Annotated in this window: 90 protein-coding genes (1 of these 90 running past the window's edge); 38 read left to right on the top strand and 52 right to left on the bottom strand. The window is 72.6% G+C overall.

Translation table 11 applies throughout. The annotated features are described in order from the left end of the window. Positions 1-517 carry the 5' portion of an MOSC domain-containing protein gene (locus tag NVV95_RS06610; RefSeq protein WP_259485747.1) on the bottom strand. The gene continues 20 nt to the left of window position 1, outside the view, so the window shows 517 of its 537 coding nt (coding positions 1-517); the start codon lies at positions 515-517; the stop codon falls past the left edge of the window. Positions 518-632: 115 nt separating this feature from the next. On the opposite strand from NVV95_RS06610, the gene NVV95_RS06615 reads away from it, so the two are divergent. The 4 genes from NVV95_RS06615 (at position 633) to NVV95_RS06630 (ending at position 3,902) form a co-directional block, all read left to right on the top strand. After that, on the top strand, positions 633-1,199 hold the full coding sequence (locus tag NVV95_RS06615; RefSeq protein ID WP_259485748.1) for a PepSY domain-containing protein: 567 nt from the start codon (positions 633-635) through the stop codon (positions 1,197-1,199). Between the two features lie 69 nt (positions 1,200-1,268). Next, positions 1,269-1,943, top strand: coding sequence for a response regulator transcription factor (locus NVV95_RS06620; protein ID WP_259485749.1), 675 nt, complete (start codon positions 1,269-1,271; stop codon positions 1,941-1,943). Beyond that, a complete protein-coding gene (locus tag NVV95_RS06625; RefSeq protein WP_259485750.1) occupies positions 1,936-3,285 on the top strand; it encodes a sensor histidine kinase in 1,350 nt (449 codons plus the stop codon). Before NVV95_RS06620 ends, NVV95_RS06625 begins: the two co-directional genes overlap by 8 nt. Before the next feature lie 143 nt (positions 3,286-3,428). Continuing rightward, complete coding sequence (locus tag NVV95_RS06630; RefSeq protein WP_259485751.1) at positions 3,429-3,902, top strand: hypothetical protein; 474 nt, start codon at positions 3,429-3,431, stop codon at positions 3,900-3,902. A gap of 192 nt (positions 3,903-4,094) precedes the next feature. Here NVV95_RS06630 and NVV95_RS06635 read toward each other — a convergent pair whose 3' ends face one another. The 9 genes from NVV95_RS06635 to NVV95_RS06675 form a co-directional block, all read right to left on the bottom strand. Then, a complete protein-coding gene (locus NVV95_RS06635; RefSeq protein ID WP_259485752.1) occupies positions 4,095-5,408 on the bottom strand; it encodes an HNH endonuclease signature motif containing protein in 1,314 nt (437 codons plus the stop codon). Between the two features lie 41 nt (positions 5,409-5,449). Next, on the bottom strand, positions 5,450-6,916 hold the full coding sequence (locus tag NVV95_RS06640; RefSeq protein ID WP_259485753.1) for a hypothetical protein: 1,467 nt from the start codon (positions 6,914-6,916) through the stop codon (positions 5,450-5,452). A gap of 124 nt (positions 6,917-7,040) precedes the next feature. Beyond that, on the bottom strand, positions 7,041-7,310 hold the full coding sequence (locus tag NVV95_RS06645) for a hypothetical protein (RefSeq protein WP_259485754.1): 270 nt from the start codon (positions 7,308-7,310) through the stop codon (positions 7,041-7,043). Positions 7,311-7,402: 92 nt separating this feature from the next. Next, positions 7,403-8,881, bottom strand: a complete 1,479-nt coding sequence (locus NVV95_RS06650) for an aminopeptidase P family protein (protein ID WP_259485755.1) — start codon at positions 8,879-8,881, stop codon at positions 7,403-7,405. Next, on the bottom strand, positions 8,878-9,732 hold the full coding sequence (locus NVV95_RS06655; RefSeq protein WP_259485756.1) for an ATP-binding cassette domain-containing protein: 855 nt from the start codon (positions 9,730-9,732) through the stop codon (positions 8,878-8,880). The genes NVV95_RS06650 and NVV95_RS06655 overlap by 4 nt, the downstream gene beginning before the upstream one ends. Continuing rightward, positions 9,729-10,682 carry an ATP-binding cassette domain-containing protein gene (locus tag NVV95_RS06660; RefSeq protein ID WP_259485757.1) on the bottom strand — a complete coding sequence of 318 codons (954 nt, stop codon included), beginning with the start codon at positions 10,680-10,682 and terminating at the stop codon, positions 9,729-9,731. Before NVV95_RS06660 ends, NVV95_RS06655 begins: the two co-directional genes overlap by 4 nt. Beyond that, positions 10,679-11,644, bottom strand: coding sequence for an ABC transporter permease (locus NVV95_RS06665; RefSeq protein ID WP_259485758.1), 966 nt, complete (start codon positions 11,642-11,644; stop codon positions 10,679-10,681). Before NVV95_RS06665 ends, NVV95_RS06660 begins: the two co-directional genes overlap by 4 nt. Beyond that, positions 11,641-12,720, bottom strand: a complete 1,080-nt coding sequence (locus NVV95_RS06670; RefSeq protein WP_259485759.1) for an ABC transporter permease — start codon at positions 12,718-12,720, stop codon at positions 11,641-11,643. Before NVV95_RS06670 ends, NVV95_RS06665 begins: the two co-directional genes overlap by 4 nt. Positions 12,721-12,723: 3 nt before the next feature. After that, positions 12,724-14,322, bottom strand: coding sequence for an ABC transporter substrate-binding protein (locus NVV95_RS06675; protein WP_259485760.1), 1,599 nt, complete (start codon positions 14,320-14,322; stop codon positions 12,724-12,726). Between the two features lie 125 nt (positions 14,323-14,447). On the opposite strand from NVV95_RS06675, the gene NVV95_RS06680 reads away from it, so the two are divergent. Then, positions 14,448-15,035: an Lrp/AsnC family transcriptional regulator gene (locus NVV95_RS06680; RefSeq protein WP_259485761.1), complete on the top strand. Its 588-nt coding sequence runs from the start codon at positions 14,448-14,450 to the stop codon at positions 15,033-15,035. 42 nt (positions 15,036-15,077) lie between these two features. Here NVV95_RS06680 and NVV95_RS06685 read toward each other — a convergent pair whose 3' ends face one another. Together NVV95_RS06685 and NVV95_RS06690 are read right to left on the bottom strand one after the other, a co-directional pair. Then, positions 15,078-15,428, bottom strand: coding sequence for an avidin-fold protein (locus tag NVV95_RS06685; RefSeq protein ID WP_259485762.1), 351 nt, complete (start codon positions 15,426-15,428; stop codon positions 15,078-15,080). Positions 15,429-15,555: 127 nt separating this feature from the next. Beyond that, on the bottom strand, positions 15,556-19,089 hold the full coding sequence (locus NVV95_RS06690) for a bifunctional proline dehydrogenase/L-glutamate gamma-semialdehyde dehydrogenase (protein ID WP_259485763.1): 3,534 nt from the start codon (positions 19,087-19,089) through the stop codon (positions 15,556-15,558). 85 nt (positions 19,090-19,174) lie between these two features. Between NVV95_RS06690 and NVV95_RS06695 the strand changes: the two genes are divergently transcribed. From NVV95_RS06695 to NVV95_RS06710, 4 genes are all read left to right on the top strand, one after another. Continuing rightward, positions 19,175-20,089, top strand: a complete 915-nt coding sequence (locus tag NVV95_RS06695; RefSeq protein WP_259485764.1) for a LysR family transcriptional regulator — start codon at positions 19,175-19,177, stop codon at positions 20,087-20,089. Between the two features lie 67 nt (positions 20,090-20,156). Next, a complete protein-coding gene (locus tag NVV95_RS06700; protein ID WP_259485765.1) occupies positions 20,157-20,882 on the top strand; it encodes a TetR/AcrR family transcriptional regulator in 726 nt (241 codons plus the stop codon). Further along, positions 20,879-21,727, top strand: coding sequence for a hypothetical protein (locus NVV95_RS06705; protein ID WP_259485766.1), 849 nt, complete (start codon positions 20,879-20,881; stop codon positions 21,725-21,727). Before NVV95_RS06700 ends, NVV95_RS06705 begins: the two co-directional genes overlap by 4 nt. Then, complete coding sequence (locus tag NVV95_RS06710) at positions 21,724-23,787, top strand: YhgE/Pip family protein (RefSeq protein ID WP_259485767.1); 2,064 nt, start codon at positions 21,724-21,726, stop codon at positions 23,785-23,787. Before NVV95_RS06705 ends, NVV95_RS06710 begins: the two co-directional genes overlap by 4 nt. 88 nt (positions 23,788-23,875) lie before the next feature. On the opposite strand, the gene NVV95_RS06715 is transcribed toward NVV95_RS06710, so the two are convergent. Together NVV95_RS06715 and NVV95_RS06720 are read right to left on the bottom strand one after the other, a co-directional pair. After that, positions 23,876-25,546, bottom strand: coding sequence for a molybdopterin-dependent oxidoreductase (locus NVV95_RS06715; RefSeq protein ID WP_259485768.1), 1,671 nt, complete (start codon positions 25,544-25,546; stop codon positions 23,876-23,878). Between the two features lie 54 nt (positions 25,547-25,600). Beyond that, positions 25,601-26,008, bottom strand: coding sequence for a DUF3054 domain-containing protein (locus NVV95_RS06720; RefSeq protein WP_259485769.1), 408 nt, complete (start codon positions 26,006-26,008; stop codon positions 25,601-25,603). 290 nt (positions 26,009-26,298) lie between these two features. On the opposite strand from NVV95_RS06720, the gene NVV95_RS06725 reads away from it, so the two are divergent. Further along, positions 26,299-27,132: an MBL fold metallo-hydrolase gene (locus tag NVV95_RS06725; RefSeq protein ID WP_259485770.1), complete on the top strand. Its 834-nt coding sequence runs from the start codon at positions 26,299-26,301 to the stop codon at positions 27,130-27,132. An 89-nt stretch (positions 27,133-27,221) separates the two neighbouring features. Here NVV95_RS06725 and NVV95_RS06730 read toward each other — a convergent pair whose 3' ends face one another. Then, positions 27,222-27,461 carry a hypothetical protein gene (locus tag NVV95_RS06730; protein ID WP_259485771.1) on the bottom strand — a complete coding sequence of 80 codons (240 nt, stop codon included), beginning with the start codon at positions 27,459-27,461 and terminating at the stop codon, positions 27,222-27,224. A gap of 106 nt (positions 27,462-27,567) precedes the next feature. On the opposite strand from NVV95_RS06730, the gene NVV95_RS06735 reads away from it, so the two are divergent. Then, positions 27,568-27,831 (top strand): hypothetical protein, encoded by a 264-nt coding sequence (locus tag NVV95_RS06735; RefSeq protein WP_173182273.1) that lies wholly within the window; start codon positions 27,568-27,570, stop codon positions 27,829-27,831. A gap of 70 nt (positions 27,832-27,901) precedes the next feature. Here NVV95_RS06735 and gap read toward each other — a convergent pair whose 3' ends face one another. Together gap and NVV95_RS06745 are read right to left on the bottom strand one after the other, a co-directional pair. Next, positions 27,902-28,900: a type I glyceraldehyde-3-phosphate dehydrogenase gene (gene gap / locus NVV95_RS06740; protein WP_259485772.1), complete on the bottom strand. Its 999-nt coding sequence runs from the start codon at positions 28,898-28,900 to the stop codon at positions 27,902-27,904. 122 nt (positions 28,901-29,022) lie between these two features. Beyond that, positions 29,023-29,964, bottom strand: a complete 942-nt coding sequence (locus tag NVV95_RS06745) for a GlxA family transcriptional regulator (protein WP_259485851.1) — start codon at positions 29,962-29,964, stop codon at positions 29,023-29,025. A 225-nt stretch (positions 29,965-30,189) separates the two neighbouring features. On the opposite strand from NVV95_RS06745, the gene NVV95_RS06750 reads away from it, so the two are divergent. Continuing rightward, positions 30,190-31,173 carry an EamA family transporter gene (locus NVV95_RS06750; RefSeq protein ID WP_259485773.1) on the top strand — a complete coding sequence of 328 codons (984 nt, stop codon included), beginning with the start codon at positions 30,190-30,192 and terminating at the stop codon, positions 31,171-31,173. Here the strand turns inward: NVV95_RS06750 and NVV95_RS06755 are convergent. Together NVV95_RS06755 and NVV95_RS06760 are read right to left on the bottom strand one after the other, a co-directional pair. Beyond that, a complete protein-coding gene (locus tag NVV95_RS06755; RefSeq protein ID WP_259485852.1) occupies positions 31,103-31,711 on the bottom strand; it encodes a TrmH family RNA methyltransferase in 609 nt (202 codons plus the stop codon). The genes NVV95_RS06750 and NVV95_RS06755 overlap by 71 nt on opposite strands. Positions 31,712-31,901: 190 nt before the next feature. Further along, positions 31,902-32,960: a magnesium and cobalt transport protein CorA gene (locus tag NVV95_RS06760; RefSeq protein ID WP_259485774.1), complete on the bottom strand. Its 1,059-nt coding sequence runs from the start codon at positions 32,958-32,960 to the stop codon at positions 31,902-31,904. A 196-nt stretch (positions 32,961-33,156) separates the two neighbouring features. On the opposite strand from NVV95_RS06760, the gene NVV95_RS06765 reads away from it, so the two are divergent. Continuing rightward, positions 33,157-33,933 carry a class I SAM-dependent methyltransferase gene (locus tag NVV95_RS06765; RefSeq protein ID WP_259485775.1) on the top strand — a complete coding sequence of 259 codons (777 nt, stop codon included), beginning with the start codon at positions 33,157-33,159 and terminating at the stop codon, positions 33,931-33,933. Between the two features lie 13 nt (positions 33,934-33,946). On the opposite strand, the gene NVV95_RS06770 is transcribed toward NVV95_RS06765, so the two are convergent. After that, positions 33,947-35,290, bottom strand: coding sequence for an Nramp family divalent metal transporter (locus tag NVV95_RS06770; RefSeq protein WP_259485776.1), 1,344 nt, complete (start codon positions 35,288-35,290; stop codon positions 33,947-33,949). A 174-nt stretch (positions 35,291-35,464) separates the two neighbouring features. Between NVV95_RS06770 and NVV95_RS06775 the strand changes: the two genes are divergently transcribed. The 6 genes from NVV95_RS06775 to NVV95_RS06800 all read left to right on the top strand — a co-directional run bounded on the left by NVV95_RS06775 (position 35,465) and on the right by NVV95_RS06800 (position 40,037). Further along, entirely contained in the window at positions 35,465-36,688 is a 1,224-nt protein-coding gene (locus NVV95_RS06775; RefSeq protein WP_259485777.1) for a lactonase family protein, read from the top strand. A 57-nt stretch (positions 36,689-36,745) separates the two neighbouring features. Continuing rightward, on the top strand, positions 36,746-37,198 hold the full coding sequence (locus NVV95_RS06780) for a helix-turn-helix domain-containing protein (RefSeq protein ID WP_259485778.1): 453 nt from the start codon (positions 36,746-36,748) through the stop codon (positions 37,196-37,198). Between the two features lie 2 nt (positions 37,199-37,200). Continuing rightward, on the top strand, positions 37,201-37,761 hold the full coding sequence (locus NVV95_RS06785) for a PIN domain-containing protein (RefSeq protein ID WP_259485779.1): 561 nt from the start codon (positions 37,201-37,203) through the stop codon (positions 37,759-37,761). 103 nt (positions 37,762-37,864) lie between these two features. Further along, a complete protein-coding gene (locus tag NVV95_RS06790; RefSeq protein WP_173182257.1) occupies positions 37,865-38,179 on the top strand; it encodes a YbjQ family protein in 315 nt (104 codons plus the stop codon). Between the two features lie 62 nt (positions 38,180-38,241). Continuing rightward, a complete protein-coding gene (locus NVV95_RS06795) occupies positions 38,242-38,676 on the top strand; it encodes a pyridoxamine 5'-phosphate oxidase family protein (protein WP_259485780.1) in 435 nt (144 codons plus the stop codon). Positions 38,677-38,684: 8 nt separating this feature from the next. Continuing rightward, on the top strand, positions 38,685-40,037 hold the full coding sequence (locus tag NVV95_RS06800) for an SGNH/GDSL hydrolase family protein (protein WP_259485781.1): 1,353 nt from the start codon (positions 38,685-38,687) through the stop codon (positions 40,035-40,037). Between the two features lie 114 nt (positions 40,038-40,151). Here the strand turns inward: NVV95_RS06800 and NVV95_RS06805 are convergent, their stop codons facing one another. After that, on the bottom strand, positions 40,152-40,631 hold the full coding sequence (locus NVV95_RS06805) for an Lrp/AsnC family transcriptional regulator (RefSeq protein ID WP_259485782.1): 480 nt from the start codon (positions 40,629-40,631) through the stop codon (positions 40,152-40,154). 89 nt (positions 40,632-40,720) lie between these two features. On the opposite strand from NVV95_RS06805, the gene hisC reads away from it, so the two are divergent. Beyond that, complete coding sequence (gene hisC, locus NVV95_RS06810) at positions 40,721-41,947, top strand: histidinol-phosphate transaminase (protein ID WP_259485783.1); 1,227 nt, start codon at positions 40,721-40,723, stop codon at positions 41,945-41,947. A 35-nt stretch (positions 41,948-41,982) separates the two neighbouring features. Beyond that, positions 41,983-42,633 carry a YitT family protein gene (locus NVV95_RS06815; RefSeq protein ID WP_259485853.1) on the top strand — a complete coding sequence of 217 codons (651 nt, stop codon included), beginning with the start codon at positions 41,983-41,985 and terminating at the stop codon, positions 42,631-42,633. Between the two features lie 126 nt (positions 42,634-42,759). Here the strand turns inward: NVV95_RS06815 and NVV95_RS06820 are convergent, their stop codons facing one another. From NVV95_RS06820 to NVV95_RS06830, 3 genes are all read right to left on the bottom strand, one after another. Next, entirely contained in the window at positions 42,760-43,344 is a 585-nt protein-coding gene (locus tag NVV95_RS06820) for a DUF3800 domain-containing protein (protein WP_259485784.1), read from the bottom strand. 107 nt (positions 43,345-43,451) lie between these two features. Then, the gene (locus NVV95_RS06825) at positions 43,452-43,643 is read right to left on the bottom strand and encodes a hypothetical protein (protein WP_259485785.1); all 192 of its coding nucleotides are present in this window, start codon (positions 43,641-43,643) and stop codon (positions 43,452-43,454) included. A 125-nt stretch (positions 43,644-43,768) separates the two neighbouring features. Next, positions 43,769-44,509: an enhanced serine sensitivity protein SseB C-terminal domain-containing protein gene (locus NVV95_RS06830; protein ID WP_259485786.1), complete on the bottom strand. Its 741-nt coding sequence runs from the start codon at positions 44,507-44,509 to the stop codon at positions 43,769-43,771. 46 nt (positions 44,510-44,555) lie between these two features. On the opposite strand from NVV95_RS06830, the gene NVV95_RS06835 reads away from it, so the two are divergent. Next, on the top strand, positions 44,556-45,224 hold the full coding sequence (locus tag NVV95_RS06835; protein ID WP_259485787.1) for a metal-dependent transcriptional regulator: 669 nt from the start codon (positions 44,556-44,558) through the stop codon (positions 45,222-45,224). Here the strand turns inward: NVV95_RS06835 and NVV95_RS06840 are convergent. Together NVV95_RS06840 and NVV95_RS06845 are read right to left on the bottom strand one after the other, a co-directional pair. Beyond that, positions 45,221-45,742 (bottom strand): flavin reductase family protein, encoded by a 522-nt coding sequence (locus NVV95_RS06840; RefSeq protein ID WP_259485788.1) that lies wholly within the window; start codon positions 45,740-45,742, stop codon positions 45,221-45,223. The genes NVV95_RS06835 and NVV95_RS06840 overlap by 4 nt on opposite strands. A 16-nt stretch (positions 45,743-45,758) precedes the next feature. After that, positions 45,759-46,301, bottom strand: a complete 543-nt coding sequence (locus tag NVV95_RS06845) for an NADPH-dependent FMN reductase (protein ID WP_259485789.1) — start codon at positions 46,299-46,301, stop codon at positions 45,759-45,761. Between the two features lie 402 nt (positions 46,302-46,703). Here NVV95_RS06845 and NVV95_RS06850 point away from each other — a divergent pair, with 402 nt between their 5' ends. Together NVV95_RS06850 and NVV95_RS06855 are read left to right on the top strand one after the other, a co-directional pair. Next, positions 46,704-47,885 carry a substrate-binding domain-containing protein gene (locus tag NVV95_RS06850; protein WP_259485790.1) on the top strand — a complete coding sequence of 394 codons (1,182 nt, stop codon included), beginning with the start codon at positions 46,704-46,706 and terminating at the stop codon, positions 47,883-47,885. 41 nt (positions 47,886-47,926) lie between these two features. Further along, complete coding sequence (locus NVV95_RS06855) at positions 47,927-49,141, top strand: MFS transporter (RefSeq protein WP_259485791.1); 1,215 nt, start codon at positions 47,927-47,929, stop codon at positions 49,139-49,141. Between the two features lie 54 nt (positions 49,142-49,195). Here the strand turns inward: NVV95_RS06855 and NVV95_RS06860 are convergent, their stop codons facing one another. Genes NVV95_RS06860 through NVV95_RS06875 form a run of 4 tightly spaced genes read right to left on the bottom strand, consistent with a single transcriptional unit; the run spans position 49,196 to position 54,162 of the window. Then, positions 49,196-50,026 carry a GntR family transcriptional regulator gene (locus NVV95_RS06860; RefSeq protein WP_259485792.1) on the bottom strand — a complete coding sequence of 277 codons (831 nt, stop codon included), beginning with the start codon at positions 50,024-50,026 and terminating at the stop codon, positions 49,196-49,198. 12 nt (positions 50,027-50,038) lie between these two features. Further along, the gene (locus NVV95_RS06865) at positions 50,039-51,385 is read right to left on the bottom strand and encodes an NtaA/DmoA family FMN-dependent monooxygenase (protein WP_259485793.1); all 1,347 of its coding nucleotides are present in this window, start codon (positions 51,383-51,385) and stop codon (positions 50,039-50,041) included. 6 nt (positions 51,386-51,391) lie between these two features. Beyond that, on the bottom strand, positions 51,392-52,459 hold the full coding sequence (locus NVV95_RS06870; protein ID WP_259485794.1) for an LLM class flavin-dependent oxidoreductase: 1,068 nt from the start codon (positions 52,457-52,459) through the stop codon (positions 51,392-51,394). A gap of 32 nt (positions 52,460-52,491) precedes the next feature. Beyond that, positions 52,492-54,162, bottom strand: a complete 1,671-nt coding sequence (locus NVV95_RS06875; protein WP_259485795.1) for an asparaginase domain-containing protein — start codon at positions 54,160-54,162, stop codon at positions 52,492-52,494. 145 nt (positions 54,163-54,307) lie between these two features. On the opposite strand from NVV95_RS06875, the gene NVV95_RS06880 reads away from it, so the two are divergent. After that, complete coding sequence (locus NVV95_RS06880) at positions 54,308-55,201, top strand: AraC family transcriptional regulator (protein WP_259485796.1); 894 nt, start codon at positions 54,308-54,310, stop codon at positions 55,199-55,201. Between the two features lie 65 nt (positions 55,202-55,266). On the opposite strand, the gene pdxY is transcribed toward NVV95_RS06880, so the two are convergent. The 6 genes from pdxY to NVV95_RS06910 all read right to left on the bottom strand — a co-directional run bounded on the left by pdxY (position 55,267) and on the right by NVV95_RS06910 (position 62,079). Beyond that, positions 55,267-56,118, bottom strand: a complete 852-nt coding sequence (gene pdxY, locus NVV95_RS06885; protein WP_259485797.1) for a pyridoxal kinase PdxY — start codon at positions 56,116-56,118, stop codon at positions 55,267-55,269. A 112-nt stretch (positions 56,119-56,230) separates the two neighbouring features. Further along, the gene (locus NVV95_RS06890) at positions 56,231-57,370 is read right to left on the bottom strand and encodes a cysteine desulfurase family protein (protein ID WP_259485798.1); all 1,140 of its coding nucleotides are present in this window, start codon (positions 57,368-57,370) and stop codon (positions 56,231-56,233) included. Next, positions 57,367-58,281, bottom strand: coding sequence for a carboxylating nicotinate-nucleotide diphosphorylase (nadC, locus tag NVV95_RS06895; RefSeq protein WP_259485799.1), 915 nt, complete (start codon positions 58,279-58,281; stop codon positions 57,367-57,369). The genes NVV95_RS06890 and nadC overlap by 4 nt, the downstream gene beginning before the upstream one ends. After that, positions 58,281-59,948, bottom strand: a complete 1,668-nt coding sequence (locus NVV95_RS06900) for an L-aspartate oxidase (protein ID WP_259485800.1) — start codon at positions 59,946-59,948, stop codon at positions 58,281-58,283. The genes nadC and NVV95_RS06900 overlap by 1 nt, the downstream gene beginning before the upstream one ends. 47 nt (positions 59,949-59,995) lie before the next feature. Beyond that, the gene (gene nadA / locus NVV95_RS06905) at positions 59,996-61,312 is read right to left on the bottom strand and encodes a quinolinate synthase NadA (protein ID WP_269909035.1); all 1,317 of its coding nucleotides are present in this window, start codon (positions 61,310-61,312) and stop codon (positions 59,996-59,998) included. A 44-nt stretch (positions 61,313-61,356) separates the two neighbouring features. After that, complete coding sequence (locus NVV95_RS06910; RefSeq protein WP_259485801.1) at positions 61,357-62,079, bottom strand: NUDIX hydrolase; 723 nt, start codon at positions 62,077-62,079, stop codon at positions 61,357-61,359. A gap of 244 nt (positions 62,080-62,323) precedes the next feature. Between NVV95_RS06910 and NVV95_RS06915 the strand changes: the two genes are divergently transcribed. Together NVV95_RS06915 and NVV95_RS06920 are read left to right on the top strand one after the other, a co-directional pair. Next, the gene (locus NVV95_RS06915; RefSeq protein ID WP_259485802.1) at positions 62,324-63,532 is read left to right on the top strand and encodes a Fic family protein; all 1,209 of its coding nucleotides are present in this window, start codon (positions 62,324-62,326) and stop codon (positions 63,530-63,532) included. After that, a complete protein-coding gene (locus tag NVV95_RS06920) occupies positions 63,529-64,419 on the top strand; it encodes an aldo/keto reductase (RefSeq protein ID WP_259485803.1) in 891 nt (296 codons plus the stop codon). Before NVV95_RS06915 ends, NVV95_RS06920 begins: the two co-directional genes overlap by 4 nt. A gap of 136 nt (positions 64,420-64,555) precedes the next feature. Here the strand turns inward: NVV95_RS06920 and NVV95_RS06925 are convergent, their stop codons facing one another. The 3 genes from NVV95_RS06925 to NVV95_RS06935 form a co-directional block, all read right to left on the bottom strand. Further along, positions 64,556-64,861, bottom strand: coding sequence for a DUF3800 domain-containing protein (locus NVV95_RS06925; RefSeq protein WP_259485804.1), 306 nt, complete (start codon positions 64,859-64,861; stop codon positions 64,556-64,558). Between the two features lie 69 nt (positions 64,862-64,930). Then, positions 64,931-65,224 carry a hypothetical protein gene (locus tag NVV95_RS06930; RefSeq protein ID WP_259485805.1) on the bottom strand — a complete coding sequence of 98 codons (294 nt, stop codon included), beginning with the start codon at positions 65,222-65,224 and terminating at the stop codon, positions 64,931-64,933. A gap of 49 nt (positions 65,225-65,273) precedes the next feature. Further along, entirely contained in the window at positions 65,274-66,059 is a 786-nt protein-coding gene (locus NVV95_RS06935) for a hypothetical protein (protein ID WP_259485806.1), read from the bottom strand. Between the two features lie 74 nt (positions 66,060-66,133). Here NVV95_RS06935 and NVV95_RS06940 point away from each other — a divergent pair, with 74 nt between their 5' ends. Then, positions 66,134-66,931: an HAD-IIA family hydrolase gene (locus NVV95_RS06940; protein WP_259485807.1), complete on the top strand. Its 798-nt coding sequence runs from the start codon at positions 66,134-66,136 to the stop codon at positions 66,929-66,931. Between the two features lie 84 nt (positions 66,932-67,015). Beyond that, positions 67,016-67,621: a type 1 periplasmic-binding domain-containing protein gene (locus NVV95_RS06945; protein WP_259485808.1), complete on the top strand. Its 606-nt coding sequence runs from the start codon at positions 67,016-67,018 to the stop codon at positions 67,619-67,621. Between the two features lie 18 nt (positions 67,622-67,639). Here the strand turns inward: NVV95_RS06945 and NVV95_RS06950 are convergent, their stop codons facing one another. The 3 genes from NVV95_RS06950 to NVV95_RS06960 all read right to left on the bottom strand — a co-directional run bounded on the left by NVV95_RS06950 (position 67,640) and on the right by NVV95_RS06960 (position 70,907). Next, a complete protein-coding gene (locus tag NVV95_RS06950; protein ID WP_259485809.1) occupies positions 67,640-68,011 on the bottom strand; it encodes a hypothetical protein in 372 nt (123 codons plus the stop codon). A 95-nt stretch (positions 68,012-68,106) separates the two neighbouring features. Continuing rightward, the gene (locus NVV95_RS06955) at positions 68,107-69,486 is read right to left on the bottom strand and encodes an NAD-dependent succinate-semialdehyde dehydrogenase (protein ID WP_259485810.1); all 1,380 of its coding nucleotides are present in this window, start codon (positions 69,484-69,486) and stop codon (positions 68,107-68,109) included. Then, a complete protein-coding gene (locus NVV95_RS06960) occupies positions 69,483-70,907 on the bottom strand; it encodes a flavin monoamine oxidase family protein (protein WP_269909036.1) in 1,425 nt (474 codons plus the stop codon). The genes NVV95_RS06955 and NVV95_RS06960 overlap by 4 nt, the downstream gene beginning before the upstream one ends. Before the next feature lie 62 nt (positions 70,908-70,969). Here NVV95_RS06960 and NVV95_RS06965 point away from each other — a divergent pair, with 62 nt between their 5' ends. Next, complete coding sequence (locus NVV95_RS06965; RefSeq protein WP_259485812.1) at positions 70,970-72,601, top strand: amidohydrolase; 1,632 nt, start codon at positions 70,970-70,972, stop codon at positions 72,599-72,601. A 25-nt stretch (positions 72,602-72,626) separates the two neighbouring features. Beyond that, on the top strand, positions 72,627-73,655 hold the full coding sequence (gene mgrA, locus NVV95_RS06970) for an L-glyceraldehyde 3-phosphate reductase (protein WP_259485813.1): 1,029 nt from the start codon (positions 72,627-72,629) through the stop codon (positions 73,653-73,655). 89 nt (positions 73,656-73,744) lie between these two features. Here mgrA and NVV95_RS06975 read toward each other — a convergent pair whose 3' ends face one another. Next, positions 73,745-75,064, bottom strand: coding sequence for an MFS transporter (locus tag NVV95_RS06975; protein WP_259485814.1), 1,320 nt, complete (start codon positions 75,062-75,064; stop codon positions 73,745-73,747). A 63-nt stretch (positions 75,065-75,127) separates the two neighbouring features. On the opposite strand from NVV95_RS06975, the gene NVV95_RS06980 reads away from it, so the two are divergent. From NVV95_RS06980 to NVV95_RS07000, 5 genes are all read left to right on the top strand, one after another. Next, positions 75,128-75,937: a GntR family transcriptional regulator gene (locus NVV95_RS06980; RefSeq protein ID WP_259485815.1), complete on the top strand. Its 810-nt coding sequence runs from the start codon at positions 75,128-75,130 to the stop codon at positions 75,935-75,937. 57 nt (positions 75,938-75,994) lie between these two features. After that, a complete protein-coding gene (locus NVV95_RS06985; protein ID WP_259485816.1) occupies positions 75,995-76,483 on the top strand; it encodes a histidine kinase in 489 nt (162 codons plus the stop codon). A gap of 206 nt (positions 76,484-76,689) precedes the next feature. Next, entirely contained in the window at positions 76,690-77,535 is an 846-nt protein-coding gene (locus NVV95_RS06990) for a DUF4097 family beta strand repeat-containing protein (RefSeq protein ID WP_259485817.1), read from the top strand. Beyond that, positions 77,532-78,506, top strand: a complete 975-nt coding sequence (locus NVV95_RS06995) for an ATP-binding cassette domain-containing protein (RefSeq protein ID WP_259485818.1) — start codon at positions 77,532-77,534, stop codon at positions 78,504-78,506. Before NVV95_RS06990 ends, NVV95_RS06995 begins: the two co-directional genes overlap by 4 nt. Continuing rightward, on the top strand, positions 78,503-79,354 hold the full coding sequence (locus NVV95_RS07000; RefSeq protein WP_259485819.1) for an ABC transporter permease: 852 nt from the start codon (positions 78,503-78,505) through the stop codon (positions 79,352-79,354). The genes NVV95_RS06995 and NVV95_RS07000 overlap by 4 nt, the downstream gene beginning before the upstream one ends. A gap of 57 nt (positions 79,355-79,411) precedes the next feature. Here NVV95_RS07000 and NVV95_RS07005 read toward each other — a convergent pair whose 3' ends face one another. From NVV95_RS07005 to NVV95_RS07040, 8 genes are all read right to left on the bottom strand, one after another. After that, on the bottom strand, positions 79,412-79,900 hold the full coding sequence (locus NVV95_RS07005; RefSeq protein ID WP_259485820.1) for an FBP domain-containing protein: 489 nt from the start codon (positions 79,898-79,900) through the stop codon (positions 79,412-79,414). 218 nt (positions 79,901-80,118) lie between these two features. Further along, positions 80,119-80,247, bottom strand: a complete 129-nt coding sequence (locus NVV95_RS07010) for a hypothetical protein (RefSeq protein WP_259485821.1) — start codon at positions 80,245-80,247, stop codon at positions 80,119-80,121. A 76-nt stretch (positions 80,248-80,323) separates the two neighbouring features. Beyond that, complete coding sequence (locus tag NVV95_RS07015) at positions 80,324-82,465, bottom strand: hypothetical protein (protein WP_259485822.1); 2,142 nt, start codon at positions 82,463-82,465, stop codon at positions 80,324-80,326. A gap of 43 nt (positions 82,466-82,508) precedes the next feature. After that, the gene (locus NVV95_RS07020) at positions 82,509-83,588 is read right to left on the bottom strand and encodes a glycoside hydrolase family 130 protein (RefSeq protein WP_259485823.1); all 1,080 of its coding nucleotides are present in this window, start codon (positions 83,586-83,588) and stop codon (positions 82,509-82,511) included. After that, positions 83,585-84,418, bottom strand: a complete 834-nt coding sequence (locus NVV95_RS07025) for a carbohydrate ABC transporter permease (RefSeq protein ID WP_259485824.1) — start codon at positions 84,416-84,418, stop codon at positions 83,585-83,587. Before NVV95_RS07025 ends, NVV95_RS07020 begins: the two co-directional genes overlap by 4 nt. Next, positions 84,415-85,296 (bottom strand): carbohydrate ABC transporter permease, encoded by an 882-nt coding sequence (locus NVV95_RS07030; protein ID WP_259485825.1) that lies wholly within the window; start codon positions 85,294-85,296, stop codon positions 84,415-84,417. Before NVV95_RS07030 ends, NVV95_RS07025 begins: the two co-directional genes overlap by 4 nt. Positions 85,297-85,305: 9 nt before the next feature. Next, complete coding sequence (locus NVV95_RS07035; protein WP_310796053.1) at positions 85,306-86,622, bottom strand: extracellular solute-binding protein; 1,317 nt, start codon at positions 86,620-86,622, stop codon at positions 85,306-85,308. A gap of 58 nt (positions 86,623-86,680) precedes the next feature. Further along, positions 86,681-87,745 carry a LacI family DNA-binding transcriptional regulator gene (locus tag NVV95_RS07040; RefSeq protein WP_259485826.1) on the bottom strand — a complete coding sequence of 355 codons (1,065 nt, stop codon included), beginning with the start codon at positions 87,743-87,745 and terminating at the stop codon, positions 86,681-86,683. Between the two features lie 208 nt (positions 87,746-87,953). Here NVV95_RS07040 and NVV95_RS07045 point away from each other — a divergent pair, with 208 nt between their 5' ends. Both NVV95_RS07045 and NVV95_RS07050 read left to right on the top strand, forming a co-directional pair. Then, positions 87,954-89,228: an LCP family protein gene (locus tag NVV95_RS07045; protein WP_259485827.1), complete on the top strand. Its 1,275-nt coding sequence runs from the start codon at positions 87,954-87,956 to the stop codon at positions 89,226-89,228. A gap of 123 nt (positions 89,229-89,351) precedes the next feature. Then, on the top strand, positions 89,352-89,849 hold the full coding sequence (locus tag NVV95_RS07050) for a DUF4190 domain-containing protein (RefSeq protein WP_259485828.1): 498 nt from the start codon (positions 89,352-89,354) through the stop codon (positions 89,847-89,849). A gap of 92 nt (positions 89,850-89,941) precedes the next feature. Here NVV95_RS07050 and NVV95_RS07055 read toward each other — a convergent pair. Further along, on the bottom strand, positions 89,942-91,846 hold a 1,905-nt coding region (locus NVV95_RS07055; protein WP_259485829.1), incomplete at its 5' end, for a DUF2207 domain-containing protein.

The raw sequence follows: 91,846 nt of genomic DNA on the forward strand, positions 1-91,846 counted from the left end.
CGTGCGGCTCGGCCGGCAGCTCCACGCGGATCGTGTCGCCCGGGCGCACCTCGCCACCCTCCAGCACGACGCCCATGACCCCCGCCTTGCGCACCGTGCGACCCTCGGCGTCTTTCCCGACGACCTGCTTCAGCAGGCCCGGCTCGAACCGGTCGATCTGGAGGCACGGGTTCCTCAGCCCGGTCACCTCCACCGCCGCGTGGGCGCCGAGTCGGAGCACCGTGCCGCGCGGCAGCCCGAGCAGGTCGATGCCCTCGGAGGTGATGTTCTCGCCCAGCTCGCCGGGGGCAACCTCGGCGTCGACGTCGTCGAACAGCTCACGGTGGATCAGGTGGACCTGCCGGAGGTTGGGCTCGGTCGGGTCGCGGCGGATGCGCGAGAGGTGCTGCACCGTCTCACCGAAGTGCGCGTCGCCCTCGATCCCTCGGCCTGCCACGAGGGTGACGACCTCCTGGGGCGCCTTGGAGAACCGATGCTGGTCGTCACTGCTGACGGATACGACACGTGCGCTGGTCATGCCTCCAGTATTCACCCGCAGCCACCCGCGCTTCAGGCTGGCTTCAGCGGCCGCTTGGCAGGGTGGCGGAGTTCGCACGCAGCGCGTGCCACCTCACCTCACGAAAGAGAACCCCATGCAGAAGAAGACGAAGATCATCGGCGGAGCAACCCTGGCGGCCGTGCTCGTTCTCGGCGGCTCCGGCATCGCCTACGCCGCGACCGACGGGTTCGAGGGTTCCGACGCGCTGACGGGCGGCGACCTCGACCGCGCGGCGTCGGTCGCCTCCGAGGAGATCGGCGGCGGATCGGTGACCTCGGCCGAGCGCGACGACGACGGGTACGAGCTCGAGCTGACGGGCGACGACGGGCGGTACTACGAGGTCGAGCTCGACGGATCCTTCGGGGTGGTGTCGAGCAGCCCCGACGAGCGGGTGGGCGACACCGGATCGGGCGGCACGGGCGACGAGAACAACGCGGGCGGCGGCGGCAGCGCATCCGTCGACCCCGACGACCTCACGGGAGACGTTCTCGACCAGGCCTCGAAGGCCGCCGTCGCCGCAGCCGGCGGTGGCACCGTGACCGACGCCGAGACGAGCGACGACGCCGACCACGCCTACGACGTGGAGGTGCGACTCGACGACGGCACCGAGGTCGACGTCGACCTCGACGAGTCGTTCGGCGTGGTGCGCGTCGAGAAGTAGTCGTGTGGCACAGGGCGGGCTCGCGGTCGGGCCCGCCCTTGTAGCGTTGTCGAAGCAGAGGGGAGTCGGATGCGCATCCTGGTGATCGACGACGAGCTGAACCTGTTGCGCGCCGTCGAGACCGGGCTCGAGGCAGAGGGGTTCGCGGTCGACACCGCCACCAACGGCACCGACGGGCTGTGGCTCGCGCAGGAGAACGACTATGCCGCCATCGTGCTCGACCTCATGCTGCCGGGGATGAGCGGGTTCCGCGTCTGCGAGGAGCTGCGGCGCGCGGGCGACTGGACGCCCGTCATCATGCTCACCGCGAAGGACGGCGATCTCGACCAGGTCGAGGCGCTCGATACCGGGGCCGACGACTACCTCACCAAGCCGTTCTCGTTCCAGGTGCTGCTGGCGCGGTTGCGGGCGCTGATCCGGCGCGGGGGCGCCGAGCGGCCGACGGTGCTGACCGTGGGCGACCTGGCGCTCGACCCGGCGGCCAAGCGGGTCACCCGAGGCGCCGTGCCCATCGAGCTGACGACGCGGGAGTTCAGCGTGCTCGAGTACCTCGTGTCGCGGGCGGGCGCCGTGGTGTCCAAGCGCGAGGTGCTCGGCGCCGTGTGGGACTTCGACTTCGAGGGCGACCCGAACATCGTCGAGGTGTACGTGCGGCACCTGCGCAACAAGGTCGATAGGCCGTTCGGGCGGGCGTCGATCGAGACCATGCGCGGATCGGGGTACCGGGTGGTCGACGATGGGTGAGCGGCGGCGGTTCCGTTCGGTGCGGGGGCGGATCACGCTCGTCACGACGGTGGTCGCCGCGGTGTCGGCGGGGCTCGGCGGGGCCGGGTTCGCGCTGGTGCTCTCGCAGAGCCTGCTCGACCAGGCGCGGACGGCCGCCTCCGTCGAACTCGAGCGGTTCGAGGCCGCCCTCGACGCCGGCGGGCCGGCTGCGCTCGCCGAGCTCGACGGCTACGGGCAGCTCGTGCGCGACGGGGTCGTGCTGGGTGCGACCGACGAGCTGGAGGATGCGCCGGCGCTGGCGGGGCGCTCCGACGGCGACGGCGACGGCGCCGACGAGCTGACCGGTCGCGTGATCCCGGTGCCCGACGAGGACGACTCGATAGTAGTCGCCGCGAATGAGACCGACGCCGGCCTGCTCATCGCCGGAGTCGACGACGGCCCGCGTGCCGAGGCCGTCGTCACGACGATCGTGCTGCTGCTCGTGGCCGTGCCGCTGCTCGTCGCCGCCATGGCCCTCGTGACGTGGCTCGCCGTGGGCCGGGCGCTGCGGCCGGTCGAGCGCATCCGCTTGGACACCGAGCAGGTCACCGCCGCCGACCTCGGCCGTCGCATCGCCGCCCCCGGCTCGGGCGACGAGATCGATCGCCTCGCCCAGACCATGAACCGCATGCTCGAGCGCCTCGACGAGAGCCAGCGCCGGCAGCGCCGCTTCGTCTCCGACGCCTCGCACGAGCTGCGTTCCCCCATCAGCGCCCTGCGGCAGAACGCCGAGGTGGCCCTCGCCTACCCCGAGCGGATGCCCGCCGACCGCCTCGGCCGCACCGTCGCCGAGGAGTCCGCCCGCATGGCCGAGCTCGTCGACGGGCTGCTGCTGCTGACGCGGGCCGACGAGCGTGGCCTGGTTCCGGATGCCCGGGACGTCGACCTCGACGATCTCGCCCTCGCCGAGGCGCGGCGGCTCCGCGCACTCGCGCCCGACTCCGGGCTCGTCATCGACGCGACCGCCGTCTCGGCTGCGCGCGTGCATGGCGACGAGCAGATGCTCGCCCGAGCCCTCCGCAACCTCGGCGACAACGCAGCACGGCACGCCCGCGGCCGCATCGCGCTGAGGTGCCGCGTCGAGGGCGGCGTCGCGGTGCTCGCCGTGGACGACGACGGCCCGGGCATCCCACCCTCCGAGCGCACCCGCGTCTTCGAGCGCTTCGTGCGGCTGGACGAGTCGCGCGCCCGCGACAGCGGCGGCTCGGGTCTCGGGCTGCCGATCGTGGCATCGATCGCGGCGGCGCACGGCGGGACGGTCGAAGCGCTGGACTCGTCGCTCGGCGGGGCCCGCCTAGAGCTCAGGCTCCGCTCCGCCTGACGTGGCCTCCGCCTGACGTGGCCTCTGTCTGAGGTCGCCGCGATCGGCTCCGAGTGAGGATCGGCGTGAGGATCCGGCGCCCGCGCGCTCGGATTCCGTTAGGACTCCCGCACCGCCCCGGCCGGCGGCGTAGACCTTCATTCGTGACTCTCACCAGCATCCTCCCCACCCTCCGCGCCTCCATCCCTGACCCCCTCGCGATCGACCGCTGGCCCGAGTGGACCCACCCCACCACCACCGACGTCATCGTCTCCGGCGTCTCCCTGCTGCGCCTCGTCGCCATCTGTGGCACCCCCTGCGTCCACGTCGCCGCCGCTGTGGTGCCCGGCACCCACGGCCGCCCCTCCGACCGCGACCAAGCCTGTGTGGTCGTCGCCCGGGTGACCGCGATCACGCACGGGGGCGAACTGGTGCTCGACGCAGGCCTCACCGACACGGCCGCGTGCTTCGACGAACTCCGGATGCTCGGCCGCGCCTCGACCCGGCACACCCGCCCGTTCCAGCTCTCGGGGCATACCGTCCAGCTGCCCGACGACCTGGCGCCCGGCGACCTCGTCGCGATCCCCTGCGGCGGCGCGCTCACCTGCCGCCAACTCCGCACCCCGGCCGCCTCCTGAACCGCACCCCACCCGTGGACTCGTGACCATCGTCACGTGTCTCTCCACCCGGCCATGGCCATCGAGGGCAAGCGCGTCAGCGCGCGGCAGCCCCTCCGGGTGGGACGGGTGGCGCTGGCTGCCGACTGGGCTGCCGCGCGCTTCGCGCTTGCCCTCGGTTGCCGTGGCTGGTTGGCGCAGGTGGGCGCGTTGTCACGCAGCCGGGCGCGTGATGGTGCGTCGGCGTGTGGTCGGGATGGGTGTCTGTTCAGGATCGTTCCACCGGGGCGGGATCAGATGCGGGACTCCGCCCTGCATGACTAGTTTCCAGTCTGCTTTGTGGAGGTGTGAGTGGTGGAAGTGGCAGAGGAGGACCCCGTTGTCGATGTCGGTTCTGCCGGGTGGGTGGTCGTCGGAGACCCATTCGTCGGCGTGGTGGGTTTCGCAGTAGGAGGGTGGTCGGTCGCAGCTCGGCCACACGCACCCGCCATCCCGGGCGGCGAGTGCACGGTTCTGCGCGGCGGTGAAGAGCCGCTTCGTCTTGCCGTGGAACAGCACCTCGCCGCGGTCGCCGAAGAGCGTCACTGCCATCGGTGAGCTGCACCGCAGCTGCGCCACGGTCGACGCGGGTACGGGTTCGTCGAGTCCGTCGATGTACCCGACGCCGCGCCCGGCCTCGAGATCGGCGAGCGTCATGTGCAGGTTGAGGGTGGTGGTGGCGCCGTTGATGCGGGGCATGTCGTCGGCGCCGGCGGCTCGGGCGATGAGTTCGGTGATGGTGTCGGCGTTCTTCTGCGCCGCGGTGCGATCGTCAGCGGTGACGTAGTCGCTCTCCTCCATGAACCGCGGCCCGGTCACCCGGGGGCTCTGCATCGCTTGCAGGCTCGACATCCAGATGCCGCCCTGCTGCGGCATCAGTGCGAACTTCCCGCGGATCATCCCGTCCGGCGATTGACCGATGGTGAGGAAGCGGAGTTGCTGGTGCACCTCGTCCCGAGGTTCGGCGCCGTCGGGGTCGAGCACGTCCCGGAGGTGGATCGCCATTCTCGCGGTCTCATCGGCCGAGAAGTGGCAGGAGAGGGTCTTGTCGACCAGGGTCTCTTCGGCGCCGGCGACGACGTCGGGCGCGCATCCGCGGTCGGCGAGTTCGGTGCAGCGCTTGACGATGGTGGCGGCCGCCTCGATGGGCAGGTCGCCCGCGTCGAGCGCCTCAGAGACCAGGGGGAACGGCGCCGGCCCCTCGCCACCGCCGAGCAGGATCTCGCCGCGCAGCCGCTTCCCGAGGTCGAGTCGGTTCTTGCACTCCTTCGCCGATGCGCCCGTGACATTCGCGAGCAGCGCGACCGGCGAGGTGAAGTTCTGCGACCGGCTCAGGCCCTCGTCACCGAGCTCGGGACGCGACCGCACCGCGACTTCACCCGCGAACCGGATCTGCAGAGCCAAAGCCGCCCGCACGACGAGCTCGTTGGCCGCCATCGCCTCGAGCAGCGCGTCATCACCGAGGGCGGACACGGCGGCTGGAGTCATGCTGAGATTCTATCAGAAACAGCTGATGAATGCTCGGTTTCCTAGGGTGCGGTCGACGGTGACGCGGGCTTCGTCTGGGGGCGCAGCTCGGGCTTCGGGACGGGACCGGGGTCGGCCGGGGGCTCGGACTCCGCGGCCTGCGGCGGCGAGAACGGAGCGGTCGCAGAAGAGCCGGGGCCGGAGCCGCGGGCAGCCGCCCCCGAGCCGCGCTCGAGGTCGGTCTTCGGCTCCTCCACGATGATCGGGTGCTCGGCGGCGTAGCTGTCCTGGCGGATGCCCGTGATCTGCCACGACACCTCGACGTTCGGCTTGTCCGTCGCGACGGCGAAGCTGCCGTCGGCGACCTTGCGCGAGACGATCGCCTGGGCGAAGACGCCGATCACGGTGAGCTGGTAGCGGAAGTCCCGGTTCAGCGCCTCGAAGTAGGAGGGGAGCTCGACGGTCGCCTGGCCATCGGCATCGGTGGTGACGTTACCGTTGTAGACGTTCATCATGTCGGGCGACTCGACGAAGGAGTGCGACAGCCACTGGTTGTCCGGGTCGAGCGGGTGGTCGATCTTGAAGGAGCCCGCCGACTTGGACAGCGTGCCGTTGACGTGCATCCGCCCCGAGGCGTAGATCGCGTAGCCGGCGGGACTGGCTGCGCTGCCGTAGACGCCGTAGGTCTGGCCGCTGGTCGCCGTGGAGGTGCCGAAGACGCCGAAGGTCGTGGCCTCACCCCAGACGCCGACGTAGTTGGAGTCTCCGCGCACGCCCGCGGTGTACGCGCCCACTCCGCGAACGGCGTACTGACCGCCGTTGCCGGAGACGGCGTTGCCGGCATTGTTGTTCACGACTCCCACGACACCGGCTGTGCCGCCGCTGGCGTAGATGGCGGTGTTGCCGGAGGCGGCGAACAGGCCGTAGCCGTCGCTGTTCACGATGGCGCCGTAGCCGACGCCGCTGAAGTAGCCGCCGTAGCTTCCCGCGCCCGAGCCGGTGCCGATCACCCCGTAGGTGGTGCCCGACGCATAGCATCCGGCGTAACCGCCGGTGCCGTACAGGCCCATGTAGTTCTTCGACGTGCCCTCGACGCCGTAGCCGTCGGACGCCGACCCCTGCACGCCTCGACCGTCGCTGGCCGTGGAAGTGCTCGTGCCCTTGATGCCGATGCTGCTGCTCACGGCGTCGACCCGCGCTGCGGGTGCGGTGACACCGAGCCCCAGCCGGCCCTGCGGGGTCAGCCGCATCTTCTCCGAGACCGCCGAGCTCGTGTTGGCCTTCGTCTTGAAGATCAGCGCCGCACCGGAGGTGGTGGGGCCGAGGAAGTTGCTCGTGGTGACGCCCGTGTTCCCGCCGAGCATCCAGGGCGTGGTGGCGGATGCGGCGGCGGCGGGCTCAGCCGCCCCGGCCGTGACGGCGACCGCCGCTGCGGCGGCCCCGGCTGCTCCGGCGAAGAGGAACCGGCGCGGGAAGCGCCGCTCCAGTTCGGCTGGTTCGAGATCGACGGGACGCTTCATTGCGGGCATGGCAGACTCCGGCTTCCGGCGGTGCACGACGGGGGTGACTTGCGATGACCGAGAGTGTAGCCCCGGGCCGGAGCGGCGTACAGAGCGACGGCGATGCCCCGGATGCGCCCCGGGGGTCAGGGGGTCAGGGTGCGCCGACGACGCCCAGCACGAGTCCCGGGATCCACAGCGACACCGACGCCACGATGGCGGTGAGCGCCGCGCCGAGCACGAGCGCCGCCGCCGGCACGACGATCGCGAGCAGCACCCCGAGGGAGATGCCCGCCTGAGCGGCCCGCACGCCCGGCCGGTCGGTGACCTCGGTCTCCCCGGCGGCGATCAGCTGGCCCATGTCGTCGGGGGAGGCCGGCGCGTAGCCGGGTGAAGGAACTGAGGCACTCCCGGGCTCGACCATGATCGTCCCACCCTACGCTCGTCGCCCCCGACACGCCGGCGACGACTCACGCCGACGACCACCCGCACGGGCGACGACCCGCGCCGCCCGCCCTACCGCGCCAGCGCCCCCATCCACTCCTCCACCTCGGACGGCGTCCGCGGCATCCCCGCCGACAGCAGGATCGACGACGTCTCCGTCACCACCAGGTCGTCCTCGATCCGGATGCCCAGCCCCCGCAGCTCGGCCGGCACCGTCAGATCGCCCGGCTGGAAGTACAGCCCCGGCTCGACCGTGAGCGTGTTCCCGGCCGCGAGAACCCCGCCGAGGTACGTCTCGTGCGGAGCGTGGTTGCAGTCGTGCACGTCCATGCCGAGCATGTGCCCGGCCCGCGAGATGCTCCACCGCCGGTGGTACGACGCCGACGGCGCCATCGCCTCGTCGACCGAGCAGCGGATGAGGCCCAGCTCGATCAGCCCCTCCGTCAGCGAGCGCCCGCAGGCGTCCTGGTAGTCCTGGAATCGCACGCCCGCCCGCAGCGCGTCGATGCCGGCCTGCTGCGCGCGCAGCACGATCGAGTAGACGTCGCGCTGCAGAGGTGTGAAGGTACCGCTCACCGGGAGGGTGCGGGTGATGTCGGCCGCGTAGAGGGAGGCCATCTCCACCCCCATGTCCATCAGCACGAGGTCGCCGTCGACGAGGGGGCCGGTGTTCCGCGTGTAGTGCAGCGTGGTGGCGTGCGCTCCGGCGGCGACGATCGAGCCGTAGGCGGGCCCCTCCCCCTCCACGAGGGCGCGGCGGGCGAAGGTGCCCTCGAGGAAGCGCTCGCCCCGGGGGTTCGCGCAAGCATCCGACCACGCCTCGAGGCAGTCGTCGAAGCCGCGGGCGGTGCCGTCGACCGCGAGCTGCAGCTGGCCGATCTCCCAGTCGTTCTTGATCAGGCGCAGCTCGTCGAGCGTGGCCTTCAGCGCCAGGTGCGGCCCGAACACCGGCCCGCAGATCTGCCGCACCAGCTCGTCGACCCGCTCGTCGAGAGTGGGCAGCACCCGGATGCGCCGGGCCCGCCGCGCGGCCCGTTCCACGTCGCGGGTGAAGTCGGCGAGCGGCCGGGTCTCGATACCGAGGGCCGCCTGGGTCTCGGCGAGCGTGGGCCGCGGCCCCACCCAGAGGTCGCCGAGCGCGTCGTTCTGCCAGAACTCGTCGCCGTCGCGCCCCGACGGGGCACGCAGGTACAGGATCGACCCGGCCTCCCCGCCGGTGGTGTCGACCACGAGCACGCTCTCGGCGACGTCGTTGCCCGTCAGCCAGACGTGGTCGGTGCCCGGTCGGAAGCGGTGATCGCTGTCGTTGGAGCGCACCCGCGGCAGTCCGGCGGGGATGATCAGCAGCTCGGCCGGCAGCGCCTGCGCCAGCCGCGACCGGCGCTCGGCCGTGTAGGCGATCACGGGGTCGTCGGGGTCGATCACCGGCTCGGGGTCGGCCCAGCCGGCGGTCATGAAGGCGCCGTCGCCGGGCAGCGGGCTGCGGTTCACGGCCCGCGGCATGCTCCACCGAGCGGATGCCGCCGGCCCGGTCTCCTCCACCGCGCTCACGCGCTCGTCCGCTCCAGCGCCTCGGGCAGGTCGTCGAGCCAGGCGGCCCGGTCGGCCTCGGCGGGCGCGAGCGGCAGCCGGCCCAGCCCGTCGGGCAGCGGGATTGCCGCGAGCAGCGCCCGCGTGTACGGGTGCAGCGGGTTCTGCCACACCGTCTCGGTGTCACCCGACTCGACGACTCGGCCGCGGTACATCACGAGCACGCGGTCGGCGATGCGGCGCACCACCGAGAGGTCGTGCGAGATGAAGAGCATGCCGGCCCCGGCCTCGACGCTGAGCGAGCGCATCAGGGCGGCGACGCTCGTCTGGGTGGAGGCGTCGAGGGCGGAGATGGGCTCGTCGGCCACGAGCATCCGCGGGCGGGCCGCGAGCGCCCGCGCGATGGCGATGCGCTGCTTCTGGCCGCCCGAGAACTCGTGCGGGAAGCGGGTGACCATCGCGGGGTCGAGCCCGACCCGGCGCAGCCAGTCGGCGGGGTCGGAGCCCTCGTCGCCGCGGGCGAGCGCGGCACGCACGCCGTCGCCGATCTGCTCGCCGATGCGGCGGCGGGGGTTGAGCGAGGAGTTCGGGTCCTGGAAGACCATCTGCATGCCGGTCATCACCGGACTGCGGCGGCGCAGGCCGAGCGTCGGCACGTCGGCCCCGTTCAGCCGCACGTCGCCGGCCCGGCGCTTCTCGATGCCGACGACGGCACGCGCGAGGCTCGACTTGCCGCAGCCGCTCTCGCCGACCAGCGCCACGACCTCGCCGGCCGCCACACGGAAGCCGACCCCGTCGACCGCGCGCAGCGGCGGCCGGCGGCCGTACTCCACGACGATGCCCTCGGCCTCGAGAACCGTTCCGGCGCTCATCGCGCTCCCCCTTCGACGTCGTGATCCGAGGCGGCGACCGGGGCGTCCGAGCCGCCCGAGCCGGCCGCACCCTCGCGCCCCTCCACGAGCTCCTCGACCAGCTCCTCCGGGCTCTCCTCGAAGCTCGACCCGGGCAGCGCCGCGAGCAGCGAGCGCGTGTAGGCGTCCTGCGGCGCGGTGAACAGCTGCTCCCGGGGCGCCGACTCCACCACGAGCCCCTGCCGCATCACCGTCACCTCGTCGGCGACGGCGCTCATCACGCCGAGGTCGTGGGTGACGAGCAGGATGCTCAGCCCCCCGTCGTCGACCAGCTCACGCAGGAGCTGCAGCACTCCGGCCTGCACCGTCACGTCGAGCGCGGTGGTCGGCTCGTCGGCCAGCAGCACGGAGGGGTCGCACGCCAGCGCCACCGCGATCGCGATGCGCTGACGCTGACCGCCCGAGAACTGGTGGGGGTAGCGCGCGAGGGAGGCGCGAGCATCCGGAACGCGCACCCGCTCGAGCAGGGCCTCGGCCTTCGACCGGGCCGCCGCCTTGCCGAGGCCGAGGTGGTGGCGCAGGTGGTCGGTGAGCTGACGGCCGACGGTGAGCTGCGGGTGCAGGCTCGTCGACGGGTCCTGGAAGACCATGGCGACCCGGCGCCCGCGCACCGCGCCGAGCACCTGCCGCGACGCTCCGACGAGCTCGATCGAGCCGCCGGCCGAACCGCCTGCCGAGCCACCGGTCGTGACGCCGGCAGAAGTGTCGTCGGCCAGCCGGATGCTCCCGCTCGCCGTCATCGAGCCAGGGAGCAGCCCGAGCACGGCCAGCGCCGTCATGGTCTTGCCCGAGCCCGATTCCCCGGCCAGGCCGTGGATGCCGCCCCGCCGAAGCGCCAGGTCGATTCCGTCGACGATGGGGTGACTGCGGGTGCGGATGCGCAGCTCGCTGATGGTGAGTGCGTCGGTCACAGCGTGGTGCCTCCCCCGCGGATGGTCTGCGATTTGGGGTCGAGGGCGTCACGCAGGGCGTCGCCGACGAAGTTGAACGCGATCACCACGGTGAGGATCGCCAGTCCCGGGAAGACCCCGATCCACCACGCGTCGAAGTTCTGGATCGCATCCGACACCATCGAGCCCCACTCGGCGGTCGGCGGCTTCGCCCCGAGCCCGAGGAACGACAGCCCCGACAGCAGCAGGATGGCCGTGCCGATGTCGAGGCTCGCGAGCACGAGCACCGGGCCGACGATGTTCGGAGCGATGTCTCGGCCGAGCGAGCGCAGCGGCGAGAAGCCGAGCAACTGGCCCGACACGACGTAGTTCGAGGAGCGCAAGCCCAGCACGAGACCGCGGGTGAGTCGCGCGTAGGCGGGCCACGACACGATCAGCGCCGCGAGCACCGCGTTCAGCAGCGACGCCCCGAGGGCGGCCGCGATCACCATGGCCAGGATGACCGTGGGGAACGCCATCACGAGGTCGGTGACGCGCATCGCGACCTCATCGACCGCGCGGCCGAAGAAGCCGGCGATCGCGCCGACGACGGCGCCGATCAGCACCGACATCACCACGAGCAGCAGGGCGAGCGGGATGGTGACGCGGGCGCCCCAGATCACGCGGGAGAAGACGTCGCGGCCGAGCGCGTCGGTGCCCATCAGGGTGCCCTCGCCGGGCGCCTGGAGGATGGGCAGGTCCTGCGCGAGCGGGTCGTGCGGGGCGATCACGGGGGCGAGCACGGCGACGAGGATCCAGAGGACGCCGACGGCGGCACCGAACAGGCCGAGCGGCGCCGACCAGCGGCCGAGCCGCAGGCGCGGGCGACGCCAGCGGGGGCCGGCGGTGGAAACCGGGTCGAGCATCCCGGCGCCGACACCGTCGCGGGGGCCGGCCGGGGCACCGTCGCGCGGGTCGGGACGGGTGGTTCGCGCATCCGTCACGAGGCCAGCCTCACTCTCGGGTCGAGCACGCCGTAGAGCAGGTCGACGATCAGGTTCACGAGCAGATACATCACGCCGATCAGGAGGCCGACGCCCATGATGCCGGGCAGGTCGAGGTGCGAGGCGGCCTGGTAGGCGTACGAGCCGATGCCGGGCCAGGCGAAGATGGCCTCGACGAGCACGGTGCCGCTGAGCAGGCTGCCGAAGGCGAGGCCGACGACGGTGAGAATCGGGATGCTCGCCCCGCGCAGCACGTACGAGAAGATCACCGTGCGGGTCGGCAGGCCCTTGGCCCGGGCGGCGCGCACGTAGTCCTGGTCGAGGATCTCGAGCACCGCCGTGCGCACGAACCGGGTGAGCAGGCCCACCGTGTAGAGCGTGAGCACGAGCACCGGCAGGAACAGGTGCGAGGCCGCGTCGAGGAAGGTGTCGAGCTGACCGGCCAGCAGGGCATCCACCGTGTAGAGGCCCGTCACCGTCGGCGGCGTCGTGAAGTCGCTGCTCAGCCGGCCCGAGCCCGGGGCGATGTGCAGCTGGAAGTAGAAGACGTAGTAGAGCACGAGCGCGAGCCAGAAGGTCGGCACGCTGAGGCCGGCCAGCGAGACCACGCGCAGCACGTGGTCTGACGCCTTGCCGCGCCGGTACGCGGCGATCGTGCCGAGCACGACGCCGATGATCACGCTGAGCACGATGGCGCCGAAGGCGATCTCGAGCGTGGCCGGCAGGGCCTTCGCCAGGTCGTCGACCACGGGGTTGTGCGTGGTGGTCGAGACGCCGAGGTCACCGTGCAGCAGGTTGCCGAGGTAGGTGAAGTACTGCACCACGAGCGGCTGGTCGAGGCCGTAGGTGGCGCGGAACTGGGCGACGATCGCCGGGTCCTCCGCGGCGCGCTGGCCGAGGGCCGCCGCCACCGGGTCGCCCGGCACGAGGTTCGTCAGCACGAAGGTGACCAGGGTCACACCCACCACGAGCAGCAGCGAGGTGAGCACGCGCCGCAGCGCGTAGCGGAGGAACGGGTGGGCCGCCCGGCCCCCGCGCGAACGCGGGGACCGGACGGCCTTCGTGCTGGTGGACACGGGTTACTTCGCGGCGAGGGCCGCGATGTCGATGGTCCACACGGCGTTGTAGACGACGCCCGTCACGTCCTTGGCCGCGGCGATGTTGTTGCCGGGCTGGAGCAGCGGGATGAACGGACCGTCGGCGTTCAGCGCGGTCTGCAGCTCCTCGAAGCGCGACTGGCGCTCCTCGTCGCTGCCCCCGGCGGCCGCGGCGTCGGCGAGCGTCGAGATCGCGGGGTTCGCGCCCTCGGCCCAGCCGGAGCGGAGACCGACGACGTTGCCCGGGGTGAAGACGAGGTAGTCGCTCGGGTCGGGGTAGTCGGGGCCCCAGTACCACAGGCCCATGGTCTCGGTGCCGTTGCGGTAGGCGTCGAGCTCGGTGGCCACGGGGGCCGGGGCGAGCTCCACCGTGATGCCAGCGTCCTTGAGCTGCGACTGGATGCGCTGGGCGATCGTCGGGAAGTCGATGCCGTTCAGGCTGATGTCGCTCGGGAAGTTGAGCGTCACCGACTCGCCGGCGTAGCCGCTCTTCGCGAGGTCGGCCTTGGCGGCGTCGAGGTCCTGCGTGAGGGCGCCGCTCTCGGGCAGGGCGCCGAGCAGCATGCTCGGGACGACACCTGAGGCCTGCGCGGTTCCCGTGCCGGCGATCGAGACCAGGTCGTCGTAGTCGACGGCCTCCTTGACGGCCTTCACGAAGTCGGGGTTCGAGGTGATCGTCGAGACGCTCGGGTTCTGGTTGAGCAGCAGGAAGATGACGTTCGCAGAGGGGTCGCTGGTGACGTCGACGGAGTCGCCGAGGGCCTCGGCCTGGGTGCCCGAGAGGTCGAGCGCCACGTCGGCGCTGCCGCCCTCGACGTTGATCTTCTGGGTCGCGCCCTCGACGTTCTGGATGACCACGCGGCCGTAGCCGGGGGCGTCGCCGTCGTAGTTCTCGTTGGCCTTCAGCACGACCTGCGAGGCGAGGTCGAGGGTGTCGAGCACGTAAGGGCCCGAGCCGGCGGAGGTGGTGTTGAGGAACTTCTCGGCGGTGTCGGTCTCGTCGGTGGTGCCGCCGTTCTCCTTCACGACCTTCGAGTTCAGGATGCCGAGGGCCGGGTTCGCCAGGATCGCCGGGAGGGCGGGCGTGGGGTTCTCGGTGGTCAGCACGACGGTCGTGTCGTCCTTCTTCGTGACGGTGACGCCGTCGAGCAGGAAGGAGGGGTTGCCCTTCAGGCCGATCACGCGCTGCAGCGAGAACACCACGTCGTCGGCGGTCATCGCGGTGCCGTCGGAGAAGGTGTGCTCGCCCTTCAGGGTGAGGGTGAAGGTCTTCGCGTCGTCGGACTGCTCGAGGCTCGCGACGCCGTCGACGACCTTCGAGACGTCGCCGCCCTCGAAGGTGAGGAGGGTCTCGTAGAGCGCCTTGTCGACCAGCTGGCCGGTGGGCTCGTACATGCGGCCCGGGTCGGCCGTCTTGAGGTCGAACGCCTTGTTGATGGTGAGCGTCTTGCTGCTGCCATCGGCGGTGTCGGTGCGGCCCGAGGAGCAGCCCGCGACGAGGAGCGTGAGCGAGACCGCTGCTGCGGCGATCGCGACTCGGGTCGGGGTGGAGCGCGCTGTGCGTGTGGTGCGGAAAACCATGGAGGCCTCCTGGGAATGGGTCGGCTGGACGGTGTTGGGAAACTGTGGCACACAGCGACGCAGTCTTTTTTCACGGAGGCACTATCGTGGACGAAATGCCGACATCGGCGGACGAGGAGCAGATTATGTCGATCACCGATCAGGCCGTGACCCCGGCCGCTGGACAAAGCGCGGGCGGTCTCGACGAGGTCAATCTGCGCATCCTCGCCATCCTGCGGGAGAACGGCCGCATCTCGATGTCGGCCCTCGCCGAGCGGGTGAACGTCTCGCGGGCGAGCGTCTACAACCGGGTCGAGCAGCTCACCGCCTCGGGGGTGATCACCGGGTTCTCGGCCCAGGTCGACCCCGGCAAGGTGGGGCTCGACGTCTGCGCGCTCGTGTTCGTGACGGTGCACCCGCAGTCCTGGCACCGGTTCCGGGAGGGCATCCTGCAGATGCCCGACGTCGAGTACTGCTGCATCACCACCGGCGAGCACGACGCCATGCTGCTCGTTCGCTCGCTCGACATCGGGGGCGTGCACGACTTCGTCACGGGAGTCGTCGCCGCGCGGCCCGAGGTGAAGTCGGTGGTGTCGGTCGTCGTGCTCGACGAGGTCGTGCGGAAGGCCTATCTACTGCCCTCGGACATCCCCGACCGCTCGGGATCGACGAACCGCCTGGGTATGACGAGGTTCACCACGGCCGGAAACGGGCGGGACTCGGCACGCAGCTGAGCCCTGCCGCGCTCGCCCCGGCGGGCGGCCGCGTCGCGCGGGTCAGACCTCGACGCAGATGCTGACGTGGTCGACGCCGTCGATCTCGAAGTCCTCGACGAGCCGCACGCGACCGGTGGCGTCGAGCTCGACACGACTGCCGCCGGTGCCGCTCACGATCGTCTCGCCGTCGAGCAGCTGGTGCACGAACGAGACCTGCAGGGCGTCGCCCGAGCGCGTGCCGACGAAGCGGCCGAAGGTCACGGTGTCGCCCACGTAGTCGCCCCAGATCACCCCGTCGCGCTCGAAGTAGTGGAAGCGCGACGGCGACGCGGGGTCGACCGCGCTGTTGGTCGAGGACTCCATCACGAACTCGCGGCCGTCGAGACTGGGGGCGGTGGGGGCTTCGTTCACGTGAAGGAGTATGCCCGACGACGCCTGTCGTCCTGACGCATCGAGCATTTCGTCGAATCCTTCAGGCCCGCGCCTCGCCGAACTGGACGAAACCGGTTCGGCGAGGCGTCAGACGCAACGATTCGTCTCAGAGCGCCTCGACGAGTTCGGCCAGCGCGCGGTCGGGGGTGCCGAAGCGGTGGGCCGTGATCGAGACCGCCTGCTCGCGCAGGAACGGCAGGAGTTCGAGGCGGCCGGCCTCGGTCACTGGGCCGCTCCACACGGCGACGTCGGGGCGTCCGGCGGTGGCGGCCACGACCTCGTCGGCGGGGGTGCCGATGAGGCGGATGCGCGCCGGCGGCTGCGCGGCGAGCGACGTCGCCCAGCGGGCATCCGTCTCGACCTGCACCGTCAGGGGGAGCCCCTCGAGCAGCGCCGCGAGCTCGGGGTCGGCGACGCTGACCGTGGCCGGGTCGCCGCTCCGCAGCGCCGCCGCGACCACGCGCAGCACCTCGACGGCTGCGGCCGCCGATCCCGCCCGCACGTGGGTGCCGCCCGCTGCGCGGTAGCGGAACACGTTGTGCTCGGCCGCGACCTGTGAGACGTCGACCGCGGCGCCGAAGCGCTCGTTCCAGACGCGGGCGTCGCTCTGGGCGGCGCGGGTGAGGGAGGCCAGGGCGTCGTCGCCGACGAGGGGCGAGCGACGGGCGGCGGCCAGCAGGGCGGTGACCGCGGGGAGGAGGGCGGGAGCATCCGTCACCCCACTGGCGGCGGGAGTCTCAGCGGCGGCGGCCACCTGGGCAGCGGCCGTCGCCCGCGCGGGCACCCACGACCCGAGGTTGACCAGGTAGTTCGGCCCACCTGCCTTGGCACCCGCGCCCACCGACGACTTCTTCCAGCCGCCGAACGGCTGGCGCTCGACGATGGCGCCGGTGATGCCGCGGTTGACGTAGAGGTTGCCCGCCTCGATGCGGTCGAGCCAAGTCGAGATCTCGCCGCGGTCGAGCGAGTGCAGGCCCGAGGTGAGGCCGTAGTCGACCTCGTTGACGATGTCGATCGCCTCGTCGAGGGTGGGGGCGGTCATGATGCCGAGGATCGGGCCGAAGTACTCGGTGCGGTGGAACGCCGAACCGCGGGCGACGCCGTCGCGGAGGCCCGGGCCCCACAGCCGGGCGTCGTCGGTGCTGAGCGCGCGGGGGCGGATCAGCCAGGACTCCCCGGCGCCGAGCGTCGTCAACCCTTCGCGGAGCTTCGGGCCCGGGGCCTCGATCAGCGGACCCATCCGGGTCGAGGCGACGTGGGGCAGGCCGACGGGCAGGGAGGAGATCGCGTCCATCAGCTGCGAGCGGAAGCGCGGCGACGACGCGACCGAGCCCACCAGCACCACGAGCGAGGCGGCCGAGCACTTCTGGCCGGCGTGGCCGAAGGCGGAGGCCACGACGTCCTTGACGGTGAGGTCGAGGTCGGCCGACGGGGTCACGATGATGGCGTTCTTGCCGCTCGTCTCGGCGAGCAGCGGCAGCTCGGGGCGGAACGAGCGGAACAGCTCGGCCGTCTCGAACGCGCCGGTGAGGATGACACGGTCGACCGCGGGGTGCGAGACCAGCTGGCGGCCGAGCGTCTCCTCGTCGACGTCGATCAGGCGCAGCACCTCGGTGGGGACGCCGGCGGCCCAGAGCGCCTCGGCGACCAGCGCGCCCGAGCGCGCCGAGAGGCCGGCGGGCTTGAACAGCACGGGCGACCCGGCGGCGAGCGCCGCCAGCGCCGACCCGGCCGGGATGGCGACGGGGAAGTTCCACGGCGGGGTGACGAGCGTCAGGCGGGCGGGCACGAACGTCGCGCCCTCGACCGCCTCGAGCTCGAGCCCGCGCTCGGCGTAGTAGTGGGCGAAGTCGACGGCCTCCGACACCTCGGGGTCGGCCTGGTCGATCGTCTTGCCGGCCTCGGCGGCCATCACCTCGATCAGCTCGGCGCGACGCTCCTCGAGCACGTCGCCGGCGCGGTGCAGCACGGCGCCGCGCTCGGCCGCACCGAGCTCGGCCCAGGCCCGTCCGGCCTCGACCGTCTCGGCGACCAGGCGCTCGAGCTCGGCCTCGGTCTCGACCCGGGCGGCCGCGACGGTGTCGACGCCGAGCGTGCTGGCCTCGATGCGACCGAGGATGCCGTCGGCCCAGACCCGGTTGGCGCCGACCGACGGGTCGGTGTCGGGCGTGCTGACGAACCGGCCCGGGGCCGAGCGGCCGACCTCGGCGAACCGGTCGGCCACTCGGCGTGCGGGCGGCACGGCGGCGTCCAGGGCCTCGAGCGAGGCGGTGAAACGCGTCCTCTCGCGCTCGAACAGCTCGGGCCGGTCGTTCAGCTCGAAGACGGCCGACATGAAGTTCTCCTGCGACGCGCCCTCCTCCAGACGGCGGATCAGGTACGCGATCGCGACGTCGAACTCCTTGGGCGAGACCACCGGCGTGTAGAGCAGCAGCGAGCCGACCTCGCGCTTCACGGCTTCGGCCTGGCCCTGCGCCATGCCGAGCAGCATCTCGAACTCGAGGCCGTCGCGCACGCCGCGACGGCCGGCGACGATCCAGGCGTAGGCGAGGTCGAAGAGGTTGTGGCCCGCGACGCCGAGTCGCACGTTGCCGATGCGATCGGGGTGCAGGGCGTAGTCGAGCACACGCTTGTAGTTCGTGTCGGAGTCCTGCTTGCTGCCCCAGGTGGCGAGCGGCCAGCCGTGCAGCGAGGCCTCGACCTGCTCCATCGGCAGGTTCGCGCCCTTCACCAGTCGCACTTTGACGCCCGCGCCGCCGTGCGCGCGACGCTTCGCGGCCCACTCCTGCAGCCGCATCATCGCGGCGAGCGCGTCGGGCAGGTACGCCTGCAGCACGATGCCGGCCTCGAGCTGGCGGAACTCCGGGCGGTCGAGCAGCCGCATGAAGACCTCAAGGGTCAGGTCGAGGTCCTTGTACTCCTCCATGTCGAGGTTGATGAACTTGGCGGGCCGGCCCGACTTCAGCGGCTTCGCGGCCTCGGCGAAGAGGGGGATGAGCTTCGCCACCACGTCGGCGACCGCATCCTCGAAGGCCCAGGGCGCGTGCGGGGCGACCGTCGACGAGACCTTGATCGAGACGTAGTCGACGTCGTCGCGGCCGAGCAGCCGGATCGTGCCGCCGAGGCGACGCCCCGCCTCCTGGTCGCCCAGCACGGCCTCGCCGAGGAGGTTCACATTCAGGCGCGTGCCCGGTTTGCGGATCTTCGCGATCGCCGGCCCGAGCTTGGAGTCGGTGGCGTCGATCACGAGGTGGCCGACCATCTGCCGCAGCACCCGCCGGGCGATCGGCACGACGACGCCGGGCAGCACGGGCGCCATCACACCGCCGAGGCGCACCGCGGCGCGCAGCGGAAGCGGGAGGAAGGCGGGCACGTCGGGCGCGATGCGGGCGAGCGTGGCGGCGGCGACCGTGAGGTCCTCCGGGCGCACCACGCCGTCGACGAAGCCGACCGTGAAGTCGAGGCCCTTGGGGTCGGCGAGCACACCGGCCAGGCGGGTGGCCGAGGCGTCGGACTCGTGGCTCGCGGCCTCCGTGAGCCAGCGGCGCACCAGGGCGACGACCTCGTCGGCGAGGGCGGCGTCGTTCGCAAGGTCGGGGGTGCTCGAGTCGGTGCGGGGCGCATCCGTCAGATCAGTCATGCTGCAATGGTCCGTCACGTCAAGCCTCAGCAAAAGCGATGGTTACTGATGCATATCCGTAAGCTGAGGTGACGAAAGGGGCCGGATGCTCGACGTGCGCAAGCTCGTGCTGCTGCGCGAACTGGCGATCCGAGGCACCATTGCGGCGGTCGCCGAGGCGCTCAGCTTCAGCCCCTCGGCCGTGTCGCAGCAGCTGAGCGCCCTCGAACGCGAGGCGGGGGTGCCGCTGTTCCGCCGCACCGGACGGCGCCTGCAGCTCACACCGCAGGCCGAGGTGCTCGTCGCGTCGGCCGCCGAGCTGCTCGACACGCTCGAGCGGGCCGACGTGGCGCTGCAGTCCTCGCTCGAGACGGTGAGCGGCACCCTGCGGGTCGCGGTGTTCCAGTCGGCGGCGCTCACCCTGATGCCGCCGGCCCTCCGATCGATGACCGACGAGCATCCGAACGTGCGCATCGAGATGGCCCAGCGGGAGCCCGGGCAGGCGCTGCACGACACCTGGGCGCGCGAGTTCGACCTCGTCGTCGGCGAGGAGTACCCGGCGCACTCGGCCCCCTGGCTCAGCGGGCTCGAGCGGCACGACCTCACCAGCGACGCGGTCGAGCTGGCGCTGCCGGGTGAATCGGCCAGTCCGCATCCGCTCGCCACGATGCAGGATGCCCGCACCATGCCCTGGGTGATGGAGCCGCGTGGTACCGCCAGCCGCCACTTCGCGGAGCAGCTCTGCCGCGTCGCGGGCTTCGAGCCCGACGTGCGGTACGAGACCGCGGATCTGCAGACGCAGATCCGGCTGATCGAGACCGGCAACGCCGTGGCGTTCATGCCGGAGCTGGTCTGGGCGGGCCGACCGACGACGTGCCGGCTGGTCACGCCGCCCGGTGCTCCTCGGCGCACGATCTTCACGGCGCACCGGGCGTCGGCGAGCGGATCGTCGGCGATCGGGGCACTGCGGGCGGCACTGGAGGCCTCGGCGGCGGCGTGGAGGTCATCGACCGCTCGCTAGCCTGCCGCTCGACAACGGAGCGCTCGATAACTTGCACAGCCATGTGCAAGTTAGTAGAATCAGGGGCGTGACCACCACTCTCTCCCCCCGCGCTCCGCGGCGAGACGCCCTCGAGAACCGCGAAGCCATCGTGCGCGCCGCCTCGGTCGTCTTCCGCCGCGACCCCGAGGCGTCGCTCGACGCCGTCGCCGCCGAGGCCGGCCTCTCGCGTCGCGCCCTCTACGGACACTTCTCCTCTCGCGACGAGCTGCTCGCCGAGCTGCTCACCCGCGGCGGCGCGCGCATCTCCGAGGCGCTGGCCGACGTGCACCACGACGACCCGCGCATCCACCTCGCCCTGATCGGCGCGGCCATCTGGGCCGAGGTGCAGCAGGTGCGGGTGCTCGCGCAGCTCGCGCTGCACGGGCCGCTCGAGAAGACGGTGGCGTCGGCCCTGTCGCCGGTGCGGGCATCCGTTCGCCGGGCCACGAGCGCGGGGGTCTCGGCGGGGTACTTCCGTGAGAGTGTGCCGGTCGAGTCGCTCGCCCAGCTGATCGAGGACGCCGCGATCGGCGTGCTCGACGTCGCCGTGCGCACCGACCTCGACGAGGCCGCGGGGCGGCAACTGGTGATGACCGTGGGGCTGTCGGTCGCGGGGCTGTCGTGGCGGGAGGCGGATGCGCTGGTCGCGTCGATCCCGGGGTCGCTGCTCGCGGCCTGGAGTGCGCCGGGGTCGGGCGCGGTCGTCGGGTCGGGCGCTGTCGCCGGGTCGGGCGCTGTCGCCGGCTCGGGGTCGGAAGGGGGTCGGTCGTGAAGATCGTGGCGGAGGGTGTGAGCAAGGGGCACGCGGGCATCCCGCTGCCGCAGCGCGACGTGGAGTTCTCGACCGGGCGGGTCACCGTCGCCGAGGCCGAGGTGGGCGACCAGCCGACCGTGCTGTCGCTCATCCTGAGCGGGCGCATGGTGCCCGACAGCGGATCGGTGACGGTCGACGGGGTCGACGACGCGGCGCGCATCCGGGAGCTCGTCGCGCTCGTCGACGCGCCGGACGTGAGCGAGCCCGCCGCCGACCTGGCGCTGCGCGACGTCGTGCGCGAGGAGCTGATGTTCTCGGACCGCAGCGCCACGCGCGCCGCCGTCGCCCGGGTTCTTGCCGATGCCGGGGCGGGCGACTACGCCGGCGTGCGGGTGGGCGACGTGCCCGCGGGGCTGCGGATCCGGCTGATGGTGGAGCTGGCGGCGTTCCGGCGGGGGGTGCGGGCGCTCGTGCTCGCGTCGCCCGACCGGCACGGCGGCGACCCGCAGGAGTGGCTCGACATCGCCGACGACCTGGCGGCCCGCGACTTCGCGGTACTCGTGGTCTGCGGCGCGCCCTCGGCGCAGCTCGTGCGCCCGCTGCTCGAGGCCCGCGCCGCCGCCGAAGCCGCTGCGGCCGAGGCAGCGGCACGCGAAGCCGCCGCGCGCGACGCCGCGCAGCAGGATGCCGCCGCCAAGGCCGCCCGCGCCGCCACTCCTCGCTCCGTCGCGGACGCCTCCGCCGCCGCAACGCCGCCCACCGCGAACCCGCCCGCCGCGCATCCGCTCACCCCGCCCGCGCCGGCCACCCCGGCGGCGCCCACCCCCGCACTCACCGACACCGAACCGGAGTCACACGCGTGAAGATCTACCACCTCGTCGCCACCGAGCTGAAGCGGCTCACCGCGACCGGCATGGCGAAGCTCGCCCTCGTCGCCCTGATGCTCGTGCCCGTGCTCTACGCCGGGCTCTACCTCTGGGCCAACAACGACCCCTACGGCAACCTCAAGGACGTGCCCGTCGCGCTCGTCGTCGAGGACACCGGCGCCACCGTCGACGGCGAGCAGGTCGACTACGGCACCCAGGTCGAAGAGCGGCTGCTCGACGACCAGTCGGTCGGCTGGATCGTCACCGACGCCGACACCGCCGAGCGGGGAGTGCGGGACGGCACCTTCGACTTCATCCTGACGCTCGGGCCCGACTTCTCGACCGCGCTCACGAGCGCCGAGGGCGACGCGCCCACCCAGGCCGTCGTCGAGCTCACGACCAACGACACGAACAGCTTCCTCGCCACCACGATCGCCGGCCAGGTCGCCGAGAAGGTGCGCGCCAGCATCACCGAGCAGGTCGGCAAGGAGGCGGCGCTGAAGCTCCTCGACGGCTTCGCGACCGTGCGCGCGAACCTGACCACCGCGGTCGACGGCGCCGGACAGCTCGCCGACGGCGCCGCCAGCGCCAGCTCGGGTGGGCAGCAGCTCGCCTCGGGAGCGGGCACCGCCAACATCGGCGCCCTGCAGCTCGCCGACGGACTGCAGCAGCTGCAGGCCGGCTCGGCCGCCCTCCCCGGCCAGGCCAACCAGCTGAACGACGGCGCGCAGCAGCTCTCGACCGGGCTGCAGCAGCTGCAGGCCGGTTCGGCGAGCCTGCCCGACGACACCCAGCGCCTGAACGACGGCGCGCAGCAGGTCGCGGCGGGCAATGCGCAGCTCGCGTCCACCGCGTCGGGCCTCGCCGGGCAGGTTCAGGATGCGGTGGACCAGGCTGCGGCCGTGCGCTCCGACGCCGAGGCGGCCATCGCCGCCAGCGCCCTCACCCCCGCTGAGAAGCAGGCCCTGCTCGCCGACATCGCCCAGATCGCCACCGCGGTCGACGACGGCAACACGAAGGTGCAGGCCGCCAACACGCAGATCGGGCAGCTCGCGGCCGGAAGCGCTGCCGTCGCCGCGGGCACGCAGCAGCTCGCCGACGCCGCCCCCACCCTGACGAACGGCATCGCGTCCGCCGCGACCGGCGCGTCCCAGCTCGCGGCCGGAACCCAGCAGCTCGCGGATGCCGCCCCCACCCTGACGAACGGGATCGCGTCCGCCGCGACGGGAGCCTCGCAGCTCGCGGGCGGCGTGACCCAGCTCGCCCAGGGCTCACTCGACCTCGCCGGCGGGCTCGGCAGCCTCGACAGCGGAGCCGACCAGCTGCACGACGGCCTCGCATCCGGGCTCGCCGACGTGCCGGACCAGACCGCCGACCAGCGCGAGACCGCGGCCCAGACCATCTCGGACCCCGTCGCGGTCGACAGCAGCGCGGTCACCAAGGCCAGCAACTACGGGGCCGGCATGGCGCCGTTCTTCATCAGCCTCGCGGCCTGGATCGGCATCTACGCCCTGTTCCTGATCGTGAAGCCGCTGTCGCGCCGCGCCCTGACCGCGCTGAAGAAGCCGTTCACGGCGACCACCGCCGGCTGGGCTGCACCCGCCCTGCTCGGTTCGGTGCAGATGCTCGCGGTGTTCGGCATCATCACGCTCGCGCTCGGCTACCAGGTCGAGCACCCGTGGGGGATGCTCGGCTTCATGGTGCTCACCTCGGCGACGTTCGCCACGATCATCCTGGCGCTGAACATCCTGCTCGGCAGCGTCGGGCAGTTCCTCGGGCTGGTGCTGATGGTGCTGCAGCTGGTGACGGCGGGCGGCACGTTCCCGTGGCAGACGCTGCCCGGGCCGCTGCAGGTGCTGCACCAGGTGCTGCCGATGAGTCACGCGGTCGACGGCATCCGGCAGCTGATGTACGGGGGCGACGTGTCGCTCGCGGGGGCCGACACCGGGGCGCTGGCGTTCTGGCTTCTCGGGGCACTGCTCGTGTCGTACCTCGGGGCGCGGCGCATGACGCGCCACCGCACCCTGCGCGACCTCCGCCCCTCCCTCATCGGGTAGCCCTCGCGCCCGCTCCTCGCTCCCGGCGAGTGGTCGCTTTCGGCGCGAAACACGCGGTTGTGGCGCCGAAAGTGACCACTCGCGGGGCCTAGGAGACCGAGAGGGTGCGGGTGTGCCAGCCCGAGGCTCCGTCGGGGGCGGGGGACGCCTCGTCGGGAGTCTGGGTGTAGCCCGAGCGGTCGGTCGCGCGCACCGAGACGGTGTGGTCGCCGGGGGTGGCGTCCCAGTCGTAGACCCACTGCACCCAGGTGTCGATGCCGGCGGTGTCGGCGAGCCGAGCATCCGCCCAGGGGCCGTCGTCGACCTTCACCTCGACCTTCTGGATGCCCGTGTGCTGTGCCCAGGCGACACCCGCGATCGGCGTCGAACCGGCCGCGACCGAAGCGCCGACGCGGGGTACGTCGATGCGCGACTCGGTCTTCACGGGGCCGAGCGCCGACCACCCGCGGGGCGTCCAGTACCCCTCGGACTCGTCGAACGTCGTCAGCTCGAGCTCCGTCACCCACTTGGTCGCCGAGACGTAGCCGTAGAGGCCCGCGACCACGACGCGCACCGGGAACCCGTGCTCGACCGGCAGCGGCTCGCCGTTCATGCCGACGGCAAGGATGCCGACGCGATCCGGATCCTGCAGCACCTCGAGCGGGGTGCCGGCCGTGAAGCCGTCGATGCTGCGGCTGAGCACCATATCGGCCCCGGCCAGGGGTTTCGCGCGCGCGAGCAGCTCGCGAATGGGGTAGCCGAGCCACAGCGCGTTGCCGATCAGGTCGCCGCCGACCTCGTTCGAGACGCAGGCGAGGGTGACCGGATGCTCCTCCAGAGGCAGCGCGACGAGGTCGTTCCACGACAGCTCGATCTCCTGCTCCACCATGCCGGTGATCTTCAGCGACCACGTGCTCGCGTCGACGCTCGGCACCTGGAGGGCGGTGTCGATGCGGTAGAAGTCGGCGTTCGGGGTGATGTAGGACGCGAGGCCGTCGATGCCGAGCTCGGCTCCGGCCGGGGCGGCGGGCGCGGGGGTCGCGGCGGTGGGGAGGGTGATGGCCTCGCGGGCGGCGGTGACGGCGGACGCGGCGGCGTTCATGCTGCGGGCGATGACGCCGGCGAACACGGCGGCGACCGCGGTCACTCCGGTCGCGACGAGGAACCGCCGCCGGTCGACGCGCCCGGCGCCGGCCGCGGGCTGCGCGGGCCCGGCGGGGGTGAGGGACGGTGCCGCAGGGGTGGTGGGGGCCGGAGCGGCCACGCGGGCGGGGGCCGGGGTGGTGGGGGCCGGAGTGGCGGCCACGCGGGCGGGGGCCGCGGTGGCGGGGGTGCGGGTGGCGGCGGTCTGCCAGGCGCGGAGGCGCTGGGCGAGCATCCGGAGCAGGAGCGCGCCGGCGATCATGCCCACGACGGTCGGCAGGCCCGAGAGCGCGCCGGCGCCCGAGCGCGTGGTGACCGCGAGCACCGCGACGCCCGAGACGAGCACGAGGAGGGCGACGCCGAACGGCGTGCGACGCCATTCGAGCAGGCCGGCGAGGGCGGCGAGCACCGCGACGATCACGCCGAGCAGGGTCAGCAGCGCGGCCTTGTCGCCGGTGCCGAACAGCTGGATGACCAGGTCCTTCACGCCGGGCGGGGCGAGATCGATGACGAGGGATCCGACGGCGAAGAGGGGGCTCGTCGAGGCTCCGGCGAACACCGCGATGACCTCGGCGATCGCGAGCACGGCGGCGGCCGAGGCGAGGCCCGCGGCGGCGGCCCAGAGTTTCCAGCGCATGCTTCATCGTAGGGACCGCGGGCTGGGGGTGGGCCGTGCGCGGCGGCGGGGGCGTCAGCGGCGGCGGGCTCGGAGGCGGCGCACCAGGGCCGCGATCGCGTGCCAGCCCACGAGGAACACGCCCAGCACGATCGTCGTCACGATGACGAAGCTCAGCTGAACGCCCTGACCGCTCGCCACCCGCAGCAGCATGCCGACCGCCACCGCCGCCAGCCACACCGCGACGCCGGTCGGCCACACCGCGAGGGGGCGGCGCCATCCGAGGGAGGCGACCCACCCGACAGCCGCGCCCACCACGAAGGGCCAGGCCGTGACGGCGAAGCCCGAGAGCGCGTCGCCCTCGTCGTGGCTGCGACGGCCGATCGCCACGAACAGCAGCACCAGCACGAGATCGACGACGGCCGCGACCACGACGTCCCGAGCGGATGCGCGGCGAGCGGGCGGGGTGATGGAGGAGGTCACCGCTCGATCCTAGGCGCGTCACCCTCGGCGGCCGGTGGGAGACGGCACAGCGACAGCGGCGGCCCCACAGCGGCGAGGCCGCGGCGGGTTGGGTGGCCGCGGCGGGCTGGGTGGCCGCGGTGGGCGGCCGCAGGTGGAATGGCCACGGGTGGAAAGGCCACAAGTGGAATGGCGGCGGGTGGAGGGCGGCGGGTGGGGTGGTTGTGGTCGCGAGGAAGGGAGCGGCGGGTGGCGGGCGCAGGTGGGGCGGGCCCGCGCGGTGGGGCGCGCATCCGGATACCGTGGCCCGCATGACGAGCGACGCGAACAGGTGGGACGAGGTCGGCGACGGGGTGTTCGTGCGGCGGTACGAGCCGGTGGACGTGTCGGTGGGGGCGATCGTCGGGCCGACCGGCGTGACCGTCATCGACACGCGCAACAACCCCGAGGAGGGCGACGAGATCCTGCGGGACGTCGTCGAGCGGTTTCGCAAACCGGTCGTCGCCGCGATCAACACGCACGCCCACTACGACCACACCTTCGGCAACGAGCGCTTCGCGGCGCACGGCGTCGGCATCTACGGGCACGTGCTGATCCCGCGCCACTTCGAGCAGCACGAGGCGCCGCGCCTGGCCGCCGTGCAGGCCGACCCGACCCGCGAGCCCGACAAGCACTGGGCCGGCGTGCACCTCACCCCGCCGACGATCCTCGTCGACGCGCCCCTGACCATCGATCCGGGCGAGCGGATGATCGAACTGCTGCCGATCGAAGCCGGACACACCGACACCGACCTCGCCGTGCACGTGCCCGACGCGGGGGTGTGGTTCCTCGGCGACGTGCTGGAGGAGTCGGGACCGCCGATGTTCGGCTCCGGCTCGTTCCCGCTGGAGTGGCCGGCGGCCCTGCGCTCGGTGCTCGGGCGGGTCGGGGAGGAGGACGTGATCGTCCCGGGGCACGGTGCACCCGTCGACCGGGCGTTCGGCGAGCGCCAGGCCGGGCAGCTCGAGGCGGTGGCGGAGTTCGTGCGCCGGGCGCACGCCTCGGGGGAGACCGCCGATGCCGCCCGGGTGCCGGAGGAGCTGCTCGCCGTCTGGCCCGAGGCGCAGCTGCGGTCGGCGCTGCGGGCCGGGTTCGCGACGCTGTAGCGACGCGTCGCTGCGGGCCGGGTTCGCGACGCTGTAGCGACGCGTCGCGGCGGGCAGCGCCGCGACGTGGCACCGCAGCCCGACCCGGCTCAGGCCTCCGCGATCTCCCCCGCCACGATCGCGTCGGCGTACTTCCGCACGTCCGGCCCGGGCTCGTAGTCGATGAACCGATCCTTCAGGTGCCGGTTCAGCTCGGCGTACACCTCGTCGGACGTGGCATCGGGGTGGGACGCCGCCACGGCCGAGACGGCCTCGCGCAGCACGCCGTCGGCATCGTCGAGGATCTTCGCGCGCGCCTCGTCGTTCCAGCGGATCTCTGATTTCTCCATGGGCCTCACGCTATGCCGGTCGCCCGAACCCGCAAGGGGGCTGCGCCCCGAACGCGCTGGGCGGCCAGAGGTGGCGCCGAGCATCCGCCTGCACGAGACTTGTCGCGTGACCCACACCGACATCACCGTGCTGAACTACACCGTGAACGCCGACGTCTACGCCCGCTACGGCGCCGACTTCGACACCGAGGCGGTGAACGACGAGATCCTGCGCATCGTGAACGCCGAGGCGCCGGCCGGCGTCACCGTGCACCGCAACGGCAAGGTCGTCGCCGAGGACGACGCGATCGACGCCGCCCGCTCCTTCGACTGGGCGGGCCTGCTGAAGCGCATCGACCTCGACACGATCCTCGCCGAGCACGGCCGCTGACGCGGAGCACGGCGCGGCCCAGCGCGGCCGGCCGAGCACGGCCGCTGACGCGGAGCCCGCGCCCCGCGCCTCACCCCCGCGCCATCAACTCCAACGTCTCCACCACCCGGTTCGAGAACCCCCACTCGTTGTCGTACCACGCCACCACCTTCACGTGCCGCCCGTCGACCCGCGTCAGCCCCGAGTCGAAGATCGACGACGCCGGGTTCCCCGTGATGTCCGACGACACCAGCTCGTCCTCGCTGTACTCCAGGATGCCCGCCAGCGCCCCTGACGCCGCCGCCTGGTAAGCGTCCAGCACCTGCGCGCGCGTCACGTCCCGCGCCACGGCCGCGTTCAGCTCGACGATCGACCCCACCGGCACCGGCACCCGGATCGAGTCCCCCGACAGCTTCCCGTCGAGCTGCGGCAGCACCAGCCCGATGGCCTTCGCCGCCCCGGTCGTCGTCGGCACGATGTTCACCGCCGCGGCGCGGGCCCGGCGGGGGTCGCGGTGCGGGGCGTCCTGCAGGTTCTGCTCCTGCGTGTAGGCGTGCACGGTCGTCATGAACGCGTGCTCGATGCCGGCGACGTCGTCGAGCACGGCGGCCAGCGGTGCCAGCGCGTTCGTGGTGCACGAGGCGTTCGAGACGATCCGGTGCCGGGCCGGGTCGTAGGCGTCGGTGTTCACGCCCAGCGCGAGCGTCACGTCCGCCCCGTCCGACGGCGCGCTCACGAGCACCTTCCGCGCCCCGGCCGCGAGGTGCGCCCCGGCGGCCGACGCCGAGGTGAAGCGCCCGGTCGACTCGAGCACGAGGTCGATCCCGAGCTCGGCCCAGGGCAGCTGTGCCGGGTCGCGCTCGGCCAGAACCTCGATGCGCCGGCCGTCGACGACGAGGGTCGTCCCGTCGACCGAGACAGGCCGGCCGAGCCGCCCGGCGGTGGTGTCGAAGGCGAGCAGCCGGGCCAGCGTGGCCGGCTCGGTGAGGTCGTTCACGGCGACGACCTCGAGGGTCGAGTCCCGTTCGAGCAGGGCGCGCAGGGCGTTCCGGCCGATGCGTCCGAAGCCGTTGACGGCGATGCGGGTCATGGTGGTTCCTCTCCGGGGCGTCGGGCGACGTCCCGCGAACCAGGCTCGCCGAGCATCCGGATGCCCGACAGCAGCAGCGCGGACACGGTCCGCAAGGATCCGGCCAACCCCGCCGGGCCCGCTCACTCCCCCTGCGAGAACGTGCGCCGGTACTCGCTCGGCGTCGTGCCCAGGATGCGCTGGAAGTGCATCCGGAGATTCGCCCCCGTGCCGAGCCCGACGTCGGCGGCGATCTGCTCGACGCCGAGCGACGACCGCTCGAGCAGCTCGCGTGCCACGTCGATGCGCGCCCGCAGCACCCACTGCATCGGTGTGTACCCCGTGTCGTCGGCGAAGCGCCGCGAGAAGGTGCGGGGCGAGACCGCCGCGTGCCGGGCGAGCTCGGTCAGCCCGAGCGGCTCGCCGAGGTGCCGCAGCGCCCACTCCCGGGTCGCGGCGAAGCGCTCGCCGAGCGGCTCGGGGACGCTCCGCGGCACGTACTGCGCCTGACCGCCGCTGCGGTACGGCGCCGCCACCAACCGCCGGGCCGCGTGGTTCGACGCGGCCACCCCGAGGTCGCCGCGCAGCACGTGCAGGCAGAGGTCGAGCCCCGAGGCGGCCCCCGCCGAGGTGAGCACGCGGCCCTCGTCGACGAAGAGCACGTTCTCGTCGACCTCGATCGCCGGATACCGCGCCGCCAGCGCCCGCGTGTAGTGCCAGTGCGTGGTCGCCCGCCGCCCGTCGAGCAGCCCGGTCGCGGCGAGCGCGAACGCCCCCGTCGAGATCGCGGCGAGCCGGGCCCCGCGGGTGTGGGCGGCCCGCAGCGCCTCGACCACGACCGCCGGCGGATCCTCCCGATCGGGGTGCCGGTAGCCCGGGATGAACACGATCTCCGCCCACTCCAGCGCCTCGAGCCCGTGCGCGACGTGCCACGACAGCCCGTCGCCCCCGGTCACGAGCCCCGGCGCCGCCCCGCACACCCGCACCTCGTAGGGCATGCTCGCCCGGGTCGTGAACACCTGCGCCGGGATGCCGACGTCCAGCGGCTTCGCGCCCTCCAGCACCAGCACGGCGACGCGGTGCAGCGCCGCGGCCGAGGCCGGGCTCGCGGCGGGGCCGTGCAGCGCCGGTATCGAGGCCTGGCTCGCGGCGGGGCCGTGCAGCGGGGCGGCGGGGTGACGAGCGGATGCGCACACGGCACCCAGGGTACGGCGACGGCCCGCGCATCCGTCGCATTGTGAACCGCACCCACATCGTGGGTGAAGCGATGGTCGCTTGTGCGTCGGAGCCCACCCCGCGAGGCTGACCCCATGCCCCTCCGCGACCGCCTCCTCGCCGCCCTCGTCGCCGTGCTGTGGGGGGTCAACTTCGTGGCGATCCACTTCTCGCTCGAGCACTTCCCGCCGTTCTTCCTGGTGGCGCTGCGATTCCTGGTGCTGGCGATCCCGACGGTGCTGTTCGTGAAGTGGCCCGGGGTGAGGGTGCGGTGGCTGCTCGGCTACGGGCTGGGTTTCGGCATCCTGCAGTTCGCGTTCCTCTACGCGGGCATGTCGGCCGGGATGCCGCCGGGGCTCGCGTCGCTCGTGCTGCAGGCCTCGGCGCCGTTCACCGTGGTGCTCGCCGCTTTATGGCTGAGGGAGCGGCTGACCGTGGTGCAGGGGGTGGGCATCCTGATCGCGGTCGCCGGGCTCGGCGTGATCGCAGCCGAACGGGCGGGCGTCTCGGCGCTGCTGCCGGTGGTGCTGACTCTGTTCGGGGCGCTCGGCTGGGCGTTCGGCAACATCTGCAGCCGGCAGGCCAAGCCGGTCAGCCCGCTCGGTCTCACGATGTGGATGTCGGTGGTGCCGCCCGTCCCGCTGCTGATCCTGTCGCTGCTGGTCGAGGGGCCGGCGCGTATCGGCGGTTCGCTCGCCACCGCGTTCACGCCCTCGGCGCTTCCCGCTCTCATCGGACTGGCGTACACGGTGCTGCTCGGCACGGTGGTGGGTTCGGGCATCTGGGTGACGCTGATGAAGCGCAACCCGTCGAGCCGCGTGGCTCCGTTCTCGATGCTGGTGCCGGTGGCGGGGTTCACGAGCGCGTGGCTAATCCTCGGGGAGGTGCCGAACGTGGGCGACCTCGTGGGCGGCGCGATCGTGATCGCGGGGGTGCTCATCGCGACGGTGCCGTGGCGCGGGCGCGGCGGGCGGCCACCGCTTGGAGCCGGGCGCGGGCCGGCGGGGATCAGCCGCCGAACGGGTGGTGCTGCAGGATCCAGGCGTGCATCGCGACCGCCGCAGCCGCTGAGGCGTTGATCGAGCGGGTCGAGCCGAACTGCGAGATCTCGACCACCGCGTCCGCCGCCGCGAGCGCCTCGGGCGAGAGACCCGGGCCCTCCTGCCCGAACAGCAGCAGGCACCGCGCCGGGAAATCGAACGTCTCGATGATCACACTGCCCGGCACGTTGTCGATCGCGATGATCGGCAGCGACTCGGCCCGGCAGTACTCCACGAGCGCCGCCACGTCGGGGTGGTTCTGCACGTGCTGGTAGCGGTCGGTCACCATCGCGCCGCGCTTGTTCCAGCGCCGACGGCCGACGATGTGCACCGTCTCGGCCGCGAAGGCGTTGGCGCTGCGCACGATCGAGCCGATGTTCAGGTCGTGCTGCCAGTTCTCGATGGCCACGTGGAAGGGGTGCCGCGTGCGGTCGAGGTCGGCGACGATGGCCGCCATGCTCCAGTAGCGGTAGCGGTCGATCACGTTGCGCGTGTCGCCGCGCTCCAGCAGCTCGGGGTCGTACCAGGGCTCGGTGGGGCGCTCGCCGATCCAGGGGCCGACGCCGCCGGCGCTCAGCTCGTGGCTCGGGCCGGGGCCGGGCTCGCCGCTCGGGCCGGGGCCGGGCTCGCCCGGGGCGGGCGTGGGGCCGGGCTCGCCCGGAGCGGGCGTGGGGCCGGGCTCGCCCGGGGCGGGCGTGGGTGCGGGGCCGGATGCTCGTCCCGGCTCGTCCCCCCGCGCATCCGTCACCCGCCCAGGCTACCCGCCGCTACAACCACCGATTGCGCTTGAACACCAGGTACAGCCCCACGCCCATGCCCACCATCGCGAGCAGGGCCAGCGGATACCCGAACTCCCAGTGCAGCTCCGGCATGTGGTCGAAGTTCATCCCGTAGACGGTGCCGATCAGGCTCGGCGCGAACAGGATGGCCGCCCAGGCCGAGATCTTCTTCACCTCGTCGCCCTGCTGGATGCTCGTCTCCGACAGCTTCCGGGTGTCGTCGGCGAGCGCGAGGCTCGCCTCGGAGATGCGGCGCATCTCGTCGTTCTGCCGCTGCGTGGTGAGCGTCGAGTGAACGGTGAGGGCGTTCTGCAGCGTCGCCCGGAACGCGTCCGCGTGGCCCGCCACCGCCAGCACGTGGTCGAGCACGTCGCGCAGCCCCCGCTGCACCTCGAGGTCGACCGCGTACTTGTCGGCCCCGCGCAGCAGCGCCTCGAGCATGGTGATCAGCGGATGCACGGCCCGCTGGAAGTCCATCACCTCACCCAGCAGGTCGTAGATGCGCCGCGACACGTCGGTGTCGCCACCGAACAGCTGCTTCTCGATCTCGTCGATGTCGTTCTGCAGCCCGCGCACCACCGGCGCGTACTCGTCGACGACCTCGTCGAGGATCGCGTACAGCACCGCCTCCGGCCCGAGCGCCAGCAGCTCGGGGCTGCTCTCGAGGCGCTGCCGCACCGCGGCGAGGTTCGGCGACTCGGCGTGCCGCACGGTCACCACGAACCCCGGCCCGATGAACACGTGCACCTCGCCGAACTCGACCTCCTCGCTGGAGTCCACGTAGCGGGCCGGCCGCAGCACCACGAACAGGGTGTCGCCGTAGCGCTCGAGCTTCGCGCGCTGGTGGCCGGTGAGGGCGTCCTCGACCGCGAGGTGGTGCAGGTCGAACTCGGTCTCGAGCGAGTGCACCTCCGCCTCGTCGGGGCGGTAGAGGCCGATCCAGGCCATCCCGCCGTCCTGGCGCATCAGCGCGTAGGTGTCGTCGAGGCTCTTCGGCGTGCGGGCGCGGCGGCCGGCGACGTAGACCGCGTTGTCGATCAGGGGCATGGGGCGAGCGTACGTCGGGCAGATGAACGAGCGGTGACCGGGCGGATGCGCGGCGGCACCGTCCGCGACGGGCCCCCGCGCGCATCCGTCGCCGCCCGCGACGGGCCCCCGCGCGCATCCGTCGCCGCCCGCTGTTGCCCGTGTCGGAGGTGCGTGCGAGGGTGTCGGTAGTCACGACCCCGACCCAGGAGGTGCCATGGCCGGATGGGACGGCGAGCGCTACGCCGAGGTCGCCACCCTGCAGCACGAGCTCGGCCGGCGCTTCGCCGACGCGCTCACCCCCGTCGCGGGCAGCGGGGGGCGGGCGGCGCGGGTCGTCGACGCGGGCTGCGGCGACGGGGTCGTCACGCGGATGATCGCGGCGCTGCCGTGGGTCGGCGATGTGCTGGGGTTCGACCCCTCGCCGCTGATGGTCGAGAAGGCGGGGGCCGGGAATCCGGGGGTCTCGTTCGAGGCCGGAGACGTCACGACGTTCGTCGCCACCTCGCCCTTCGACCTGGCCGTGTCGCTGAACGCGCTGCACTGGGTGCCCGACTCGGCGGCGGCGCTCGCGCAGCTGCGCGACGCGCTGCGGCCGGGCGGGCGGCTCGTGGCGCAGTTCGTGTCGGAGGGGGCGCGGCCGTCGCTGGAGGACGTCGCCCAGCAGGTGGCGACCGGGCCGGCGTGGGGTCGGTACTTCTCGGGCGTCGAGGCGCCGCACGTGCACCGCACGGCCGAGGAGTGGCGGGCGCTGGCGGCGGGCGCGGGGCTCGCGGTGTCGGGTGCCGAGGTGAGCGATCTCGCGTGGGACTTCGGGTCGGCCGAGGCGTTCGAGGCGTGGTGCACGGTGGGGTTCACGGCGTGGACGGAGCGGCTTCCGGCCGAGGCGCACGGGTCGTTCGTGCGGGAGGTGACGGGGGAGTACGCGTCGGTCGTGGGGTCGCACCGGGTGCTGCGGTTCCAGCAGCTGCGGCTGGAGGCGGGGCGGGGGTGAGGCCGGCTGCAGGTCAGCTCGCCGACGTCAGCGTCAGCACGATGAGCACCACGTTCAGGGCGACGATGAGGGCGGCGACGGTCCACGCGAGCAGGCGCACGGGCATCCGGTCGGCGAAATCGCCCATCACCCGTCGGTCGCCCGTGAGGCGGATGAGCGGGATCAACGCGAACGGGATGCCCACCGACAGCAGCACCTGGCTGAGCACCAGGGCCCAGGTCGGGTCGACGCCCGCGGCCAGCACGGCGAGCGCCGGGATCAGCGTCACCGCGCGGCGCAGCAGGATCGGCACCCGGATCGTCAGCAGGCCCTTCATGATCACCGAACCCGCGTAGGCGCCGACGCTCGTCGACGCGAGGCCCGAGGCGAGCAGGCCGATCGCGAAGATCGTGGCGATCACGGGGCCGAGTGCGGCGCGGATGGCGTCGTACGCCCCGGGGATCGTGTCGGTGCCGGCGACCCCGCGGAGGCTCGCGGCGGCCAGGAGGAGCATCGCGATGTTGACGACGCCGGCGAGGAGCAGGGCGATCAGCACGTCGGCGCGGGTGGCGCGGAGGAGGGTGCGGAGGCGGGGGGCGTCGGCGCCGTGCGGGCGGGCGGGGTCGGGCGAGGGGGCCGGGGCGGCCGGGCCCGGGGCGGCGGGCACCTCGGTGGGCGTCGCGGCGGAGGCCGGGGCCTCGGCGGCGGGACGCGCATCCTGAGCCGTGAAGTCGGTGCGCTCGGCCACGCGCGCCCACTCGGCGTGGTGCCGGTCGCGGGCCAGGGCCGAGTGCAGGTAGATGGCGTGCGGCATCACCGTGGCGCCGAGCATGCTGGCGGCGAGCAGCACGGTTCCGGTGCCCTCGAAGCGCGGCACCAGGCCGGCCGCGGCATCGGGCCAGCTGATCGGGGACACCACGGTGCCGGCGAGGAACCCGACCGCGATGACCGCGAGCATCCCGATGATCACGAACTCGAAGGTGCGCTGCCGCCTCGATGACTGCACGAGCAGCAGCACCATCGACACCACTCCCACGATCAGCCCGCCCAGCACGAGCGGCAACCCGAACAGCAGGTTCAGTGCGATCGCCCCGCCGATCACCTCGGCGATGTCGGTCGCGGCCGCCACCAGCTCGGCCTGCAGCCAGTAGGCGCGCCGGGGCCAGCGGCGGATGCGCGCCCCCACGTGCTCGGGCAGCGTGCGCCCGGTGACGATGCCGAGCTTCGCGGACTGGTACTGGATCAGCATCGCCATCAGGTTCGCCAGCACCAGCACCCACACGAGCAGGTAGCCGTACCGGGCGCCCGAGGTGAGGTTGGCGGCGACGTTGCCGGGGTCGACGTAGGCGATCGAGGCGACGAACGCCGGCCCGAGCATCGCCAGGGGGTGCCACCAGCGCGGGCGGGGGGCGGATGCTCGGCCGCTGCCTCCCGCGTCCCCCCGCTTCGCCGGCCTCACCCTCGACGGCGTTGGCGCATTTTTAGGCATGCCGAAAAATTAGCACGTCAAGCCCCCGGCGCCCAGGGTCTGCCGCGCGACAGAATGAGGATCATGAGCGAGACTCCCTCCGCCGCCCCCGCACTCTGGGCCGGTTCCTACACCGCCGAGTTCGGTGGACGCGGCGCCGGCCTGACGCCCCTCATCCGTGACGACTCGGGCGGGCTCGCGGCGGCCGGTGCCGCCTCTGCGGCGTCGCCGAGCTTCGTGGTCGCGCATCCGTCGCTCGCGGTGCTCTACACCGCCGACGAGAGCAGCTCGACCGTGTCGGCCTACGCGCTCTCGGGCCGCTCGCGGCTCACGCACCTCGGCTCGCAACCGGCCGGGCCGGCGGTCTGCCACGTCGCGGTCGACCCCTCGGGCTCGTTCGTGGCGGCGACCTGCTGGGGGGACGGGCGGGTGCTCGTCTATCCGCTCGACGCGTCAGGCCGCCTCGGCGCCCCGCTGCTCGCGCCGCCCGCGACCGACCCCCACGCCGCCTCGCGCCCACCCATTGACGAACACACCGACGCCCCACCCCGCAGCCAGGCGCACATGACCCTCGCGCTCGACCCCCTCCCCGACGGCTCCCGGATGCTCGCCACCACCGACCTCGGCTACGACCTCGTGCGCTTCTGGGCGTGGACGCCGGGGCCCGCTGCGGGCGGCGCGGCGCTCACGTCGCTCGGAGAGGTGGTGCTCCCGCTCGGATCCGGCCCGCGGCACCTCGTGCGCACCCCCGACGACCGCCTGCTCGTGGTGACCGAGTACTCGGCGGAGGTCGCGGTGCTGGAGCCAGTGCCCGCCGCCGTCGTAACCGCCCCAGCTCCGGACGCGACCGCGGCCGCTCCCGCTCCGGACGAGGCACCGTCCGAGCCCGCCCCGGACGGGACCGCGGCCGCCCCCGACGGGGTCGCGCCGGGCGAGCATCCTGTCGCCGCCCCGTACCGGCTGGCCGCGATGGTGCCCGTGCTCGCCGACGGCCCCGCCCCCGGCGACAGCGCCGCCGAGATCGCCCTCTCGCCCGACGCCCGGCACGTCTACGTCGGCGTGCGCGGCAGCGACCTCCTCGCCACGCTCGAGCTCGACGGCCCGTCCCTGCGCCCGATCGCGCACGTCCCCAGTGGCGGACGCACTCCCCGCCACCACCTCGTCGACGCCGACCGCCTCCACATCGCCCACCAGGACTCCGACGAGCTCACCACTCACGCCCTCTCCCCCGCCGGCCTCCCCGCGGGCATCGTCGCCCGCCTCCCCCTCGGATCCCCCACGGTCCTCGCCCGGCCGCCCCGATCCTGACCCTACAAACACGCAGCAGGCGTTTCGTTTATTTCACTTGTGTGAGATGATGACATTATGTCGCTTCCCCAACCCGCGCAACAGCCCCCGTCGGCCGACGGCATCGCCCGGCGTGCGCTCGAACGACTCGGGGGCTCAGCGAGCGATGCTCGCTCCCGCCCCACCATCAGGCTGGTCGTCGGCGGTGACGCCGAGCCGGTCGAGATCCCGACCGCGCTCGAAGCGCTGGTGATCGAGGCGCTCGAGGGTCTGGCCGCGGGTCGACGGATGCGCGTGCTCGACGCCGACGGCGAGGTGACGACGACCCAGGCGGCCGAGCTCCTGAACGTGTCCCGCCCCCATCTGGTCAAACTGCTCGAGCGCGGCGTCATCGCGCACCGTCGGGTGGGCTCGCATCGGCGCGTCGATGTCGCGTCCCTGCTCGACTTCAAGGCGTCCGAGACGGCGAGATCGCACGCCGCTGCCGACGAACTCGTTCAGCTGGGGCAGGAGTCGGGCACCGATCGGTGACGGTGTGCGCTCTCCTCGACGCCAACGTGCTGTACCCCTCGCTGCTGCGCGACCTGCTGATCAGGGTCAGCATCGAGGGCGGTCTTCGTGCCCGGTGGTCCGAGCAGATCCTCGACGAGACCTTCCGGAGCCTTGCGGCCAACCGCCCCGACCTCGCCGTCTCGCGGCTCGACCGGACCCGGCAACTGATGAACATCGCCGTCCCGGACGCGAGTGTGCGCGGCTTCGAGCACATCATCGAGCAGGTGCACCTCCCCGATCCGGACGACCGGCACGTTCTCGCCGCCGCCATCCACGCAGACGCCCAGATCATCGTGACGAACAACCTCGCCGACTTCCCGGCCGCGCAACTCGAGCCCTTCGGAATCGTCGCCGAGCATCCGGACGTCACCCTCTCCCGGTGCTTCGACGACGACCCCGCCCGCTTGCGGAGGGTGGTCGGCCTGATCGCGCGAGCGACGCGCTCTCCTCCGCTCGACGAGAGCGGCATCACCGACCGGATGCTCTCCGGCGGCCTCCCGCGAACAGCCTCGCGCCTCAGGGGCGACACGCGATGTGGCTGAGTCTGAGGCGAAGGGTGCCGGATCGACGCGCAATCGGGACGGGCGAGACGCAACGGCGCCCGCGTGCGTGCGGCGCGAGGAGGGTGGCTGCCATGATGGCGCCATGCTGATCTCGACGATGAACGATGTGCCCGGACGCCAGATCACCGGCGTGCTGGGCGAGGTGACCGGGCTGACCGTGCGGTCGCGCAACGCGGGCGTGCAATTCGGCGCCGGGCTGAAGGCGCTGGTCGGCGGCGAGCTCGCCGGTCTGACGAAGCAGCTCATGCAGAGCCGCGAGGAGGCGAAGCAGCGCCTGATCGAGGCCGCGACCGCCCTCGGCGCCGACGCCGTCATCGCCATGCGCTTCGACGCGAGCGAGGTCGGGCAGAACGCGCAGGAGGTCGTGGCCTACGGCACGGCCGTCACGCTGGCCTGAGGCCGTCAGGCACGTCTGACGCCATCGGCCGGCACGGCACGGCCCGAACTAGGCTGGCGGGTGTGACCGCTCCGCTGAACGCCGCCGCCCTCGAGTTCGTGACCGTTCGCCACCTCGCGACGCTGACGACGCTGCTGCCCGACGGGTTCCCGCACGTGGTGCCGGTGGGCTTCACGTTCGAGCCGACGGCCGCGGTGGCGCCCGCATCGGGAGCCGAAGCGGCGGCGAGAATCGGCACCGTGCGCGTCATCACGAACGGGCCCTCGCAGAAGGTGCTGAACGTGCGGCGCGACGGGCGCGCCAGCGTCTGCCAGGTCGACGGCGCCCGGTGGATCACCCTCGCCGGCACCGCCCGCATCCTCGACGACCCCGCCGACGTGGCCGACGCCGTCGAGCGCTACGCCGCGCGCTACCGCCAGCCCCGCGAGAACCCGCAGCGCGTGGTCATCGCGATCGACGTCGAGCGGGTGATGCAGTCGGGGCTGCTGTCCGACTAGCGCACCGGATGCCCGCCCCACCGCCCGCGACCGACGAGACCCTTCCCCTCGCGAACGAGGGCGGCTACCGTGAGCGCGTGCCCGAACCCCGCCTCCGCCGCATCGTCGCGGCCGCCGCCGCTCTGCCCCTCGTCGTGGTGTCGCTCGCGCTCGGTGCCCAGATGGCTTCGGCGACCGACGTGGGCGGAGCATCCGACCCCGTGCAGTACGTGGCCCTCGGCGACTCGTACTCGGCGGGCTTCGGGCTCGTGCCGTTCAGCGACGAACCGGCGGCCGGGTGCTACCAGGCTGTCGCGAACTACCCGCACCTCGTGGCCGACGCGCTGGGCCTCGCGCTCACCGACCGCACCTGCAGCGGGGCGGTGACGGCGAACATCCGGGACACGCCGCAGACCACGATCACCGGCGCCGGCGTCGCGCCCGTGCAGTCGGACGCCCTGACCGCCGACACCGACGTCGTCACCGTGACCATCGGCGGCAACGACCTCGGCTTCTCGACCGTCGCCACCTCGTGCCTCGCGCAGTCGGCGCAGGGGCCGCTGTTCGCGGTCGACCTGCCGAACTGCCGGGCGCTCTACGTGCAGGGCTCGGGCGAGTTCGAGTTCGACACCCTGAAGGCGAAGCTCGACGACACGGTCGCGCCGGCGCTGGCGCAGACGTTCGCGCTGATCGCCGCGAAGGCACCGAACGCGAAGGTGATCGTGGTGGGGTATCCGTCGATCGCGCCCGACGTCGAGAACGTGCCGGTGGGCGGATGCTTCACGCCGCTGATCACGGGTCAGGGCGCGTTCCCTGAGAACGCGTTCCCGTTCACCGACGTCGACACCGGCTACCTGCACGAGACCGAGGCGCGGCTGGACGCGGCCATCCGCACGGCGGCGGAGGGGGCGGGAGCGAGCTACGTCTCGACTCTCGCCGCGACCGAGAGCCACTCGGCGTGCTCGACGAGCGATCCGTACATCAACGGGGTGACGCTGACGGCCGGGGAGGGGACGGCGTCGGGCGTCGAGGGGCTGTCGGTGAAGCTCGGGGTGCTGCATCCGAACACGGCGGGGGTGGGGTTCCTCGCGACGGAGGTGGGGGCGGCCGTCGCGGCGGCGATCGAGCCGACCCAGCCGTCGCCGTCGCCGACTCCCCCGCCCGCGCCCACTCCCTCGCCGGGTTCGTCGGCGCCGGCGTCGCCCGCTCCGGGTGCGGTCCCGGCGGCTCCGGGCACCGGGCCGGGCGCCGACCCCGCGCATCCCGCCCTCGCGGCGACCGGCACCGACCCGCTGCCGCTGCTGCTCGCGGCCCTCGCGGTGCTCGCCGCAGGCGCGCTCGCGGCGGCGGCAGCCACCCGCCGCCCGCACCCCCGCGCCTAGCCTCCGCCGCCCGCGCGCACTGTCAGCCCGCACCCCGCGCCCCGCGGCTAACCTCGCGCCACCCGCAGCCCCGCACCCGCACCCGCACCCGCGCGTGATGCCCGCGCTCCGCGGCTACCTCCCCGCGACACCCTCGAGCAGCCCCCGCACCCGGTGCGGCATCGCCTCCACGAGCGACAGCGCCGTGCTCGTGCGCTCCACGCCCTCGATGCGCAGCATCCGGCTGGTCAGGCTGTGCAGGTGCTGCGGGTCGCGCGCGACCACCTTCGCCAGCAGGTCGGCGTCACCCGTGGTGGCGTGCATCTCCACGATCTCGGGGATCTCCCCCAAGCTCGCCATCGCCGCGCTGTCCGACGCCTGGCTGATCGCGATCCAGACGAAGGCCACCAGCGGATACCCGAGCGCCGCGGGCGCCACCCGCTTGCTGAACGACCCGAGTGCACCGCCCTCCGTCATGCGGCGGAGCCGCGCGTGCACCGTGTTGCGCGCGACGCCGAGCGTCTGGGCGAGGTGCAGCACCGTCGCATCCGGGTTCTCGTCGAGGGCGAGCAGGATGCGGGCGTCGAGGTCGTCGAGCTGGTTCACACTGGTCATTGTGTCACTTCAGCGCCTTGAATCGGGCAGGATGCTCAACGGCGCGGTCGCCGATTGCGCCGCTGCGCATCCGTTCGCAGACTGGGTGGATGCCCGCCACCCCCGCCCACGCCCCGCGCCCCCGCGCCGCCGTGCTCGCGCTGCCCGCCTACATCGCCGGACGTCGCGCCGAGCACGAGCTCACCGCCGCCCTCGCCTCGAACGAGAGCCACCACCCGCCGCTGCCCGCGGTGCTCGAGGTGCTGGCGCATTCGAGCGCGACCGTGAACCGCTACCCCGACACGGCGGCGCTGGCCCTGCGCGAGCGCCTGGCCGAGCTGTTCGGCGTGGGTGTCGACGAGACGGTCGTGGGGGCGGGGAGCACCGGGGTGCTGCAGCAGATCATCGCGTCGCTATGCGACCCGGGCGACGAGGTGGTGTTCGCGTGGCGGTCGTTCGAGGCGTATCCGATCCTGGCGCGGCTCGCCGGCGCGGTGCCCGTCGCCGTGCCGTTGCGCGCCGACGAGGCGCACGACCTCGAGGCGATGGCCGCCGCGGTGACGGCGCGCACGCGGGTCGTGCTGCTCTGCACGCCCAACAACCCCACCGGGGTGCCGCTCGACGCCGCCGAGCTCGACACGTTCCTCGCCCGGGTGCCGAGCGACGTGCTCGTGGTGATCGACGAGGCGTACATCGAGTACTCGTCCTCCGACGCGGTCGATTCGGTCGCGCTGTTCCGCCGGCACCCGAACGTCTGCATCCTGCGCACCTTCTCGAAGGCGTACGGGCTCGCGGGGCTGCGCGTCGGCTACGCGATCGCCCAGGCGGCGGTCGCCGACGGCCTGCGCCGCACCGGCCTGCCCTTCGCCGTCAGCGCCCTGGCCCAGCGCGCCGCCCTCGCCTCGCTCGAGCCCGCAGCGGCGGCGGAGATGCGGGTGCGGGTCGCCGAAGTCGTGGCCGAGCGCGCGCGGCTGACCGCGGCGCTGCGCGGGCAGGGGTGGGTCGTGCCCGACAGCAGCGCGAACTTCGTCTGGCTCCGGATGCCCGATGCCGAGCGGGAGGCGCTGGTGGAGCTGCTGGCGGCTCATCACATCCTCGTGCGGGGGTATCCGGGTGACGGGGTGCGGATCTCGGTCGCGGACGCGGCGGCGACGGATCGGGTCGTGGCGGTGCTGGCGCAGGTGGCGCCGCCGGCGTCGCTCGGCCTGGCCGGGTCGGCTGCCGCAGAGTCTGCGGGGTCTGTCGCGGCCGGGTCGACCGGGTCGGCGGGGTCACTCGCCTCTGCGGGGTCTGTCGCTGCCGGGTCAGCCGGGTCGGCTTCGGGGGTGTTCGCGTGACCTCGCTCGGTCGTGCCGGGCGGGCATCCGCCGCTCTGGAGGACGCCGCAAGCGAAGGCCACCCGACCACCGTCGCCCCGCCCCGGCGCGGACCGCTCGCGCACTCGCCGGTCGAGGACGTGCTCGGCGTGCTGACCGGGACGTTCACGGCGTCGCTCGGCATCTTCCTGCTGAAGACGAGCGGGGCGGTCACCGGCGGCACGGCGGGGCTCGCGCTGCTGCTCAGCTACGTCATCCCGCTGCCGTTCGGGGTCGTGTTCTGCCTGCTGAACGTGCCGTTCTTCGGGCTCGCGCTGTGGATGAAGGGGATCGACTTCACCCTCCGCTCCGTCGCGAGCGTGGCGCTGGTGTCGACGTTCTCGCTGCTGAACCCGATCGCGATCGTCTTCGAGCACCTCGATCCGGTGTTCGCGGTGCTCGCCGGCAACCTGCTGGCCGGGATCGGGCTGCTCGTGCTGTTCCGGCACCGGTCGAGTCTCGGCGGGTTCAACATCCTCGCGCTGATCGCGCAGGACCGGTTCGGCTGGCGGGCGGGGTACGTGCAGATGGCGCTCGACGTGACGGTGATCGTGTGCGCGCTGGCCGTCGTGCCGCCGTTGACGGTGCTGCTGTCGGCGGGTGGGGCGGTGCTGCTGAACCTCGTGCTGGCGCTGAACCACCGGCCGGGGCGGTACACGGCGGCCTGAGCATTCCTCTTGTCTTCTCGGCGCGGGTGTCTTATCCTGGTGGTGCTCGCTCCCGCTGAGAGGTCGAGAAGTAAAAGCCGGGACTCCCGCCCTTCGACGGGACCCGGCTTTCGCGCTGTCAGCGGTCTAGAGATCCACGTGCACGACCGACGCGACATCAGCCAACCGCCGCATCGCGTCGCCGGCCTGCTCCTCTCCGGCGAGGGTCGCAGCGATGAGTCCGAGAACGAGGTCGGCAGCCCAGAGCATGGGCTCGGAGTGGGGCTGCCGGTGTTCGAACCGGAGCGATGGAGTGATCAGCCCACGGCGTCGAAGGCGGTCGACGGTGCGATCGTCCTTCAGCATCAGGCTGGTGGTGCGGGCTTCGAGGTGCGCCAGTGAGACTCCGCGTCGCTGGAGCTCCCATGCGAGGCGCTCGAGGCAGACGGACCGGGCGCGCTCCTGCTTGCGGTGGTCCATCGGCGAGGCGATGACGATGAGGATCTCTGCGTCGAAGTGGGCGACCGCGTCGAGGGCGCGGCGGCGGTGGCGGGCGTCGAGTTCGCGCCAGTGGAGCTTGACGCCCGAGGTGCGGAGGCGTGCGAGGGCGGCGCGGTAGGGGTCGCACCGGCCGGGGTCGGCGAGGAGGCCGCCGAGGAGGTACGAGGGGCGGGGGACGCCGACGGTTCGCATGCTCTCGTCGATCCAGGCGTGGAGGATCGGGGCGGGCATCCGGAGATCGTGGCAACACCGCGGGGTGCGTGGCGTGGCGCGGGCCGATCTGTGGATAAGTGGCCCAGGGCGCGAGGACGCCCCGGGCCGATCTGTGGATAAGTAGCTCAGGGAGTGAGGATGCCGAGGGCCAGCGCGAGGGTGGCGAGGGAGACGCCGGCCAGGGCGACGGCGGTGGTGGCGAGCACCCGCGTGCGCGCCGGCGTGGCGGGGGCGAGTGCGGGTGCGACGGCGAAGGTGGTGGCCGCCGCATCCGCATGAGTGGATCGAGAGGCAGGGGCGGTGAGCAGGGCGGTCATGAAAAGTCCTTCCGTGGGCGTGACTCCAGACTCCCGCGCCGAGGCGGCGGGCGGATCGTCCCGCGGGACCGCCCCGGCGGTACCCCGGTGCCACGTCGTCAGTGCGCCTCGACGGTGCCGTGTAGTCAGCGGCGCCCGAACAGCCCCCGCCCCCGCCGCGCCCGGCGGTAGAACGGCGTCACACCGTGCAGCAGGTGCCGCGCCCCAGGCGGCGAGTACAGCACGTCGACCGGCGCCGCCGCCGAGAACGTCGCGAGCGCACGCGCGAGCGGAGCACCCAGCGACGACCGCAGCGACTCCGGCCCCACGATGACGAGCAGGTAGCTCGCGTCGTTAGGCGGCGTGACCGTCCACCCGAGCACCGCCTCCGAGACGTCCGGATGCCCGGCGAACAGCTCGGCGAGCGCCGCCGTCATGCCGGGCGGCACCTGCGCCGGCTCCCCCACCATCACCCGCTCGCCCGCGGCGGCCACCCGCGGCGTCAGCGCCGCCTCCCCGTCGAGCAGCTGCCCGATCTCGCCCGGCAGGAACTCCTTGCCGTACGGCGAGTGCGGATTCAGCACGAGCGTCGCCCCGCGGGTCATCTCCCACAGCGCCCGGCACGGCATCGCCAGGAATGACCGCTCGAACCCCGGCACGGCCTCGAGCGTCTCGCGCAACCGACCCTCCGAGGTGTAGAACGGCTGCACCGAACGCCCGTCGGCCCCGAGCAGATCGGCGAGCTGCACGGTGCGATCTCCGGATGCCCGTCCCGGCACGATCACCGTGCTCCGCAGCAGCGCCTCCACGAATGCCGGCGCGGCGGCCCGGTCGGTCGCGGCGGACTGGAGCAGCTGCTCGAGCCGAGGGTCCACGTCATCGCTCATCCCCCGAGCGTAGCGGCGCGCATCCGCTCGCTAGGCTGGTCGGATCATGAGCCAGGACACGGCCACCGAGAACTACCTCAAGGCCATCTACGCCCACACCGAGTGGCAGCCCGTGCCCATCAGCCCCTCGGTGCTGGCGGGGCGGCTCGGGGTGGCGCCGTCGTCGGTGACCGAGATGGTGAAGAAGCTGGCGGCGGGCGGGATGCTCACCCACGTGCCCTACGGACCGCTCACCCTCACGGCCGAGGGCCGGTTGCGCGCGATGGGTGTGGTGCGGCGGCACCGTCTGATCGAGACCTGGCTGGTGCGCGAGATGGGCTTCGGCTGGGACGAGGTGCACGACGAGGCCGAGGTGCTCGAGCACGCGATCAGCGAGCGGCTGCTCGACGCGATCGACGAGCGGCTCGGGCATCCGGCGCAGGATCCGCACGGCGACCCCATCCCCACGGCGGCCGGCACCGTGCCGAGCTTCGACGCGCTCCTGCTCGCCCAGGCGCCGGCGGGGCACGAGGGGCGCGTGGTGCGCATCAGCGACCGCGACCCCGAGCTGCTGCGCACGCTGGCGGCCGAGGGCATCGGGCCGGGCACGGCGGTGCGGGTGACGACGGGGCCGACGGTCACCCTGCACCAGCTCGAGAGCGAGAGCGACGCGACGGCGTCGGCCGGAACCGAGATCCCGACCGACGCGCTCGACGCGATCTGGCTGACCCCCTAGCCCTCCACCTCCCGCAAGTGCCGATACTTCCCCTTGAAGTACAGCAGCGGGTCGTGCTTGTGCCACGACGCCGGGCTCATCTCGTTCACCCGCCCGATCACGATGAGGTGGTCACCGGCCTCGTGCTCGGCCCAGATGTCGCAGTCGAGCCACATCAGGGTGTCGGCGATCACGGGGTTGCCCGCCGCGGTGGGCGACCAGTCGATGCCCGCCCACTTGTCGGTGCCCGAGCGCGCGAACTGGTTCGACACGGTGTGCTGGTGGTGCGAGAGCACGTTCACCGAGAACCGTCCGGTCGAGCGGATGCGCGGGTAGGTCGTCGAGGTCGTCATCACGCTGAACGACACCAGCGGCGGCTCGGTCGAGACCGAGTAGAACGACTGGCAGGTGAAGCCGACGGGGGCGCCGTCCTCGATGCCGCCGATGATGGTGATGCCCGAGGCGTAGTGCCCGAGCGTGTCGCGGAACACCCGCGGATCGATGGGTGTCCCGTGGGCGATGTCCGGTGCGATTGTCATGTCCGTCTCCTTGCGGTCACGCAACCGGTGCGGAGGGAGAAGCGGTGGCGTCCGCCACGCGGGCCAGCCGCGCGAGGTTCCGGGCGTACTCCGCTGCGGCCTGGGTGACGATCTCGTCGAGATGGTCCATCTGGCCGGCCACGAAGTAGAGCCCCCGCCCGGGAACGACCGCGCCGAGCTCGACGAGCAGCGGTGCGAGGTTCACGGTCGGGCCCATGGCGTGGGTGAGGTCGCCCCCGGTGTGCACCGGGATCGCCGTCACCCCCGCGAGCCCGTTCGCGGGATAGCGGTCGAGGAACGCCTTGAGGAGCCCCGTGTACGTCGCCTTGTAGGTGGGCGACGCGAACACGGCCAGGTCGCTCGAGGCGACCCGCTCGTTCAGGGCGGCCATCACGTCGGAGGGCCACGCGAAGATCTCCGCCGTGTGATCGGCGAGGTCGATGATCTCGAGCTCGTACGATCCGGGAGCGAGCAGCTTCTCGACCAGGGTCTCGGCGACCCTGAGCGTGCGCGACTTCGGCTTGGGGTTGCCGACGACGATCGTGACCTTCAGTGCCATTGCTTCTCACTTCATACCGATTGACAGGAAATGAGAGGGCGGCGCAGCGAGCCGAAGCGCGAGGCGTCCACCTCTCCCAACACTCCACCGAGGTCTTGTGGCTCGGTGGGCCCGCAACGGCTTACGTTGCCCTTCCAGTATCGGCACCCGACGTTTCGGGCGTATTTCGCCAGTCACAATCCGTCAGAGAGCGGATGCGCATCCGCTCGTCAGGCCGACGCCGCCGGTGGCGCAGCCGCTCTCCCGCCGCGCGTTCTGGCGCGGAGGAAGTGGCGCAACCGATCCTTCGCGGTGCCGAAACACCGGTGCAACGACGGCAGGACAGACTGACTCCGCTCGCACCACCTGCACCATTCCCGCGCATCCGCCCCGCCGGAGCGCCCTTCGACAGATGGAGACGCCATGCCCCGATCCGTTCCCCGCCTCGCCTCAGCCCTCGGTCTCATGGCCGTCGGAGCGCTGGCGCTCAGCGCCTGCAGCTCCGGCAGTTCGGCCGAGGAGTCCGGCGGCTCCACCGCCCCGGCCGCCGCCGTCGGCGACGTCGACCTCTCGGGCGTCTGCCCCGCCACCGTCGTCATCCAGACCGGGTGGAACCCCGAGGCCGAGCACGGTCACCTCTACGAGCTGCTCGGGCCCGACCCGGTGATCGATGCGACCGCCAAGTCGGTCTCGGGCCCGCTCTACTCCGGCGGCGAGTACACCGGCGTCGACGTTCAGATCCGCGCCGGCGGCCCGGCGACCGGTTTCCAGCCCGTGTCGAGCCTGATGTACACCGATCCCGACATCCTGCTCGGCTACGTCTCCACCGACGAGTCGATCGCGCAGTCGGCCGAGATGCCCACCACGGCCGTGTTCGCCTCGCACGACATCAGCCCCCTGATGATCATGTGGGACCCGGAGACCTACCCCGACGTGAAGACCGTGCCCGAGCTGGTGGAGTCGGGAGCGATCATCCGCTACTTCGCCGACACCGCGTACATGCAGTACCTGACCTCGGCCGGTGTCATCCCGGCCGGGCAGACCGACGCCTCCTACGACGGCACCCCGGCCAACTTCGTGGCCGCCGACGGCAAGGACGCGCAGCAGGGCTACGCTTCGGCAGAGCCGTACATCTACGAGAACGAGGTGGAGAACTGGATGAAGCCCGTCGCCTACCAGCTCATCGACGACCTCGGCTTCCGCCCCTACCAGGACCCGGTGGTCGTTCGCTCGGCCGACGTCGCCGATCAGGCCGACTGCCTGAAGGCCATCGTGCCGGTGCTGCAGCAGGCGGAGGTCGACTACTTCGCCGACCCCGCTGAGGCGAACTCGCTCATCCTCGACCTGGCCGAGCAGTACGACACCGGCTGGGTGTACTCCCAGGGCGTCGCCGACTACGCGGTGAAGACCATGATCGAGGACGGCATCTCGGGCAACGGCGACAACGATACCCTCGGCGACTTCGACGAGGCGCGCGTGCAGGACCTGATGAACAAGGTGATCCCCGTCTACACCGAGCAGGGCGTGACCCCGGCCGACGGCCTCACCCCCGGCGACCTCGTGACGAACGAGTTCATCGACACGACGATCGGGATGACCGACTGACCGAGCGCACTCCCGGCCCCCTCGCGGGGCGCCCGCTGGGCATGAACGCGCAGGCGATCCTCGTCTGCGCGTTCATCGCGTCGGCGCAGATGACCTGGGGCGTCATCGTGCCGGCCCTGCCCCTGCTGGTCGAGCGCTTCGGCATCGGCACCGGCAGCATCGGCCTCCTGCTCGCGGCGTTCGCGATCGGGCGCGTGATCGCGAACGTCCCCGCCGGTCTCGCTCTGCGGCGCGTCCCGCCCCGGCGCTTCCTGCAGATCGTGTCGGTTCTGCTGGCGGTGGTCACGGCGGTGACGGGGCTGCTGCCGAGCGAGCCGCTGCTCCTCGCCGCCCGGCTGGTGGCGGGGGTGCTCGGCGGCGCCGCCGTGACGATCGGCTTCTCGGTGCTCGTGGCGGGCGCCCCGGCCGACCGCCGTGGCCGCACCATGTCGACGGCCACCGTGGTGATGATGAGCGGGTCCGCCGTCGGCGCCCTCGTGGGCGGCGTCGCGGTCACGGTGCTCGGGGTGGCCGGCGCGTTCGCCGTGGCGGTCGTGCCCCTCGTCGCCTGTCTGCTCGTCGACCTGGTGCGGCCGGCGGCCGGGTACTGGGCGGCGTTCAGTCCGTCGGCCGAGGCGGGGGCGACCAAGGCGGGGGCGGCGACGGATGCCCGATCCGCACCCTCGGGCACACCTCGCCCTCGCCCCGCCGGCACCGGTGGGCTCGTGGTGGGCCTGATCGCCATTTCGTTCGCCACCTACCTGGCCCGGTTCGCCGGCGAGCAGGGCCTGATCCCGGTGCTCGCCTACGATTCGGGCGGGCTCACTCCCCTCACCCTCGGTGTCGCCATGGCCGTGGGCACCGTGGTCAGCATCGCCGCCCTGCCGCTGGTCGGGCACGTCGTGGACCGCGGCGCGCGCCTGGCTGTGCTGCTGCCCTCGGCGCTCGTCGGCGCCGGCGCCCTGCTGCTGTTCCCGATCGCCACCGAGCCGCTCGCCTTCGGTGCCGCGATCGTCGTGTACTACGTCTCCACCAGCATCGCCGGGGTGGTGCCGAACGTGCTCACGAGCGAGCGGTTCGAGCCCGCGGCGGCGGGAGCCGTGGTCGGGTTCACCCGAACGGCCGGTGACATCGGCTCGGCGGTGGGCCCGCTCGCGGTGTTCGCGCTCGCCGACGCGGCGGGCGCGGAGGCGGCGGTGGCGGTGATCGCGGCCGTGCTCGTCGTGGCGCTGGTGCTGCTGGCCCCGGCGGTGGCGCGCCGCCCGGCCGCGCCGTAGGCCGACCGCGCCCGCCGCCAGCGCCGCAGCGCGACCGCGCCGAAGCCCCGGCCCCTAAAGATCCGTCCGCGACGGCTCCAGCGCGATCCGCACCTGATCGGAGCGCTGGCGCCCGTGGTAGATCATCACCACGGTGCCGCCCGGCTCCCGCACGGTCGTCTCAATGAACAGCAGGGGTGTGCCCACCTCGGTCGACAGCAGCTCCGCCGCCGAGAGGTCGGCCGAGATCGCGCTGATCTGCCGGTCGGCCGTCAGGCGCTCGTGCCCGAATCGGCTCTCGATGATCTCGAAGACGTCGTCGTTCGCGTCGGCCCGCCCGAACTCGTCGCCCGGCCGCAGCGGCAGGTAGTAGGTGCGCAGCGAACCGGGGCGCCCCTGGTAGAGGATGACCCGCTCGAACACGGCCATCCGGTCGACCGTGTCGTCGAACAGCGCCGCCATCGGGGTCGGCACCGCGGTGGTCTCGCGCCAGCCGATCAGCACGTAGTCGTGGTCGACGGGCGCCGGGACGATCTTCAGCTGATCGAGCAGCCGGTCGGTGCGCCAGGTCAGCGGCCGCGGATGCGCGTACGTCCCCTGCCCGGCGGTGCGGCCGATGGTGTTCTCCTGCACGAGCATCTGCATCGCGATGCGGGCGGTGTTCCTGGTGCAGGAGAACTCGCGCGCGATCTCCTCGTCGCTCGGCAGCCGCTCCCCGTCGGTGGCGCCCGAGAGCACGAACGCCGAGACGAGGTCGCGCAGCCGCCGCGCCTCGTCCTGCCGGCGGTGCTGGCCGAGGTCGAGGATCTTGTCCTCGGTGAAGCTGCGCCGGCGCGGCGGCCCGGAGGCGCGGCCGAGGCCGGCCGGTGTGCGCCCGGCGGGCTCGATCGGGTTCTCGGGACTCACGGTCTCAGACTCTCACGCGAAGGCGGGCACCCCGAGGGTGTCACGGAGGGTCGTGCCGTCGTACCGGGTGCGGAACCGCCCGCGCCGCTGCAGCTCGGGCACGAGCAGCCCCACCACGTCGATCAGGTCGCGGGGTGTGACCTGCGGATGCGCGACCATGAAGCCGCCGCGACTGCCGGTGGCCTCGTACGACTCCTCGAGGTAGTCGGCCACCTCGGCCGCGCTCCCGGCCACGGTGTGCTCGTAGCCGGTGGCCACCTTCCACAGCGACTCGAAGAACTCCTCGCGGCTCAGCTCCGCGTCGGCGCCGTGCTCGTTCACGAGATCGCGGAAGCCCATCGGGCTCGCCTGCTTCGCGACCACCTCGGCCGTCAGCTCGGTGAGCGTGAAGCGGGACGGGAGCTTGGCGAAGTCGTAGCCGGTGTTGTTCGCGAACTGCGCGGCGGCGGCCTCGGGCGGGAGGAGGTCGGCGAGCTGCTGCTTGCGGCGGAGGGCGTCGTCGGTCGTCTCCCCGACGATCAGCTGCAGGTCCCAGAGGATGCCGACCCGCGACGGGTCGCGACCCTGCTCGAGGAGGGCCTCGTCGAGCGCCGCACGGTGTTTCGCGCGGTCGCCGTTGTCGAAGGCTCCGCCGAACACCACGTCGGCGAACGTCGACGAGGCCCGGATGCCGCGCGGCGACCCGCCCGCCTGGATCAGCACCGGCGCCTGCTGCGGACTCGGTACCGAGTTCAGTGGGCCCTTCACCTGGAAGAACTCGCCCGCGTGGTCGATCGGCCGGATCCGGCCGGGCTCGGCGACCATCCCCGTCTCCCGGTCCCAGACGAAGGCGTCCTGGTCGACGCTGCGCCAGAGCTCCTGGCAGACGGTGACGAACTCCTCCATCCGGCGGTAGCGGGCGTCGTGGTCCATCAGCGCGTCGAAGCCGTAGTTGGCCGCATCCGCTCCCCGGCTGGAGGCCACCACGTTGAAGGCCATCCGGCCCTGGGTGACGAGGTCGAGCGAGTTCAGCAGCCGGGCGACGTAGAACGGATGCATGAAGGTCGACGAGTAGGTCAGCCCGAAGCCGATGTGCTGCGTCTGCTGCGCGAGGGCCGCGATGAACGGGCTCATGTCCTGCCGCGGGTAGCCGATGCCCCACTCCACGGCCGCGTCGATCGAGTCGCCGTAGGTGGACGGGATGCCGGAGCCGTCGCCGAAGAACACCATGTCGAGGCAGCCGCGCTCGGCGGCGAGCAGCAGCTCGGTGTACATCCGCAGGTCGGGGAAGGTGCGGCCCTCCCACGACCCGGGCAGCCGCCACCGGCCCTGGTGGTGCGAGAAGGAGAGGTCGAGGGCGAGGCTCATCTGGTAGGGCACGGGCGGTCAGCCTTTCGTCGGCAGGTGGTCGAGCAGGGGCATGACCTCGGTGCCGAAGCGCTCGAGGCCCTCCTCGAAGTCGTCGAAGGTGAGCATCGTGCCGGCCGTTCCGGGCACCGCCGCGATGGCGTTGAGGTGGTCGGCCACGGTCTGCGGCGATCCGACGAGGGCGCGACCGCCGTAGAACGGCGAGACGTCGGCGCGGTGGCTCGCGGCCACGGCCGCGCTCGAGCCGTCGGTGCTGGTGTCGTTGGAGTACTCGCGCACCATCCCCTCCACCGCGCCCCGGTCGACCCCGCGCTGGTAGAGCTCGACCTTGCGGGCCGCATCGGCATCCGTGTCGCCCATCACGAGGAGGGTCGTCGCGAACGAGCCGGGTGTGCGGCCGAGGCTCTCGCTCTCGGCGGCGAGGTGGGCGTTCGAGGCGGCCACCTCCTCGGCGCTCTGGCCCGAGCCGAAGTGGTAGTCGGCGTACTCGGCCACGAAGCGGCGGCCGCGCGGCGAGGAGCCGGCCGAGATGAGGTCGATGTGCCCGACGGGGGTCGGCAGCACCTCGCAGTCCTCGATGTCGAAGTACTCGCCGTGGAAGGTGACGCGGCCGGTCTCCCACGCGGTGAGCAGGATCTGGGTGAACTCGCTGAGGTAGTCGTAGCGGTAGCCGTAGTAGTCGTCACCGCGCCACGCGCCCATCTGCGCGTACTCGCTGCGGTTCCAGCCCGCCACCAGGTTGATGCCGAAGCGGCCGCCCGAGACCTCGTCGATCAGCTGCGCCATCTTCGCCACCACGATCGGGTTGTAGCTGAGCGGGGAGACGGTGGCGTAGAGCTTGATGGTGCTCGTGATCGGGGCGAGCGACGCCATCAGGGTCATCGGGTCGATCGTGTGGTTCCAGTGCCGGGTCTCGCCGCCGTAGCCGCGGTACTTCAGCATCGCGAGGGCGAAGTCGAGGCCGTGGTGCTCGGCCTTCTCGACGATGCGGCGCTGCAGGGCGAAGGTCGGCTCGTACTGCGGCGAGGTGGTGGAGAGGATCCAGCCGTTGTTGCCGACGGGGAGGAAGACGCCGTAGCTGACCATGGTGGTGCTCCTGTTCTGCGGGGGTGGCGCGGCTAGTGGGTGTCGAAGACGGTCTGGTACCCGGCCACCGCGGCACGGATGGCGTCGAGCTCGGCCGGGGTCGGCGCCTCCGGGTCGGCGGGCAGCGGCAGCGCACCGAATTTGAGCAGGCAGGCCATCAGCAGGATGCGGGCCTTCGGTGCCGAGAGGTTGCTGCCGCGGATGAACAGGCCGCCGATCGTCGACTGCCCGAACGCGTAGCCGCCACCGCCGCGGCCGACCGCCACCACGGGCATCCCTCGGAAGACGCCCTTCAGCAGCGCCGCCCGCATGGACTCGTAGACACCGCCGTACGGCGCGGAGCCCTCGGCCACCAGACCGGAGAGCGGGTGGTCGCGCAGGTTCTTCTCGATCCGGGCCAGGATCTCGACCTCGCTGTCGGCGCTGTCGCTGAAGTCGTCCTGCCCGTAGTTGACGTAGCGGGCGATGGTCACCTTCGGCATCGCCTCGGGGCGGAGGTGACCGGCGTCGTCTCGGGTCACGACGGCGTCGCCGTGGAGGCCGGGCACCGCATCCGGGAGCCGGTCGAGGCGCAGCACCGAGGTGGAGGTGTGGCGGGCGACCGGCACGAAGGAGAGCACCGGGTCCTCGACGGTGTTGCCCACGATGCCGCCGTGGCCGCCGTAGGCGATGTAGCCGCCGGGACGCGCATCCGCCTTCTGCACCTCGCGGCTGGTGAAGATCTGGCCGTTCTGGATCATCACCGCACCGACCCGGTCGTCGCCGTGCTCGTCGGCCCAGACGCCCGACGCGATGTAGTTGACCGACTGCACGAGGTTGTGGTCGCCGTCGTTGCCGAAGACGCCGTGGCCGTACTGCGAGCAGTTGCCGATCAACGGGCGGCGGGTCGGGATGAGGAGGTTGAGCCAGTAGACGGTCTCCTCGGTGGTGGGGCTGCCCTCGAGCCAGATGGCGCCGTCGTAGTCTCCGCCGGTGAGCGTGTCGTAGACGATGTTGGTGAGCGAGGCCAGCGTGGGCAGCGCGGGCTCCTGGCGCATCGGCATGTACGGGAAGAAGTCCTCGCCCAGCACCTCGGGCGGCAGGTCGCCCGGCTCGGTGCCGCGGCGCGCGGTGTCGGTGCGCTCGGCCGCGGGCTGCCCCTTCGTGTAGCCGCCGGAGGGCGCGGCGCGCACGAAGTCGAAGTCGGCCACGCCGCTCATCAGGTTGTTGCCGCCGTAGCCGTCGAGGCCGAAGCGGTCGATCTCGGCCACGATGCGCGAGGCGTCGGGGTAGAACAGCTGCCGGGCGGTGCCGGCGTCGTCGAACGGCCCGTCCCAGGGCTCGCCGTTCGCCTGCGTGGCCGCGTAGGGCAACGGGAACGGCCCCTTCGCCGGGTCGAGCGTCACCTCGTACACGGGCGTCCAGCCGTCGTGCTCGGTCGCGCTGAACTCACCGGTCGCCGGGTCGAGCCAGCCGTCGACGGGGCCGTAGAGCTCCCGGGCGTCCTTCTCGAGCGGATGCGCGGAGAACGCCTCGACGTAGGCGGTGACCGGCGCCGCCAGCCGCTGCGCACGCAACGACTCCGGCAGGCTCTCGTCGGCGCCGGCGAGCCCGCGCGCCTGTCGCACGGACTGGCTGGTGCGCAGAGCCGCACTGTTCTGGATGGTGGCGCGAGGCCCCGAGAAGATCACCACGGAGGCCCGGGAGGCGGGAGAGAAGGTCACGCTGGAAGAGTAGGACGCGCCTGTTTCACCGGCGTTGCGTGGATGTGTTGACCGCGCTTCGCCACCGCGCACGGCCCGCAGGGCCCGGAATCACGCGGGCGGGGCTCGGCGTGGGTGGGGCTGCGCCGGTTCTAAGCTGAGGCCCGTGCTGATCCGCGACGGCTTCCCCGGGCAGCGACTGCGGGTGCTTCCGAGGCCCCGGGTCGCCGAGGCGCTGGCGGCTCCGATCACGAGGCGGATGCTCGTGACCGACGCCGGCCATTTCCCCCACGCCGCGGCGCACGGCCGCGATCGGCCCCGGGGCGCGGAGGAGGTGGTGGTCATCCTCTGCACCGGAGGGGCCGGCCGGCTCGAGGTGCGGGGTGACGAGCATCCGATGGCACCGGGCGTGGTCGCCGTCATACCGCGCGGCGAACCGCACCGCTACCGTGCCGATCCGCGCGACCCCTGGACGATCTGGTGGATGCACGTGACCGGCGGCGACGCCGACGACCTCGCGGCGGCCATCACCCGGCCTTCGGACGACTTCGCGCCCGTGCTGCAGGTGCACGACCCCTACGCCGCGAAGTCGGCCCTGGAGCACGCCCTCGTCTCGCTGGAGCGGGACGAAACGGTGGCGAGCCTCGTGTCGGCCTCGGGTGCCGCCTGGGGTCTGCTCGCCCAGCTCGCCGCCGATCGGGCGCGGGGCGCGAATCAGGCGGGCGACCCGATCCTCGCGGCGCAGGACTACCTGCGGGAGAACCTCGAGACCACGACCGGCGTGGCCGAGCTCGCCGCCATCGCAGGGCTCAGCACCTCGCACTTCTCGGCCCGGTTCCGCCAGGCCTCGGGGATGGGCGTCGTGGAGTACCACAAGCGCCTCCGCAGCGCCCGGGCGCGGGAGCTGCTGATCACGACGGAGGCGACGGTGGCCGACATCGGGCGGGCCGTGGGGTACGAGGACGCGTTCTACTTCTCACGGCAGTTCCGCGCGATCAACGGCACGAGCCCGAGCGGCTATCGGGCGGCCTTCCGGGATCGCTCGCGCCCGCACGACTGACCGGGCGAGCCGCCTCAGCGCACCTGCTTCGGGAGCCGCCTCAGCGCACCTGCTCAGGAGCCGCCTCAGCGCACCTGCTCGGCCGTGAACTGCAGTCGCGGATGCGCGTAGAACTCCTGCGCCTCGACCAGCTGCAGCTCCCGCCGCCCCGAGCGGTGGGTGGTCTCGATCAGGTCGAAGACGCTCGAGACCGTGCGCTCCAGCGCCGTCGCCGCCGACCCCGTCGAGCGGTAGTGCGCCGTGAACAGCGCCGCCGTGACGTCTCCGGAGCCGTTCGCCTTGAACGGCAGCAGCGGGGTCTGCACGATCCAGGCCCCGGCGTCGTCGACGACGAGCATCTCGATGGTGTCGGGCGCGCGGTCGGGGCGCTCGACGCTCGTGACGAGCACGGTCGACGGCCCCATCGCGCGGGCGAGGTCGGCCGAGGCGAGGGTCGACTCGATCGAGCCGGGCTCGGTGCCGGTGAGGAAGCCGAGCTCGAACTGGTTCGGGGTGATGATGTCGGCCACCGGCACGACGCGGTCGCGCAGCAGATCGGGGATCTCGGGTGCGACGAAGCAGCCCGACTTCGCGTTGCCCATCACCGGGTCGCACGCGTACACGGCCGACGGGTTCGCGGCCTTGACGCGCTGCACCGCGTCGACGATCACGTCGCCGATGCCCACGCCGCCCTGGTACCCCGACAGCACCACGTCGATCTCCGACAGCACGCCGCGCTCCTCGATGCCGACGATCACGTCGTGCACGTCCTCGGGCGAGATCAGCGGCCCACGCCAGGCGCCGTACCCCGTGTGGTTCGAGAAGTTCACCGTGTAGACGGGCAGCACCTCCACCCCGATGCGCTGGAGGGGGAACACGGCCGCGGAGTTGCCGACGTGCCCGTAGGCCACGGCCGACTGAATCGAGAGGATCTTCACCCGACTATCCTCCGCCCTCCGGAGGCCTCCCGTCACCTCGACCGGCAGAACCCCAGCGCTCACACGGCCTCCGGCCGGGCGCCGCGGGGCCGCTGGGCCAAGACCGGCGCGGTCAGCGCAGCGTCGCGAGGGACGCCAGGGTCGCCTCGAGCGCCTGCACGGCGGTGCCGAGGTCGGCGGCCGTCACGTCGTGGCCGAAGGCGAAGCGCACGGCCGTGCGGGCGACGGCCGGGTCGAGTCCGATGGCCAGCAGCACGGGAGACGGCTCGTCGCTGCCGGCCGCGCAGGCCGATCCGCTCGAGACGGTCACCCCGCGTTCCTCGAGGCCGAGCAGCACCGCCTCGCCGGCCGTGCCCGGGAAGCAGAACGAGGCGATCGAGGGCAGGCGGGCATCCGGATGCCCGGTCAGCACCGCCCCGTCGACCCGCCGCAGCACCTCGCCGACGAACTCGTCGCGGAGCGCTGTGGCGCGCGCGGCCGCCGCGACCCGACCCGGCTCGGCGAGCTCGACGGCGCGCGCCAGCCCGACCGCGAAGGCCACGTTCTCGGTGCCGGAGCGGCGACCGCGCTCCTGGCCGCCGCCGTGCAGCACCGGCTCGAGCGGGAGGCGACCGCGCACCGCCACCGCCCCGATGCCCTTGGGGGCACCGAGCTTGTGGCCCGAGATGCTCACGGCATCGGCGCCGAGCCGGTCGAGGCGCAGGTCGAGCCAGCCGGCGGCCTGCACCGCATCCGTGTGGAACAGCGCACCCCGGGCGTGCGCGATCGCCGCGAGCTCGGTCACGGGCTGCACCGTGCCGATCTCGTTGTTCGCGAGCATCACCGTGGCGAGCGTGGTGTCGTCCCGCAGCGCGGCGGCGAACGCGGCGGGGTCGACCAGCCCCGCCGAGTCGACGGGCACGACCGTGACCTCGAAGCCGTGCAGCCTCCGCAGGTGGTCGACCGACTCGACGACCGCCGGATGCTCGATGGCACTCAGCACGACGTGCCGGCCCCGGGGGCTCCCGAGCGCGAGCCCCTTCACCGCGAGGTTGGCGCCCTCGGTGCCGCCCGAGGTGAAGACGACGTCCGCCGCGCGGCAGCCGAACCACTCCGCCACCGTGGCCCGCGCCGCCCGCAGCGCCCGGGCCGCGGCATCGCCCAGGGCGTGATGGCTGGACGGGTTGCCGAACTCGCCGGTGAGGTACGGCCACATCGCCTCGAGCACTTCGCGCCGCACCGGCGTGGTGGCGGCGGCGTCGAGGTGGATCACGGGGTCTCGCGGTCGGTGTCGAGGGAGTGATCGACGTCGGTGTCGAGACCCGGGGCGGCGTCGAGGTCGACGTCGAGACCGAAGTCGAGGGCGCGCACCGAGTGCGTGAGCGCCCCGACCGAGATCAGGTCGACCCCGGTGCGCGCGATGTCGGCGACGGTGTCGAGGGTCACCCCGCCGCTCGCGTCGACGAGGGCCCGCCCCGCCACCAGCGCGACCCCCGCGCGCAGCTCGTCGAGCGTGAAGTTGTCGAGCAGGATCGTGTCGACCCCGCCCGCGAGCACCGGCTCGATCTGGTCGATCCGGTCGACCTCGACCTCGAGGTGGGTGGTGTGCGAGAGCTGCGCCCGCACGGCGCGGATCGCAGCCGTGACGTCGCCTCCGTGCCGCTGCGCCAGCACCGCGAGGTGGTTGTCCTTCGCGAGCACCGCGTCCGAGAGCGAGAAGCGATGGTTGTGCCCGCCGCCCGCCCGCACGGCCGCCCGCTCGAGGGCGCGGAGGCCGGGCGTCGTCTTGCGGGTATCGACGATCCGCGCGCCGGTGCCGGCGACTGCAACGACGTAGCGGGCGGTCTCGGTGGCGATGGCGCTCATCCGCTGCACCAAGTTGAGGGCCACCCGCTCGGCCCGCAGGATGCCCCGCGCGGGCCCGTCGACCGTGGCCAGCACGGCGCCGGCGGCGAAGCGCTCCCCGTCGCGCACGAGCGGCACCGAGCGGATGCGCGGGTCGACCAGTCGCATCGTCGCCTCCCACACGGCGACCCCGCTGAACACTCCCGGCTCCCGCGCCTCGAGTCGGGCGGTGACCCATGCCTCTTCGGGAATGAGCAGCTCGGAGGTGAGGTCGCCCCAGGGCGCGTCCTCGTTGAGTGCGCGGCCGACGACGTCGTCGATGATCTGGGTGGTGAGCATCAGGCACCGACCTCTTCCCTCAGTCCGTGTGGGGTGGCGTATCGGGTGGACGGGTACGGGAAGTCGGCTCGCGCGTGAGCGCCGCGGGATTCCTCCCTGGCGAGCGCCGCGCTCACCACCACTCGGGCGAGCTGCAGCAGGTTCGCGGTCTCGAGCCGCCGCACGTCCGTGGCCCCGGACGTGTCGATGCTCCAGGACTCGAGCACCCTCTGCGCCTCGAGCAGACCCTCCGCCGTGCGGAGGAGACCGGCGTGCCGCCACATCAGAGCCTGAAGTTCGGCGCGGGTTGGCTCGGTCGACGGCGCGGAGGGAGCGACATCCCCCGCCGGCGGCGACCAGGCCGCCGAGCGCATGCCACGGACGGAATGGAACTCGGCGCGCAGCGCGGCGGCGGCCCGATGCGCGAACACGAGGCCTTCGAGCAGGGAGTTCGACGCGAGGCGGTTGGCGCCGTGCACCCCCGTGCAGGCCGCCTCGCCGACCGCGACGAGACCGGGGAGCGAGGTGCGGCCGTCGTGGTCGGTGGCGATGCCGCCCATCCAGTAGTGGGCGGCGGGGGCGACGGGCACGGGCTCGCGGGCGAGGTCGTAGCCGGCCGCGCGGCAGGCCGCCGTGACCGTCGGGAAGCGCGCCTCGACGTCATCGACGCCGGTCGCGTCGAGCAGCACGGGGGCGCCGGTGGCGAGCATCTCGGTGGCGATGGCCCGGGCCACGACGTCGCGCGGGGCGAGCTCGGCGAGCGGATGCGCGTGCACGAGGAACCGCGCCCCGTCGACGTTGCGCAGCACGGCGCCGTCCCCCCGCACCGCCTCCGACACCAACGCCATCGCGACCCCCGCCGCCCCCGACCCCACCCCCGCCGGCGCGCCCACGCCCGGCGTCGACCCCACCCCCGCGGGCGGGCCGGGCACGGCGAGCGCCGTCGGGTGGAACTGCACGAACTCCACATCGGCCAGCACCGCCCCGGCCCGCAGTGCCGCGGCGACGCCGTCCCCCGTCGAGACCGCCGGATTCGTCGTGAACGGGTACAGCTGCCCGACCCCACCGCTCGCCAGAACGACCGCGTCGGCCCACACCTCCTCGAACGCGCCGTCGCGCATCACCCGCACTCCGACGACCCGGGCGTCCGACCCCGTGCCGCTCGGGCCGTCCGTCAGCAGCTCCACCAGCATCGTCTGCTCGAGCACCCTTACCGCCTGCGCCCGAACTGCCGCCACGAGCGCCGTCTCCACCGCCAGCCCCGTCGCGTCCCCACCCGCGTGCAGGATGCGGCGCCGCGAGTGCGCCCCCTCCAGCCCCGCGTCGAAGTCCCCGGCGGCCCGGTCGAACCCGACGCCCCACGCGATCAGGTCCCGGATGCGCGCCGGCCCCTCCTCGCACAGCACCCGCACCGCCTCCGGGTCGCCGAGCCCGGCGCCGGCCGCCAGCGTGTCGGCGACGTGCGACTCCACGGAGTCGCCCGGCATCACGGCCGCCGCGATCCCGCCCTGGGCGTACCGGGTGCTCCCATCCTCGACTGCGCCCTTGGTCACGACGACGACCTCGGCGACGTCCGCCAGTTCGAGCGCCGTCACCAGGCCGGCGACACCGCTGCCCACGACGATCACCCGCGGACGACGACCGGCCGCGAAGCCGGAGAGAAGCGCCCCCGCGCGAGCCGTCGTCATGGCTTCGCCGCGAGCATCCGCTCGAGCGCCACCCGCGCGAGCCGTCGTCATGGCTTCGCCGCGAGCATCCGCTCGAGCGCCACCCGCGCCGGCTCGGCCACGGCGGCCGGCACCGAGATCTGGTTCAGCACCACCCCGTCGACCAGCGACTCGAGCACCCACGCGAGATACCCCGGGTGGATGCGGTACATCGTCGAGCACGGGCAGATCACGTCGTCGAGGCAGAAGATCGTGTGCTGCGGGTACTCGTTCGCCAGCCGCTGCACGAGGTTGATCTCGGTGCCGATGGCGAAGGTCGAGCCGGCGGGCGCGGCCGCGATGGCCTTGACGATGTAGTCGGTCGAGCCGGCACCGTCGGCCGCGTCGACCACGGGCATGGGGCACTCCGGATGCACGATCACCCGCACCCCGGGATGCGACGCCCGGGCGCGGTCGATCTGCGCCACCGTGAAGCGCTTGTGCACCGAGCAGAATCCGTTCCAGAGGATGACCTGCGCCTCGACGAGCGAGTCCTCCGACTGCCCGCCGAGGGGCTTCCGCGGGTTCCAGATCGGCATCCGCTCGACGGGCACGCCCATCGCCTTCGCCGTGTTGCGACCCAAGTGCTGGTCGGGGAAGAAGAGCACGCGCTGCCCGCGCTCGAACGCCCACTCGAGCACCGTCGCCGCGTTCGACGAGGTGCAGACGATACCGCCGTTGCGGCCGCAGAAGCCCTTGAGGTCGGCGGCCGAGTTCATGTAGGTGACCGGGATGATCGGCACGCGGCCGTCGGCGTCGGGTTCGGTGCCGTAGAGCTCGGTCAGCTCCGCCCAGGCCTCTTCGACCGAGTCGATGTCGGCCATGTCGGCCATCGAGCAGCCGGCGGCGAGGTTCGGCAGGATGACCGCCTGCTCCGGCCGCGCGAGGATGTCGGCGGTCTCGGCCATGAAGTGCACGCCGCAGAAGACGATGGCGCGAGCATCCGGCCTGGTCTTCGCGGCGTTCGCCAGCTGGTATGAGTCGCCCACGAAATCGGCGTACTGCACCACCTCGTCGCGCTGGTAGAAGTGGCCGAGCACGACGACGTCGGCGCCGAGGGTCTCTTTGGCACGACGGATGCGCGTGTCGAGCTCGCTCTTCGCGGCCGTCGTGTACTCCTCCGGGAGCCGGCCCTGCCGGGGCGCCTCCGCGGGGAGCGGGTCGGCCATCGAGGCGCCGGGGCCGTAGGAGGGGGGCCGGAGGTCGAAGACCCAGGGGCCCTCGGCGAGCTCGGGGGCGCAGGTGCTGGCGGCGGCGCCCGGCGCGGAGGGGGTGCCGGCGGTGATCAGCTGGACCTCGTCGTCGACGGAGAGGGTTCGGGTGATCGCGGGCGCTGCGGTGGTCACGGGCGCGGCTTTCGTCGTGGGTGCTGCCGAGGGCGCGGCGGTGTTCATGGGCGCGGCTTTCTGGGGAGGCGGTCGAGCGGCCCGCGATCGACGGGCGGCACCTGGGTGTTGTAGCGGTAGAGGCGCGGGGGGCGGTAACTCGTGCCGAGCACCCGCTTGCCGGTGGGCACGACCGAGTTCGACGATTCGATCTGCCGGCGGAAGTTCGCCGGGTCGAGCGAGCGCCCGAGCACCGCCTCGTGCACCTCGCGCAGTTCGGCGAGGGTGAAGGTGTCGCCGAGGAAGGCGTGCGCGATGCGGCTGTACTCCACCTTGTTGCGCAGGCGCCAGAGGGCGTACTCGATGATCACGTCGTGGTCGAAGGCGAGGTCGGGCAGGTCGTCGACCGAGAACCAGCTGACGTTCTCGGGGTTGGCGCCGACGCTCGAGGCCACCTCGTCGGAGCTCACCAGCGCCCAGTAGACGATGGAGACGACGCGGTCCTTCGCGCCCTCGGGCGAGCGGTCGAGGGTGCCGAAGGCGTAGAGCTGCTCGAGGTAGCCGGGTTCGAGGGCGGTGGTGTCGCCGAGGGTGCGGGCGGCGGCGTCCTCGAGATCCTCGTCGATCGTCAGGGGACCGCCGGGCAGCGCCCAGTCGCCCTCGTAGGGCGGACGGATGCGCCGCACCAGCGGCAGCCAGAGCCCGGGTGCCGCGTCGGGCTGGTCGGGCCGCAGCGCGAAGATCACCGTCGACACGGCCAGCGCGATGCCCTCCGGATGCCCGCCCACGACGCCTCCCGCTCCGCGACCACCACCGGCCGCCTCCCGCGGCCACCACCGGCCGCCCTCGCGACCACCACCGGCCGCCCTCGCGGCCGCCTCCGACCGCCCTAAAGGTAGCTCTGACTATAACCCTTAAGGTTCCCCCAACCCAAACCCTGCCGCACTGCTAACCTGCAATAACGCCCCCGTTATTGCAGGTTAAGCCTGCTAAGCTCATCTACCGACGCCACTATCTCGGCTTGGAGGGATCATGGACTGGCCTCCGCACCGCCGCCGCACCGTCCCGTGGGCCCAGCGTCGTTGCGCCGGCACCCGCGCCGACCGCATGCTCTCCGAGGTGACGGTGGCGATTCCCCCGTCGATCGCGACGCTCGAGATCCCAGGCGGAGCGACCACCCTCGAGATCGAGGCGCTCGACGCGATCGCCCGCCTCGATCAGGCATCAGACGGGCAGACCGTCGGCGCTCTCGGCATGATGCTCATAAGGCTCGAGTCGGTCGCCTCGTCGAAGATCGAGCACCTCGAGGCCGGTGTCGGGGACTACGCCCGGGCCATGGCGGGAAGCCGGGCGAACGAGTCGGCGACGGCGATGGTCGCGGCGTCGGCGGCCATCCACGACCTCGTCTCTTCGGTCGAGCCGGGAGGTCGCTTCACGGTCGATCGCATCCTCACCGCGCACCGGGCGCTCATGATCGACGATCCGGGCGAGCGCAGCTACGCCGGACGGTTCCGCGACGTGCAGAACTGGATCGGGGGCAGCGATCACTCCCCCCGCGACGCACTCTTCGTCCCTCCCCCGCCCGAGCTCGTCGCCCCCTTGATGGACGATCTCCTCGCCTTCGCGCACCGAGACGACCTGCCGCCCCTGCTGCAGGCCGCCGTCGTGCACGCCCAGTTCGAGTCGATCCACCCGTTCACCGACGGCAACGGACGCATCGGGCGCGCCCTGATCCAGGCGGTGCTGCGCCGTCGGGGCAACGCCCGCACGGTCGTCGTGCCGATCGCCTCGGCCCTGGCGGCCAATCGCGACCGCTACTACGGCCTGCTCACCTCCTACCGCGACGGCGACGTCCGGCCGATCGCCGACGGCATCGCCACCGCCGCCCGCATCGCGGCCGACGCCTGCCTTCCGCTGCCCCAGCGGCTGAACGACCTCTCGCGGGAGTGGCGCGCGACCACGGGGTTCCGGCGGGGCTCGGCCGCCGACGCCCTCCTCGACCTGCTGCCCGCCCGCCCCGTCGTGACGGCGGGAACCGTGGAAGAGGAGCTCGGCGTGAGCTACTCCGCGGCGAACAACGCCGTGCTCGCGCTGGTCGAGTCGGGCATCCTCTCGCCTTTGAACGACCGCAAGCGCGACCGGGCCTTCGTGGCCTCGGAGGTGATGGCCGAGCTGACCGCGCTGGAGCGGCTGATGGGGGCGCGCGCGGCGGGGGCGGGCGGCGTAGCGTCGAGGGCATGAGCATTCCGAGCTTCACCCTGAACAACGGCGTCGAGATCCCCGCGATCGGGCTCGGCGTCTACCAGAGCGCCCCCGACGAGACCGCGGCGGCCGTGCAGACCGCGCTGCGCACCGGATACCGGCACATCGACACCGCTGCGGCGTACCGCAACGAGCGGGAGGTCGGCCAGGGCATCCGCGATTCCGGGATCGACCGCGACGAGATCTTCGTCGAGACCAAGGTCTGGGTGAGCGACTTCGGCTACGACGAGACCCTGCACGCCTTCGAGAAGGCGACCGGCAAGCTCGGCTTCGACACGCTCGACCTGCTCATCCTGCACCAGCCCGCGCCGGGCCGGTTCGAGCGCACGGTCGCCGCCTACCGGGCCCTCGAGACGCTGCTCGGCGAGGGCCGCGTGCGCTCGATCGGCGTCAGCAACTTCACCCCCGCGCACCTCGAGCGGCTGCTCGCCGAGAGCTCGGTGGTGCCCGCGGTGAACCAGGTCGAGCTGCACCCCTACTTCGCCCAGCCCGAATTGCAGGCGACGGATGCGCGGCTGGGCATCCTCACCCAGGCCTGGTCCCCGATCGGTGGCATCACCTTCTACCCCGGCTGGGGCGAGCATCGCGTGAGTGTGATGGACGACGAGGCGATCGCCGCGATCGCCGCCGCGCACGGCAAGAGCCCGGCGCAGGTGATGCTGCGCTGGCATCTGCAGGAGGGCCGCTCGGCCATCCCGAAGTCGACGAACCCCCTGCGCATCGCCGAGAACTTCGACGTCTTCGACTTCGAGCTCACCCCCGACGAGCTCGCCCGCATCGACGCGCTCGACACGGGCCGCCGCAGCGGCCCCGACCCCGACGTCGAGCGCCCGGAGATCTTCGACCGCCCCATCGCCGAGGCCTGACCGGCCCGCTTCGCCCCGCCCGGCCCAGCCCGGCCCGCCGGGCCCGGCCCGCGCTTGAGGCGAAGATGAGGCTCTGTTAGAATCCTCTCGCAGACCCCCCCGCTCATGCGGACAAGGGGGTCTAGCTGTTTAAGCCTCAGATCGGCACCGGGCCGCGCCGCGGGTCGCGCTCGGCAAGATGCTGCGAGTACCAGTGCCACGCGAATTCGTTCCGCGGATGCCGGTCGATGCTCGCCAGTGCGGTCCAGGCGACCAGATCCGCCATCTGGACGAGCTGCGAATCGCGAGAGTCGAGGTGCACCGCGTCCTCGATGACGTGCCGGTCGGCGAGCGTCAGTCCGCGGTGGGTCATCCGATAGCTCGTGTCACTGCCATCGCCGTCCATGAAGACGAGTGCGAGCGATCCGCTGCCTCTGAGTTCGGCTTCGAACCGAGCGATCAATGCTGCGTAGGTCTCCTGCCTGGTGCGGGCGATCTCAGCCGAGCCGCCGGCGCGCCAGACCGCCGAGCGTCAGGGGGTCGGGAGGTTCCAGGTCTCCGCGAACTGGGCGGGGGTGGTCGTCTCGAGCTGGAGGAGGAGGCGGTCGTGGAGGTCGGCCAGTTCGTTGAGGTCGACCGCGGAGACGCGGCGGAGTTCGACGCCCGCGCTGCGGATGCTCAACTCCGAGACGGCCGGGGCCATGCCGCTGCCCTCGAGGAGCCCGGCGACGATCGTGCCGCCCCAGCGCGCCGCCCGCTGCAGCGGTCCGCCCAGCCTGTCGACCAGCACGACGTCGTACACCTCGGCAGCCACGGGCTCGTCCATCGCCCCAGCCTGCCAGACGGCGGCATCGCGGTGGGGCACGGTCAGGGGTTCAGGAGGTTCCGTCGGAGCAGACGCCATAAGGAGGGCAGTGGAGGTTGAGGTTCGGCGGGTCGAGGATCCACGCCGGGGGCGACGGAGGTGCGAGTGGCGCCGAGGGGTCGAGCGAGCCGGTGTAGTCGGACGAGCCGCCCGAGGAGGACGAACCGGCGGCGGCCTCGGCCGCCAGGCGGGCCTGCTCCTCGAGGTAGGCGGCCTGGGAGGCCTGCGCGGCGCGGGTGTGCTGCACGAGTTCGAGGAGGAGGCGCGGGGTGTCGTCGGTGGGCGGGGCCGACTGCTGCGCCTGGATGGCGAGGAAGAGGGCGTCGCGGAGGGGCTGCTCGGCCTGGGCGGCGTCGACGTCGACCACCTGGGTCGCGGTGGCGACGACGCCGTCGCGCACGACGCCGACCGCCGCGAGCAGCTCGGCCGTGTGGGTCGCGAGCAGCGCCTCGTCGACGGGGGGCGTGGCCTGCGAGGCCGCGGGCCCGCCCGCCATCGACAGCTGCACGACCTGGATGTCGGCGTCGAGGCGGTCGGCGGCCGCCAGGAGGGCGGTGCGCGCGTCGCCGGGGGCGAAGCCCTCCGTGCCCGCCACGAGATCACGGGCGGCCTGCACCAGCAGCGGCGCCACCGGGTCGAGCGGCACGACCTGCTCGATCGGGCGGGGCGACGACGAGACCGCCGGAGCGGAGGGGGAGGGCGCAGCGGCGGGAGTGCCGCCCGCGCATCCGGAGACCCCACCGAGGACGGCGATCGACAGCACGAGGCCCGCGAGCGCGGGAGGGATACGGGTCACAGCTCATGCTAGGCCCGTGGGCCACGCCCAGGCGCGAGCGCTAGCCTGGGCGTGACGACGAAGGAAGGACGAGCATGCCCCGCCGCGACGAGATCGAATGCTGGCTCACCGACATGGACGGCGTGCTCGTGCACGAGAACCATCCCATCCCGGGCGCCGCCGAGCTGCTGCAGCAGTGGCGCGACCAGGGCAAGCCCTACCTGGTGCTCACGAACAACTCCATCTTCACGCCCCGCGACCTCAGCGCCCGCCTGCGCGCGAGCGGCCTCGAGGTGCCCGAGGAGTTCATCTGGACGAGCGCGCTCGCCACCGCCACCTTCCTCGCCGACCAGATGCCGGGCGGCAGCGCCTTCGTCATCGGTGAGGCCGGCATCACGACGGCCCTGCACGAGGCCGGCTTCATCATGACCGAGACCGCGCCCGACTACGTCGTCGTGGGCGAGACGCGCAACTACTCGTTCGAGGCCATCACGAAGGCGATCCGCCTGATCGGCAACGGCTCGCGCTTCATCGTCACCAACCCCGACGCCACCGGCCCGAGCACCGAGGGGCCACTGCCCGCGACCGGCGCCATCGCCGCCCTCATCACCAAGGCCACCGGCAAGGAGCCCTACATCGTGGGCAAGCCGAACCCGATGATGTTCCGCTCGGCCATGAACCGCATCGGCGCGCACTCGGAGAACACCGGCATGATCGGCGACCGCATGGACACCGACGTCGTCGCCGGCATCGAGGCGGGCCTGCACACCATCCTCGTGATGACGGGCATCAGCGACGAGAGCGAGATCGCCAAATACCCGTTCCGCCCCGACGAGGTGCTCGAGTCGGTCGCCGACCTGCTCGTCACCGAGCCCTTCGAGACCGAGCTCTAGGCGGTGGCGGCCCGACTCGCCCCCGCCCGGCGCGCCCCGACCCGGCGCGCCCCCTTTCGATTCGCCCCGGTCGCGGGTGCCACTTTGCTGGCAGGCCTGCTGCTGGCGTCGATGAGCGGATGCTCGCCCGGCGCTGGCGACGTGCTCTACACCAAGACCCCCAGCGCTTCGGCGGCGCCCAGCGCCCCGGCGGCCACCACGCCGCCCGAGCCGGCGCCGACGGTGGCCGCTCCCGAGGCTCCGGTGCTGCCGTCCGGGCTGGCGCTCGTCGTGGTGCTGCCCGGAGACGGGAGCGCCGGCGTCGAGCAGGCCGACGCCGTGCGCCAGGCGGTGACCGAGCTCGCGACCGCCAACGCAGCATCCGTCACCCTGCTCGACGTGGGGGCGACGTCGAACGCGGGCACCATCTACGAGCGCGCGCTCGACTCCGACCCCGACGTCGTGGTGACGGTGGGGCCGACCGGGCTCGACGCGCTGCAGCAGGTGGCGGCAGCGGCACCCGAGCGGCAGTTCCTCGTGGTCGGCGCGCAGCCGCTGGCGCCGGCGCCGAACATCACGGCGGTCGTCTGGCCGGGCTCCGACGCCCAGCCGGTCGCCGCCGACCTCGCCGCCCGGGTCGCGCAGGCCGTCACCGCGGGGGCCTCCGAGATCGCGGCCGAGCGTCGCGGCCTCGTGATCGCCCTGCCGTAGGCCCTCGAGAACGGGGCCCTACCCGCGATCCGCCCCCGGGAACCGCGCCGGGTCGGGGTACAGACCGTCGAGGTCGAGAGCGACGGCCTGCTCACCGTCGACCGGCACGGGCACCGCCATCACGATGCGCCCGCGCCCGTCGAGATCGTCGACCTGCGCCCGCAGCCGCTGCACGAGCTCGTCGTCGACGATCTCGTCGTACGGGCTCTCCTCGGTGTCGGACACCATCTGGCTCGCCGGACCGAGGAGCAGCGTCGAATGCCCCTGCGCACCGTCGTCGAGCCGGGTCGGGATCTCGATGGTCTGCGCCGACTGTGCCCGGGCCAGAGCCCGGGCGAGATCAAGCAGCGCCTCGGCGATCTCGGTGCCCGTCAAGACGGAATCGCCCACGTAGTGAATTCTGTCCATACCCAACCATGCGCCCCGAAACCCGATCCCGCAGGGTCTGTCCTACGGGAGTCGAGTGTGCAAGGCGGCGTCGGGCCCTACGCGATGCGGATGAGCTTCTTGTTGACGAACTCCTCCACGGCGAACCGGCCCATCTCGCGGCCCGAGCCCGAGCGCTTGACGCCGCCGAACGGCAGCTCCGCCGCGTCGCCGAGCACGAGGTTCACCCACACCATCCCGGCGTCGATGCGGTCGGCCACCCGCAGCGCCTGCTCCTCGTCGGTGGTGTAGACGTATGAGCCGAGGCCGAACGGGGTGTCGTTCGCCAGAGCGATCGCCTCGTCCTCCGACGAGACCCGGTAGAGCGCGGCGACCGGGCCGAAGAACTCCTCGCGGTACGCGTCCATCGACGGGGTCACGTCGGCGAGCACGGCGGGCGGGAAGTAGTTGCCGCTGCGCTCGCCCTTCGCCAGCACGGTGGCGCCCTGCGAGATGGCGCGGCCGAGCTGCTCCTCGAGGCGGTCGGCGGCGGCGGTCGAGGAGAGCGGGCCGAGCAGCGTGCCCTCGGCGAAGGGATCGGCGGGCTGCGCATCCGTGAACACCGAGGTGAACTTCTCGGCGAACTCCTCGTAGAGGTCGTCGATGACGATGAAGCGCTTCGCCGCGTTGCAGGACTGGCCGTTGTTGTCGAGGCGGGCGTTCACCGCGTCCTGCACGGCGGCATCGAGGTCGGCGGTCGAGAGCAGGATGAACGGGTCGGAGCCGCCGAGCTCGAGCACGACCTTCTTCAGGTTCTGCCCGGCCAGCTGCGCCACCGCGGCGCCCGCCCGCTCGGAGCCGGTGACCGAGACGCCCTGCACGCGCGGGTCGGCGATCACGGTCGCGATCTGCTCGTTCGTGGCGTAGATGTTCACGTACACCGAGGGGTGCGCGCCCAGCTCGGCGAGCGCCTCGTCGAAGATCTGGGCGATGGCGGCGGCCGACTCGGGGCACTGCGGGGCGTGCTTCAGCAGGATGGTGTTGCCCGCCACGATGTTCGGGCCGGCGAAGCGGGCCACTTGATAGTACGGGAAGTTCCACGGCATGATGCCGAGCAGCACCCCGAGGCCGGCGCGGCGGATGAAGGCCTGCCCCGTGCCGTCGCTCAGCTCGATCTTCTCGTCGGCGAGGAACTCCTCGGCGTGGTCGGCGTAGTACTGGTAGATCGCGCTCGCGAACTCCACCTCGCCCACGGCCTGGTCGAGCGGCTTGCCCATCTCGCGCACCACGATCTCGGCGAGCGCCGCCTTGCGCTCCTCGTGCAGCGCGGCGACCCGGGCGATCACGGCGGCCCGGTCGGCGACGGATGCGCGGCGCGACCAGTCCTCGAAGGCCGACGACGCGGCGCTGATAGCGTCCTCGAGCGCGGCATCGGTGATGGTCGGGTACTCGCTCAGGGTCTCCCCGGTGGCCGGGTTGACGACGGCGTACTGGCTCATGCTGATGCTCCTTCGGTGGGGACGGATGCTTCTTCGATGATCTCGCGCGCGAGCCGACGGCCCACCCGGATGGCGCCGTCGACGTGCTGGTACCCCTCGGCCGCGAGGTCGCTCGACCCGAACCGGATCGGGCCCACGGGCTCGAGCTGCAACGCCCCGTAGCGCGTCAGCCCACCGAGGTCGAAGCTCGCGGCGTAGGCGCCCTGGGTCCACTCCTCGGCGGCCCAGTCGCTCTCGTAGTAGACGACCGGCTCGAGGGCCTGCGGCCCGTAGTACGCGGCGAGCGACTCGAGGACGGCGCGGCGGCGGTCGACGGCCGAGAGGTGGAACAGCGCATCCGCCTTCTGGTCGCTGACGAAGCCCACCAGGGTGCCCCGCGTCTCGCCGTGGTTGGAGTTGTCGTAGGCCTCGTGCACCAGCTGGTAGGGGCTGAAGGCGGTGCCCGAGAGCCCGGCCTCGCGCCAGAACGGCGTCTCGTAGCTGGCGTGCACCTTGATCACGAGCCCGAGCGACTGGTGCTGCTGCAGCTGCTGGCGCAGGCGCGGCAGCGGGGGCACGTAGTCGATGCGGTCGTAGAGGTTCGGGGGCACGGCGACGATCACGTGGCGCGCGGCGACGGTGAGCGCATCCGTCGACACGGTGACACCGCCCTCGCCCCACTCGATGGTGCGCACCGGATGCCCGAGCCGCACGTCGTCGCCGAGGCCCTCGGCGAGGCGCAACGGCACCTGCTGCAGGCCGCCGACGACCCGCTTGTCGAGGATGAAGTCGGCGTCGACCAGGTGGCTGAAGCTGCCCGCGGAGGCCGCCATGAGCAGCGCCTGCAGCAGGGAGAAGGAGTGCGCCGGCTTCGTGAGCATGGCGTCGGCGATGAACAGGGCGATGTTCTCGATCGCTTCGGCGTCGTCGCTCTGGGCCTCGAGCCACGCGCGGAACGAGATGCGGTCGAACTCGGCGGCGCGCGGGTGCTCCCACGGGGCGGCCGGGTCGGTCTGGGCGACGAGCTCGTCGAGGGTCTCGATCAGGCGCTCGAGCTCGGCCTGCGTGGAGTCGGAGGCGGGGGAGATGTCGCCCGTGAACCGCGCGGCCACGCCGCCGGGGCCGATGTAGACGCTCTCGCCCTCGCGGTAGCGCTCGTAGGTGTCGAGGCCGAGGGTCTGGAGCGTGTCGATCAGGGCGGTCTGGTCGGGCGAGACCCACTGGCCGCCGATCTCGTACATCTGCCCGTCGATCTCGTCGGTGTGCAGGCGGCCACCCACGCGGTCGCGGGCCTCGAGCACGATGACGTCGAAGCCGGCCTCCTTCAGCTCGGTGGCGGCCGTGAGCCCGGTGGCGCCGGCCCCCACGACGACGACGTCTCGGTTCAGGTGGGGCATCACGACTCTTTCCGCAGTGTTTGTGGTGTCAGAATGACGATTCAGTAACCATGGTGTCACTAGACGATGGAAAACGATAGTCGGCGGGGCGGAAGGCGGAGTGGATCATGGGCGCTGAGGTGCTGTTCGAGAACGGGTCGGTCTTCACGGCGGGGATGGAGCGCAGCCGGGCGGGCTCGGTGCTCGTGCGCGACGGGGTGATCGTGGCCGTCGGCGACGCGTCCGAGGTGGGGGCGCGGGCGGATGCGGGCGCCGCGCGCGTCGACGTGGGCGGGGGGCTCGTGGTGCCCGGGTTCCAGGATGCGCACGTGCATCCTGTGCCCGCGGGGGTCGAGATGCTGCAGTGCGACCTGTCCGAGGCCGGCTCGGCGGCCGAGGCCCTGCGCCTGGTGGGCGACTACGCGGCCGCGCACGACGACGAGTGGATCGTGGGCGGCGGCTGGACGATGGACCACTTCGCGGGCGGCGCCCCGACCCGGGAGGCGCTCGACGCGGTGACGGGCGGGCGCCCCGCCGTGCTGCTCAGTCGCGACCACCACAGCGCGTGGGTGAACACGGCGGCCCTCGCCCTGGCCGGTGTCACCGCCTCGACCCCCGACCCCGCCGACGGCCGGCTCGAGCGCGACGCCTCGGGCGCCCCGTCGGGCACCCTGCACGAGGGTGCGGTCGGCCTGCTCGACCGGGTGCGGCCGGTTCCGGATGCTGCGCTCGCCCGGGCCGGGCTGCTCACCGCCCAGGAGCATCTGCTGTCGCTCGGCATCACGGGCTGGCAGGACGCCCTCGTCGGCGAGGGGATGGGGTTCATCGACGCCTTCCCGGTCTACCGGGCGGCGCTCGAGTCGGGCGAGCTGCGCGCCCGCGTCACCGCCGCGCTCTGGTGGGAGCGATCCGAGGATGAGTCGCAGATCGAGCGCTTGGCCGCCCGGCGCGACGAGGCGGCGGCGCTCGGGCAGCCGGCGCTCTTCGTCGCCGACACCGTGAAGATGATGCTCGACGGCATCGTCGAGAACCAGACGGCGTCGATCCACGGGCACTACGGGGTGCATCCGCCGTCGTCGGGCATCGACTTCATCGACCCCGCGGCGCTCGGCGGGTACGTCGCCGCGCTCGACGCCCGCGGTCTGTCGGTGCACTTCCACGCGCTCGGCGACCGGGCGGTGACACAGGCGCTGGATGCGCTGCAGGGGCTGGACCGGGCGGGTGCGGGTCGCGCATCCGCTCGCCGACACCAGCTGGCGCATCTGCAGCTGGTCGACCCGGCCGACTTCGCGCGGTTCGCCGAGCTCGGGGCGATCGCGAACCTGCAGGCGTTCTGGGCGCGCACCGACGAGCAGCTGCGCGACCTGAATCTGCCGATCCTGCCGCCGGGCGCGGTGTCGCGCACCTATCCCTTCGGGCGGCTGGCGCGGGCGGGAGCGCCGCTCGCTTTCGGCAGCGACTGGCCGGTGTCGACGGCCGACCCGCTCGCGGCCATCCATGTCGCCGTGAACCGCACCGGATTCGACGCCGCCCCCGAACCGCTCGGCGGAACCGTCGACCTGCTCGACCTCGCCACCGCCCTCACGGGCTACACGGCCGGCAGCGCGTTCGCGAACGGGCGCGGCGACACGACCGGACAGCTGCGGCCGGGTTTCCTCGCCGACCTCGCGATCGTCGACCAGGACCTCTTCTCGCTGCCGTCGGACGCACTGGCGTCGGCGCGGGTCACCGCCACCTACGTGGGAGGGGTGCCCGTCTGAGAGAGGACCGGGGCAGGATGGGGGGATGAGCTACGTCGCCGACCCTGACCGCTACGAGTCGTTCCCCTACCGCCGCGTGGGGCGCAGCGGGCTGCAGCTGCCCGCGGTGTCGCTGGGGCTCTGGCAGAACTTCGGCGACGACAAGCCGATCGAGACACAGCGGGCGATCCTGCGGCGGGCGTTCGACACCGGCGTGACGCATTTCGACCTCGCGAACAACTACGGGCCGCCCTACGGCAGCGCCGAGACGAACTTCGGCCGCATCTTCGCCGAGGACTTCGCGGCGCACCGCGACGAGATCGTGCTGTCGACGAAGGCCGGCTACGACATGTGGCCGGGGCCGTACGGCAACTGGGGGTCGCGCAAGTACCTGCTGTCCTCGCTCGACCAGTCGCTCACGCGGATGGGCGTGGACTACGTCGACGTCTTCTACTCCCACCGGGCCGACCCCGAGACGCCGCTCGAGGAGACGATGGGCGCGCTGCACACGGCGGTGCAGTCGGGGCGCGCGCTGTACGCGGGCATCTCGAGCTACTCACCGGAGCGCACGCGGGAGGCGGCGCGCATCCTTCGCGATCTGGGCACGCCGTTGCTGATCCACCAGCCCTCGTACTCGATGTTCAACCGCTGGATCGAGGACGGACTGCTCGACACCCTCGACGAGCTCGGGGTGGGCTGCATCGCGTTCTCGCCGCTCGCGCAGGGGCTGCTGACCGACCGCTACCTGAACGGGGTGCCCGACGACTCGCGCGCGGCCCGCGAGGGCTCGATGTCGACACGGATGCTCAGCGACGAGACGCTCTCGCGCGTGCGCGGCTTGAACGAGATCGCGTCGGGGCGCGGGCAGACGCTGGCGCAGCTGGCGCTGTCGTGGGCGCTGCGGGATCCGCGGGTGACCAGTGTGCTGATCGGGGCGTCGTCGGTGGGGCAGCTCGACGACAACCTCGCGGCGGTGCAGAACCTCGAGTTCTCGCCGGAGGAGCTGGCGCGGATCGACGAGCTCGCGGGGGAGCGCGACATCAACCTCTGGGCGCCGTCCTCGAGCGTCTCCTGAGCGCAGCGGGCTCGCGGGCCCGCTCGCCCGGGTCGCGCAATAACGCCTTCGCGCCCGCGTTCGGCGGCTTTTGTGCGACCCGGATCGGGTTACGCGTTCGCGTCGCGGCGGGGCACGAGGGGGAGCGCCGCGAGGGGCGCGAGGGCGATGAGCGCGAACGCGACCGGGTAGCCGACGAGTGCGATCAGCGCGGCCACGCCGGGGCCGACCGCGGAGGCCGCGAGGAACTGCCCCGTGTTCTGCACACCGAGCGCGCGGCCGGCCCAGGCGGATCCGGCGGCCTCGGCGACCGAGGTGAAGGCGAGGCCGTTGTCGGCCACACTGACCGTGGTGGCCAGCACGAAGACGATGGCCGCCGCGATGGTGAGGTGAAGGCCGCCGAGCAGCGCCATCGCGGCGAGCAGCACGATACCCGCCACGCAGACCGCGCGGAGCACGCGCACCCGGCTGCCGACCCGGTCGCTCAGCGCGCCGATCGCGATGCGCCCGCCGGCCCCCACGAACTGCGACACCGACACCACGACACCGGCGAGCAGCGGCTCCACCCCGAGCCCCGCCACCAGCCACACCAGCCCGAACGTCGACAGGGTGAACTGCGGCAGCACCAGCAGCACCGACACCGCGTGGATGCGCACCAGGAACCGGTCCCGCCGGTACGGGTTCGCGGCCCGGCCGCCCGCGGTCGCGGCGGCTCGTGCGGCGGGTGCGGGTGCGGGTGCGGGTGTCGCGCTTCCGACGGTCGACGCGACTGCGGGCGCGGGCGACGCCGGCGAGGTCGCGGGGGCCGGGCGGGGCGGGTTGCGGATGCCCAGGGCGCACCCCACCGCCAGGAGCCCCGTCGCGACCGCCGCGAGCGCGAGCGGCGCGGCGAAGCCCGCGGTCGCGGCGAGCGGAGGCACCACGAGCGCGGCCACGGCGGTGCCGAGCGGCTGCGCCATCTGGCGGATGCCCATCGCGAGCCCACGCCGCTCCCGCGGGAACCACCCCACCACGACCCGCCCGCTCGCCGAGTTGGTGCTCGCCGACGCAGCCCCGCCCAGCACCAGGAACAGCACGAGGAGCCCCGGCGCCGCCAGCGCTCCCGGCACCGACGCGGCCAACGCGGCGAGCCCCGCCGCCACCGCCGTGAGCGCGAGCCCGCCCGCGATCACCCCACGCTCCCCCACCCGGTCGGCGAGCGCACCCCAGGCCACCAGCGTCAGCACCATGCCGATCGTCGGGGCGGCGGCCAGCCAGCCGGCGGTGGTGAGCGGAACGCCCTGCTCGACGTGCAGGTACGGGATGAGGAACGCCGGAGCACTGACGAGGAACGAGCCCGCCGATTGCCCGGCGAGGCCGAGCCCGAGCATCCGCCACGCGCCGGCGGGCACGACGGCCCGGTTGCTGCGGACGGACTGGGGCGCGGTCATGGACGTCTCCGATCGAATGGGGTACCGTGATGGTATACCAATCGACGGACGACGGGAGCGACGGTGCCGGATGGGGAGCGGAGTCCGTACGCGGCGCTGCGGGCGGGCATCCTGAATCTCGATCAGGTGCCCGGGGAGCGGCTGAGCGAGCGGGGCCTGGAGGGGCTGCTCGGGGCGTCGCGCACGCCGATCCGGGCGGCGCTGATGCGGCTGGAGGCCGAGGGGCTCGTGCGGCGTGAGGGTCGCGGCTGGCAGGTGACGCCGATCGACCTCACGGAGGTGCGGGCGGTCGCGGAGTTCCGGGAGGCGGTCGAGGGGGCCGTGGCGCTGCTCGCGGCCACCCGCGCCACCGACGACGAGCTCGCCGCCCTGGCCGAACTCGCCCGCGCCGGCGACGCCGCCGCCGTGGCGACCACTGGCAACGCAGGCCTGATCGCGACCGCCGCCGACGCAGGCGCGCGCGCACACCTGGACCCTGACGCCGAGCCGACCTCCGGCGTCGAAGCCGCGCGAACGATCGGCGTCGAGGGCGACGGCGACGAGGAGGCGGGCGTCCGGGCCGGCGACGCGTTCCACCTCGCGCTCGCCGGGCTCAGCGGCAACCCGTTCCTCGTGCAGTCGATGCGCGACGTGCTCACCCGCCTCAGCCGCACCCGCTGGCTCGACGTGCGCACGCCCGAGTCGCGCGCCTCCGCCCGCCGCGAGCACCTCGCCATCGTCGAAGCACTGGCCGCCCGCGACGGCGAACGGGCCCGCGACCTGGTGGTGGCGCACGGCCGGGGCACCCGCGACCGCATCCTCACCCACCTCACCGACGAGCGACGACGGATGCGCGGCCGCGGCATCGCGATCGTGGAGTCGACGCCGGCCTGACGGTAATGACACCATTCTGGTGTTGACGTGACACCATCGTGGTGTCATAGTGGTGACATGGACATCGGACAGTACGTCACCGAACTGCAGCGCCAGCTCACCGACACCGCCGAGAACGGCACGCACGAGACCCGTGCCGTCGCGGAGCGGATCGCGGCCGGGCTCGACGCCGCCACCCGGATCGTGCTGCTCGACGCCCTGTCGGCCGCCGCCGGCGAGATCACGCGCGACCTCGCCCCCGGATCGGTCGACCTCCGCCTCCGCGGCCGCGAGGTCGAGTTCGTGGTCACGGCGCCGGGCGCCGAGTCCGAGCCCGACGAGCAGCCGGGTGCGAGCGTCGATCTGAACGACGCGAGCACCTCCCGCACCACCCTCCGTCTGCCCGACGCCCTGAAGGCCCAGGTCGACGACGCCGCGGCAGCCGACGGGCTGTCCGTGAACACCTGGCTCGTCCGGGCGGTGGCGTCGGCCCTCCAGCCGAAGCAGCGCCGCTCGGCGCAGCGCAGCCTCCGCACCGGCGACAACTTCGCCGGCTGGGCCCGATAGGGCCTGCCCCGCACACCGGTCCGGCACCACCGCCACCACCGGTCCGATACCGCCGGCACCAGCGGCACCACCAGCACCACAGGCACTACCGGCACCAGGTCCCAGGTACCGCCAACACCACCAGCGCCTCCGCCCGAACCCGCCCCCACCGGGTCGATCGGTCGCGCCCTCCACCAACCCCCACACCCAGAAAGGGTCGCGCCAGCATGCCGTCCTTCGACACCCCCTCCCCCATCGATCTCGCGATCGACCTCCCCGTCGGCGCCATCGACGTCGTCGCCTCCGACCGCTCCGACACCGTCGTGACGGTCAGCCCCACCAACGCCGCGAAGGCCGTCGACCGGCGCGGTGCCGACGAGACGCGCGTCGACTTCGACGGCTCCCGTCTCACGATCACCGGCCCGAAACCGCGCCTCAGCTGGATCGGCCCCACCGAGTCGGTCGACCTCCGCATAGAGCTCCCCACCGGATCGCGGCTGACCGCCGAGATCGCGGTCGGCGGGGTGCGCAGCTCGGGCCGGCTCGGCGCGACGCGCATCAAGAGCTCCACCGGCTGGGTCGAGCTCGACGGCACCGGCGATCTCTGGGTGCGGGCCGGCCACGGCAACGTCACCGTCGCGGCCGCCGAGGGATCGGCGGAGATCACCGCCGACCACGGCCAGATCAGGCTCGGCTCGGTCGGCGGCGACGTCGTGCTGAAGGCCTCCCACGGCACCGTCACGATCGGCGAGTCGGCCGGTGACGTCGACGCGAAGCTCTCCTACGGCGATCTCGAGATCACCAGGGCGCTCGCCTCGGTGACCGGGCGCACGGCGTACGGCAGCGTCCACCTGCACGAGGTGTCGGGTGGCTCGATCCAGGTCGACAGCGGCTACGGCCAGCTCACGATCGGGGTGCGGCCGGGCGTCCCGGCCTGGCTAGACCTCTCCTCCAAGGAGGGCCATGTGCGCAACGAGCTCCAGGGCGACCACGCCCCGGCCGCCGGCGAGCAGACCGTCGCGGTGCGGGCGCGCACGCAGTTCGGCGACATCACGATCCGGCGGGCACGATGAACGCCGCGAACCCGGCCGGCGCCGCCACTGTCGCGCCCCGCGCACCCGCCGCCGCGATCGAGGTGCGCGGCCTCCGCAAGTCCTACGGCACCCGGCTCGTCCTCGACGACGTCGATCTCACCGTGGCCGCCGGCACCGTCACGGCGCTGCTCGGCCCGAACGGTGCGGGCAAGACGACGGCGGTGCACATCCTCTCGACCCTCGTGCGACCGGATGCCGGGTCCGTCGCGATCGCCGGCCACGACGTCGTGCGCGACACGGCCGCGGTGCGCGCATCCATCGGCCTCACCGGCCAGTTCTCGGCGGTCGACACGCTGCTCACGGGCGAGGAGAACCTGCTGCTGATGGGCCGCCTGCGCCACCTCGGCCGCCGCGCCGCGAAGGCCAGGGCGGCCGAGCTGCTCGAGCGCTTCGACCTGGTCGACGCCGCCCGCACACCGCTCGCCACCTACTCGGGCGGTATGCAGCGCCGGCTCGACCTCGCGATGACCCTCGTCGAACGCCCGGCCGTGATCGTGCTCGACGAGCCGACCACCGGTCTCGACCCGCGCAGTCGACGCACCCTCTGGGGCATCGTGCGCGAGCTCGTGGCCGAGGGCACGACTGTGCTGCTCACCACGCAGTACCTCGACGAGGCCGACGCGCTCGCCGACCGCATCGCGGTGCTCGACGGCGGCCGCATCGTCGCCGAGGGCACACCCGACGCGCTCAAGCGGCTGGTGCCGGGCGGGCACCTCCGGCTCAGCTTCGCGGATGCTCCCGCCTACGACTCGGCCGCGACACTGCTCCCCGACGCCACGCGCGACGACGCCTCCCTCGTGCTGACGGTCGCGACCGCCGGCGGCACGGGCACCCTCCGCACCGTGCTCGACCGCCTCGACGCGGCCGAGCTGCCCCTCGAGGACCTCAGCATCCACACCCCCGACCTCGACGACGTCTTCTTCGCACTCACGAAGGGATCAGCATCATGACCACCGCCATCGACCGCCCGGCATCACCCCGGGGCGGCGGCGCGGGCAGCAATGGCCCCCGCTCCCACGTGCTCGCCGACACGCTCACCATGCTCGACCGCACGATGCTGCACCTCGTGCGCTACCCCGGCCTGTCGGTCTTCACGATCGTCGGCCCCGTCGTGATCCTGCTGCTGTTCGTCTTCGTACTCGGCGGCACCCTCGGGGCCGGCCTCCCGGGCGTCGACCCCGCGGGCGGGCGAGCCGCCTACCTCGCCTACGTGCTGCCGGGCATCCTGGCGATCACCATCGCGGGCACCGCCGGTGGCACCGCCACCACCGTGTCGATGGACATGACCCAGGGCATCACCGCCCGCTTCCGCACCATGGCGATCGCGCGGGCGTCCGTTCTCGCGGGTCACGTGCTGGGCAACACGATCCAGGCGCTGATCGCCGTGGCGCTCGTTCTCGGCGTCGGGCTCGCGATCGGGTTCCGGCCGAGCGCCGGGCCGCTCGAGTGGCTCGCCACGGCCGGGATGCTCGCGCTCGTCGCGTTCGCGATCACCTGGCTCGGAGTCGCGATGGGCATGCAGGCGAAGTCGGTCGAGACGGCCAGCAACCTGCCGCTCGTGCTGACCTTCCTGCCACTCCTCGGCAGCGGCTTCGTGCCGGCCGACTCGATGCCCGACTGGCTGCAGGGCTTCGCGGCGTACCAGCCGTTCACCCCGATCATCGAGACCCTGCGTGGGCTGCTGCTCAGCACACCCCTCGGCTGGAGCCCGGCGCTGGCGGTCGGCTGGTGCCTCGTGCTCGCGGTCGGCGGCTACGTGTGGTCGCGCATCCTGTACGAGCGCCGCTCGGTGCGGTGACCGGCCGGGTGGCCAGGCGCCAATAGCGCCCCAGCCGGAGCGCCCGGCGCCGGCCCGTCAGGCGCTGTCGCGGATCGTGAGCGCGAACGCCCGCACGTGCGACCGCAGCGCCTCGATCCGCTTCAGCCGCGCCGCCTCGCGGTCGAAGCCGGGATAGGCGAGCGGCGGCAGCTTTCGCACGTTGCCCGAGCACTGGAACTCGTCGCAGACGAGCGCACCGACCGTGTCGCCGTTGCGACCGGCCCGCCCGCCGCGCTTGGCGCCGAAGAACACGACGTCGTTCGGCAGCGTGACGTCGTCGCACCACGAGCACTGCGGCCGGCTGCGGGTCGAGGCCTCGGCCTGGCGCAGCAGCACGCCGACGGGTGAGCCGTCGACGTCGGCGACGACGTAGCCGAGCTGGGGCTGCTTGCGGTCGCGCCAGCCGAGGTAGTCGAGGTCGGTCCAGCGCAGGGCGTCGAGGCCGGGCAGCACGATGCCGGCCCGCTCGCGCTGGGAGGTGTTGACGAAGGAGGCGCGCAGCTGCGCGTCGGTGAAGGGGGTCATGGTCATCCTGTTCCTGTCGCCCGGGCAGGTCGCCACAGGCTGATCTCGTTCAGGGCCCGGCCGGCAGCCGAACCCGGGCGGCACCGCGGTGCCGGGGGTGTTCTCGAGAGGGAACGGCTCTATCTGCCGCCGGCCGAACGGCCGACGACCTCCTGCCGGCGCGAGGCCGTGAGGGCTGCCCGTGAGGGGCCCGAGACGAGCGGATGCACGCCAGAAGTCTACGCCCGTCGCCCACCCGCGCTGCCGGGACGCACGGGAACGCGACGGTAGCCGTCTCGCAGCATCACGATCACGGTCGAGACGACGGCGACGACGGCCAGGACGAGGAGAACCAGGAAGAATACCATGGCAGTAACGGTACGGAAGGGGTGATCCCGCCACGAGTGGCAGCACTGCCCCCTTCCGTACAATTACTGCCAGAGGTCAGCCCGCCGGCAGCGCCAGGGCGAACCCGGCGGCCGGCAGCCGCACCGCGGCGGGCCCGTCGATCGACAGGGTGTCGACCAGCGCACCGCCGGCGTCGTAGACGCTCAGCGTCTGAGCGACACCGGTGGAGCCGACCACCGCGTCCTGAGCCGAGGAGAGCGAGTTCTGCACGAGCGACGCCGATCCGCCCGAGCCCGACGCGCGGAGGCTCGACACCGTCGGCCGCACCAGCAGCGCGTCGACCTTCGTCGAACCGCCGATCCCGCGCACGGTCAGCGCCGAGGTGCCGGCCGGCACGAACCGGTCGAGCGCCACCGGCAGCAGCGCTCCCGGCACCGCGGTGATGCCCTGCGGCCCCACCTCGGCCTTCACCGTGCCGAGCGGCTTGTTCCCCGCCTTCCACTGCGACTTCGGCGTGGCCTCGATGCCGCCCTTCTCGACCTGCCAGAGCACCGGCTCGACGATCCGCGCCCCCGCCGCCGCGGGCAGGGACAGCGTGGCGGTCTGCCCCTTCGCCACCTCGAGGTACGAGCCGCTCCACGACGACTCCCCCGTCCAGCTCGACTCCGGCGTCACGACGGTGCCACCCGCGCCACCGGCACCCGTGCCGCCCGACACAGCCGTCTCGGCCTCGACCACGGTGAGGCCGTCGCGGGCATCGAGCGTGGTGAGCGAGGTCGCCAGCGCGGCCACGTCGGGATGCGCATCCAGCGCCAGCATCGACAGCAGCCCGTGGATGGTCGACTCGGCGCCCGAGTTGCGGTTGATCGACCCGTCGGGCTGGATGCCGTCGTAAGTCACCCCGGTCGCCGGGTCGTACATCGGCGACGCCGCCGGGTTCAGCCCGAAGAACCAGGCCGCCTGTACACCCGCGAGATCGGCGAGCCCGGGCAGTCCCGCCGCGTCGGCCGTCGCGAGCAGGTTCTGCACCCGCGAGTCGGCGCCGTAGGCGATCTGCACCCGCTCGGTGGGCGAGGGGTACCAGCCGTTGTCGGGCCCGCCCGCCGTCAGCAGCGTCGGCGCGAACTGCGCGCTCTCGACGATCGCGGGCGCCCGCAGCTGCTCGTCGTCGAGGGCGACGGATGCTCGCGCCAGCGCTCCCGCCATCTGCGACGACCACGCGTGCCACATCGAACGCGACTCCGCCCACGGCAGCGCCGCCCCGTAGGGCCACGCCTGCGCGGCGTCCCCGCTCGAACCGGCCCCGCCGGAGCCGCGCGCCGCCTCCCCCGTCGCGCCCGCGGTCGTGCCGGCGTACGCGGCCACGCCCTCGGCCAGCTTCACCGTGCTGTCGCGCACAGCGGTGTCGTCGGGAGCGGCCTCGACATAGGCCGAGAGACCGAGCAGTGCCTCGGCCGTCGCATCCGCCCCGTTGACGATCAGCCAGGCCGGAACCTCGACGCCGTCGGCCTGCTCGTACTCGCCGTAGCGGTCGAGCACCTCGCGGTCGACCGCGGCGACGCCGAGCTGCAGGCGCTGCTGCAGGAAGGCGGCGAACGCCGGATCGCTGTCGCGGAACGCCGCGTAGCCCTCGCCGAGGGCCCAGAGCGAGCGGGCCAGCCAGTAGCTCTCGGCCGAGTCGCTCGGGTCGGGCAGTTCCACGGGCTCGGCGCTCGGGTTGAGCTCGCCGTCGGGCTGCATCCAGAGCACGACGTTGCCGGCGTCGGCCCCGGTGGTGGTCTGGAAGTAGGCGAGCGCCCGCAGCACCTCGTAGGCCTTCTCGCGGCTGGCCTCGTCGCCCGTCTGCTGCCAGTGCCGCAGGTAGACCACGGCGGCCCGGGAGACGTCGTCGCTGTTGAAGGCGCCCTGGCCGTAGTCGCCCGTGGCGGGGTCGAGCGGCCCGCCGCCCACGCGCTCGAAGGTGCCGCCGTCGCGGGCGTCGGCGTAGGTCCAGGGCAGGGTGAGCGTGGGGTCGGCGTCGAGCCGGTAGCTCGTGTGCCCCTCGACCGCCGCCGGGCTCACCTCGTCGAGCAGGAAGTCGAGGTGCGCCGTGTTCGTCAGCGCCGTCGGGCTCCCACCCGGGGCGCTCGGCACGGCGGTCGCGCCCCACGCCGGGGCCGCAGCGGCCGCACCCCCCGCCACCAGCGTCAGGGCCGCCAGCGCGGCGACCGTCCGTCTCGTCGTCAGCGTGCTCGTCATCGAATGCGCCTTCCAGTAGTGGGGGTGGGGGGGGTGGGCCGGCCTAGGTGTGCAGCAGCCGGGCGACGCCGATCTTCGAGTCGGCCATGCCGTAGAACACGAAGTGCTGCCCGTCGATCTCCTCGATCGCGGTCGGGAAGACGACGTTCGGCACGATGCCGCTGCGCTCCTCCTCGGTCTCGGGTGCGAGCAGCGGCTCGGCCGTGCGGGCGATCACCCTCGAGGGGTCGTCGCCGTCGAGCAGGATGGCGCCGGCCGCGTAGTTCACCTTCTGCTGCTGCGCGAAGGCGTTGTCGATCACGCCGGTGACGCCGTGGTGGATGAGCAGCCAGCCCTCGGGCACCCGGAGGGGTGCCGGCCCGCCGCCGATCTTGACCTCCTCGAACGGGAACTCGGGGCCCGCGAGGAAGCGGTGGCGCGTCCAGCGAGTGAGTTCGGCGAGGTCGCGCTCGACGGCGGCGACGGGCACGTAGCTGATCCAGATGCTCTGCCGGGCATCCGTCACCCCCGCCGGAAGGCGCACACCCTCGCCGGGGCGCGTCTCGCCGAGGTCCCACATCGGCCGGTGCAGCACCGCGAACGACGGCGTGCCGTCGGGTGCCGTGACGGGTTCGGGGAAGAACACCGTGTCCTTGTTGTGGAACAGCCCGAGGTCGATGTCGAGTGCGTCGTCGTAGGCGAAGGTCACGGGCCCGAGACGTCGCCACTCGCGAAGGTCCTCCGACACGGCGAGCGCCGTGCGCGGGCCGAGCGGACCGTAGGCGACGTAGGTCATGACGTGCAGGCCGAGCGCCTCGATGAAGGTGACCCGCGGGTCCTCGGTGCCGGCGTTGTGGGCGCCCTGCTCGAATCCGCGGTCGGGGGCGAGCACCACCCCCTCGCGCTCGACGCCGACGGGCACGCCGTCGTCGGACAGCACGACCCGGGCGAGGCCGACGCGGGAGACGTTGCCGGTCGCGACGAGTCGCGGCAGCAGGTAGAGGGTGCCGTCGGGCGCGCGCCCCGAGGCCGGGTTCAGCACCCCCTCGGCCTCCAGCTCGTTGCCGGGCTCCGGCTCCATCACGATGCCGGCGCGCTCGAGGCGGTAGGGCACGGTGGTCGATGTGGTGGTGGGCATGGTCATCCTTTCACTCCCGATCCGAGGTCGTTCGACACGAAGTAGCGCTGGAACACGATGAACAGCGCGACCACCGGGGCCGCGAGCACCACCGCGCCGGCGAGGATCGCGCCGAAGGGGTTGTCGGTCGACGCTGCGACCGTGGAGATGTAGTTGGCGAGCGACACGGCGAGCGGCTGCAGCGACGCGTCCTTGGTGATGAGGAACGGCCAGAGGAACTCGTTCCAGGGGCCGATGAAGGTGAGCAGCACCGCCGTGACGAGCGCCGGCCGCACGAGCGGCAGCGCCACGCTCCAGAGCAGGCGCAGCTCGCCGGCCCCGTCGATGCGGGCCGCCTCGAACAGCTCCTTCGGCAGCTGCAGGAAGTACTGCCGGAAGATGATCACCGCGGTGGAGTTGATGGCGAACGGCAGGATCATGCCGAGGTGCGTGTCGGCGAGACCGTAGTCGCGGGCGATCAGCACGTACAGCGGGATCTGCAGCAGCTGGAACGGGATGACCTGCACCAGCAGCACGAGCGCGAACGTCGCCTTGCGACCCCGCCACTCCAGCATCGCGAGGGCGTAGCCGACGAGCAGACCGAACACCACGGTGCACAGCAGCACCCCGCCGGTGAAGATGCCCGAGTTGACCAGTCCGCTGACGAGGTCGATGCGCTCGTTGACGTTCACGAAGTTGTCGAACGAGAGGTTCGAGGGGTTCGGGAACGCCCCGGCGAGCGTCGGGTCGGGCTTGGTCTGCAGCGCCCCGACCACCATGTAGTAGAAGGGGAACAGGAACACCACGGCGCCGAGCGCGAGCACGACCCCGCGCAGCACGGTCTGGAAGCGGCTCATGACTCCCTCTCCCCGACGAAGCGGTTCTGGATGAACGCGATCACGAGCACCCCGAGCACCAGCACGATGCCGATGGCCGACGCCACGTCGGGCTGGCCCTGCTGGATGCCCAGCTGGTACATCATCAGCACCGGCGACGCCGAGGCGCCGTTCGGCCCCCCACCCGCGGTGAGCAGGTAGGGCTCGGTGAACAGGTTGGCGCCGGTGACGGTGGAGATCAGCAGTACGAGCAGCGTGGCCGGCCGCACTCCCGGCACGGTGACCGCGAAGAACTGGCGGATCTTCCCTCCCCCGTCCATCTCGGCCGACTCGTAGAGCTCCTTCGGCACGTTCTGCAGCGCGGCGAGGTACAGCAGGATGTAGAACCCCAGCTGCTTCCACGTCACGTACAGGGCGATGATCGGCATCGCCAGCTTGTCGTTGATCAGCCACGACGGGTCGGGCGCGAGCGGCCCGAGCAGGCTGTTCACCAGCCCGTTGCCGTTGAACAGGAACAGCCACACCGCCACCACCGCGACACTCGCCGTGACGTAGGGCACGTAGTAGCTGACCCGCAGGAAGGTGCGGGCGTGCACCACGCGGTTCAGCGCCGTCGCGAGCAGCAGCGCCAGCACCACGGTGAGCGGCACGTTGATGATCAGGAAGATGCCGACGTTGCCGAACGAGCGGATGACCGCGGGGTTCGAGAAGGCGGCGACGTAGTTGTCCAGTCCGACGAAGGGGCGGGCCGGTTCCGCGCCGGGGGCGGCGAAGAAGAAGTCGTGGAAGGAGATCCACACCGCGTAGACGATGGGGAACGCGAACACGACCATCACGAACGCCAGGTACGGCGAACTGAACAGCAGGCCGAGCGGCTGCCGGCCGAGGATGCGCTTCATCAGCGCCTCCTACGGCTGGCTGGCGAGGGTGTCGATGCTCGCTGCCGCGTCGTCGAGCGCCGTCTTCACGTCGCCCTCGCCGAAGATGACCGACTTGCTCCAGGCGTCGCGGAAGGTCTGCATCATCTGCACCGTGTTGGGGCCGGACGGCACCTCGACGGTGCGGCTGGCCTGGTCGCCGAAGGCCACGTAGGCCGGGTTGGCGGCGAAGTAGTCGGCGTAGACGGTCGGCAGGTCCTGACGCAGCGGCATCTGGCCGGTGGCCTCGAGGAACTGGCCGTCCTGCTCCTGGCTTGTCGCGAACTTCAGCACCTCCCATGCGGTGCCCTTGTTCTCGCAGGCGGAGAACAGGCCGATGTTCTTCGCATCGCTGAAGGTCCAGGTCTTGTCGGCGGGGGTTCCGTCGGGCGTCGGCACGGGCACCGAACCGAAGTTCACGCCGTCGTAGACCGAGATCGCCCACGGGCCCACGATGGCCATGGCCGACTGCGCGTCGGCGAAGGAGTCGCCCTGGTACTGCTCCTGGCCCGAGAGGCCCTGGGCGTAGAGCTCGCGCCAGAAGTCGGCCACCTCGTAGCCTGCATCGTCGGCGAAGGTGGCCTTGCCGTCCTCGACGAGCTGGGCGCCCTCGGTCGCGGCCGCGTAGAGCGGGTAGAAGTCGAACTGCATCTGGAAGAACTCGCTCGTGGGGGCCGGCTGGATCGCGTACGGGGCGACCCCCGCATCCACCAGCTTCTTCGAGGTCGCCAGGAAGTCGTCGTAGGTCGACAGCGGCGGGTTCTCGGCGTCGATGCCGGCCTTCGCGAACAGGTCCTTGTTGTAGAAGATCACCACCGGGTTCGACTTCCAGGGGAATTGGAAGTAGTCTCCGTCGGCGTTCTGGTACTGCTTCGCGAGGTCGCCCGAGCGCTCCTCGATGTAGGAGGCGCCGTCGGGGAAGTCGGACAGATTCACCAGCCCGCCCTGCTTCTCGAACTGGCCGACCGCGCTCGGCGCGGTGTTCAGCACGAGGCAGGGGGCGTTGCCCGCGGTGATGGCGGCGCCGATGACCTCTTCGCTCGACTTGCCGGCGGGGATCTCCTGGGCGGTGACCTCCTCGTCGGGATGCTCGGCGTTCCAGGCCTCGACCATCTGCTTGCCCCAGCCCACCTCGGCCTCGTTGTTGGAGTACCAGATGGTGATCGGGCCGGTCGCGGTCAGGTCGTCGGAGGCCGCACCGCCTCCGCCGCCCGAACAGGCGGTGAGGGCGAGACCGGCCGCCACGGTGGCGGCGAGGGCGATGGTGCGGCGAGGGGTGATCCTCCTCGACACTGAGGGGTTGTTCACGATGTGCTCCTTTCGTGGCGGCGTCGTCGCCGCTGTTCGGTGAGCCCGGGAGGGCGGTTCAGGGGGTCGGCGCGGGGCCGGTGGAGGCACGCGTGACGAGCCGTGCCGGAGGCAGCTCGACGTCGTCGGACGCACCCGTGGCGATGAGCTGCAGCAGGGTCCGCGCCGCCTGCTCGCCCCAGACGAGCGGGTCGGAGCGCACCGAGGTGACGGAGGGGAAGACGTAGCGGGCGAGCTCGGAGTCGTCGAAGCCGGCGACGGACAGCTCGCGGGGCACCTGCAGCCCGCGCTCGTGCGCGATGCCGATGCCGGCGATGGCCATCGGGTCGTTGCCGAACACGATGGCGGTGGGCGGCTCGGCGAGGTCGAGCAGACGGCCGGTGGCGGCCGCGCCCTCGGCCGCGGTGAAGTCGGTCTCGACGACGATCGGTGCCGGGCAGCCGGCCTCGGCGAGCGCACCGGCGAAGGCCGCGTCACGGCGCGTCGCGTGCATCATGCGGCGGGGGCCGATCACGTGGGCGATGCGGCGATGGCCGAGCCCGGCCAGGTGGTGGGCCAGCTCGACGACGCCCGCGGTGTCGTCGAGCACGACCGAGGGGTACGGATGCGCGGTGCGGCCGGCATCGTCGGCCGACGCCCGGGCGGCGTGCCGTGCATCCGGATCACCCAGCGTGACGGCCGGCATGCCGAGCGACTGCAGCAGCGGGATGCGGGGGTCGTCGTGCCGGAGGTCGGTGAGGAACATGCCGTCGACGCGGGCGTCGGAGGCGAAGGTGCGGTAGACCGTCTGCTCGTGCGCGTCGTCGCCCACCACGCTGAGCACGAGGGCGCGCCCTTCGGCGGAGAGCACGCGCTCCACACCCGCGATGAACGAGGGGAAGAAGGGGTCGGCGCCGAGGATCTCGGGGTCGCGGGCGATGACGAGCCCGAGGGCGTACGAGGTGCGGGTCGAGAGCGAGCGGGCGCTGAGGCTCGGCCGGTAGTCGAGCTCGCGGGCGACGTCGAGGATGCGGTCGCGCGTGTCGGGCGAGACGCCGGGACGGTCGTTGAGGGCGAACGAGACGAGGCCCTTGCTGACGCCGGCCGCTCGCGCGACGTCGGTGATCGTGGTCTTGCGCCCCATCTTGCCCACCTCCTCGTGGTCGTCGTCTCGCGGCTTGAACCGGTTTAGGAGCCAAACTATACCGGTTTAGTCGTCCCCCGCAAGGGGGGCACGGCGTGGTGAGGGTGGACGACACGGTTCGCGGAGGCTGTGAGAATCCCCGAAGTCGTGATAGGGGCGTCGGTTACGATCATGTGCTGACCCCCGCCCCACACCGAAGGACAGCCGCGTGAACGAGACCTCCCGACGCCCCCGGCGCCTGAGCTCAGGCCCCGTGCGGCACGGCCGACTGGTCACGTCGTCCCCCGTCGCCACCGCCCTCAAGGGGCTCGCAGTGGTCGCCGCCGTGGCCCTCGTGAGCGTCGGCACGATCACCGCCTACGCCGTCAGCAGCGTCACCTCGCAGTTCAGCGCGAACGCCGTCGACATCAACAACGGCGAGGCGGCCCCGGCGGCACCGCCGCTGCTCTCGGCCTTCGAGGGCGGGTTCAACATGCTCGTCATCGGCACCGACAACGACCCGAACCAGGGCGACAGCTTCGGTGAGCGAGACGCGACGCTGAACGACGTGAACATCCTGCTGCACGTCTCGGCCGACCACCAGAACGCCGTGGTGGTGAGCCTGCCCCGCGACCTCGTGATCTCGCACCCCGACTGCCAGGACCCGGAGACGGGCGAGACCTACGACGCCATGAGCGCCCAGCCGCTGAACGACGCGTACGCGCGCGGCGGCATCGCCTGCGTCGTCAACACGGTCTCGACCCTCACGGGGCTCTCGATCCAGTACGCCGCCGCGACCTCGTTCGACGGCGTGATCGAGATGACGAACGCGGTCGGCGGCGTCCCCGTCTGCCTCACGGCCCCCATCTTCGACGCCGACTCCGGGCTCGACCTGCCCGCGGGCACCAGCGTCATCGAGGGCCAGATGGCGCTCGCGTTCCTGCGCAACCGGCACGGCGTGGGCGACGGCAGCGACCTGTCGCGCATCGGCTCGCAGCAGCAGTACCTCTCGTCGCTCATGCGCACCATGAAGAGCGCCGACACGCTCAGCGACCTCGGCAAGCTCTACGGGCTCGCCCAGGCTGCCGCCTCGAACATCAAGCCGTCGCAGTCGCTCGCGAGCCCCGACGCCATGGTCTCGCTGGCGCTGACGCTGAAGGACGTCGATCTGAACAACATCGTCTTCGTGCAGTACCCCACGGTCGAAGACCCCGACGACCCGAACAAGGTCGTGCCGGCCGAGTACCTCGCCGACGCCATGTTCGCCAAGATCACGGCCGACCAGCCGTTCACCCTCGGCGCCGACTCGGCCTCGACGGGATCGACGGTCGTCGCGGATCCGGCCGCGACCCCCGCGGCGCCGGCGCCCGATGCCACGGCGGCGCCCGACGGGTCGACGGCGGCGCCCACCACCGCGCCCGTCGAGGCGGCGCCCGAGGTGATCGAGGGGCTCAAGGGTCAGACGGCGGCGCAGCAGACCTGCGCGAACCCGAACGACAACTGAGGGCGGCCGGGGGCGGCGCGGCCCCCGGGTGCGATGGCGGCTGCCTCGATCTCAGACCCGGGTACCACCGCGATGAGCCCGTGGTCTGATGAGCGGATGCGCGTCGCTGCGTAGCGTCGAAGCATGACGACTTCGACCCCCTCCACCGACCAGACCACCACCGGCCCCGCCGCCTCGACCGCCGCCTCCGCGGACCAGACCACCGCGACGGACCAGACCACAGCGGTCATCCCGCGTGACGAGGTGGACACCACGGGTGCCCGCCCCGCCGGCGGCACGCCCGGGTACGGTACCCCCGGGTACGGCGCGCCCGCCTTCCCCGGCCAGCCCGTCGCGGCCCAACCGGCATCCGTTCTGCCCGCCCAGCCGCGCACGAACGTGCTCGGCATCATCACCCTCGTGCTCGGTGTGCTCGGCTTCGGGCTCGTGCCGGTGATCACCGGCCAGATCGCCCTGAACCAGATCAAGCGCACCGGGGAGGACGGCCGCGGGCTGACGCTCGCCGGCCTCATCCTGGGCTACGTGACCCTGGCCGGCTGGCTGATCGTGGCCTTCTTCTGGGTCGCGGTCGCCGGGCTGGCCGTGATCGGCGCGGCCGCCGGATCGGGCTACGGCTACTAGCCCCCACGGCCGGCGGCCCTGCGACTGGCGGCCCTGCGGCTGACGGCCGTGGGCTACCGGCCCCACAGACCGGGGCGGGGGGCTGAGTCGGGTCAGACTCCCCCGCCCCCACCTCCGCCGCCTCCGCCGCCCGAGGAACCGCCCCCGCCCGAGAACCCGCTCGAGCTGCTCGACGAGCTGCCCGAGTAGGCGGAGGCCGTCGTGGAGCTGAGCGACGACATGCTCGACGCGAACAGGGCCGCGTTGAAGCCGCTCGAACCCCCGTACCACTCGGGCTGGCTGCCCAGGCTCTCGTAGTAGGTGCCGAGCACCTTCGCCCATTCGGTCTCGAGGTTCAGCAGCACCGCGTAGGGCAGCAGCTTCTCGTAGAGCTTCACCACCTGCCCCCAGTCGGGCGCGTCGACTCCGGTGCGCAGGGCACCCTCGGGGCTCTGCAGCACCCGGAACCGGTCCTCCTCGGCCCACCTGACGTACATCTCGATGCCCGCGACGTAGTCGCGGAGCTCGGCACCCTTCTGCGTCAACGGCGTGCGGAACGCGATGATGCCGGTGAAGATCACCAGCACGATCAGCAGGGGGATGAACAGGAACGGCAGCCCACCCCCCAGGCCCGCCTCGCCGGTGAGCACCCCGGCCACGAGGCCGACCACTGCGAGCACGATGGCCGCGATCAGCAGCAGCGAGCCGATGCCGGTGACGCTGCGGCCGAGATAGCCCTCGGTCTTGGCGCGCTTGCGGGTCTGCTGCAGCACGGCGTAGATCGACTTCGCCAGTTCGGAGTCGCGCTTTTTCAGTTCGCGCCAACTGCCGGGGGCGAGCTGCGGGCCGAACAGCGCCGACGCGAGCTCACGCTCGTGCGGGTTCAGGCCGTCGGCCGAGCGCAGCTGCAGCCAGTACTGCGTCGACCGGCCGAACAGCCCGGGCTCGCTCTGCTCGACGATCTGCAGCACGTGCCGCACGGCGTAGTCGACGAACGAGGCGGCCGCGGCGCGGGTGGTGCGCTTCGTCACGACCGAGGCGATCAGCAGGTCCTCGCCCCGGGGCGGGGTGTACTCCGGCACGATCACCGGGCGGCCGGGCGTGTCGCGCAGGCGGGTGAGCCGGTAGACGAGCGCGGTGACCGCCGTGGCGACCGCGAGCAGCACCGCGATGAGCTGCAGCCAGCCCGAGGGAGCCGAGAGGTAGCCGGTCTCGCGCTCGGTGAAGGTGTGCGGGGCGAAGGCGATGCCGATGGTGACGTTGTCGCCGGCCGCCAGGTTCTGGTTGTCGGTGGTGAAGACGGCGGCGCCGTCGGCCTGCGACTCCACGATCTCGCAGGGGGTGCTCGACCCCTCCTCGCCCACGAAGCAGGCGGTGTCGCCGGTGAGGGCGTCGACGAGCTCGGGGGCGATCACGGTCGTGGTGCGGTGCTCGGCGAAGGGCTGCTTCCAGAGGGTGCCGTTGGTGTCCCAGTAGAACTCGTCGTCGTCGGTGTCGGGGAAGTAGGCCGTGACGTCGCGCTGGGTGTAGGTGAGCACGTAGGTCTGCTCGCCGTGCACGTAGTCGTCGCCCGCGATCGTGATCACGAGGTTCTCGTCGTCGGTCTCGGTCTCGTACTCGCGCGGGGTTCCGTCGGCATCGGTGACCGAGAGCAGCTCGAGGTCGGTGGGGTGGCCCTTGTAGACCCGCGGGATCGCGCGCTGGATGCCGCGGTTCTGGTCGGTCTCGGGAAAGCGCGCCACGAAGGTCTCGGTGGTGCGGAGGGTGGAGTGGCCGGTGTCGTCCTGGGCGAGCTCGTAGGTGGCGTCGAAGGAGTCGAAGGTGAAGTCGTTGACGCCGCGGGGCACGGCGGCGAGCGGGGCGGGGGCCTCGGGCGCGGCGAGCAGGGCGGATGCCGCGACTGCGGCGGGGAGCTCGGCCGCGAGCGCGGGCTCCGCCGCGAGGGCGGGCTCGGCCGCGAGGGCGGGCTCGGCCGCGAGCGCGGGCTCGGCCGCGAGCGCGGGGGTGGCCAAGTCGGA

Source organism: Herbiconiux gentiana, from assembly GCF_024978135.1.
GTDB lineage: Bacteria > Actinomycetota > Actinomycetes > Actinomycetales > Microbacteriaceae > Herbiconiux > Herbiconiux gentiana.

Bases quoted from the DNA above. Each gene is read 5' to 3' on its own strand.
- NVV95_RS06715 (WP_259485768.1), bottom strand. From the start codon at position 25,546: ATGCGCTGGAAACTCTGGGCCGCCGCCGCGGGCCTCGCCTCGGCCGCC.
- NVV95_RS06640 (WP_259485753.1), bottom strand. From the start codon at position 6,916: ATGCCCGCAATGAAGCGTCCCGTCGATCTCGAACCAGCCGAACTGGAG.
- NVV95_RS07050 (WP_259485828.1), top strand. From the start codon at position 89,352: ATGACGACTTCGACCCCCTCCACCGACCAGACCACCACCGGCCCCGCC.
- NVV95_RS06965 (WP_259485812.1), top strand. From the start codon at position 70,970: ATGGGCGCTGAGGTGCTGTTCGAGAACGGGTCGGTCTTCACGGCGGGG.
- NVV95_RS07020 (WP_259485823.1), bottom strand. From the start codon at position 83,588: ATGACCATGCCCACCACCACATCGACCACCGTGCCCTACCGCCTCGAG.
- NVV95_RS07025 (WP_259485824.1), bottom strand. From the start codon at position 84,418: ATGAGCCGCTTCCAGACCGTGCTGCGCGGGGTCGTGCTCGCGCTCGGC.
- NVV95_RS07030 (WP_259485825.1), bottom strand. From the start codon at position 85,296: ATGAAGCGCATCCTCGGCCGGCAGCCGCTCGGCCTGCTGTTCAGTTCG.
- NVV95_RS07000 (WP_259485819.1), top strand. From the start codon at position 78,503: ATGACCACCGCCATCGACCGCCCGGCATCACCCCGGGGCGGCGGCGCG.
- NVV95_RS06975 (WP_259485814.1), bottom strand. From the start codon at position 75,064: ATGACCGCGCCCCAGTCCGTCCGCAGCAACCGGGCCGTCGTGCCCGCC.
- NVV95_RS06855 (WP_259485791.1), top strand. From the start codon at position 47,927: ATGAACGCGCAGGCGATCCTCGTCTGCGCGTTCATCGCGTCGGCGCAG.
- NVV95_RS06930 (WP_259485805.1), bottom strand. From the start codon at position 65,224: ATGGACGAGCCCGTGGCTGCCGAGGTGTACGACGTCGTGCTGGTCGAC.
- hisC (WP_259485783.1), top strand. From the start codon at position 40,721: ATGCCCGCCACCCCCGCCCACGCCCCGCGCCCCCGCGCCGCCGTGCTC.
- NVV95_RS06995 (WP_259485818.1), top strand. From the start codon at position 77,532: ATGAACGCCGCGAACCCGGCCGGCGCCGCCACTGTCGCGCCCCGCGCA.
- NVV95_RS06900 (WP_259485800.1), bottom strand. From the start codon at position 59,948: ATGACGACGGCTCGCGCGGGGGCGCTTCTCTCCGGCTTCGCGGCCGGT.
- NVV95_RS06725 (WP_259485770.1), top strand. From the start codon at position 26,299: ATGACGAGCGACGCGAACAGGTGGGACGAGGTCGGCGACGGGGTGTTC.
- NVV95_RS06780 (WP_259485778.1), top strand. From the start codon at position 36,746: ATGTCGCTTCCCCAACCCGCGCAACAGCCCCCGTCGGCCGACGGCATC.
- NVV95_RS06940 (WP_259485807.1), top strand. From the start codon at position 66,134: ATGCCCCGCCGCGACGAGATCGAATGCTGGCTCACCGACATGGACGGC.
- NVV95_RS06790 (WP_173182257.1), top strand. From the start codon at position 37,865: ATGCTGATCTCGACGATGAACGATGTGCCCGGACGCCAGATCACCGGC.
- NVV95_RS06775 (WP_259485777.1), top strand. From the start codon at position 35,465: ATGAGCGAGACTCCCTCCGCCGCCCCCGCACTCTGGGCCGGTTCCTAC.
- NVV95_RS06760 (WP_259485774.1), bottom strand. From the start codon at position 32,960: ATGCCCCTGATCGACAACGCGGTCTACGTCGCCGGCCGCCGCGCCCGC.
- NVV95_RS06625 (WP_259485750.1), top strand. From the start codon at position 1,936: ATGGGTGAGCGGCGGCGGTTCCGTTCGGTGCGGGGGCGGATCACGCTC.
- NVV95_RS06990 (WP_259485817.1), top strand. From the start codon at position 76,690: ATGCCGTCCTTCGACACCCCCTCCCCCATCGATCTCGCGATCGACCTC.
- NVV95_RS06805 (WP_259485782.1), bottom strand. From the start codon at position 40,631: ATGACCAGTGTGAACCAGCTCGACGACCTCGACGCCCGCATCCTGCTC.
- NVV95_RS06820 (WP_259485784.1), bottom strand. From the start codon at position 43,344: ATGCCCGCCCCGATCCTCCACGCCTGGATCGACGAGAGCATGCGAACC.
- mgrA (WP_259485813.1), top strand. From the start codon at position 72,627: ATGAGCTACGTCGCCGACCCTGACCGCTACGAGTCGTTCCCCTACCGC.
- NVV95_RS06615 (WP_259485748.1), top strand. From the start codon at position 633: ATGCAGAAGAAGACGAAGATCATCGGCGGAGCAACCCTGGCGGCCGTG.
- NVV95_RS06750 (WP_259485773.1), top strand. From the start codon at position 30,190: ATGCCCCTCCGCGACCGCCTCCTCGCCGCCCTCGTCGCCGTGCTGTGG.
- NVV95_RS06730 (WP_259485771.1), bottom strand. From the start codon at position 27,461: ATGGAGAAATCAGAGATCCGCTGGAACGACGAGGCGCGCGCGAAGATC.
- NVV95_RS07010 (WP_259485821.1), bottom strand. From the start codon at position 80,247: ATGGTATTCTTCCTGGTTCTCCTCGTCCTGGCCGTCGTCGCCGTCGTC.
- NVV95_RS06830 (WP_259485786.1), bottom strand. From the start codon at position 44,509: ATGAGCGATGACGTGGACCCTCGGCTCGAGCAGCTGCTCCAGTCCGCC.
- NVV95_RS07040 (WP_259485826.1), bottom strand. From the start codon at position 87,745: ATGGGGCGCAAGACCACGATCACCGACGTCGCGCGAGCGGCCGGCGTC.
- NVV95_RS06655 (WP_259485756.1), bottom strand. From the start codon at position 9,732: ATGAGCGCCGGAACGGTTCTCGAGGCCGAGGGCATCGTCGTGGAGTAC.
- NVV95_RS06645 (WP_259485754.1), bottom strand. From the start codon at position 7,310: ATGGTCGAGCCCGGGAGTGCCTCAGTTCCTTCACCCGGCTACGCGCCG.
- NVV95_RS06695 (WP_259485764.1), top strand. From the start codon at position 19,175: ATGCTCGACGTGCGCAAGCTCGTGCTGCTGCGCGAACTGGCGATCCGA.
- NVV95_RS06825 (WP_259485785.1), bottom strand. From the start codon at position 43,643: ATGACCGCCCTGCTCACCGCCCCTGCCTCTCGATCCACTCATGCGGAT.
- gap (WP_259485772.1), bottom strand. From the start codon at position 28,900: ATGACCCGCATCGCCGTCAACGGCTTCGGACGCATCGGCCGGAACGCC.
- NVV95_RS06985 (WP_259485816.1), top strand. From the start codon at position 75,995: ATGGACATCGGACAGTACGTCACCGAACTGCAGCGCCAGCTCACCGAC.
- NVV95_RS06690 (WP_259485763.1), bottom strand. From the start codon at position 19,089: ATGACTGATCTGACGGATGCGCCCCGCACCGACTCGAGCACCCCCGAC.
- nadC (WP_259485799.1), bottom strand. From the start codon at position 58,281: ATGCTCACCACCCAGATCATCGACGACGTCGTCGGCCGCGCACTCAAC.
- NVV95_RS06765 (WP_259485775.1), top strand. From the start codon at position 33,157: ATGGCCGGATGGGACGGCGAGCGCTACGCCGAGGTCGCCACCCTGCAG.
- NVV95_RS06955 (WP_259485810.1), bottom strand. From the start codon at position 69,486: ATGAGCCAGTACGCCGTCGTCAACCCGGCCACCGGGGAGACCCTGAGC.
- NVV95_RS06680 (WP_259485761.1), top strand. From the start codon at position 14,448: ATGTCGATCACCGATCAGGCCGTGACCCCGGCCGCTGGACAAAGCGCG.
- NVV95_RS06620 (WP_259485749.1), top strand. From the start codon at position 1,269: ATGCGCATCCTGGTGATCGACGACGAGCTGAACCTGTTGCGCGCCGTC.
- NVV95_RS06845 (WP_259485789.1), bottom strand. From the start codon at position 46,301: ATGGCACTGAAGGTCACGATCGTCGTCGGCAACCCCAAGCCGAAGTCG.
- NVV95_RS07015 (WP_259485822.1), bottom strand. From the start codon at position 82,465: ATGACGAGCACGCTGACGACGAGACGGACGGTCGCCGCGCTGGCGGCC.
- NVV95_RS06770 (WP_259485776.1), bottom strand. From the start codon at position 35,290: ATGCTCGGGCCGGCGTTCGTCGCCTCGATCGCCTACGTCGACCCCGGC.
- NVV95_RS06835 (WP_259485787.1), top strand. From the start codon at position 44,556: ATGAGCCAGGACACGGCCACCGAGAACTACCTCAAGGCCATCTACGCC.
- NVV95_RS06800 (WP_259485781.1), top strand. From the start codon at position 38,685: ATGCCCGCCCCACCGCCCGCGACCGACGAGACCCTTCCCCTCGCGAAC.
- NVV95_RS06675 (WP_259485760.1), bottom strand. From the start codon at position 14,322: ATGGTTTTCCGCACCACACGCACAGCGCGCTCCACCCCGACCCGAGTC.
- NVV95_RS06920 (WP_259485803.1), top strand. From the start codon at position 63,529: ATGAGCATTCCGAGCTTCACCCTGAACAACGGCGTCGAGATCCCCGCG.
- NVV95_RS06840 (WP_259485788.1), bottom strand. From the start codon at position 45,742: ATGACAATCGCACCGGACATCGCCCACGGGACACCCATCGATCCGCGG.
- NVV95_RS06915 (WP_259485802.1), top strand. From the start codon at position 62,324: ATGGACTGGCCTCCGCACCGCCGCCGCACCGTCCCGTGGGCCCAGCGT.
- NVV95_RS06870 (WP_259485794.1), bottom strand. From the start codon at position 52,459: ATGGTCAGCTACGGCGTCTTCCTCCCCGTCGGCAACAACGGCTGGATC.
- NVV95_RS06850 (WP_259485790.1), top strand. From the start codon at position 46,704: ATGCCCCGATCCGTTCCCCGCCTCGCCTCAGCCCTCGGTCTCATGGCC.
- NVV95_RS06635 (WP_259485752.1), bottom strand. From the start codon at position 5,408: ATGACTCCAGCCGCCGTGTCCGCCCTCGGTGATGACGCGCTGCTCGAG.
- NVV95_RS07005 (WP_259485820.1), bottom strand. From the start codon at position 79,900: ATGACCCCCTTCACCGACGCGCAGCTGCGCGCCTCCTTCGTCAACACC.